Source organism: Agromyces sp. GXS1127, assembly GCF_050565425.1.
Lineage (GTDB): Bacteria > Actinomycetota > Actinomycetes > Actinomycetales > Microbacteriaceae > Agromyces.
This window is the reverse complement of the sequence record NZ_JBOCIG010000001.1, coordinates 273952-385340: the sequence shown is the minus strand read 5'-3', so window position 1 is coordinate 385340 and position 111389 is coordinate 273952. Positions and strand designations below refer to the sequence as shown.

At 72.7% G+C, this 111389-nt stretch carries 104 protein-coding genes and 1 pseudogene (2 of these 105 only partly in view); 47 read left to right on the top strand and 58 right to left on the bottom strand.

From position 1 onward, the window contains the following. Positions 1-113, bottom strand: partial view of an RNA polymerase sigma-70 factor gene (locus ACQ393_RS01750; protein WP_430645093.1) — the start only. The gene continues 841 nt to the left of window position 1, outside the view; the window shows 113 of its 954 coding nt (coding positions 1-113); it begins with the start codon at positions 111-113; its stop codon lies off the left edge, out of view. A 10-nt stretch (positions 114-123) separates the two neighbouring features. Next, complete coding sequence (locus ACQ393_RS01745) at positions 124-714, bottom strand: carboxymuconolactone decarboxylase family protein (RefSeq protein WP_430645092.1); 591 nt, start codon at positions 712-714, stop codon at positions 124-126. A gap of 186 nt (positions 715-900) precedes the next feature. On the opposite strand from ACQ393_RS01745, the gene ACQ393_RS01740 reads away from it, so the two are divergent. The 3 genes from ACQ393_RS01740 to ACQ393_RS01730 all read left to right on the top strand — a co-directional run bounded on the left by ACQ393_RS01740 (position 901) and on the right by ACQ393_RS01730 (position 5457). Then, positions 901-2919: an acyl-CoA dehydrogenase family protein gene (locus tag ACQ393_RS01740; RefSeq protein ID WP_430645091.1), complete on the top strand. Its 2019-nt coding sequence runs from the start codon at positions 901-903 to the stop codon at positions 2917-2919. A gap of 154 nt (positions 2920-3073) precedes the next feature. Further along, a complete protein-coding gene (locus ACQ393_RS01735; RefSeq protein WP_430645090.1) occupies positions 3074-4435 on the top strand; it encodes a hemolysin family protein in 1362 nt (453 codons plus the stop codon). Beyond that, the gene (locus tag ACQ393_RS01730) at positions 4432-5457 is read left to right on the top strand and encodes a CNNM domain-containing protein (protein ID WP_430645089.1); all 1026 of its coding nucleotides are present in this window, start codon (positions 4432-4434) and stop codon (positions 5455-5457) included. The genes ACQ393_RS01735 and ACQ393_RS01730 overlap by 4 nt, the downstream gene beginning before the upstream one ends. A gap of 92 nt (positions 5458-5549) precedes the next feature. Here ACQ393_RS01730 and ACQ393_RS01725 read toward each other — a convergent pair whose 3' ends face one another. Together ACQ393_RS01725 and ACQ393_RS01720 are read right to left on the bottom strand one after the other, a co-directional pair. Then, entirely contained in the window at positions 5550-6911 is a 1362-nt protein-coding gene (locus ACQ393_RS01725) for an MFS transporter (RefSeq protein ID WP_430645088.1), read from the bottom strand. A gap of 25 nt (positions 6912-6936) precedes the next feature. Then, entirely contained in the window at positions 6937-7965 is a 1029-nt protein-coding gene (locus ACQ393_RS01720; protein WP_430645087.1) for an MBL fold metallo-hydrolase, read from the bottom strand. 94 nt (positions 7966-8059) lie between these two features. Between ACQ393_RS01720 and ACQ393_RS01715 the strand changes: the two genes are divergently transcribed. Both ACQ393_RS01715 and ACQ393_RS01710 read left to right on the top strand, forming a co-directional pair. Further along, positions 8060-8971 (top strand): LysR family transcriptional regulator, encoded by a 912-nt coding sequence (locus tag ACQ393_RS01715; protein ID WP_430645086.1) that lies wholly within the window; start codon positions 8060-8062, stop codon positions 8969-8971. 203 nt (positions 8972-9174) lie between these two features. After that, positions 9175-10317: a trypsin-like serine peptidase gene (locus tag ACQ393_RS01710; protein WP_430645085.1), complete on the top strand. Its 1143-nt coding sequence runs from the start codon at positions 9175-9177 to the stop codon at positions 10315-10317. Between the two features lie 72 nt (positions 10318-10389). On the opposite strand, the gene ACQ393_RS01705 is transcribed toward ACQ393_RS01710, so the two are convergent. From ACQ393_RS01705 to ACQ393_RS01690, 4 genes are read right to left on the bottom strand one after another with little or no spacing between them, the layout of a single operon-like run. After that, positions 10390-10767, bottom strand: coding sequence for an L-rhamnose mutarotase (locus ACQ393_RS01705; protein ID WP_430645084.1), 378 nt, complete (start codon positions 10765-10767; stop codon positions 10390-10392). Beyond that, positions 10764-11531, bottom strand: a complete 768-nt coding sequence (locus ACQ393_RS01700; protein ID WP_430645083.1) for an SDR family NAD(P)-dependent oxidoreductase — start codon at positions 11529-11531, stop codon at positions 10764-10766. The genes ACQ393_RS01705 and ACQ393_RS01700 overlap by 4 nt, the downstream gene beginning before the upstream one ends. Continuing rightward, a complete protein-coding gene (locus ACQ393_RS01695) occupies positions 11528-12382 on the bottom strand; it encodes a fumarylacetoacetate hydrolase family protein (RefSeq protein WP_430645082.1) in 855 nt (284 codons plus the stop codon). Before ACQ393_RS01695 ends, ACQ393_RS01700 begins: the two co-directional genes overlap by 4 nt. Beyond that, complete coding sequence (locus tag ACQ393_RS01690) at positions 12379-13245, bottom strand: amidohydrolase family protein (RefSeq protein WP_430645081.1); 867 nt, start codon at positions 13243-13245, stop codon at positions 12379-12381. Before ACQ393_RS01690 ends, ACQ393_RS01695 begins: the two co-directional genes overlap by 4 nt. 65 nt (positions 13246-13310) lie before the next feature. Here ACQ393_RS01690 and ACQ393_RS01685 point away from each other — a divergent pair, with 65 nt between their 5' ends. Next, complete coding sequence (locus ACQ393_RS01685; protein ID WP_430645080.1) at positions 13311-14033, top strand: FadR/GntR family transcriptional regulator; 723 nt, start codon at positions 13311-13313, stop codon at positions 14031-14033. Positions 14034-14037: 4 nt separating this feature from the next. On the opposite strand, the gene ACQ393_RS01680 is transcribed toward ACQ393_RS01685, so the two are convergent. Then, complete coding sequence (locus ACQ393_RS01680) at positions 14038-15009, bottom strand: aldo/keto reductase (protein WP_430645079.1); 972 nt, start codon at positions 15007-15009, stop codon at positions 14038-14040. Between the two features lie 149 nt (positions 15010-15158). On the opposite strand from ACQ393_RS01680, the gene ACQ393_RS01675 reads away from it, so the two are divergent. The 4 genes from ACQ393_RS01675 to ACQ393_RS01660 are packed head-to-tail and all read left to right on the top strand — an operon-like array spanning position 15159 to position 18602. Further along, positions 15159-16208 (top strand): zinc-dependent alcohol dehydrogenase, encoded by a 1050-nt coding sequence (locus tag ACQ393_RS01675; protein ID WP_430645078.1) that lies wholly within the window; start codon positions 15159-15161, stop codon positions 16206-16208. Further along, positions 16205-16963: an SDR family oxidoreductase gene (locus tag ACQ393_RS01670; protein ID WP_430645077.1), complete on the top strand. Its 759-nt coding sequence runs from the start codon at positions 16205-16207 to the stop codon at positions 16961-16963. The genes ACQ393_RS01675 and ACQ393_RS01670 overlap by 4 nt, the downstream gene beginning before the upstream one ends. Then, positions 16960-17571, top strand: coding sequence for a bifunctional 4-hydroxy-2-oxoglutarate aldolase/2-dehydro-3-deoxy-phosphogluconate aldolase (gene eda / locus ACQ393_RS01665; RefSeq protein WP_430645076.1), 612 nt, complete (start codon positions 16960-16962; stop codon positions 17569-17571). The genes ACQ393_RS01670 and eda overlap by 4 nt, the downstream gene beginning before the upstream one ends. Then, positions 17568-18602: a sugar kinase gene (locus tag ACQ393_RS01660; RefSeq protein ID WP_430645075.1), complete on the top strand. Its 1035-nt coding sequence runs from the start codon at positions 17568-17570 to the stop codon at positions 18600-18602. Before eda ends, ACQ393_RS01660 begins: the two co-directional genes overlap by 4 nt. Before the next feature lie 59 nt (positions 18603-18661). On the opposite strand, the gene ACQ393_RS01655 is transcribed toward ACQ393_RS01660, so the two are convergent. The 11 genes from ACQ393_RS01655 to ACQ393_RS01605 are packed head-to-tail and all read right to left on the bottom strand — an operon-like array spanning position 18662 to position 31063. Further along, the gene (locus ACQ393_RS01655; RefSeq protein ID WP_430645074.1) at positions 18662-20167 is read right to left on the bottom strand and encodes an aldehyde dehydrogenase family protein; all 1506 of its coding nucleotides are present in this window, start codon (positions 20165-20167) and stop codon (positions 18662-18664) included. A gap of 44 nt (positions 20168-20211) precedes the next feature. Continuing rightward, entirely contained in the window at positions 20212-21396 is a 1185-nt protein-coding gene (locus tag ACQ393_RS01650; RefSeq protein WP_430645073.1) for a fumarylacetoacetate hydrolase family protein, read from the bottom strand. A 57-nt stretch (positions 21397-21453) separates the two neighbouring features. After that, positions 21454-22233 carry an enoyl-CoA hydratase/isomerase family protein gene (locus ACQ393_RS01645; protein ID WP_430645072.1) on the bottom strand — a complete coding sequence of 260 codons (780 nt, stop codon included), beginning with the start codon at positions 22231-22233 and terminating at the stop codon, positions 21454-21456. After that, positions 22233-23381, bottom strand: a complete 1149-nt coding sequence (locus ACQ393_RS01640; RefSeq protein ID WP_430645071.1) for a hypothetical protein — start codon at positions 23379-23381, stop codon at positions 22233-22235. The genes ACQ393_RS01645 and ACQ393_RS01640 overlap by 1 nt, the downstream gene beginning before the upstream one ends. Beyond that, positions 23381-24613, bottom strand: coding sequence for a CaiB/BaiF CoA transferase family protein (locus tag ACQ393_RS01635; RefSeq protein WP_430645070.1), 1233 nt, complete (start codon positions 24611-24613; stop codon positions 23381-23383). Before ACQ393_RS01635 ends, ACQ393_RS01640 begins: the two co-directional genes overlap by 1 nt. Continuing rightward, a complete protein-coding gene (locus tag ACQ393_RS01630) occupies positions 24610-25710 on the bottom strand; it encodes a Gfo/Idh/MocA family protein (RefSeq protein WP_430645069.1) in 1101 nt (366 codons plus the stop codon). The genes ACQ393_RS01635 and ACQ393_RS01630 overlap by 4 nt, the downstream gene beginning before the upstream one ends. Further along, positions 25707-26669 (bottom strand): MBL fold metallo-hydrolase, encoded by a 963-nt coding sequence (locus ACQ393_RS01625; RefSeq protein WP_430645068.1) that lies wholly within the window; start codon positions 26667-26669, stop codon positions 25707-25709. Before ACQ393_RS01625 ends, ACQ393_RS01630 begins: the two co-directional genes overlap by 4 nt. 20 nt (positions 26670-26689) lie before the next feature. After that, complete coding sequence (locus ACQ393_RS01620; protein WP_430645067.1) at positions 26690-27841, bottom strand: mandelate racemase/muconate lactonizing enzyme family protein; 1152 nt, start codon at positions 27839-27841, stop codon at positions 26690-26692. A gap of 7 nt (positions 27842-27848) precedes the next feature. Beyond that, on the bottom strand, positions 27849-28754 hold the full coding sequence (locus ACQ393_RS01615; protein WP_430645066.1) for a carbohydrate ABC transporter permease: 906 nt from the start codon (positions 28752-28754) through the stop codon (positions 27849-27851). Continuing rightward, the gene (locus ACQ393_RS01610) at positions 28747-29691 is read right to left on the bottom strand and encodes a carbohydrate ABC transporter permease (protein ID WP_430645065.1); all 945 of its coding nucleotides are present in this window, start codon (positions 29689-29691) and stop codon (positions 28747-28749) included. Before ACQ393_RS01610 ends, ACQ393_RS01615 begins: the two co-directional genes overlap by 8 nt. Before the next feature lies 1 nt (position 29692). Further along, positions 29693-31063: an ABC transporter substrate-binding protein gene (locus ACQ393_RS01605; protein WP_430645064.1), complete on the bottom strand. Its 1371-nt coding sequence runs from the start codon at positions 31061-31063 to the stop codon at positions 29693-29695. Positions 31064-31203: 140 nt separating this feature from the next. On the opposite strand from ACQ393_RS01605, the gene ACQ393_RS01600 reads away from it, so the two are divergent. Next, positions 31204-31959: a FadR/GntR family transcriptional regulator gene (locus ACQ393_RS01600; RefSeq protein ID WP_430645063.1), complete on the top strand. Its 756-nt coding sequence runs from the start codon at positions 31204-31206 to the stop codon at positions 31957-31959. 84 nt (positions 31960-32043) lie between these two features. Here the strand turns inward: ACQ393_RS01600 and ACQ393_RS01595 are convergent, their stop codons facing one another. Beyond that, positions 32044-32523 (bottom strand): dehydrogenase, encoded by a 480-nt coding sequence (locus ACQ393_RS01595; RefSeq protein ID WP_430645061.1) that lies wholly within the window; start codon positions 32521-32523, stop codon positions 32044-32046. A gap of 118 nt (positions 32524-32641) precedes the next feature. Between ACQ393_RS01595 and ACQ393_RS01590 the strand changes: the two genes are divergently transcribed. Together ACQ393_RS01590 and ACQ393_RS01585 are read left to right on the top strand one after the other, a co-directional pair. Next, a complete protein-coding gene (locus ACQ393_RS01590; protein WP_430645060.1) occupies positions 32642-33109 on the top strand; it encodes a VOC family protein in 468 nt (155 codons plus the stop codon). A 7-nt stretch (positions 33110-33116) separates the two neighbouring features. Further along, positions 33117-33242 (top strand): hypothetical protein, encoded by a 126-nt coding sequence (locus tag ACQ393_RS01585; RefSeq protein ID WP_430645059.1) that lies wholly within the window; start codon positions 33117-33119, stop codon positions 33240-33242. Between the two features lie 37 nt (positions 33243-33279). Here the strand turns inward: ACQ393_RS01585 and ACQ393_RS01580 are convergent, their stop codons facing one another. Continuing rightward, the gene (locus ACQ393_RS01580; RefSeq protein WP_430645058.1) at positions 33280-34218 is read right to left on the bottom strand and encodes an LLM class flavin-dependent oxidoreductase; all 939 of its coding nucleotides are present in this window, start codon (positions 34216-34218) and stop codon (positions 33280-33282) included. Beyond that, entirely contained in the window at positions 34215-36245 is a 2031-nt protein-coding gene (locus ACQ393_RS01575) for an FAD-binding oxidoreductase (protein WP_430645057.1), read from the bottom strand. Before ACQ393_RS01575 ends, ACQ393_RS01580 begins: the two co-directional genes overlap by 4 nt. Positions 36246-36327: 82 nt before the next feature. Between ACQ393_RS01575 and ACQ393_RS01570 the strand changes: the two genes are divergently transcribed. The 5 genes and pseudogenes from ACQ393_RS01570 (at position 36328) to ACQ393_RS01550 (ending at position 39684) form a co-directional block, all read left to right on the top strand. Further along, positions 36328-36834, top strand: coding sequence for a MarR family winged helix-turn-helix transcriptional regulator (locus ACQ393_RS01570; RefSeq protein WP_430645056.1), 507 nt, complete (start codon positions 36328-36330; stop codon positions 36832-36834). Positions 36835-36977: 143 nt separating this feature from the next. Then, on the top strand, positions 36978-37814 hold the full coding sequence (locus ACQ393_RS01565) for an alpha/beta fold hydrolase (protein ID WP_430645055.1): 837 nt from the start codon (positions 36978-36980) through the stop codon (positions 37812-37814). 131 nt (positions 37815-37945) lie between these two features. After that, the gene (locus ACQ393_RS01560) at positions 37946-38899 is read left to right on the top strand and encodes an alpha/beta hydrolase (RefSeq protein ID WP_430645054.1); all 954 of its coding nucleotides are present in this window, start codon (positions 37946-37948) and stop codon (positions 38897-38899) included. A 10-nt stretch (positions 38900-38909) separates the two neighbouring features. Beyond that, positions 38910-39338, top strand: a pseudogene (locus ACQ393_RS01555) (alpha/beta fold hydrolase); the annotation flags it as partial. Between the two features lie 130 nt (positions 39339-39468). After that, entirely contained in the window at positions 39469-39684 is a 216-nt protein-coding gene (locus tag ACQ393_RS01550; protein WP_430645341.1) for an alpha/beta fold hydrolase, read from the top strand. 24 nt (positions 39685-39708) lie between these two features. Here ACQ393_RS01550 and ACQ393_RS01545 read toward each other — a convergent pair whose 3' ends face one another. Further along, positions 39709-40455, bottom strand: coding sequence for a DUF4386 domain-containing protein (locus ACQ393_RS01545; RefSeq protein WP_430645053.1), 747 nt, complete (start codon positions 40453-40455; stop codon positions 39709-39711). A 37-nt stretch (positions 40456-40492) separates the two neighbouring features. Beyond that, positions 40493-41545: an NAD(P)-dependent alcohol dehydrogenase gene (locus ACQ393_RS01540; protein ID WP_430645052.1), complete on the bottom strand. Its 1053-nt coding sequence runs from the start codon at positions 41543-41545 to the stop codon at positions 40493-40495. Between the two features lie 104 nt (positions 41546-41649). Here ACQ393_RS01540 and ACQ393_RS01535 point away from each other — a divergent pair, with 104 nt between their 5' ends. Next, the gene (locus ACQ393_RS01535; protein WP_430645051.1) at positions 41650-42363 is read left to right on the top strand and encodes a TetR/AcrR family transcriptional regulator; all 714 of its coding nucleotides are present in this window, start codon (positions 41650-41652) and stop codon (positions 42361-42363) included. Between the two features lie 45 nt (positions 42364-42408). Here ACQ393_RS01535 and ACQ393_RS01530 read toward each other — a convergent pair whose 3' ends face one another. Further along, on the bottom strand, positions 42409-43353 hold the full coding sequence (locus ACQ393_RS01530) for an RNA polymerase sigma-70 factor (RefSeq protein ID WP_430645050.1): 945 nt from the start codon (positions 43351-43353) through the stop codon (positions 42409-42411). A gap of 218 nt (positions 43354-43571) precedes the next feature. Here ACQ393_RS01530 and ACQ393_RS01525 point away from each other — a divergent pair, with 218 nt between their 5' ends. From ACQ393_RS01525 to ACQ393_RS01515, 3 genes are all read left to right on the top strand, one after another. Further along, the gene (locus tag ACQ393_RS01525) at positions 43572-44309 is read left to right on the top strand and encodes an alpha/beta fold hydrolase (protein ID WP_430645049.1); all 738 of its coding nucleotides are present in this window, start codon (positions 43572-43574) and stop codon (positions 44307-44309) included. A gap of 171 nt (positions 44310-44480) precedes the next feature. Then, a complete protein-coding gene (locus tag ACQ393_RS01520) occupies positions 44481-45362 on the top strand; it encodes an RNA polymerase sigma-70 factor (RefSeq protein ID WP_430645048.1) in 882 nt (293 codons plus the stop codon). Then, positions 45352-45723, top strand: coding sequence for a hypothetical protein (locus ACQ393_RS01515; RefSeq protein WP_430645047.1), 372 nt, complete (start codon positions 45352-45354; stop codon positions 45721-45723). The genes ACQ393_RS01520 and ACQ393_RS01515 overlap by 11 nt, the downstream gene beginning before the upstream one ends. Here ACQ393_RS01515 and ACQ393_RS01510 read toward each other — a convergent pair. Then, positions 45720-45905 carry a hypothetical protein gene (locus tag ACQ393_RS01510; RefSeq protein ID WP_430645046.1) on the bottom strand — a complete coding sequence of 62 codons (186 nt, stop codon included), beginning with the start codon at positions 45903-45905 and terminating at the stop codon, positions 45720-45722. The genes ACQ393_RS01515 and ACQ393_RS01510 overlap by 4 nt on opposite strands. Positions 45906-46062: 157 nt before the next feature. Here ACQ393_RS01510 and ACQ393_RS01505 point away from each other — a divergent pair, with 157 nt between their 5' ends. Next, positions 46063-46824, top strand: a complete 762-nt coding sequence (locus tag ACQ393_RS01505) for an SDR family oxidoreductase (RefSeq protein WP_430645045.1) — start codon at positions 46063-46065, stop codon at positions 46822-46824. Positions 46825-46839: 15 nt separating this feature from the next. Here the strand turns inward: ACQ393_RS01505 and ACQ393_RS01500 are convergent, their stop codons facing one another. Together ACQ393_RS01500 and ACQ393_RS01495 are read right to left on the bottom strand one after the other, a co-directional pair. Continuing rightward, positions 46840-47157, bottom strand: a complete 318-nt coding sequence (locus ACQ393_RS01500) for an ArsR/SmtB family transcription factor (RefSeq protein WP_430645044.1) — start codon at positions 47155-47157, stop codon at positions 46840-46842. Beyond that, positions 47154-47705: an SRPBCC domain-containing protein gene (locus ACQ393_RS01495; RefSeq protein ID WP_430645043.1), complete on the bottom strand. Its 552-nt coding sequence runs from the start codon at positions 47703-47705 to the stop codon at positions 47154-47156. The genes ACQ393_RS01500 and ACQ393_RS01495 overlap by 4 nt, the downstream gene beginning before the upstream one ends. 149 nt (positions 47706-47854) lie before the next feature. Between ACQ393_RS01495 and ACQ393_RS01490 the strand changes: the two genes are divergently transcribed. The 3 genes from ACQ393_RS01490 to ACQ393_RS01480 all read left to right on the top strand — a co-directional run bounded on the left by ACQ393_RS01490 (position 47855) and on the right by ACQ393_RS01480 (position 50224). Continuing rightward, complete coding sequence (locus ACQ393_RS01490) at positions 47855-48271, top strand: hypothetical protein (protein ID WP_430645042.1); 417 nt, start codon at positions 47855-47857, stop codon at positions 48269-48271. Positions 48272-48387: 116 nt separating this feature from the next. Next, on the top strand, positions 48388-49059 hold the full coding sequence (locus ACQ393_RS01485; protein ID WP_430645041.1) for a hypothetical protein: 672 nt from the start codon (positions 48388-48390) through the stop codon (positions 49057-49059). 223 nt (positions 49060-49282) lie between these two features. Next, positions 49283-50224 (top strand): hypothetical protein, encoded by a 942-nt coding sequence (locus tag ACQ393_RS01480; RefSeq protein WP_430645040.1) that lies wholly within the window; start codon positions 49283-49285, stop codon positions 50222-50224. 31 nt (positions 50225-50255) lie between these two features. Here the strand turns inward: ACQ393_RS01480 and ACQ393_RS01475 are convergent, their stop codons facing one another. Both ACQ393_RS01475 and ACQ393_RS01470 read right to left on the bottom strand, forming a co-directional pair. Then, positions 50256-51254 carry a serine hydrolase domain-containing protein gene (locus tag ACQ393_RS01475; RefSeq protein WP_430645039.1) on the bottom strand — a complete coding sequence of 333 codons (999 nt, stop codon included), beginning with the start codon at positions 51252-51254 and terminating at the stop codon, positions 50256-50258. A gap of 118 nt (positions 51255-51372) precedes the next feature. Beyond that, positions 51373-53994, bottom strand: coding sequence for an MMPL family transporter (locus tag ACQ393_RS01470; RefSeq protein WP_430645038.1), 2622 nt, complete (start codon positions 53992-53994; stop codon positions 51373-51375). Between the two features lie 136 nt (positions 53995-54130). Between ACQ393_RS01470 and ACQ393_RS01465 the strand changes: the two genes are divergently transcribed. Both ACQ393_RS01465 and ectB read left to right on the top strand, forming a co-directional pair. Further along, a complete protein-coding gene (locus ACQ393_RS01465; protein ID WP_430645037.1) occupies positions 54131-54703 on the top strand; it encodes a TetR/AcrR family transcriptional regulator in 573 nt (190 codons plus the stop codon). A gap of 104 nt (positions 54704-54807) precedes the next feature. Beyond that, positions 54808-56082 carry a diaminobutyrate--2-oxoglutarate transaminase gene (ectB, locus tag ACQ393_RS01460; protein WP_430645036.1) on the top strand — a complete coding sequence of 425 codons (1275 nt, stop codon included), beginning with the start codon at positions 54808-54810 and terminating at the stop codon, positions 56080-56082. A gap of 24 nt (positions 56083-56106) precedes the next feature. On the opposite strand, the gene ACQ393_RS01455 is transcribed toward ectB, so the two are convergent. Both ACQ393_RS01455 and ACQ393_RS01450 read right to left on the bottom strand, forming a co-directional pair. Next, the gene (locus tag ACQ393_RS01455) at positions 56107-56802 is read right to left on the bottom strand and encodes a response regulator transcription factor (RefSeq protein ID WP_430645035.1); all 696 of its coding nucleotides are present in this window, start codon (positions 56800-56802) and stop codon (positions 56107-56109) included. Then, positions 56795-58966 carry an ATP-binding protein gene (locus tag ACQ393_RS01450; RefSeq protein ID WP_430645034.1) on the bottom strand — a complete coding sequence of 724 codons (2172 nt, stop codon included), beginning with the start codon at positions 58964-58966 and terminating at the stop codon, positions 56795-56797. The genes ACQ393_RS01455 and ACQ393_RS01450 overlap by 8 nt, the downstream gene beginning before the upstream one ends. A gap of 200 nt (positions 58967-59166) precedes the next feature. On the opposite strand from ACQ393_RS01450, the gene ACQ393_RS01445 reads away from it, so the two are divergent. Together ACQ393_RS01445 and ACQ393_RS01440 are read left to right on the top strand one after the other, a co-directional pair. Then, positions 59167-59655 carry a hypothetical protein gene (locus ACQ393_RS01445; RefSeq protein WP_430645033.1) on the top strand — a complete coding sequence of 163 codons (489 nt, stop codon included), beginning with the start codon at positions 59167-59169 and terminating at the stop codon, positions 59653-59655. Then, the gene (locus ACQ393_RS01440; RefSeq protein WP_430645032.1) at positions 59639-61147 is read left to right on the top strand and encodes a multicopper oxidase family protein; all 1509 of its coding nucleotides are present in this window, start codon (positions 59639-59641) and stop codon (positions 61145-61147) included. The genes ACQ393_RS01445 and ACQ393_RS01440 overlap by 17 nt, the downstream gene beginning before the upstream one ends. Here ACQ393_RS01440 and ACQ393_RS01435 read toward each other — a convergent pair. The 5 genes from ACQ393_RS01435 to ACQ393_RS01415 form a co-directional block, all read right to left on the bottom strand. Next, a complete protein-coding gene (locus tag ACQ393_RS01435) occupies positions 61144-61971 on the bottom strand; it encodes an alpha/beta hydrolase (RefSeq protein WP_430645031.1) in 828 nt (275 codons plus the stop codon). The genes ACQ393_RS01440 and ACQ393_RS01435 overlap by 4 nt on opposite strands. Before the next feature lie 82 nt (positions 61972-62053). Beyond that, a complete protein-coding gene (locus tag ACQ393_RS01430; protein ID WP_430645030.1) occupies positions 62054-62878 on the bottom strand; it encodes an alpha/beta fold hydrolase in 825 nt (274 codons plus the stop codon). Positions 62879-63015: 137 nt separating this feature from the next. After that, positions 63016-65757: a helix-turn-helix transcriptional regulator gene (locus ACQ393_RS01425; protein WP_430645334.1), complete on the bottom strand. Its 2742-nt coding sequence runs from the start codon at positions 65755-65757 to the stop codon at positions 63016-63018. Positions 65758-66052: 295 nt separating this feature from the next. Further along, the gene (locus ACQ393_RS01420) at positions 66053-67048 is read right to left on the bottom strand and encodes a DUF5937 family protein (protein WP_430645029.1); all 996 of its coding nucleotides are present in this window, start codon (positions 67046-67048) and stop codon (positions 66053-66055) included. A 50-nt stretch (positions 67049-67098) separates the two neighbouring features. Continuing rightward, complete coding sequence (locus tag ACQ393_RS01415; RefSeq protein ID WP_430645028.1) at positions 67099-68211, bottom strand: hypothetical protein; 1113 nt, start codon at positions 68209-68211, stop codon at positions 67099-67101. A gap of 198 nt (positions 68212-68409) precedes the next feature. Here ACQ393_RS01415 and ACQ393_RS01410 point away from each other — a divergent pair, with 198 nt between their 5' ends. The 8 genes from ACQ393_RS01410 to ACQ393_RS01375 all read left to right on the top strand — a co-directional run bounded on the left by ACQ393_RS01410 (position 68410) and on the right by ACQ393_RS01375 (position 76238). After that, positions 68410-68802, top strand: coding sequence for a cupin domain-containing protein (locus ACQ393_RS01410; protein WP_430645027.1), 393 nt, complete (start codon positions 68410-68412; stop codon positions 68800-68802). Between the two features lie 77 nt (positions 68803-68879). Beyond that, positions 68880-69170 (top strand): DUF4287 domain-containing protein, encoded by a 291-nt coding sequence (locus ACQ393_RS01405; RefSeq protein WP_430645026.1) that lies wholly within the window; start codon positions 68880-68882, stop codon positions 69168-69170. A 137-nt stretch (positions 69171-69307) separates the two neighbouring features. Beyond that, positions 69308-70792, top strand: coding sequence for a carboxylesterase family protein (locus ACQ393_RS01400; protein ID WP_430645025.1), 1485 nt, complete (start codon positions 69308-69310; stop codon positions 70790-70792). Further along, on the top strand, positions 70789-71292 hold the full coding sequence (locus tag ACQ393_RS01395; RefSeq protein WP_430645024.1) for an ASCH domain-containing protein: 504 nt from the start codon (positions 70789-70791) through the stop codon (positions 71290-71292). Before ACQ393_RS01400 ends, ACQ393_RS01395 begins: the two co-directional genes overlap by 4 nt. Before the next feature lie 47 nt (positions 71293-71339). Then, on the top strand, positions 71340-72281 hold the full coding sequence (locus tag ACQ393_RS01390) for a hypothetical protein (protein ID WP_430645023.1): 942 nt from the start codon (positions 71340-71342) through the stop codon (positions 72279-72281). Positions 72282-72283: 2 nt separating this feature from the next. Next, positions 72284-72859, top strand: a complete 576-nt coding sequence (locus tag ACQ393_RS01385) for a GNAT family N-acetyltransferase (protein WP_430645022.1) — start codon at positions 72284-72286, stop codon at positions 72857-72859. Between the two features lie 67 nt (positions 72860-72926). Then, the gene (locus ACQ393_RS01380) at positions 72927-75260 is read left to right on the top strand and encodes an arylsulfatase (protein WP_430645021.1); all 2334 of its coding nucleotides are present in this window, start codon (positions 72927-72929) and stop codon (positions 75258-75260) included. 48 nt (positions 75261-75308) lie between these two features. Continuing rightward, a complete protein-coding gene (locus ACQ393_RS01375) occupies positions 75309-76238 on the top strand; it encodes an ROK family protein (protein WP_430645020.1) in 930 nt (309 codons plus the stop codon). A 24-nt stretch (positions 76239-76262) separates the two neighbouring features. Here ACQ393_RS01375 and ACQ393_RS01370 read toward each other — a convergent pair whose 3' ends face one another. After that, on the bottom strand, positions 76263-76736 hold the full coding sequence (locus ACQ393_RS01370) for an NUDIX hydrolase (protein ID WP_430645019.1): 474 nt from the start codon (positions 76734-76736) through the stop codon (positions 76263-76265). A 183-nt stretch (positions 76737-76919) separates the two neighbouring features. Here ACQ393_RS01370 and ACQ393_RS01365 point away from each other — a divergent pair, with 183 nt between their 5' ends. Continuing rightward, on the top strand, positions 76920-78239 hold the full coding sequence (locus tag ACQ393_RS01365) for an MFS transporter (RefSeq protein ID WP_430645018.1): 1320 nt from the start codon (positions 76920-76922) through the stop codon (positions 78237-78239). A gap of 75 nt (positions 78240-78314) precedes the next feature. On the opposite strand, the gene ACQ393_RS01360 is transcribed toward ACQ393_RS01365, so the two are convergent. Both ACQ393_RS01360 and nhaA read right to left on the bottom strand, forming a co-directional pair. Beyond that, complete coding sequence (locus ACQ393_RS01360; protein ID WP_430645017.1) at positions 78315-79835, bottom strand: SulP family inorganic anion transporter; 1521 nt, start codon at positions 79833-79835, stop codon at positions 78315-78317. A gap of 201 nt (positions 79836-80036) precedes the next feature. Beyond that, positions 80037-81902 (bottom strand): Na+/H+ antiporter NhaA, encoded by a 1866-nt coding sequence (nhaA, locus tag ACQ393_RS01355; protein WP_430645016.1) that lies wholly within the window; start codon positions 81900-81902, stop codon positions 80037-80039. Positions 81903-82011: 109 nt separating this feature from the next. On the opposite strand from nhaA, the gene merB reads away from it, so the two are divergent. Next, positions 82012-82740 carry an organomercurial lyase gene (gene merB, locus ACQ393_RS01350; protein WP_430645015.1) on the top strand — a complete coding sequence of 243 codons (729 nt, stop codon included), beginning with the start codon at positions 82012-82014 and terminating at the stop codon, positions 82738-82740. A 77-nt stretch (positions 82741-82817) separates the two neighbouring features. Then, entirely contained in the window at positions 82818-84761 is a 1944-nt protein-coding gene (locus ACQ393_RS01345; RefSeq protein ID WP_430645014.1) for an MDR family MFS transporter, read from the top strand. Here the strand turns inward: ACQ393_RS01345 and ACQ393_RS01340 are convergent. After that, positions 84743-85705, bottom strand: coding sequence for an oxygenase MpaB family protein (locus tag ACQ393_RS01340; RefSeq protein ID WP_430645013.1), 963 nt, complete (start codon positions 85703-85705; stop codon positions 84743-84745). The genes ACQ393_RS01345 and ACQ393_RS01340 overlap by 19 nt on opposite strands. Before the next feature lie 108 nt (positions 85706-85813). Here ACQ393_RS01340 and ACQ393_RS01335 point away from each other — a divergent pair, with 108 nt between their 5' ends. Continuing rightward, positions 85814-86791: a calcium/sodium antiporter gene (locus tag ACQ393_RS01335; RefSeq protein ID WP_430645012.1), complete on the top strand. Its 978-nt coding sequence runs from the start codon at positions 85814-85816 to the stop codon at positions 86789-86791. 113 nt (positions 86792-86904) lie between these two features. Continuing rightward, positions 86905-87666 (top strand): DUF6518 family protein, encoded by a 762-nt coding sequence (locus ACQ393_RS01330; RefSeq protein ID WP_430645011.1) that lies wholly within the window; start codon positions 86905-86907, stop codon positions 87664-87666. An 8-nt stretch (positions 87667-87674) separates the two neighbouring features. On the opposite strand, the gene ACQ393_RS01325 is transcribed toward ACQ393_RS01330, so the two are convergent. From ACQ393_RS01325 to ACQ393_RS01305, 5 genes are all read right to left on the bottom strand, one after another. Next, positions 87675-88484, bottom strand: coding sequence for an alpha/beta fold hydrolase (locus tag ACQ393_RS01325; RefSeq protein WP_430645010.1), 810 nt, complete (start codon positions 88482-88484; stop codon positions 87675-87677). Positions 88485-88533: 49 nt separating this feature from the next. Further along, positions 88534-89439: a potassium channel family protein gene (locus ACQ393_RS01320; protein ID WP_430645009.1), complete on the bottom strand. Its 906-nt coding sequence runs from the start codon at positions 89437-89439 to the stop codon at positions 88534-88536. Positions 89440-89596: 157 nt separating this feature from the next. Then, positions 89597-92212 (bottom strand): family 78 glycoside hydrolase catalytic domain, encoded by a 2616-nt coding sequence (locus tag ACQ393_RS01315; protein ID WP_430645008.1) that lies wholly within the window; start codon positions 92210-92212, stop codon positions 89597-89599. After that, positions 92209-94728, bottom strand: a complete 2520-nt coding sequence (locus ACQ393_RS01310; protein WP_430645007.1) for a glycoside hydrolase family 3 N-terminal domain-containing protein — start codon at positions 94726-94728, stop codon at positions 92209-92211. Before ACQ393_RS01310 ends, ACQ393_RS01315 begins: the two co-directional genes overlap by 4 nt. 11 nt (positions 94729-94739) lie before the next feature. Next, on the bottom strand, positions 94740-96101 hold the full coding sequence (locus ACQ393_RS01305) for an MFS transporter (RefSeq protein WP_430645006.1): 1362 nt from the start codon (positions 96099-96101) through the stop codon (positions 94740-94742). Positions 96102-96259: 158 nt separating this feature from the next. On the opposite strand from ACQ393_RS01305, the gene ACQ393_RS01300 reads away from it, so the two are divergent. Beyond that, positions 96260-97267 carry a LacI family DNA-binding transcriptional regulator gene (locus ACQ393_RS01300; protein ID WP_430645005.1) on the top strand — a complete coding sequence of 336 codons (1008 nt, stop codon included), beginning with the start codon at positions 96260-96262 and terminating at the stop codon, positions 97265-97267. Between the two features lie 37 nt (positions 97268-97304). On the opposite strand, the gene ACQ393_RS01295 is transcribed toward ACQ393_RS01300, so the two are convergent. Then, positions 97305-97844, bottom strand: coding sequence for a bifunctional nuclease family protein (locus tag ACQ393_RS01295; protein ID WP_430645004.1), 540 nt, complete (start codon positions 97842-97844; stop codon positions 97305-97307). A 118-nt stretch (positions 97845-97962) separates the two neighbouring features. Then, positions 97963-98319: a three-helix bundle dimerization domain-containing protein gene (locus ACQ393_RS01290; RefSeq protein WP_430645003.1), complete on the bottom strand. Its 357-nt coding sequence runs from the start codon at positions 98317-98319 to the stop codon at positions 97963-97965. A 65-nt stretch (positions 98320-98384) separates the two neighbouring features. Here ACQ393_RS01290 and ACQ393_RS01285 point away from each other — a divergent pair, with 65 nt between their 5' ends. Then, on the top strand, positions 98385-99017 hold the full coding sequence (locus ACQ393_RS01285; protein WP_430645001.1) for a TetR/AcrR family transcriptional regulator: 633 nt from the start codon (positions 98385-98387) through the stop codon (positions 99015-99017). A 39-nt stretch (positions 99018-99056) separates the two neighbouring features. Here ACQ393_RS01285 and ACQ393_RS01280 read toward each other — a convergent pair whose 3' ends face one another. From ACQ393_RS01280 to ACQ393_RS01265, 4 genes are read right to left on the bottom strand one after another with little or no spacing between them, the layout of a single operon-like run. After that, the gene (locus tag ACQ393_RS01280; RefSeq protein ID WP_430645000.1) at positions 99057-100046 is read right to left on the bottom strand and encodes an NAD(P)H-dependent flavin oxidoreductase; all 990 of its coding nucleotides are present in this window, start codon (positions 100044-100046) and stop codon (positions 99057-99059) included. 10 nt (positions 100047-100056) lie between these two features. Beyond that, positions 100057-102261, bottom strand: a complete 2205-nt coding sequence (locus ACQ393_RS01275; RefSeq protein ID WP_430644999.1) for a 3-hydroxyacyl-CoA dehydrogenase NAD-binding domain-containing protein — start codon at positions 102259-102261, stop codon at positions 100057-100059. A gap of 11 nt (positions 102262-102272) precedes the next feature. Next, on the bottom strand, positions 102273-103481 hold the full coding sequence (locus ACQ393_RS01270) for an acetyl-CoA C-acetyltransferase (RefSeq protein WP_430645333.1): 1209 nt from the start codon (positions 103479-103481) through the stop codon (positions 102273-102275). A 14-nt stretch (positions 103482-103495) separates the two neighbouring features. After that, entirely contained in the window at positions 103496-104671 is a 1176-nt protein-coding gene (locus ACQ393_RS01265) for an acyl-CoA dehydrogenase family protein (protein WP_430644998.1), read from the bottom strand. A 212-nt stretch (positions 104672-104883) separates the two neighbouring features. Here ACQ393_RS01265 and ACQ393_RS01260 point away from each other — a divergent pair, with 212 nt between their 5' ends. Both ACQ393_RS01260 and ACQ393_RS01255 read left to right on the top strand, forming a co-directional pair. Then, positions 104884-106137, top strand: coding sequence for an acyl-CoA dehydrogenase family protein (locus tag ACQ393_RS01260; protein ID WP_430644997.1), 1254 nt, complete (start codon positions 104884-104886; stop codon positions 106135-106137). Beyond that, complete coding sequence (locus ACQ393_RS01255) at positions 106121-106915, top strand: SDR family oxidoreductase (protein ID WP_430644996.1); 795 nt, start codon at positions 106121-106123, stop codon at positions 106913-106915. The genes ACQ393_RS01260 and ACQ393_RS01255 overlap by 17 nt, the downstream gene beginning before the upstream one ends. A gap of 68 nt (positions 106916-106983) precedes the next feature. On the opposite strand, the gene ACQ393_RS01250 is transcribed toward ACQ393_RS01255, so the two are convergent. From ACQ393_RS01250 to ACQ393_RS01230, 5 genes are all read right to left on the bottom strand, one after another. Continuing rightward, positions 106984-108051: a branched-chain amino acid ABC transporter permease gene (locus ACQ393_RS01250; RefSeq protein ID WP_430644995.1), complete on the bottom strand. Its 1068-nt coding sequence runs from the start codon at positions 108049-108051 to the stop codon at positions 106984-106986. Continuing rightward, positions 108048-108923, bottom strand: coding sequence for a branched-chain amino acid ABC transporter permease (locus ACQ393_RS01245; RefSeq protein ID WP_430644994.1), 876 nt, complete (start codon positions 108921-108923; stop codon positions 108048-108050). Before ACQ393_RS01245 ends, ACQ393_RS01250 begins: the two co-directional genes overlap by 4 nt. 13 nt (positions 108924-108936) lie before the next feature. Then, positions 108937-109644, bottom strand: coding sequence for an ABC transporter ATP-binding protein (locus ACQ393_RS01240; protein WP_430644993.1), 708 nt, complete (start codon positions 109642-109644; stop codon positions 108937-108939). Continuing rightward, the gene (locus ACQ393_RS01235) at positions 109641-110408 is read right to left on the bottom strand and encodes an ABC transporter ATP-binding protein (RefSeq protein WP_430644992.1); all 768 of its coding nucleotides are present in this window, start codon (positions 110406-110408) and stop codon (positions 109641-109643) included. The genes ACQ393_RS01240 and ACQ393_RS01235 overlap by 4 nt, the downstream gene beginning before the upstream one ends. A gap of 121 nt (positions 110409-110529) precedes the next feature. Continuing rightward, a protein-coding gene (locus ACQ393_RS01230; protein WP_430644991.1) for an ABC transporter substrate-binding protein crosses the window boundary here: on the bottom strand, positions 110530-111389 show its 3' portion. It continues 415 nt past the right edge of the window; only the last 860 of its 1275 coding nucleotides appear in the window; its start codon lies beyond the right edge, outside the window — the gene reads right to left on this strand; it ends in the stop codon at positions 110530-110532.

Here is a 111389-nt window from a genome sequence, read left to right as displayed (position 1 = left end):
AGGTTGCGGTGCTCGACGAACGGATCGACGTCGCCCGGGCCCGCACTCGCGGCGCCGCCGGCGCCGCCGAGGCCGCCCCCGCCCGCGACGCCGTCGTCGGCGTGCTCGTCCATGCGCGACACCCTACGCCGCTCCGCCGACGGCCGAGCGGGTCGCGAGCGGCGGGAGGCCGCAGGCATCCGCGAACTCGGCCGAGCGGATGCCGAGCGCCAGGTTCATGCGTGCCGTCGCGTCCATCAGCGAGACCTTCGCGGCGAGTTCGAGCAGCGCCGCCGGCCCCAGTTCGGCGAGCAGCGCGTCCGAGAGCTCGTCGGTGACGGCGGGCGGATCCTGGCACACCGCCTCGGCGTACTCCATGACGCGCCGTTCGAGCGGTGAGAACACGGAGGACTCGCGCCACCGCGGAACCTCGCGCGCCTTCGCCTCGTCGAGTCCGTGCGTGTGCGCCCGGAAGTAGTGCAGGTCGAGGCAGAACCCGCACCCGACGTAGGCGGCGGTCGCCATCCGTGCGAACGTGCTGAGCTGCGGGTCGAGGGCGTCCCACTTCTCGGACTTCCGGCCGATGCCCATCAGGTCCATCATCACGCGGCGGTGGTGCCACAGGATGCCGAGCGAGTCGGGCACCTGGCCGGTCATCCTGCGGCTCGCGGCCTTCACGACGGCACCCATCATGCCGTCGACGTCGGCGGCGGGGATGCGTGCGGTGCTGCTCATGGTCTCCTCCGAGGTCCGGGGTTCGGATGCGTTCGACATGGAGACACCGGCGGCGTCGGGGTTGTGACATCCGCCCGCGGCTGCGGCATCCGCCCCGGCTGCGCAGACCGGCCGACCCGCGCGACGCAAGGGCTGGCCGACGCCGAACCCCCCGGCGTACGTTGGTGCCAGAACGAGGAGGTTCGCGTGAGCGCCACCCGAGAGTCCGCCGAATCCACCGTCTCCCGCGCATCGGCCGGGACCGCCGCGCCGCCCGTCTCCGAGATCGGCGAGCAGGAGTCGCGCGCGGTCGCGGAGGCCGCCCGCGAACAGGAGTGGCGGAAGCCGAGCTTCGCCAAGGGTCTGTACCTCGGAGCATTCGACCTGTCGCTCATCAGCCCGCATCCGCGCCCCGACGCCGACCGTCGGCGGCGCGGCGAGGCGTTCCTCGCCGACCTCGAGGCGTTCCTCCGCACGGTCGACGTCGCCGCGATCGAACGCGAGGCCCGCATTCCCGACGAGGTCTTCCAGGGCCTCGCCGACCTCGGCGCGTTCGGCATGAAGATCCCGGTGGAGTACGGCGGGCTCGGCCTCGGGCAGTTCTTCTACAACCGCGCGCTCGTGATGATCGGGTCGGTGAACGCCGGCATCGGCGCGCTGCTCTCGGCGCACCAGTCGGTCGGCGTGCCCGAGCCGCTCATGCTCGCCGGCACCGAGGAGCAGAAGCGGCGCTGGCTGCCGCGCTGCGCGGCGGGCGCGGTCAGCGCGTTCCTCCTCACCGAACCCGAGGTCGGTTCCGACCCGGCCCGCCTCCAGGCGACGGCGATCCCGAGCGAGGACGGCTCGGAGTACGTCCTCGACGGCACGAAGCTCTGGACCACGAACGGCGTCGTCGCCGAGCTCCTCGTCGTGATGGCGCGCGTCCCCCGCTCGCCCGAGGAGCAGGCGGCCGGTCACCGCGGCGGCATCACCGCGTTCATCGTCGAAGCGGATGCCCCGGGCATCACCGTGCACCGACGGAACGCGTTCATGGGCCTCCGCGGCCTCGAGAACGGGCTCACCTCGCTGAAGGGGGTCCGCGTCCCGGCGGAGAACCTCGTCGGCCAGGAGGGCCAGGGCCTGAAGATCGCGCTCACGACGCTGAACGCCGGCCGGCTCGCCATCCCCGCGATCTGCGCGGGCGCCGGCAAGTGGAGCCTCAAGATCGCGCGCGAGTGGTCGTCGGCGCGCGTGCAGTGGGGTCGCCCGGTGGGCGAGCACGCCGCGGTCGCGCACGAGGTCGCGTTCATCGCGGCGACGACGTTCGCACTCGAGGCGGTCGTCGACCTGACGGGCGTCCTCGCCGACGAGGACCGCAAGGACATCCGCATCGAGGCCGCGCTCGCCAAGCTCTGGGCGTCCGAGATGGGATGGCGCATCGCCGACGAGCTGGTCCAGATCCGCGGCGGCCGCGGCTTCGAGACGGCCGCGTCGCTGCAGGCCCGCGGCGAGCGCGCCGTCGGCGCCGAGCAGTTGCTGCGCGACCTCCGCATCAACCGGATCTTCGAGGGCTCGACCGAGATCATGCGGCTGCTCATCGCGCGTGAGGCGGTCGACGCGCACCTCACCGCCGCAGGGGACCTCATCGACCCGGAGCTCGAGCTCGCCGCGAAGGTCAGGGCCGCGGCATCCGCCGGCGGGTTCTACGCTCGCTGGCTCCCGAAGCTCATCGCCGGAGCCGGCGACCTGCCGACCTCCTACGCCGAGTTCGGTCCGCTCGCGGCGCACCTGCGGTACGTCGAGCGCACCAGCCGCAAGCTCGCCCGCGCGACGTTCGCGGGCATGGCGCGCTGGCAGGGCGGCCTCGAACGCCGGCAGGGCTTCCTCGGCCGCGTGGTCGACGTCGGCGCCGAGCTGTTCGCCGTCTCCGCCGCGTGCGTGCGCGCGCAGATGATCGCGGCCGACACGCCCGCCCGCGGCAGGTCGGCGCGGCAGCTCGCGCGCACCTTCGCCGAGCAGTCCCGCCACCGCACCGAGCGCCTGCTCCACGAGCTCTGGGCGAACACGGATGCCACGGACGAGCGCCTCGCCTCCCACGTGCTCGCCGGCGACTACGCGTGGCTCGAGGAGGGCATCCTCGACCCGAGCGAGGGCACCGGCCCCTGGATCACCGAGGCGATCCCGGCCGACGCGATGGGGAACGTTCACCGGCGGGTGATCGGGTCGACGATCGCCTCCGAGGCCTGACGCTCGCCGAGGCGCCACAGCCGATTCCGAGCGGCGGTCGATACGCTCGAACGAGTCCACCGAGCCCTGGAGGCGTCGAGCACACCGTGCCCAACCCCGTCGATGGTCCCCGCCGCGGTCCCGCGCGCCCCGGCATGCCCACCGAGGCGCGATCATGACCGCGGCACTGCTGCTCCTCCTCATCGGAATCGTCCTGACTGCGGCGATCATCGCCGCGAACGGCTACTTCGTGGCGCAGGAGTTCGCGTACATGTCCGTCGATCGCGCGCGCCTCCGCGCGCGTGCCGAGCAGGGCGACGCGGCCGCGGAGCGCGCCCTCGCGGTGACCCGCCGCACCTCCTTCATGCTGTCGGGCGCGCAGCTCGGCATCACCGTGACGGGCCTCCTGGCCGGCTACGTCGCCGAGCCGTTCATCGGGGAGTCGCTCGGCGCGCTCCTCGGCGGCGTCGGCGTGCCGCCCGCCGTGGGCGTCTCGATCGGCACGGTGCTCGCGCTCGTGCTCGCCACCGTGGCGCAGATGATCTTCGGCGAGCTGTTCCCCAAGAACCTCGCGATCGCGAACCCCGAGCCCCTGGCTCGCGGGCTCGCTCGGTCGACGCAGGTCTACCTCGGGGCGTTCGGCTGGCTCATCACGCTGTTCGACGCGGCGTCGAACGCCGTCCTCCGGCTGCTGCGCGTCGAGCCCGTGCACGACGTCGACTCGAGCGCCACCGCCGAGGACCTCGAGCACATCATCGACGACTCCCGCGCGAGCGGCGACCTTCCCGAGGAGCTCTCGATCCTCCTCGACCGCATCCTCGACTTCCCGCGACGCGACGTCGAGCACGCCATGGTGCCGCGCGTGCGCGTCGACGTCGTCGATCCCGACACCGCGATCGCCGACCTTCGCACGCGCATGGCGAGCGGCCACACCCGCTACCCCGTCATCGGCGAACGGGAGGAGCCCATCGGCGTCGTGCACCTCGCCGACGTCATGCGCACCGGGCCCGACGATCGTCGCCCCGTCGCCGAGATCATGCGCCCCCCGCTCGTCGTGCCGACGCTCATGCCGCTCCCCGACGCACTCGACGCGCTGACCGCCACCCGGAACGAGCTCGCCTGCGTGATCGACGAGTACGGCGGCTTCAGCGGCGTCGTCACGATCGAGGACCTCGCCGAGGAACTCGTCGGGGAGATCGCCGATGAGCACGACGTCGAATCCACCGCCGGCGTGGCGCTCGACGTCGACGGCGTGTGGACGATGGACGGCGACGTGCACCTCGACGAGGTCGCACGCACCATCGGCCGCGACGTGCCGCGCGGCGACTACGAGACGATCGCGGGCCTCCTCATCGCGGAGCTCCGGGGGCTGCCCCAGCGTGGTGACGCGGTCGAGGTGGAGCTGCCCCTGAGCGGAGCCGACCTCGTCGAGGGCGGGGCGGAGGCGGCGCGACTGCGGATCGAGGCCGCGCAGATCGAGCGGCACGTTCCATCCGTCGTGAGGGTCTCGCTCATCGAGCCGGGGGGCGAGCGATGAACCCGTGGATCGTCGTCCCGGTCACCGTCGGCCTCATCGTGCTCAGCGCGTTCTTCGTCGTCATCGAGTTCGCGCTCATCGGCGCCCGCCGACACCGGCTGGAGCAGGACGCCGCAGGCAGCGCCTCCGCGCGGGCGGCGCTGCGCGGCATGAACGAGCTGACCATCATGCTCGCCGGAGCGCAGCTCGGCATCACGGCGTCGACGTTCGCGCTCGGCGCCGTCACGAAACCCGCCGTCGACGAGTGGCTCGGTCCGGTGTTCGCCTCATGGGGGTTGCCGTCGTGGCTCGCAGGCGGCGCCGCGTTCGCCCTGGCCCTCGTCATCGTCACGTTCCTCCATCTCGTGGTCGGCGAGATGGCGCCGAAGTCGTGGGCGATCGCGCACCCCGAGACCGCGGCCAGGATCATCGGCCTGCCCTCGCGAGGCTTCGTCCGCATCTTCCGTCCGTTCCTGCTCTGGGTGAATCGGGTCGCGAACGCCCTGGTGGCACGCACCGGCGTCGAGCCCGTCGATCGCGCCGCCGTCGGCGGACGCGACGCGGACACCATCCGCAACCTCGTCGAGTACTCGACGGAGGCCGGGGTGCTCGAGCCCGAGCTGCGCGCCCAGATCACCGAGGTGATCGCGCTGCAGGAGCTCACGGTCGACCGGATCACGACGGCCGACGCGTCGCCGGCTGCGGCGCGCGCGGATGCCACGGTGGCCGAGGTCCGCGAGGCGGCGCTCGCCTCGGGGCACCTCCGCATCCTGCTCGACGACGGCACGGGACGGATGACCCGCGTCGTGCACGTTCGCGACACGCTGCTGGCCGACGACGGCGAGGGTGCAGCGGCCTTCGCCCGCGACGCGTTCCGCGTCGACGCTGCGACCCCCGCCTACGAGCTCCTCGGTCGCATGCGCGAGGAGCAGGTGCAGCTCGCCGTCGTCGAACGGAGCGGCGAACTGCTCGGCATCGTCACGTTGACCGACGTGATCCAGCGCGTGCTGCCGGTCGCCGGGGAGCTGCCGGAGAACCGATGACGCGGGAGTCGACCTGCCGGCCGCTCCGAAGTCCCGCTCCGCGCGCGGCAGCGCCCGGCTCGGGTCGAACCGGGCGCCTCCGATCGTTCTGATCAGCCTTCCCCGCGCTTCGCGTGGATGTCGACGTCCTTGCTCTCCTTCGTGAGCAGCACGGCGCCGGCGCTCGCGGCGAGCACGACCATCCAGAAGAGGGCCACCGGCCACGTCGCACCGAACGCGATCACGAGGCTCGTCGCGATGAGCGGCGAGAAGCCGGCACCCACCGTCGAGGCCGACTGGTAGGCGGCGGATGCCCCGGAGAACCGCAGCGCGGTCGGGAACTGCTCGGCCACGAAGGCGGCGATCGGCCCGTAGACCATGCCCTGGACGAGCCCGTTGCCGAGGATGATCGCGATCGCGAAGCCCCACACGGTGCCGGTCTGCAGCAGCGTGATGATCGGCAGTGCGAGCACGATGCCGAGCACGCAGCCGGCGACGATCATGGTCCGGCGGCCGAGCCGGTCGCTCGCCTTCGCCGCCAGGATCGAGACGACCACGGTCACCACCGCGGCGGTCGCCTTCCAGTTGAGCACGCCGGTGGGGTCGGCGCCGGCGCCGACCGCCTCGGACACGCCGCAGACCGTCATCAGGCCCTGCGACGTCGTGAACGAGAGCACCGCCACGAACGCGATGACGACCGCGCGCCAGTGGTTGCGCAGCACGTCGAGGATCGGCACGCGCTTGCGGGCGCCGATCTGCTCGAGCTGCTGGAACATCGGGGTCTCGGCGACGCGCAGGCGGATGACGAGGCCGACGGCGACGAGCGCGATGCTGAACAGGAACGGCACGCGCCATCCCCAGGTCAGGAACTGGTCTTCCGGCAGCATCGAGAAGAGGCTGAGCATGAGCGTCGCGAGCACCGCACCGACCGGTCCGCCCGCGTTGGCGAAGCTCGCCGCGAGTCCGCGGTGCTGCTTCGGGGCGTGTTCGAGCGCGACGAGGATGGCGCCGCCCCACTCGCCGCCGACCGAGACGCCCTGGATGATCCGCAGCAGCACCAGCAGGATCGGCGCGATGATGCCGACCGACTCCGTCGGCGGCAGCAGGCCCATGATCGTGGACGCGATGCCCATGAGGAGCATCGTCAGGATCAGCACGACCTTGCGGCCCCGGGTGTCGCCGAAGTGCCCGAAGACGATGCCGCCGAGCGGGCGGGCGAGGTAGCCGACGGCGAACGTCGCGAAGGACGCGAAGGTGGCGAATGCGGGGCCGAGGCCGGCGAAGAAGACCTGGCCGAACACGAGGCTGGCCGCCGTCGCGTAGAGGATGAAGTCGTAGAACTCGATCATGCTGCCCATGAAGCTCGACGCGATGACGCGTCGCATGTCCTTCGTGGTCATGGACAGCTGCGTGCCGTCGGCGGCCGTGGTCGGCGCCGAGGACTCGAGCGGTGCGGTGCGGGTTGCGTGGGTCATCATCGACCTCTCTCGTCTCAGTGTGTCAGACGGCGAGCGCGTGCTGCCGTGCGAAGGAGATGCGGTCGAGGTCGTCGGGAACGAGGACCTCGAGGTCCGCGCCGGCGGCGGCGCGGAGCCAGGCGTCCGTGGGCAGGTGCCCGGGGACGAGGTGGTGCAGGGCGAGTCGGCGGGCGCCGGCCTCCCGGGCCAGGGCGATCGCCTCCTCGACGCTGGTGTGCGACCTGCGGTGGTGGTCGATCGAGGCGCGCGACGTCTCGTCGTCGCGCGACCCGTAGGCCTCGGCGACCCACTCGAAGCTGATCGCCTCGTGGAGCAGCAGGTCGACGCCCTCCGCGAGGCGCACGGTGTTCGCGCACGGCGCGGTGTCGCCGGAGATCGCCACCGAGCCCTCGTCGGTCGTGAACCGGAACGCGAAGGCCGGAGCGATCGGCGGATGCTGCACGAGGATCGCGTCCACGCGGACCCGATCGTCTTCGAAGACCCGGAACGGGTCCATGTCGGGCGTCGGTGCGTGGTTCGGGTGGTACCCGATGCCGGCCGGGATCGCGATGTCGCGCGCGTCGAACAGGTCCATCGGCGACGGTCGCAGCGCGTCGAGGACCCGGTCGTTGAGGTCGGTGGCCTGCGCCTCCATGAGCAGCCGGAAGAGGTCGGCCGTGCCGGGGGTGGGCAGGTGCGGGGCGACGGGGCGCGGTGCGACGGCCGCACGCGGCGACACGGGCGGAAGGGCGCCGCGATTCCCGGGCCCGATGATCGGGATCGGGGCTCCGTCGCCGATCAGCCCGAACATGCCGAAGAGCGCGAGGTTCGACAGGTCGGTCGTGTGGTCGGAGTGCAGGTGGGTGAGGAAGACGCCCCCGAGCTGGTCCATGCGGAACCCGGCGCGGGCGAACTGGCGACCCGCGCCGAGACCGGCGTCGACGAGGTAGACCCGGTCGCCGACGGCGACGGCCGTCGAGATGCCGAACCGCGAGTGCGCGTCGATCGGGTTCCACCACCGGGGCCCCCCGGCCGTGCCCAGGGTGACGATGCGGTGCTCGGTGTCGGTCATGCGGTCTCCTTCGACGTGCCTGATGAATCCATCGTCGACGGAGCGTATTGTTCTGTACAGCGGAGGTTTTCAAACATCTTCCTCAGGAGAATCGATGAATGGCGTTTCGGTGCGACAGCTGGAGTACTTCGTCGCCGCGGCCGACCTCGGCACGCTGAGCGCCGCCGCCGAGCGGTGCCTCGCCTCGCAGGCCGCCGTCTCGACCGGCATCGCCGAGATGGAGCGCGCGCTCGACCTCCAGCTGCTCGTGCGGCGCCCGGCGAAGGGCGCGGTGCTCACCCGCAGCGGCGAGCGGATGCTGCCGGTCGCGCGGCGCATCCTCGACGACCTCGATGAGCTGGGCCGGCTCGCGGGCGCCGAGCAGGACGAGGTGGCCGGCCCGCTCCGGGTCGCCTGCACGTTCGCGCTCTCGCCGCGGGTCCTGCCGCCGCTCGCGGAGGCGTTCGGCGAGCGGCATCCGCGCGTCGAGCTCGACCTGGTCGACGGACTCGCGAGCGACGTGCAGGAGCTCGTCCGAGAGGGCGCCGCGGATGCCGCCCTGCTCTACCGCCGGCAGTTGGCGCCCGGCGTGGAGGCGCGGACGATCCGTTCGCTCGCGCCGTACGCCGTGCTGCCGGAGGGCCATCCACTGGCGCAGGCTGAGGACGTCGCCCTGGCCGACCTGGCCGACGAACGACTGATCCTCGTGCAGCCTGCCGGGTCGCGCGGCGTGATCGAGACGCTCATCGAGGAGGCCGGCGTGGTGCCGCAGCCCGGCTGGGCGTTCGCCAATCCGGAGACCGTGCGCGCGATGGTCGCGCGCGGCCTCGGATACTCGGTCTTCAGCGGCCGACCCCGCGGCACGCAGAGCTTCGACGGGCGGCACGTCGCGTACGTCCGCGTCCGCGACGCCGTCGCGCCGAACGACGTGGTGCTCGCGATGCCGCACGGGCAGCGCCGCACCGCGCGGCTCGACGCGCTCGTCGCATTGCTCGGCGAGCCGGGGATGCAGGACGCGCTGGGGTAGCGCCGCCCACCCGTCCGTGACCGCCCTGAATCGCACCGAGGGCCGCCCCTGACGACGCGAGCGCCCCGCGGCGAGACCCTGCCCCCGGAAGGGCGGTTCCGCGACGACGTCGCGGACCCAGATGGCCCCGCGGCGCGCCGCCGACGAGGAGCCGTCCTCGCCTGCATCCGGAGAGAGACCCCGGATGCCCGGAGGTGGGACCCATGGAAGAACGCACATCAGCGAACGCCCTCGCCCCTGAGCCGCCGATCGGCCCGGACGAGTTCGTGCGGCTCGAGAACGAGCGCAGCGCCGAGCGCATGCCCGAGGAGCTCGCGACCCACGTCGAGGGACGCACGCTCTCGATCACCACTCGGGAGAAGTTCGACTTCAGGTCGGTCGAGGCGGTGCCGTACGACGGCGACCGATGGCAGCTGAAGCTGCCGGAGGGCACCGGACTCGTGATGCCCGGCCGCACGTCGGGTCGGCTGTCCGTCGACGAGGTCGGCAGGGCGGCGAAGCGCGAGCTCGACGACGCCGGCGAGCTCGCGGCATCCCGCCCCGCGTGGGTCGACTACGAACCGCACGCGAAAGTGGCCGCGGCGCGGACCACCGTGCTCCGACGGCTGAACGGGCAGATCATCGAGCCGCACTACGGCGTCTTCGGCGCCGACGACCGGCAGGTGTACTACCCCGGCGGCTATCCGTGGACGTGCGTGGGCAAGATCTACGTGTGGGACGACTGGGGCTCGCCGTACCCGGCCTGGTCCGGGTCGGGCGTCCTCATCGGCGACCGGACCGTGCTCACCGCCGGGCACGTGTGCCCCTGGGGATCGGGCAACTGGGCGATGCAGTTCGTGCCGGCGTACTACGACGGGGTCTCGACGCTCGGCCGCGGGGTGAGCTCGTACGTGTCCGACTACTACGGATACGACACCGATGAGAAGGTGTCGGCCTGGGACATGGCGGTGCTGCGGCTCTACACGCCGCTCGGGGTGAACTACGGCTACTTCGGCACGAAGGACTACAACAGCGCCTGGGAGGGCGGCAACTACTGGACGCTCGCCGGGTACCCCGGCGCGGTGGCCGGCGGCAACCGTCCGTCGCGGCAGATGTGGTGGCCGGTGCTCGACGACGACGGCAGCGGGTCGGCCGAGGAGGTCGAGTACGAGGCCGACTCGTCGCCCGGCAACTCCGGCGGGCCGGCGTTCGGGTTCTGGAGCGGCCTGCCCTACGCCATCGCGACGCACAGCGGCGGCTCGAAGACCACCTTCCTGTGGTGGACGATCGAGGACACCAACGTCGGCGCCGGCGGCGGCGCGCTCAACTCGCTCGTCGCGTGGGCCCGGAGCAACTGGCCCGCCTGAGTCGCGACGCGCCTGATGAACCGAGCGGATGCCGCGGGGCGTCGGCCCCGCGGCATCCGTCCCGCCCGACGATCAGTCGAGGTGGAAGATCTCCGGGAGCTCCATCCACCACTCGCCCTCCGCGCGCTCGGCGAACGGCCGCTGGAGCGGTTCGCACACCGACCACCACTCCTGCGTCGTCGGGTCGGCCGCGATCGCCGCCATGTCGGCCTCGAGGTCGTCGCCGACGTACTCCATGTAGGCGAAGAGCACCTCGCCGTGGCGGTAGATCGAGTAGTTGCGGATGTTGCTGCGCGTCAGCCGCTCGAGCACCTTCGGCCAGACATCGGCGTGCAGGCGCTCGTACTCGTCGCGGTGCTCGGCGGGCAGGCCGATCACCGAGGCGAGACGGCGCACGCGGGTGACGCCGGTGCCGCGGGTCGGGCCCGTGATCGCCTGCTCGCCGGTCATGCGCGGGCTCCGGCCGCACGCGCGCGGACGTGCGTGACGCCGCCGTCGACCTCGAGTGCCGTGCCCGTCGTCGAGCCCGAACGCGGGCTCGCGAGGTATGCGATCGCGCCCGCGACCTCCTCGGGCGTGACCATGCGGCCGGTCGCCTGGCGCGCGTCGAGGGCTGCACGTTCGGCGACCGGGTCGGCGAAGCCCTGCAGCATCCGCTCGACGAACGGCGTCGACACGGTGCCGGGGCTCACGCAGTTCACGCGGATGCCGTCGCCGACGTGGTCGGTCGCCATCGCGTAGGTGAGCCCGAGCACGGCGCCCTTCGACGCCGAGTACAGCGCCCGTTGCGGCAGGCCGTTGAGCGCCGCGATCGAGCAGAGGTTGACGACGGATGCCGCCTCCGAGCGCCGCAGCCACGGCAGCGCCGCCGCGGTGACGCGGGCCATGCCGGTCACGTTGACGTCGAGCACGCGCGCCCACTCGGCGTCGTCGTTGTCCTCGACGGTGCCGACCGCGCTGATGCCCGCGTTGTTCACGACGATGTCGATGCCCCCGAGTCGCTCGGCGATCGCGGCGACGGCCTCGTCCAGGGATGCGCGGTCGGTGACGTCCGCGGCGAACCCGACGAGGGGCTCGGCCAGGCCGTCGACGTTCCGGTCGAGCACGGCGACCCGCGCACCGCGCGCGGCGAGCTCCTGCGCGGCGGCCAGGCCGATGCCCGACGCTCCGCCGGTGACGACGGCGACGAGGCCGTCGAACTCCGCGGCGGTCATGCCTGCACCAGCTTCTGGCCGGCGCGGCCGAGGCCGTCGATCTCGAGCTCGACCGTGTCGCCGTCGCGGAGGTACGGCGTGCCGGGCAGGCCGAGCGCGACGCCCGCCGGGGTGCCGGTGTTGATGACGTCGCCGGGCTGGAGCACCATGAACTGGCTCAGGTACCAGATGACGTGCGCGACGGAGAAGAGCATGTTCGCGGTCGAGCCGTCCTGGCGGAGCTCGCCGTTGACCCAGAGGCGCAGGCCGAGCTGCTGCGGGTCGGTCACCTGCTCGGCCGGCACGAGGTCGGGGCCGAACGGGTTGAAGGTCTCGCAGCTCTTGCCCTTGTCCCACTGGCCGCCGCGCTCGAGCTGGAACTCGCGCTCGGACACGTCGTGCGAGACGGCGTAGCCGGCGACGTGGGCCAGCGCGTCGTCGGGCGAGTCGAGGTAGCGCGCCGTGGACCCGATGACGACCCCGAGCTCGACCTCCCAGTCTGTCTTCGTCGAGTTGCGCGGAATCAGCACGTCGTCGTTCGGGCCGACGAGCGTGTACGGATCCTTCATGAAGATCACGGGCTCAGCCGGGAGGGCCGCGCCGGTCTCCTCGGCGTGGTCGCGGTAGTTCAGGCCGATGCAGACGATCTTGCCGGGGCGGGCGATCGGCGCACCGACGCGGGTCGCGTCGCCGTCGAACTCGGGCAGTGCGTCGAGCGCCTCGCGGATTCGGGCGACCCCGCCGTCGGCGAAGAACGCGCCGTCGTAGTCGGCGGTGACGGCGCGCGCATCGAGCACGCGGTCGCCGATGCGCACGACGGGGACCTCGGCGCCGGGGGCGCCGAGTCGGGCGAGGGTGAAGCTGTCGGTCATCGGGTGGTGCCTTCCGTGTCGGGGAGCGAGTAGAACCGGCGTGCGGTGCCGGAGAGGATGCGGTCGCGGTCGTCGGCGTCGAGTCCGTCGACGAGCGCCGCGATCCCCGCGAACACGCGCTCGTAGCCGCCCGCGATGAGCGAGACCGGCCAGTCGCCGCCGTACATGAGCCGGTCGGGCCCGAAGACGTCGAGCGCGTGGTCGAAGACGGGGCGGACGGTCTCGACGTTCCAGTCGCCCGGGTCGCCGACCGCCGAGTAGAGGCCGGAGACCTTCGCGTGCACGCGCGGGTTGCGGGCGACCTCGGCGATGAGCGACGCCCACGGCTCGTGGTCGTCGGCGCCGATCGGCGGCTTGTTCAGGTGGTCGAGCACGAGGTCCAGGTCCGGGTGCTTCTCGGAGACCTGGAGCACCGCCTCGAGGTGCTCGGGCAGCACGCCGACGACGTCGAACGGGACGCCGGCGGCCTCGAGCACGCCGAGCCCGGCATCGACGTCGTCGCGGAGCAGCCAGCGCGGGTCGGGACGGTCGTGGATGAGGTTGCGGATGCCGCGGAACAGCGGCCGGCGGCGCAGCTCCTCGAGCCGCTCGGCCGCGCGCTCCGGCTCGTGCAGGGGCACGTAGCCGACGACGCCGACGACGAGCGGTTCGCTCGCGGCGACGTCGAACATGAGGTCGGTGTCCTCGTCGTTGTCGGCCGACTGCACGAGCACGGTCCCGGTCACGCCGGTCGCGGCGAAGGCCGGGAGCACCTCGTCCATGCCGATCGACCGGTAGAGCACGCCGGCCTCGGGGGTGAGCCAGGAGTAGCTCGCTCGTTCGAGGTCCCACACGTGCTGGTGGGTGTCGATGATGCCGCTCATGCCGCCTCCTCGCGGGTCGTGCTGAAAGGTCTGATGACTTCGCGCACAGCACCTATGCTGTGCCCATGGGATCGCGTTCGAACGTCGTCATCGACGGAATCCGCCAGATGATCACGAGCGGCGAGCTCGTCGCGGGCTCGCGACTGCCGGTCGAGCGCGAACTCGGGGCGCGGCTCGGCGTCTCGCGCGGGCCGCTCCGCGAGGGCGTCCGCGCGCTGGTCGTGCTCGGCGTGCTCGAGACCCGGCAGGGCGACGGCACCTACGTGACCTCGCTCGAGCCGGGCCAGCTGCTCGAACCGCTCGGCATGCTCGCCGAACTCCAGAGCCCCGAGAACGCCGTCCACCTGCTCGGCGTGCGACGCGTGCTCGAGCCCGAGGCCGCGGCGCACGCGGCGCTCCGGATCAGCGACGACGAGCTCGCAGAGGCGCGTCGCATCCTCGAGCGCGGCGAGGCGATCCTGGCGGGCGGCGACGGCGACATCGACCTCGAGGCGACGATCGACGTCGACACCGAGTTCCACCGCGTCATCGCCAACGCGAGCGGAAACCCCGCGTTCGCGGCGCTCATCGACGCGCTCGTCGGCCGCACGGCGCGCGCACGGCTGTGGCGTGCCATCCACCAGCGCGGCGCGGTGCACGACACCCAGCGAGAGCACCGCGCCATCCTCGACGCGCTCGAGGCGCACGACCCGGACCGGGCGCGCATCCGCATGAGCGTGCACGTGCTCGGCGTCGAGGACTACACCGAGCGGCACGTCGACGAGCAGCCCGTCGACGACGCCGACTGACGTCTCAGGCATCGCGCACGAGCCCCCGGTCGGAGAGCGCCCGCCAGAACGCCTCGGGGATCTCGGCGCCGTACCGGGCGACCGTGCCGGCGACCTGGTCGGCGGTGCGCAGGCCCACCACGACCGAGACGACGGCCGGATGCCGCAGTGGGAAGGCCACGGCGGCCTCGGGCAGCGTCAGGCCGAACTCCTCGCAGACGTCGGCGATGGCGTTCGCGCGCGCGATCACCCCGGCCGGGGCGGGGCCGTAGTCGTACGTGGCGTCGGCGGCCGGGCGGGGCCTGGAGAGCAGGCCCGAGTTGTAGACGGCCGCGGCGACGATGCCGACGCCGCGCTCGGCGGCGAGGGGCATCAGGTCGTCGAGCGCACCCTGCTCGAGGAGCGTGTAGCGCCCGGCGAGCATGATGACGTCGACGTCGTGGCGGGCGACGAACTCGGCGGGCATCGCCGACTGGTTCATGCCGGCGCCGACGGCGCCGACGACGCCCTCGTCGCGGAGCTCGATGAGCGCCGGGATCGCCTCGGCGTGCGCCTGCGGGCCGTGATCGTCGGGGTCGTGCAGGTAGGCGATGTCGATGCGGTCGAGTCCGAGCCGCTCGAGGCTCTCCTCGACCGAGCGCCGGACGCCGTCGCGGCTGAAGTCCCATTCGCGGCGGAGCGTCGCGGGGACGGCGAAGCCGCCGTCATCCATCGTGCCCTCGGGGTACCCGCTCGGCACGAGCAGTCGTCCGACCTTCGTGGAGAGCACGAACTCCTCGCGCGGCCGATCGCGGAGCGCCTCGCCGAGGCGTCGCTCCGAGAGGCCCAGGCCGTAGTGGGGCGCCGTGTCGAAATAGCGGATGCCGGCATCCCAGGCCGCATCGACGGCCGCCCGCGCCTCGTCGTCGCCCGTCGGACGGTACAGGTTGCCGAGCTGCGCGGCGCCGAAGCCGAGTTCGGTGAGGGCAGCGCCGGACCGCAGGGTGCGACTCAACATCGAGGGACCTCCATGGGACGACAAGACTCCGTAAAGGTTAGATGATTTCGCGCGCGGATTCCATTTCTCTGTCAGAATGGACGGCAGCACGGCGCAAAGGTCTCCTCAATCGAGGCGCGTCGAACCACGGACATCCGCTTGGAGGATCAATGCTGACCGCCGCGTACACGGGCGACTCGACCATCACCGTCTCGGAGGCGGAGCCCCTTCCCCCGACACCCGGACAGGTGCAGCTCCGCGTCGCCTACGTGGGCCTCTGCGGCACCGACCTGCACATCCTGCACGGCAGCATGGATGCGCGCGTGCAGACTCCGCTCGTGTTCGGCCACGAGATGAGCGGCGAGATCGCGGCGCTCGGCGACGGCGTCTCGGGCTGGAACGTCGGCGACGCCGTGACCGTCATGCCGCTCGCCTGGGACGGCACGTGCCCCGCATGCCTCGCCGGCAACGAGCACATCTGCCAGAACCTCGACTTCATCGGCATCGACTCCCCCGGTGCGCTGCAGGCGTTCTGGAACGTGCCCGCCGAGGTGCTCGTCGCGCTGCCCCAGGGCATCGCCCTCGACGCCGCCGCGCTCGTCGAGCCCGTCGCGGTCGCCGTGCACGACGTGCGCCGCTCCGAGGTCGCGCCCGGCGAGAAGGCGGTCGTGATCGGCGGCGGCCCCATCGGGGTGCTCATCGCGACCGTCGCGCGCGCCTTCGGCGCCGAAGTCGCCGTCATCGAGCTCGACGCGAACCGTCGCGCGCAGATCGCCGACCTCGGCTTCGCGACGCTCGACCCGCGCGAGGTCGACCAGGTCGCCTGGGTCGAGGAGTGGACCGGGGGCGCCGGAGCCGACGTCGTGTTCGAGGTCTCGGGGGCGGCGGCCGCCGTGCTCGGCGCCACGTCGCTCGCCAAGGTGCGCGGCACGCTCGTCGTCGTCGCCATCCACCCGACGCCGCGCGAGATCGACCTGCAGCGGGTCTTCTGGCGGGAGCTCCGGATCCTCGGCGCACGCGTCTACCAGCGCACCGACTTCGAGCGGGCCGTCGAGCTCGTCGCCGACGGCACCATCCCGAGCGACCTGCTCATCACGAAGGTCGTGCCGCTCGCCGAGACGCGCGCCGCCTTCGACGACCTCGAGGGCGGTCGCGCCATGAAGGTGCTCGTCGACGTGCAGGCCGGTCAGCCCGCGAGCGGCGAGGACGCGGCGGCATGAGCGTCAGCTTCGACCTGACCGGCTCGACGGCGCTCGTCACGGGCGCCAAGCGCGGCATCGGCTTCGCCATGGCCGAGGCCCTCGCGGCTGCCGGTGCCGACATCATCGGCGTGAGCGCCACGCTCGAGCCCGAGGGAAGCGCCATCGCCGCCGCCGTCGCGGCCCACGGCCGCACCTTCGAGGCCCACGCCGTCGACTTCGCCGACCGCGACGCGGTCCTCGCCTTCGCCGAGTCGCTCCGCGGCCGCCGCATCGACGTCCTCGTGAACAACGCGGGCACGATCGAGCGGGCGCCCGCGGCGGAGCATCCGCTCGAACTGTGGGACCGCGTCGTCGAGGTGAACCTGTCGAGCCAGTTCGTGCTCACGCAGGCCGTCGCGCAGGGCATGCTCGAGCGCGGCCACGGCAAGGTGATCTTCACGGCGAGCCTGCTGAGCTTCCAGGGCGGCATCAACGTGCCCGGCTACGCGGCCGCGAAGTCCGGCATCGCCGGGCTCATCAAGGCGCTCGCGAACGAGTGGACCGCGAAGGGCGTCACCGTCAACGGCGTGGCGCCGGGCTACATCGCGACCGACAACACGCAGGCGCTGCGCGCCGACCCCGACCGCTCGAAGGCGATCCTCGACCGGATCCCCGCCGGACGCTGGGGCCGCGCCGACGACATCGCCGGCGCGACGGTCTTCCTCGCGTCGCCCGCAGCCGACTACGTGTCGGGCGTCATCCTCCCCGTCGACGGCGGATGGCTCGGCCGATGATCCTCGACGGCGAGCGGTTCGTCCCGGTGATCGTCCTCGACGATGCCGACCGGGCGGTCCCGGTCGCCGAGGCCCTGCGGCGCGGCGGCATCCGCTGCGCCGAGATCACGCTGCGCACCGCCGCAGGCATCGACGCGATCGCGGCGCTCCACGACCTGCCCGACTTCACCGTCGGCGCCGGCACGGTGCTGACGCCGGAGGAGGTGGACCGCGTCGTCGACGTCGGCGCCCGGTTCGTCGTGAGCCCCGGCCTTGCGGAGGACGTCGTCGCACGGGCGCTCGAACTCGGGGTCGACGTCGTGCCCGGCGTCGCGACGGCGACCGAGGTGCAGCGCGCGGTGCGGTCGGGCCTCACCCGCCTGAAGCTCTTCCCCGCGGGCCCGCTCGGCGGTCTCGGGCTGATCCGCGCGCTCGCGGGCCCGTTCCCCGATGTGCGGTTCCTCCCGAGCGGCGGCGTGAACGCGGCCAACGCCGCCGAGTACCTCGCCGACCCGAGCGTCTTCGCGGTGAGCGGCAGCTGGATGGCGACGCGCGAGCTCATCGCGGCGGGCGACGTCGACGCGATCGAGCGGCTGAGCCGCGAGGCCGTTGCGGCGGTGTCGCCGTGAGCGGCGCCCACGTCGCCGGCGGCACGCAGAGCGGAGACGCGAACGACAGGTCCACGGGCGGCGCCCGGGCGACCGGCACGCACGGCGTCCTGACGCTCGGCGAGGGCCTCGGGGTCCTCCGCACGCGCGGCCTTGGCACGCTCGCCCACGAGTCCGACCTCGTCGTCGGCACGGGCGGCGCCGAGGGCAACGTGGCGATCGGCCTCGCGCGCCTCGGCTCGCCCGTCACGTGGCTCGGCCGCGTCGGCGACGACGGGCTCGGCACGCGCGTCGTGCGCGAGCTGCGCGCCGAGGGCGTCACCGTCATCGCGTCGACGGATGCCGCGGCCACCGGCCTCCTCATCAAGGAGACGCCCGCGCCGGGCCGCACGGCCGTGACCTACCACCGCGCCGGGAGCGCCGGCAGCCGGCTCTCCCCCGCCGACCTGGACCTCGTCGACGTCGGCGCCTTCGACCTGCTGCACGTGACGGGCATCACGCCGGCGCTCTCGGCGACCGCGCGCGACGCGATGGACGCGGCCGTCGATCGCGCCCGGGCGGTCGGGGTGCCGGTCTCGTTCGACGTGAACCACCGCAGCTCGTTGTGGGCCGACGCGTCCGCGGCATCCGCTGCGTACCGCTCGATCGCGGCGCGGGCCGACCTCGTCTTCGCGGGGGTCGACGAGGCGGAGCTGGTGACCGGGCTCGTGGATTCCGGTGCGTCGCCCGCCGACCTCGCGCGGGCGATCGCCGAGCTCGGGCCCCGCGAGGTCGTCGTGAAGCTCGGCGAGGCGGGCGCGCTCGCCCTCGTCGACGGCGACGTGCACGAGCGCGCGGCGGTGCCGGTCGCCGTCGTCGACACCGTGGGAGCGGGCGACGCGTTCGTCGCCGGCTACCTCGCCGCCCGGCTCGACGGCGATGGCGTCGACGGGCGGCTCGACCTCGCGGTGCGCACCGGGGCCGCGGCGTGCACGCACCCGGGCGACTGGGAGGGCTTCCCGACCCGCCGCGACCTCGAGCGCCCGCTCGGCGACGACCCGGTCTCGCGCTGACGCGCCCGGTCTCGAGCTGAAGCCCCCGGTCTCGCGCTGAGCGCGGATCGGCCCGGCCCTCAGCCCAGCTGCAGCACGCCGTCGACCCGGCGCGGAATGCCCGTGTAGTCGTCGCGCAGCTCGGCCGGCAGCAGCGCCTCGGGCGCGTCCTGCCAGGCGAGCGGGCGCAGGAACCGCCGGATAGCGCTCACGCCGACGGAGGTGTGCTGCGAGTTCGTCGCGGGCCACGGCCCGCCGTGGTGCTGCGCCCACGAGACGCGCACGCCCGTCGGGTAGCCGTCGAACACGAGCCGGCCCACACGCGGCGCCAGTTCGCGCACGAGCGCAGCGACCGCGTCGGCGTCGGATGCCTCGCTGTGCACGGTCGCGGTGAGCGAGTCGGGCACGGCGTCGAGCGCCCGCACGATCTCGGTGTCGTCGTCGTAGCGGACGACCAGGATGAGCGGACCGAACGCCTCCTCGGTCACCTCCGGCGTGAGCGCGGACGCCGTCGTGGCGAGCACGGTCGGCACGGCCGTGAAGCCCGCGCCGGGGTCGGCGACGCCCTGCGCCAGGACCTCGACCGAGCCGTTCGCGACGAGGCGGTCGCGGATCTCGTCGAAGGAGGTCGCGATGCGCTCGTTGAGCAGCACGGAGCCCGCGGCATCCGTCGCCGTCGCGACCATGCGCGCCACGAGCGCGTCGCCCGCCTCGCCGGTCGGCACGAAGGCCACGCCCGGCTTCGTGCAGAACTGGCCGCTGCCGAGCGTGAACGAGCCGGAGAGGCCGTCGGCGATCGCCGCGCCGCGCGCCACCGCCGCGGCGGGCGTGATGATGAGCGGGTTGAGGCTCGACAGCTCGCCGTAGAACGGGATCGGGCGCGGGCGCTCGTCGATGAGCTCCATGAGCGCGCGTCCGCCGCCGAGCGACCCGGTGAAGCCGACGGCCTGCACGAGGGGGTGCGACACGAGCACGCGTCCGGCCCCGGTGCCGTACACGATGCCGATGAGCCCCTCGGGCGCGCCGTACGCCGCGGCGGCGTCGCGGAGCACGGCGTGCGTGGCCTTCGAGGTCTCGAGGTGCGAGGAGTGCGCCTTGAGCACGACGGCGTTGCCCGCCGCGAGCGCCGAGGCCGCGTCGCCGCCCGCGACCGAGAACGCGAACGGGAAGTTGCTCGAACCGAACACCGCGACGACGCCGAGCGGCACGAGCATGCGGCGGATCTCGGGCTGCGGGCCGAGCGCGGTCGTCGCGGCGTGGTCGATGGTCGCCTCGAGGACGCCGCCGTCGCGGAGCGCCGCGGCGAACATCCGGAACTGGAAGCTCGACCGGCCGACCTCGCCCGTGAGCCGGGGAAGGCCGAGCCCGGTCTCGCGGTCGGCGATGCCGGCGAGGTCGTCGCGGTTCGCGTCGAGCGCGTCGGCGAGCGCGTCGAGCAGTCCGGCGCGCCACAGGCGGTCGTGGGCGGATGCCGCGGCGTACGCGCCATCCGCAGCCCGGATGACGGCGTCGGCCTCCTCGGGCGTGCACGCGGCGATGCCGGTGGAGCGGGTCTCGCCGGTGCGGGGGTTCGTGCTGGTCAGCATCGTGGTCTCCGGGATCGAGGGTCGGTCAGCGGGTTCGGAGCGGGTCAGCGCAGCAGGCCGCGCGCGATGAGGGAACGGTAGAGCGCGTCGATGCCGAACGTCCACGGTTCGGCCGCGTCGGTCGAACGCACGCGGTTCACGAGCGCGCCGAGCCGCGGCTCGGCGATGCGCACGACGTCGCCGTCGCGGTGCGTGAAGCCGCGACCGGGCACGTCGCGGTCGTCGACGGGCGCGAACATCGTGCCGAGGTAGAGCACGAAGCCGTCGGGGTACTGGTGGTGCGCGCCGACGACCTGGCCGACGAGGTCGACGGGGTCGCGGCTGATGCGGGCGAGCTCGCTCGTGCCGTCGAGGCGGTAGCCCTCCTCGCCGTCGATCGACAGGCGCACGACCGACGCGCGCAGGTCGTCGATGCCGTAGCCGTCGTCGAAGAGGCGGATGAGCGGGCCGAGCGAGGCCGAGGCGTTGTTGTCCTTCGCTTTGCCGAGGAGCAGCGCGCTTCGACCTTCGACGTCGCGCAGGTTCACGTCGTTGCCGAGGCTCGCGCCGACGATGCGCCCCGTCGAGCTCACGACGAGCACGACCTCGGGCTCGGGGTTGTTCCACTGCGAGGCGGGGTGCACGCCGACGTCGACGCACGGACCGACGGTCGCGAGCACGGGCGCCTTGGTGAAGACCTCGGCGTCGGGGCCGATGCCGACCTCGAGGTACTGGCTCCACCAGCCGCGCTCGATGAGCAGTGCCTTGAGCGCGGCGGCCTCCTCGGAACCCGGCTTCAGGGCGTCGAGGGAGCCGCCGATGGTCGCGAGGATCTCGGCGCGGATCGACGCCGCGGCGTCCTGGTCGCCGCGCGCCCGCTCCTCGATGACGCGCTCGAGCATCGAGACCGGGAAGGTCACGCCCGCCGCCTTCACGACGTGCAGGTCGATGGGCGAGAGCAGCCACGGTCGCGCCGGGTCGCGCGTCTCGGGCGGGGTGTTCGCGACGAGGTCGTCGAGGCTGCCGAGCACCGGGCCGTCGGCCGCGGCGAGCGCCGCCACCGGGTCGGCGTGCTCGGTGAGCGCGCGCATGGTCGGGAACGCGCGCGACACGTCGACGACGCCCTCGGGGCGCAGCACGACGACGCTCGGGCCGTCGGCGGTCCAGGCGCGACCGACGAGGGTCGCTATCTCGGCGTCGTCGGGCAGGATGCCGCGGGCGTCGGGCCAGGTCGTGGTGGTGCTCGTCATGGTTCCGGTGGATCCTGTCTCGTCGGTCCGGTGGGGGCGTGCGTCGGTCGGTGCGCGTCAGCGCCGGTGGAAGACGCCCGCGCGCTTCTCGGCGAAGGCCGCCCGCCCCTCGTGCGCATCGGCGGTGGCGAAGGTCACGGTCTGCAGGTCGCGCTCGTAGCGCATGGCCTCGTCCTGGGTCATGTTGAACGCCGCGCGCAGGTTCGCCTTGGCGGTCTCGGCCGCGATCGGCGGACGGGAGGCGATGACCCGGGCGAGCTCGACGGCGCGCGCGACGAGCCGCTCGGGCTCGACGAGCTCGCTCACGAGCCCCCAGCGGAGCGCCGTCTCGGCGTCGATCGGGTCGCCCGTCATGAGCATCGCGGCCGCGTTCGACGGGCCGATCGAGTGCGCGAGGAACGTCGACATGCCGCCGCCGCCGATCCAGCCGAGCTTGATCTCGGGTGCCGCGAAGCTTGCGGTCGTCGAGGCGAGGCGGATGTCGCAGATGAGCGAGGTCTCGAGCCCGCCGCCGAACGCGTACCCGTTGATCGCGGCGATCACGGGCTTCCGCGCATCGCGGATCGCGTCGCAGTAGTCGGTGCGGTTCCGGAACTCCCACGGCGTGGCATACGTGTCGAGCGTGCGGATGTCGGAGCCGGCGCAGAAGGCCCGCTCGCCAGCACCCGTGAGGACGATCGCGCGGACCTCGTCCGCGGCATCCGCCCACTCGACGACCTCGACGAGCGCGTACGACATCTCGGGCGTGACCGAGTTGAGCTTCTCGGGCCGGTCGATCGTGATGATCGCGACGTGGCCGTCGACGTCGAGGCGGATGTTCGGGCTGGACGGCTCCATCAGAGCACGCTCCTTTCGCGGGCGAGCGCGTCGAACGCGCGGTCGAGGTCGGCGAGCGCCGCGTCGGCCGGCCCGCCGTCGAGCAGCGCTCGGCGCAGGACGGCCGAGGCCTCGGACTGGAAGGGGATGTACCCGGGCACGCGCGGGCGCACCCAGGCGTCCTCGATCGTCGCGAGCGTGTCGCGGTAGAAGTCGCCGGATGCCGCGTTCACGGCGTCGTCGGTCCAGGCGCTCCGGAGCCCGGGCTGACCGGCGTGCTCGGGGATGAAGCCGCGCTGGGTCTCGGCGTCGAGCAGGCCCGCGAGGTGCGCGACGAGTGCAGCGTCGGGCGTGCAGCGCGACGAGATCGCGATGCCCGTGCCGCCGATGGTCGAGCCGCGCCGCCCGCCGGGGGTCGCCGCCGGCGCGTCGTCGAAGCGCAGCGCGCCCGGTCCCGAGGCGTAGTTCACGTAGCCGTAGACGAGCGGGATGTAGGCGATGTCGCGGTCGCGGCGCATGCGTTCGAGCAGGCCGATCGGATTCAGCCCGGCCGTGCCCTCGGGCGCGCGTGCCGCGAGCCGTGCCATGAGGTCGTACGCCCGCGCGCCGAGTTCCGGGGCGACGACGCCCGCGCCGGGTTCGGTCGCGGGGGCGACGCCGTCTGCCGCGCCGAGCGCGACGCAGATCGACGCGAACGACAGGAACGCGTGCGGGCCCGCGAGGCTCAGCGCGACGGGCGCGGTGTTCGAGAGCTCCACGACCGCGGACCAGGTCTGCGGCGCCGCGGGCACGAGCTCGGGCACGCGCACGGCGACCTGCGTGGCGGCATCGAGCGGCAGCGCCCAGAACCGGCCGTCGAGCGTGTACGACGCCGTGCTCGGGCCGACCGCGCCCGCACGCACGCGATCGAGGAACGCCGGGTCGAAGACCTCGTCGAGCGGGCGGATCGCGCCGCCCGCCAGGGCGTCGCCGAGGTGCGGATGGTCGAGCACGATCACGTCGTAGCGTTCCGCGAGGTCCTCGATCGGGCTCGACTCGAAGCCCTCGAGGGAGTGCACGTCCCAGTCGATGAGCGGCCCGCCCGCGGCATCCGTCGCCGTCTCGGCCGCGTGCTCGAGCGCGAGGCGCCCGCGCGGGTGGTCCCACGTCAGCCCGCGGTACCGGGCCATCACGCGCTCGCGGCGACCGGCGCCGTCTCGGTCGCGCGCGCCGCGCCCGAGGCGAGCAGCGCGTCGATCGCGGCCTCCTCGAAGCCGGCCTCGCGCAGCACCTCGCGCGTGTGCTCGCCGACCCGCGGCGCACCGCGGTACACCTGCGGCGGCGTCTCCGAGAAGCGGTACGGGAAGCCCGGCGTCTTCACGAGCCCCTCGGTCGGGTGCTCGTACTCGATGAATGTGCCGTTGTGCACGACCTGCGGGTCGTCGACGAGTCCGGCGTAGTCGTTCACCGGGCCGATCCACATGCCGGCACCGCCGAGCAGGTCGATCCAGTACGCGGCGCTGTTCTGCTTCAGCTTCGCGGCGGTCTTGGCGTGGATCTCGTCGCGGCGGGTCCAGCCCTCGACCTCGCTCGACCAGCCCTCGAACGACGGCTCCTCGATGAGGCGGCCGAGTTCGTGCAGGTCGGCGAACGCGAGCGCGACGTAGCCGTCGCTCGTCTCGAAGACGCCGTACGGCGCGCGGATGTACACGTGCGCGTGCGGCTCGGCCGACCGCTGCTGGGCCTTGCGGCCGACCGTGAACACCGACAGCTCCTGCATCTGCAGGGTCGTGAGCGCATCGAGCATGTTGACGGTCACGAGCTGGCCCTCGCCGGTGCGCTCGCGGTGGAGCAGCGCGGCGAGCACGCCCTCGAACGCGGTCGACGCGGTGATCGCGTCGGCGAGGTACTGCCCGGCGGGCGAGGGCTCGTCGCCGTCGCGGCCGGCCGAGTACATGGCGCCCGACATGGCCTGGAGCAGCAGGTCCTGGCCGGGGCGGTCGCGGTAGGGGCCGTCCTCGCCGTACCCCGAGATCGACACGTAGACGATGGACGGGTTGATGGCCTTCAGCGACTCGTAGTCGACGCCGAGTCGCGCGGCGACGCCCGGCCGGTAGTTCTGGAGGAACACGTCGGCACCCGCGACGAGCTCGCGGAGCGCCGCCTTGCCCTCGGGCGCCTTGAGGTCGAGCGCGACCGAGCGCTTGTTGCGGTTCAGCGACAGGAACGACACGTTGATCTCGTTGCCCGCGGCGCCGCCCGCGGCCGCGTGGCGCTGCCACTCGCCCGTCGTGGGCTCGACCTTGATGACGTCGGCGCCGAGATCGCCGAGGCGCTGCGCCGCGAACGGCCCCGCCATGGCGATCGAGCAGTCGAGCACGCGGTAGCCGGCGAGCACGCCGTGGTTCTGGTCCTGGGTCACGCTGATCCCTCGTTCTGGTCGGCGGCGCCGGCATCGGCCGGGCCGTGGACGGCGACCTCGGCGCCGCCGGCGGCGGCGCTCCGCAGCATCGCGTCGATGAGCTCGACGGAGCGGGCCGCGACATCCGCATCGGAGTTGTTCTCGGTGCTCGCGCCGGTGATGAGGTCGATGAAGCGGTTGGGCGGCACGATGCACTCGTAGGCACCGGCGCCGGGTTCGATGTCGAGGTCCCACTGCTGCCCGTCGTAGCGGTGCAGGGAGACGCGCTCGCGCTCGGTGTCGAGGAGCAGCACGCCCTCGGTGCCGAAGATGCGGAGGTCGACCTGGTACGGGTTGCCGTCGGGCAGCGTCGCCGCGCCCGAGAGCGAACCGAGCGCTCCGCCGTCGAAGGTGATCACGGCGGCGTCGAACAGGTCGACGGCGGCGCCGCCGTTCGAGACCTTGGCCATGACGGATGCCGCGCGCAGCTCGCTCAGCCAGAACAGCAGGGCGCTCGAGTGCGTGACCTGCCCGTGCGCGTACCCGCCGCCGCGCGACGGCGACTGCCAGGTGCGCGGGTCGGGCCCGCTGGTCTTGGAGTCCCACAGCGAGCGGATGTGGTTCGTGTCGCCCGCGAAGAGGCCGCGCGTCGGGGAGGCCATGTGGCAGAGCACGTGCTGGATCTCGCCGAGGTGCCCGGCCTCGACGAGGCGCTTGGCCTCGATCGTGAACGGCTTGTAGTTCCAGCCGTACGGGGCGAGGAAGTGCACGCCCGCGGCGCGGACCCGGTCGGCGAGGTCCCAGCCCTGCTCGGCCGTGAGCGTCACGGGCTTCTCGACGAGCACGTGCAGGCCGCGCTCGATCGCGGCGACGGCCTGCGGGTGGTGCAGGTCGTGGGGGGTCGTGATCACGACCGCGTCGAGGTCCTGGTCGAGGAGCTCGTCGTAGTCGTTCGTCGCCATGCCGAAGCCGAACTGCTCGCGCACGTCGTCGAGCTCGGGCCCGATGCCGCAGACGCCGACGAGCTCGACGTCCTCGCGGCCGGCGAAGATCGGGAAGTGGTTGCTCGTCGCCCACCAGCCGGCGCCCACGGCGCCGAGGCGCACCCGCCCGCTCATCGGACGAGGCTCCAGCGACGACGCCCCGCGGCATCCGCCTGCTCGGTCACGACGCCGCGCGCCGCGAGCCGTTCGAGGTTGCCCGTCACCGGGAAGACCGCGTAGTCGAGGGCCTCGGGCGGCCACGGGCCGAGCTCGGCGCCCGCCGCGCGGACGAGTTCGAGCGTCGTGCGCGGGCCGTCAGCGGCATCCAGCACGCCCGCGAGCACCTCGTCGATGCGCTCGGTGTACGCCTCGCTCTCGTCGAGGAACTCCCGCACCGCGGCGCCCTCGTAGACCGGGTAGTGCGCGGTGAGCAGCAGGTCGGCGTCGAGGTCGCGGAAGGCCGAGAGGCTCGCGACGTACGGGTCGGTGTCGCGGTACGTGGGCGGGAAGGCGGCGCGCCCGTCGGCGTAGGGCACGGTGGTCCCGAGCGTCGCGTCGCCGATCAGGAGCGCGCGGCTCTCGGGGTCGTGCACGGCGACGTGGCCGGGGCTGTGGCCGGGCGCGTGCAGGACCCGCACGGTCCGTCCGCCGAGGTCGAACTCCTCGCCGCCCTCGACCCGACGGTCGACGGGGACCAGGTCGGAGACGCTCCGGAGGTAGGCGGTCGTCTCGGGCGGGTCGTCGAACCCGTCGGTCTCGCGGAACTCGCCGTAGCGCACGTCGATGAGCCGCTGCACGTCCTCGACGAGGTCGGTGTCGAGGTCGTGCGCGACGATCTCGACCGACGGGATCGCGGCCTTCAGCGCACCGTTGCCGCCCGTGTGGTCGAAGTCGCAGTGCGTGTTCACGGCCCAGCGCAGCTTCTCGCGCGGGATGCCGGCCTCGTCGAGGTACGGCAGCAGCGTCTCGGTGATGCTCTCGCGGATGCCCGTGTCGACGAGCAGCGCGGCGTCGTCGCCCACGAGCAGGTAGAGCGCGACGAAGCGCTCGCCGAGCGGCGCCTGCACGCGGTGCAGGCCCGGCCTGATCTCCATCTGGATCCCCTCGTTCCGTCTCAGCGCTCGACGCCGTCGAGCACGACGCGCAGCCCGGCGCGCACCGGTCGCATGTGCGGGCCGGCCGGGTTCGCCCAGCCCTCGCCGCGTCGGGCGCCCTCGATCGCCGCCTCGTCGACGCGGATGCCGGCGCCCGGCTCGTCGCTCAGGACGATGCCGCCGTCGGCGAACTCGTGGTCGACGTGCATGCCGTCGGCGAACTCGGTCGCCTGCACCTCGGTCGTGAGGTGGTTCGGCACGGCCGTCATGACGTGCGCGACGGCCGGATTGGCGTTGTAGCCGACCGGGCTGATCGGCAGGTTGCGGGCGGCGGCGGCGAGCGCGAGGCGGTGCATGTGGCTGACGCCCCAGATCGCCCCGGCCTGCACGACGTCGGGCGCGCCCGCCTCGAAGAAGGGCGTGAACTGGTCGACCCCCGTGAGGTTCTCCCCCGTGGCGACCGCGGCGCGGATCGCGGTGCTGAGGCGCACGTGCCCCACCACGTCCCATCGGCGCAGCGGCTCCTCGACCCAGAGCAGGTCGACCTGCTCCTCGATCGCGCTCACGTACCGCACCGCCTGCTTGACCTGCCACGACTCGTTCGCGTCGAGCATGAGGCCGGGTCGCGACGTGTTCGCAGAGAGGACGTCGGCGAGGATGCCGAGGCGGCGGAGGTCGGCGTCGAAGTCGAGGCCGCCCTTGAGCTTGCCCGCGACGAAGCCGCGCTCGGCGAACTCGGCGTAGAACCCCGCGAGCTCGTCGTCGCCGAGCGCGATGTCGAGGCCCGAGGCGTAGCCCGGCACGAACCGGTCGCGGCCGCCGAGCAAACGCCACAGGGGCTCGCCGGCCGCCTTCGCCTTGATGTCCCAGAGCGCCGCGTCCAGCGTGGCGATGCCGCCGTACGTCGCTCCGGCGTGGCCGGACTTGAACACCTGCGCGAGCATGCGGTCGAAGAGCGCCGCGACACTGCGCGGGTCCTCGCCCTCGAGCGCCGGAAAGAGGCGCGCGAGGTCGGCGTGCGAGCCGACGCCCACGCCCTCGATGCCGGCATCGGTCTCGACGATGACGATGGGCACCTCGGTGACGGCCTCCACGATGTGGCCGTTGACGTCGCCGATGGCGCGCCGCCAGTGCTGCTGGGCGGTGAGGGTGCGGTACCCGGTGATCTTCATGGGTCCCCTACTCCTTGGTCCCGCCGGCGGTCATGCCCTCGACGAGGAAGCGCTGCGCGAACAGGAAGATCAGCAGGATCGGCGCGACCGAGAGGAGCGTCGCGAGGGCGAGCGTGGGCAGCTGGATGACGATGCTCGACGCCGTCGTCGGATTGAACGCGGGCACGTTCGAGAGGAGGTTCGCGAGTCCGACCTGGACGGGGATCTTCTGCCCGCCGACCACGAGGAAGGGCAGGAAGTAGTTGTTCCAGTTGGCGACGAAGCTGAAGAACCCGACGAGCGCGATGACGGGCGTCGCGAGCGGCATGGCCACCTGGGCGAACACGCGGAACTCCCCCGCGCCGTCGATGCGGGCCGCGTTCAGCAGGTCGCGCGAGACCGCCGTCGAGAAGTAGATGTAGGTGAGGTACACGCCGAACGGGAAGAAGGAGAACGGCAGGATCACCGCGAGCGGGCTGCCGATGAGGCGAGCGGCCGAGAGCTCGAGGAAGATCGGCAGCACGAGCGCCGTGTTCGGGATCAGCATGACGATGAGCGTCGTCACGAGCAGGATGCGGCGGCCCTTGAACTCGATGAGCGCGAGGGCGTACCCGGCGGGGATGCTCACGATGAGCGTGATCGCGAGCGCCGTGAACGAGTAGAACGCCGAGTTGCCGAGCCAGACCGCGAAGACGCCGCTGCCGAAGGCGAACAGCTCGTTCCAGTTGGCGGCGAGCTGCTCGAACGACCCGAAGGCGAAGGGACCGCTGAGCAGCAGCTCGGAGTTGGTCTTCGTCGGTGCGAGCAGCAGCCAGATGATCGGCAGGATGAAGAAGGCGGCGAAGGCGAGCAGGACGACGGCCACGAACGCGCGGCCGATCCACTGCCCTGGGGTGAGTGCGCGCCGCCTGCGGCGCACGGCGAGGTCAGTCACGTTCGAACAGCTTTCCGCGGAAGATGAAGATGGTGGACAGGCCCAGCGCCACGACCAGGAGCATCACCGAGATCGCGGCGGATCCGGAGAAGTCGCCCTGGCGGAAGGCGTACAGGTAGGCCAGCTGGTTGAGGGAGTAGTCCTCGGGGACGACGTTCTTCGTGGCCTGGGCGAGGACCTTCGGCTCGACGAAGAGCTGAGTGCCCGCGGCGAGCGACATGATGCCCATGTAGCTGATCCACTTGGTGAGCATCGGCAGCTGGATGTGCCAGGCCACCTGCAGTGCGCCGGCGCCGTCGATGCGCGCGGCCTCCATGATGTCGGCGCTGATGTTGTTGAGCGCGCCGTACATGATGACGATCCATCCGCCGGCGCCCGCCCAGAAGGCGATGACCGTGAAGACCACGGGGAGGTTGCCGACGGCGACCACGTTGACGAGCGACTCGTAGCCCATGGCGCGAAGCAGCGCCGAGACGGGGCTCACCGAGGGGTCGAGCACGAACAGCCAGAGCAGCACGCTCGACGCGCCCGCGATGGCGCCCGGGATGTAGAAGAGGAAGCGCGCGGTGTCGCCGAGCCAGCGGACCCGGATGCCGTGCACGACGATCGCCAGGACGACCACGAGGATGATGAGGCTGACCAGCCAGAACACGACGTACAGCGCGACGTGGCCGACGGCCGGGAGGAACCGGTAGTCGTTGAAGACCTTGACGAAGTTGTCGAACCCGACGAAGACGCCGTTGCGGGTGAAGGAGAGGAAGAGCGCGTAGAGCGTGGGCAGCAGGCCGAACGCCACCAGGAGGAGCGTGTAGCCGCTGACGAAGACGTAGCCGAATCGCGACTGGCCGGCGCTCATGCGGCTGGCGCGCCGGCGCTCCGGCCGGCGCCGCCCCGAGGGGACGACGCCGGCAGGAGCCGGAGGTGCGGTGACGGTCACGTTACTCGACCGTGTACCCGTTGACGGTGGCCTCGTTCTCGAGCTCCGTCTGCCATGCGGGCAGCAGGGAGACGACGCTCTCGCCCTCGGCCATGCCGGGGATGACGACCTTGGCCCAAGCGGTCTCGGGGCTCCACGGCGTCACGTTCCAGCCGCCCCAGATCTGGCCCGCGGCATCCGCCATCACGGTCTTGAAGTCGTCGTTGACGAAGTAGCCGGCCTCGGCCTGCTTGTCGAGCCACTTCTCGGCGGCCGACGTGTACGCCGGGTAGCCCGAGGAGGCCTCGACCTGGAACTCGTCGGCGCTGGTGACGAACTCGAGGAAGGTCTTCACGGCCTCGAGGTTCTCGGAGTGGCGCGAGGCGTACCAGATGCCGCCGCCGACGTTGCCGGCCGCGACCTCGCCGCCCTCCCATTTCAGCGGGGGCGCGACGCCGATCTCGCCGGCGGGCGTCGCGAGGCCGCCCTGGAAGATCGCACCCGTGTACCAGACCGGGCCGGGGACGCCCACGAGCTTGTCGGCGTAGTTCGCGGCGAACTCGGCGCTGAAGAAGCTGTCCTGCACGAGCGTGCCGTTCTCGAGCATGCCGTCGATGATCTCGGAGATCTTCTGGGCGTTCTCATCGGACGTGTCGGAGTGGAACACGCCGGGCTCGGGCGACTGGAAGACGGGCGACTCGGAACCGCCGTAGTAGACGTACGTCATGAAGCTGTCGCCCATGCTGCCGAGGATGTAGCCCGGATGCTCGGCGGCGAGCTGGTCGCCGAGCTCTGCGTACTCCTCCCACGTGGTGGGCACGTCGTAGCCGAACTCGTCGAGGAGCTTCTGGTTGTAGTAGAAGACCGTCTGGGCGAGGTCGTTGCGCAGGCCGTAGACCGTGCCGTCGATCGTCGCGTAGTCGAGCGAGCCCTCGGCGAAGCCGTCGAGGAAGTCCTGGTCGATGAGGCCCTCGTTGAGCGGCGCCGCGAAGCCCGGCTCGCCCTGCGGGGTGTCCTTCGACGCCCAGATCGCATCGTTCTGCTGGGTCGAGAACACGACATCGGGCCAGCCGTCTCCGGCCTGGTCCATGAGCGAGATCTTGCTCTGGAACGAGCCGCTGCCGCCGGCGTTGCCGTCGTAGGTCTCGAGCTCGACCTCGATGTCGGGGTAGGCCTCCTGGAAGGCGGTCACAGCGGGCTCGCGCGAGGCGTCGACCCAGACGGTGATGGGGCTGTCGGCGACCTGCTCCGCCGCGGCGAAGCCGTATTCGCTGTCACCCCCCGTCTCGGCGCCCGTCGAGCACGCGCTCAGGACGAGGAGTCCGGAGGCCACGACGGCCCCGGTGGTGATCAGCCGAGTGGCTCGGCGTCGGAAGGACGAGTGCTGTGACATGTCGCGCATTCCTGTTCTGGTCGGCGTCTCTGACGACTGGGCACGCCCGGGGGTGGGCTTGAAGCGAGTACATCATACGTCTTACAAAGATGCAAGAGAAGATCATAGGTATTACGTCTTTCGGCGGCTATGCTGTCGGCATGTCCCTCGAGACCCGCGCCGGTGCGGAGCGATCGGCCGCCTACCCGACGATCGCCGCGCGCCCCCGCACGCCTCGCCTGGGCGTCACCGTCGTCGCCGACCTCGTCGACGCCATCGTGCGCGGCGACCTCGCCCCCGGCACGTCGCTGCCGCCCGAAGCCGTGCTCTGCGAGCAGTTCGGCGTGAGCCGCACCGTCATCCGCGAGTCGGTCAAGCGGCTCGAGGAGAAGGGCCTCGTCACCGTCGCGCAGGGCCGCGGCACCCAGGTCCTCGGCGCCGAGTCGTGGAACATGGTCGACGCGACCGTGCTCTCCGCGCTCGTCGCCAACGACGCGACGCTGGGCATCCTCGACGACCTCAGCGTCGTGCGCGCGTCGCTCGAGGGCGTCATCGCGCGCGATGCCGCCGCCCGGCGTTCCGACGACGAGCTCGAGCGGCTCCGCGAGGCGCTGCAGCTCATGCGCGACACGATCGATGACGAACCGGCGTTCAATGCGGCGGATGTCGTCTTCCACGCGACCGTCGGCGAGATGAGCACGAACCGGCTCGCCGTCAACCTCGTGAACATCCTGTTCGGCCAGGCGCGCGAGAGCGCCCGCTTCCACCTGCACAGCCGCCTCGAGACGACGCTCGACGAGCACGAGCGCGTGTTCGACGCCATCGAGGCAGGCGACCCGGATGCCGCGGAGCAGGCCATGCGCTCGCACATCGCCGACGCCTGGGAGCGCCGGCGCCCGCCCAGCCCCAAGCGCTGACGCCTCGCCCGAGGCCGCCGGCCGCAGCGCGCCGCGGCGCGAGCCCACCGGCGCCGCGGGTCGGAGCAGTCGCCACACCCGCGGTCAGGCGCGCGCGTCCTCCAGGTGCGGCGCGCCCCGGCCGAGCACCTTCACGACGAGGTCGTGCCGGCGGAGGGTGCGGATCGTGCGCGCGACCTCCTCGGGCGAGCGGCCGAGGGCCCGCTCGTTGACGACGACGAGCACGTCGCCCGCCTGCAGGGTCGCGAACAGCCGGCCGAGCCGCTGCTCCCAGGTCTCGGGCATATCGGGCGTCGGATAGCGGAAGTCGAGGATCTGCACCCCGAACCGCGTGAGCGCAGTGCGCTGCTCGAGGATCGGCGGCATGTCCCCGCGGGGCACGACGAGGCCGACGAGCCGCGAGCCCTCGGGCCGCGCCTTCCACCAGTCGTGGTTCTGCTGCAGCTCGACGAAGCACTCCGGGCAGCCGATCGCGTGATGGCCGGGCGTATGCGGGCCGGCCGTGGCATCCGTCGCGGCGCGCCCCGTGGCATCCGTCGTCGTACCGGTCCGCCGTTCATCCATGTCGGTCACCCTCGTCGCCGCCCTCCGCATCACGTCCCATTCTCGCCGACCGCGCGTCGTCGGCGTACGCTGACCCCGATCGCGGCGCCGGCGCGCGAGGCGGACGAGGAGGTTCCCGATGGCCGAGCTCACACCCATCCAGCCCTGCCTGTGGTTCGACGACCAGGCGCGCGAGGCGATGTCGTACTACACCGAGGTCTTCCCGAACTCCTCGATCGACCGGGTCGACGAGTATCCCGACGAGTCGCTCGACGAGCACTTCCGCGGCATGTCGGGCAAGGTGCTGAACGGGCAGTTCCGGCTGAACGGCGTGCCGTTCACCTGCCTCGACGGCGGGCCGCTCTTCACGTTCAACGAGTCGGTCTCGTTCATCGTCGCGTGCGCCGACCAGGCCGAGATCGACCACTACTGGGAGCGGCTCTCGCACGTGCCCGACGCCGAGGCGTGCGGGTGGTGCAAGGACCGCTTCGGCGTCAGCTGGCAGGTCGTCCCGGCGAACATGGGCGAACTCACTCGCCGGCCGGAGCAGATCCAGGTGATGATGCGGCAGAAGAAGATCGTCATCGCCGAGCTCGAGAACGCGTGAGCGACGGATGGCGCGCAACCCCGACATCCCGGACGCGTTCGACGTCATGGAGTGGTGGGTCGCGGCGGGGTCGCTGGCCTTCCCGCTCGCCGATCGCGCGGTCGGCGGGCGACGGTCGATGCCGGACGACTGAGCCCCCAGCGGACCGGCCGCCGGCACCGCCGGTGCGGTCAGGATGCCGCGGCCGCACCCGCGCCCGCCGCCGCGCCGGCACCGCGCTCGCGCGCGACCGCCTCGCGCACCGCCGGCGCGATCTCGGCGGCGAGCCGCTCCGCCACGACCGGGTCGTCGCCCGCGACCATGAACGAGCTCAGCCCGTGCTCGAGCACGAGCCCCGTGAGGTCATCGACCCACTGCTCGGCCGGCCCGTGCAGCAGCCCGCGCGAGACCGGAGACAGGTCGACGCGCATGAAGTTCATCAGGCGACGGACGTCCGACGGCGACCGCCCCGCAGCGAGCGCGGCGTCGTCGATGCGCGCGTTCGCGTCGTCGACCCCGGCGAGGCCGCCCTCGACGTACTCCAGGGAGGGGAGCCAGCCGTCGCCGAGCTCCCCCGTGAGGGCGAGCATGCGCGGCTTGTAGGCGCCGATCCACACGTCGATGTCGTGAGCGGGGCGCGGTCCGCGCTTCGCGCCGGCCACGTCGTAGTAGCGGCCGTGATGCGCGACGCGGCCCTCGGCATCCACGTCCCAGAGGTCGCGGATGATGCCGATGCCCTCGCGCAGCGCGCCGACGCCCTGGCCCGGCGTCAACCGCCGGCCGCCCATGGCCGCGATGCCGTCCCAGAAGGCGCCGGCACCGATGCCGAGCTCGAACCGACCGCCGCTCAGCACGTCGACGGATGCCGCGGCGCGGGCGAGCACGGCGGGCGGCCGGAGCGGCAGGCTCGCGACGTTCGCGCTGAGGTGCACGCGCTCGGTGCGCGCGGCGACGTAGGCGAGCAGCGTCGAGGTGTCCAGGAACGACGCCTGGTACGGGTGATCCTGGAAGGTGACCAGGTCGAGCCCGACGCGGTCGGAGAGCTCGGCGAGCTCCACGACGCGCTCGGCGTCATGGGCGGACGGGGTGAGGAACGTCCCGAATCGCAGGTCGTGTCCGTAGTCGGTCATGAGGCGATCTCCAGTTCTGTGGTCTGCGTCGTGCTGCGCGCGTCGGTGGCAGCGGATGCCGCGCCGGTGCGCGGCTCGATGGCGAAGTTGTCGCGGAACAGCGCGTCCGGGTCGTAGCGGCCCTTGAGCGTGCGGAGCCGCTCGAGCACCGGCTCGGTGAACGCGTCGACGAGCCGCTCGGGTCGGCGGTCGGTCTCGAAGCTCAGGTAGAGCCCCTCGAAGTGGTGGCGGAGGCGGTCCCACGCGGCGTCCAGCGCGGCGTCGTCGGCGCCCATCGCGGTGACCTGGAACGCCGGGGACCGGTGCGGGAACGCCATCGCGTCGGAGGCGACATCCGCGACGGCACCGCCCATGGTGCGCAGCTCGAAGAAGTGCACGAGGCCCGTCTCGAGGAGCGCCGCGGCATCCCTCGCGAACCCGGGCGTCAGGCGGGGCAGGAACGCCGAGCGCGACACCGGCTCGCCGAATCCGTGCTGGCCGTCGGGGCCGACGTCGGCGGCCTGCGCCATGACGTCGCGGTACGGCATGACCGCCGCCTGCTGCTGCACGAGCGCGCCGATGCCGGTGAACGGCGTGAGGCGCTCGACGACCACATCGGGGTCGGGGTCGTCGACGATCGCGAACAGCTGCATCACGGACTGCCCCTCGCGCGGCGGGCCGGTGACGAGGAAGGCCGTCGTGTCGCGCGGCGCCTCGGTCGCGATGCGGCCGAACTCGAGGAGCGCGCCCTCGAGGTCGCGGTTCACGAGGGCAAGTTGCGCCCAGCCGACGTCGTCGATTGCGTCGACCTCGAACTCGAATGCGGTGGCGACGCCGAAGTTCGCGCCGGCGCCGCGGACGGCCCAGAACAGGTCGGGATGCTCGTCGGCGCTCGCACGGACGATCGTGCCGTCGGCGAGGACCAGCTCGACCGCGCGCAGGTGGTCGATCGTGAGCCCGTGCGCCCGGGAGAGCAGCCCGATGCCGCCGGCGGTCGCGAGCCCGCCGACGCCGACCCCGCCGTAGTCGCCGGACCCGAGCGCCCAGCCGTACGGGTGCAGGGCCGCGGCGACCCGCTTCCAGGTCGCGCCCGGCCCGATGCGCACGAGGCGCGACGCCCGGTCGAGCACGACGATCTCGTCCATGCCGCCGACGTCGATCACGATGCCGCCGCGGTTGGTGGAGCGGCCGCTGATGCCGTGGCCGGCGCTGCGGATGCCGAGCGGCACGTCGCGATGGCGCCGCGCGAAGGCGAGGGCGTCGGCGACCTCCGCCGGCGTGGTCGGCCGCAGCACGAGACCGGGCGCTCCGCCGCGGAGGTAGGTGGAGGCCACGCTGCGGTGCGCCCGGTCCCCCGGCTCGACCGCGGTCGCGGCGAGCGAGTCGGGCACGCCGTCGTAGTCGATCCGCGCGACGCGACGTGCGCGCACCTCGGCCGATCGGCGCGGGCGCGCGGGCAGGGCGGCGCGCATCTCGGCGGCGACCGATGCCACGCGCTCGACGTCCTCGACGGATGCCACGGGCACGACGACCGGCACGCCGTCCTCGGCGAGCGCGGCGAGCTCGGCGGCATCCGCGGCGGGCGTCGCGACGACCCAGGCCTGGCCCGCGACATCCGCTCGCGCGCCGGCGTCGCCGGCGCTGCCGACGCTGCCGTCGCCGTCGATGAGCCGCCCTGGCGCGAGCCGGCGGAGGCTCTCGCGAGCGCGGTCCAGCACGGCCGGCACCGGCGTCTCGGCGTCCGGCACCCCTCCGGCGATGCCGAACGCCGAGCCGCGGGTGCCCCGTGACGCGTGCGACGGCTCGACGCCGATCGCGATGCGGTCGGTGCCGGCGGCGATCCAGGCCGCGAGACTCCAGGGGTCGAGCGCGGCGATCGCGGCCGGCGCCGCGTCACCCGGCGCCACCACGATGAGGTCGAGGTGGTGGCTCTCGGCGGCGGCGGCGAGGCGTGCCACGGCGGCCGATGCGTCGGCAGGCGCGCCGGCGCGATGGTCGGGGTCCGCGCCGTGCGTCGACGCGATCAGGACTCCGAGTTGGATGGTCATTCCGTCTCCCATGATTCGGTTGCACTGACGATAATCGGTTTTGCAGATGATTTATTCCACCGATCAGTCGTAGGCTCGAAGCATGGAACCCGACCTCGGCTCGGCACCGACCACCGCGAGCGCGCTGACCTCCCTCGACCTCGGCGACGACTTCGGGTGGGCGCTCGGCGTGCTGCTCCGCGCCCACCGCGACCGCGTGCAGGAGGCGATCGGCGACTTCCCGCACGGGCCGCGCGGCTACGAGACCATGGCCGAGGTCATCCGCGGCACGCAGCCCAGCCAGCTCGCGCTCGCGAACCACCTCGGCATCGACCGCACGGTCATGACCTACCTCGTCGACGACCTCGAGGCCGACGGGCTCGTCGAGCGGCGACCGAACCCCGCCGATCGGCGCCAGCGGCTCGTCGTCGCGACGCCGCGCGGGCAGGAGGTCATCTCGGGCGCCTGCTCGCGCGTCGTCGCCGCACAGGACCTCGTGCTCGGCGCTCTCGACCCCGCCGAGCGGGAGGCCCTCCGGCGCCTGCTCGTCAAGGCCGCGGTCGGCACGGGCGGCGACGTCGACGACCCGTGCGAGGTCGCCGACGAGTGATCGCGTCGCGGGCGCTCGTGGCGGTGCTCGCGACTACGCGCCGCACGTGGTTCGGCACCGACTCGCCCCGGATCAGGGTGGATCCCGACGGCCGTGCCCGTCCGGGCCGATCCCGCCGTCCCCGAATCCGAGGAAGGTCCACCATGCACGCCACGAACCCCCGCAGCCGGCGCGGTCCGATCCGCGCCGCGATCGCCGCGGCGGCGGCCGTCGCCGCGGCCACCGCGCTCTCGGTCGCCGTCCCGGCGGCGGCGGACGCCGCCCGCGCACCCTCCGAACCGAAACCCACGATCGTGCTCGTCCACGGCGCGTTCGCCGACTCGTCAGGCTGGAACGACGTCACCGAGCGGCTGCAGAAGCGGGGCTACACCGTGCTCGCGGCATCCAACCCGCTGCGCGGCCTGCACACCGACGCAGCCTACGTCCGCTCCATCCTCGAGACCATCGAGGGCCCGATCGTCCTCGTCGGCCACTCGTACGGCGGCGCGGTCATCACGAACGCCGCGACCGGCCTCGAGAACGTCGAGGCGCTCGTCTACGTCGCCGCGTACGCGCTCGACGAGGGTGAGAGCCTCGTCCAGGCGAACGCGCTCGGCGGCGGGCACACCGACCTCGCCGACCACCTCGTGATCCGTCCCTACCCGGGCGCACCCGAGGGCGATGCCGACGGCTACATCGACCCGGCGTACTTCCACGAGCTGTTCGCCGCCGACCTGCCGAAGAAGCAGACCGCGGTCATGGCCGCGTCGCAGCGCCCGGCAGCCGTGCAGGCGCTGTTCACGCCGTCGGGCGAGCCGGCGTGGGCGAGCATCCCCAGCTGGTACATCGTGGCCGCCGAGGACCACACCATCCCGCCCGAGGCCGAGCGGGTCATGGCCGAGCGCGCCGGCGCGACGACGATCGAGCTCGCCAGCTCGCACGTCGCCATGATGAGCCACCCGGGCGAGGTCGTCGACGTCATCCTCGACGCCGCCGAGTGAGCGCGCAGCACCGCTGACGCCGCGCCGCGGCATCCGCTCTCATCAGGGGCGGATGCCGCGGCGCGTCACATCGTCCCCTGGAGCCCGGTCCTCGCTGGTGACCCGCACCCACTCCAGGAAGGACCGGAACCATGACCGATCACGTGCTCGAGCCCGCCGCCCAGGACGTCGCGGACGCGACCTCCCGCCCGCCGTTCCTCTACGAGCTCGGCGTCGAGGGCGCCCGCACGGTGCTCGACGACCTCCAGGCCGCCCCGATCGAGAAGCCCGACGTCGACGAGACGTGGATCACCGTGCCCGCCGAGGTCGGCGACGTGCGCGTGCGCATCGTGAAGCCCGTCGGCGCCGACGCTCCGCTGCCGGCCGTGCTCTACATGCACGGCGGCGGCTGGGTGCTCGGCAACGCCGGCACGCACGACCGGCTCGTGCGCGAGTTGGCGACGGGCGCTCGCGCGGCGATCGTGTTCGTCGAGTACGACCGCTCCCCCGAGGCCCGCTACCCCGTCGCGATCGAGCAGGGCTACGCGACCGCGCAGTGGATCACGCAGAACGGCGCCGAGCAGGGCCTCGACGCATCGCGGCTCGTCGTCGCGGGCGACTCGGTCGGCGGCAACATGGCCGCCGCGCTCGCCATCAAGGCCGAGCAGCGCGGCGACGTCACGTTCGCACACCAGTCGCTCTACTACCCGGTGACGGATGCCGCGCAGGACACCGACAGCTACCGGGAGTTCGCCGACGGGCCGTTCCTGCTCGCGAAGAGCATGGCCTGGTTCTGGGACGCGTACCTCCCCGACCTCGAGCGGCGCGGGGAGATCACCGCGTCGCCGCTCCGCGCGAGCCTCGACGACCTCGCGGGCCTGCCCGAGGCGTTCGTCGTCGTCGACGAGAACGACGTGCTGCGTGACGAGGGCGAGGCCTACGCGCGCAAGCTCACGGCCGCGGGCGTGCGGACGACGAGCGTGCGCTACAACGCCGCGATCCACGACTTCATGATGCTGAACCCCGTCCGCGGCACCGCCGCATCGACCGCCGCCGTCGAGCAGGCGATCCACGTGCTGCGCAAGGCCCTCGGGACGAGCGAGTAGGGGTCCGGCCATGACCGCCCAGCTGCCCCGACTCGAACCGCTTCGCCACGTGTCGGCCGGCGTGCTGGACGTCGCCTACCACGAGGCCGGTCCCGCCGACGGGACGCCCGTGCTGCTCCTCCACGGGTTCCCGTACGACGTCCACAGCTACGTCGAGGTCGCGCCGCGACTCGCGGGGGCCGGCTTCCGCGTGGTCGTGCCGTACCTCCGCGGGCACGGCGGTACGCGCTTCCGCGAGCGCGTCACCCCGCGGAGCGGACAGCAGGCCGCGCTGGGGCAGGACGTGATCGACCTCATGGACGCGCTCGGCATCGAGCGTGCCGTGCTCGCCGGCTACGACTGGGGCGGACGGGCAGCGTGCGTCGCCGCCGCGCTGCACCCGGAGCGCGTGATCGGACTCGTCTCGGTGAACGGCTACCTGATCCAGGACATCTCCGCGTCGATGCATCCGCTGCCCCCGCAGCTCGAGTCCGGGTTCTGGTACTTCTTCTACTTCCTCACCGAACGCGGCCGGCGCGCCGCAGTACCGGCGGGACGAGGCGCGCCTGGCCGACCAGCCGCCGATCAGGGTGCCCGCGGTCACGCTCGACGGGCTCGCCGACGGCAACTTCCCGGCGACGGATGCCGCGGCATCCGCTCGGCACTTCACCGGGCCGCGCGTGCATCGCCACGTGCCGCACGCCGGTCACCACCTGCCGCGGGAGGCGCCGGAGGCGTTCGCCGCGGCGGTCGTCGAGGTGCTCGGGCTCGCCGAGGGGCGACCGCCCGTCGGTGCGGCCGCCTGAGTCGAGGTCGGCGTCGGCCCGCGATCACGCGGCCTCGGCCGCGACGCGCGGCCGGCGCCATCCGGTGACGAGCAGCCACACCGTGAAGGACAGCTCGGCCGCGACCGACGGGATCAGGACGACCATGAGCATGAGGTCGGCGATCGCCGCGTAGTCGGGAAGGAGGGTCACGGCCAGCGTGTCGAGCCCGTAGGCGACGCCGGCGACGATGAGCGTCCAGCCGAGCCAGACGGGTGCGATGCGCGAGGCCACGATCATCCGGCCGAGGAGCACGAGGTGCACGCCGAACGCGAAGAGGCCCACGAGCCACGCGTAGTCGAACGCCTCGAACATCAGCAGGCCCGCCTCGGGGCCCATCGTGCCGGTGCCGGGCCCGCCGGTGACCAGCTGCAGGCCGAGGAACATGAAGACCGCGGCGACGCCGAGCATCACGGTGTAGACGAGGCGGAACCAGGCTGCGAGGAGCGACTGGTCGCGCCCAGCGGGGCGGAACAGCACGTACAGCGCCCACGCGATGGGCACGTCGATGAGGAACACGACGACGAACGCGGCGAGGCCGCCGCGGAAGAGCGATTCGGATGCCGCGACATCCGCCGCCGTCGCCGCCGCGTCGCCGGGGTGGACGAGCGACTCGCGGACGACGAAGTTGGCGAAGATCGCGAGCACGAAGACGGCGACGTAGCCGAGGCCCGCGATGCGGGCGGCGCGCCGGCGGGCCTGCGCGTCGTCGACGTCGGCGATGTCGGGCCGGGTGAGTCCGGTGGTGGTCATGGGGTCCTCCTGGTGGGTCGGATGGCGGGTCGGATGGTCAGCGGCCGATGGTGATCACGGCCTTGCCCGGGATGCGCCCGGCCACGAGGTCGCCCATGGCGCGGCGGACCTCGGAGAGCGGGTAGGTGCGGCCCACCGTCGCGCTGAGCTCGCCATCCGCGAGCAGGTCGGCGAGGCGCTCGATGCCCTCCCGCTCGTGGCTCGAGATGAAGAACGTGAGGCGCTTGCGGGTGAACAGCGAGCGCAGCGGGGCGCTGAGCTGTCGCTGCAGGCCGCCCGTGAGCCGGCCGCCGCCCTCGCCGCCGACGATCACGAGGGTCCCGCTCGGGGTGAGGATCCGCTGCAGGCGACGGACGGGCAGCCGGCCGTTGATGTCGACGATCAGGTCGTACCGCTCCGCACCCCGCGAGACGTCGGTCGCGCGGTAGTCGATGACGCGCACGGCGCCGAGCGAGCGGACGTGCTCGGCCTTCGCGGTGCTCGCGACGCCGGTCACCTCTGCGCCCGCCCGCACGGCGAGCTGCACGGCGTACCCGCCGACGCCACCGGAGGCGCCGATCACGAGCACGCGCCGGCCGGCCGCGACGCGGCCGCTGCCGTGGACCGCCTGGTGGGCCGTGAGCCCGGAGACCGGGACCACGGCGGCCTCGTCGAACGAGACCGACTGCGGCTTGCGGGCCAGGGTGGATGCCTCGGCGACCGCGTACTGGGCGAAGCTGCCGTCGGCGATGCCGAACACCTCGTCGCCGACGGCGAACCGGTCGACGCCCTCGCCGACGGCGACGACGACGCCCGCGACGTCGAACCCGGGCACGGGCTGCGACGGCCGGCGGAGGCCGAACATGAGGCGCGTGAGGTACGGCAGCCCCGTCATGAGGTGCCAGGTGCCTCGATCGAGGCCCGCGGCGCGGACCTCGAGGAGCACCTGGCCGTTGCCGGGGCGCGGCACGTCGATGCGGTCGACGTCGAGCACGTCGACGTCGCCGTAGGCGCGCTGCACGACGGCGGTCATCGTCGCTGGTGCGACGCGGCCGGCCTCGGTGGCGGCGGTGCGCGTCGTCGTGGTCGTGGTTCCGGTCTCGGCCTGCATGTCCTTCTCCTCGGAATACTGAATCGTACTTAGTACGACAGGATGTGCGACACGCTACTCGTACTTAGTACGATGAGTCAAGACCGAATGATGGAATGGACGCCATGACCGAACCCACGACCGGCGAGCGCACCCACGTCCGCGGCTCCCTGAACCGCGACCGGGTGCTGCACGGCGCGATCGAGTTCGCCGACCGCGAGGGCATCGAGCCGCTCACCATCCGTCGGCTCGCCGAGCACCTCGGCGTCAAGCCGATGACGATCTACCACTACGTCGCGAACAAGGAGGCGATCATCGACGGCATGATCGACCTCGTCTTCGACGAGATCGACCGGCCGTCGTCCGACGATCCATGGCGCGAGGGCATCCGTCGACGCTCGGCATCGCTTCGCATCGTGCTCAGGCGCCATCCGTGGGCGACCCCGCTGATGGAATCGCGGACGAGTCCCGGGGCGGGGACGCTGGGACACCACGACGCGGTGCTCGCGTGCTGGTATCGGTCCGGGCTCCCGCCGGAGCTGATCGCCCACGGTCTCGCGGTCGTCGATGCGTTCGTCTACGGGTTCGCGCTGCAGGAGGCGGCCCTGCCGTTCGGCGAGCAGCACGGCGACCTCACCGGGGCCGCCGAGGAGATCATCGTCCCCCTCCCGTCGGGAGAGCACCCGAACCTGGTGCGCTTCACGCAGGAGTACGTGCTCAAGCCCGGCTACGACTTCGGCCGATCCTTCGACTTCGGGCTCGATCTCATCCTCGACGGGATCGAGATGACAGCGAGGCGGGCAGGGGACGCATCGACCGCGGGCGCGAGTCCCGGCTGACCATCGCTGCGCCCGCCGCGACGCCGTCCGCCCCGCGGCTCCCCGTCAGGCGCTCGCGGGCAGCACGCCGCCGAGCTTGCCCGGGTTGACCATCCAGAACAGGCGGTCGACGCCGTCGACGGTCGCGTCGACGGCGAACAGGGCGAAGGGCGCTCCGTTCGCCCCGAGCAGCAGTGCGGGCTCGCCGTTGGCCTCGATGCGGCGGATGTCGATGCCGGTCCAGAACCACTCCGACACGGCGTGCACGAACTTCGCGACCCGGTCGCGCCCGACGAGCGGGAACCGCGCCGCCTGCGCGAGTCCGCCGCCGTCGGAGTAGCTCACGATGTCGTCCGTGAGGAGCGCCTCGAGCCGCGTGAGGTCGCCGGTCTGCGCCGCATGCAGGAACTCGTCGAGCAGACGGCGTCGCTCGGGCGCTCCGACCGACGCGTGGCGACCGTCGACGAGGTGCTTGCGCGCACGGCTCACGAGCTGGCGCGCGCTCGCCTCCGTGGCGTGGATGATCTCGGCGATCTGCCGGTACGGGTAGGCGAACGCCTCGCGCAGCACGTACGCCGCGCGCTCGGTCGGGGTCAGCCGCTCGAGGAGGAGCAGCACCGCGAAGCCGAGCGATTCGTCCTGTTCGACGAGGAGTTCCGGATTCGCCCCCGTGTCGATCGGTTCGGGCAGCCAGGGGCCGACGTACGCCTCGCGGCGCACCCGCGCAGACTGCAGCGCGTTGATCGCGAGCCGCGTGATCGTCGTCGCGAGGAACGCGGCCGGCTCGCGGACCGCACCCCGGTCGGCCTGCTGCCACCGCAGCCAGGTCTCCTGGACGAGGTCCTCGGCGTCGGCGACCGAGCCCGTCATGCGGTACGCGATGCCGAAGAGACGCGGTCGCAGCTCGCCGAACGTCGCGACGGCCTCGTCGAGATCGGGCTCGACCCGCCACTCGCCCCTCGGTCGGCGGACCTCCGAGAGATCGACCTTCGTCGCCTCGTGCGTGCGCATGACTCCCCCATCCTCGCGCGCGTACGAGCCGACGTCGAGCGGAATCCCGGACCCGAGGCGCGTCGCCATCTGCGACCGGGCAGCGCGAACGGATGTGACGCGGGTCGGGACATCCGGCCCGGCCGTCACAGTCGGTCGGCTCGCGCGGTCCGAGCTTGCGACACCCGGCGCCCTGCCGTGCGGGTGCCCACGCATCCCACCCACGGAAGGAACCGACCATGTCGAACCAGAAGCCGACCGTCGTGCTCGTGCACGGCGCCTTCGCCGAATCCGCCAGCTGGAACGGCGTCATCGAGCACCTCCACACCGAGGGCGTCACCTCGGTCGCCGCGGCGAACCCGCTGCGGAGCCTCTCCGGCGACGCGGCCTACGTCCGCGACGTGATCGCCTCGATCGACGGACCTGTCGTCCTCGTCGGCCACTCCTACGGCGGGCTCGTGATCAGCGAGGCGTCCGCAGGCAACGACCGGGTCGCCGCGCTCGTCTACGTGTGCGCGTTCGTCCCGCAGCCGGGCGACAGCGCGTTCGCGCTGTCGACGAGCGAGCCGGGCAGCACGCTCGGCGAGGCGATCGAGCCGCACCCGATCTCGACCGGCGGTGTCGAGTTCACGATCCGCAGCGACGTCTTCCGCGAGCAGTTCGCGGCCGACGTCGACCCGAAGACCGCCGGCCTCATGGGCGCCACCCAGCGTCCCGTCACCGAAGCCGCCCTGCAGGAGCCGGTCGCCGCCGCCGTTCCCGGCTGGAAGGACCGTCCCTCCTGGCACGTCTTCTCGACCGAGGACCGCAACATCCCGGTCGCCGTGCACCGGGCGGGCGCCGAGCGCGCCGGCTCGCGCGGCACCCGCGAGATCGCGGGCGCGTCGCACGCGCTCAGCGTGTCGCAGCCCGGCGCGGTCGCGGAGGTCGTGCTCGAGGCCGTGCGCGCGGTGAGCGAGGCACGAGCGGCAGCGTGACGCGCGGCCGCGGCATCCGCTCTGCTTCGAGGGCGGATGCCGCGGCTCGGCGCGAGAGACCGGATGGGCCGCCGGGTGTCACATCCCGGCGGCCCATCCGGTCGTAGTCAGGAGGACCGCCCGTCCCGGGCTTCGGTTCGGCCCCGTCCGCCGCGCGAGAGGATTCACCGCATGCACGACGACTCGATCGAGGGCGCGCTCGCCGCGTTCGCCGATGTGCGCGGCCGGCTCTTCGGCATCGCGTACCGCATGCTCGGCAGCGCGTCGGAGGCCGAGGACATCGTGCAGGAGGCCTGGCTCCGCTGGCAGGGCGCCGATCGGTCGGTCGTCGACGACCCGCCCGCCTTCCTCGCCACCACGACGACGCGCCTGGCGATCAACGCGCTGCAGTCGGCGCGCGCGCGTCGCGAGACCTACGTCGGCCCGTGGCTGCCGGAGCCGGTCGACACGAGCGCCGACCCGACGCTCGGCGCCGAACGCGCCGAGGCCCTCGGGTTCGCGGTGCTGGTCATGCTCGAACGCCTGACGCCGACCGAACGCGCCGCGTACGTCCTGCGCGAGGCGTTCGCCTACTCGTACGCGCAGATCTGCGCGATCGTCCAGGTCTCGGAGGTCGCCGCTCGCCAGCTCGTGAGCCGAGCGCGGAAGCACCTCGCGGGCGAGCGCCGGCGCGACGTGACCCCCGCCGAGCAACGGCGGCTGCTGACCGCCTTCGTCAGCGCCGCCAGGACGGGCGACCTGGACGGGCTCGAACGCCTGTTCGCCGAGGACGTCGTGTCGTACTCGGACGGCGGCGGCGTCGTGCGCGCCTCGAAGTTCCCGGTGCGCGGCCGGACGACGGTCGCGAAGTTCGTGCGCGCCTTCCACGTGCACTTCTGGGCGGGCGTGGAGACGATCGAGGCCGACGTGAACGGCGAGCCGTCGGTCGTGCTCCGGAAGGACGGCGAGACGTTCGCGGTGCTCACGGTCGTCGCTTCGGCGGGCGCGATCGACCAGGTGCTCTGGATGATGAACCCCGAGAAGCTCGCCGGCGTGGCCTCCCGTGCCGCGTGAGGAGGTCTCCTCGGCCCTGGTCGCCGCGCTCCTGGCCGGCGACGACGTGGCACTCGCCCGCCTGCTCGACATCGAGGCGAGGCTGACCGTCGACACCGGGGACCGCGGTGGCGGGTCCGTGCGTGGTCGCGCCCGAGTCATCCGCACCCTCGAACGACTCGTCGTCGATCGCCATGACGCCGCACTCGAGGCGGTACAGGTGAACGGATGTCCCGGCCTCGCACTGCGGCGCGACGACGGCACCGTCATCGGCGTGCTCGCGTTCGAGCCCGCGACCGACGGCGGCGGCCCGATCGCCGAGCTGTGGCTCCAGGCCGCGCCCGGGAAGCTCGCGCACTGGAACCGGCGCTGCGCGCCCTAGTCCGCGTCGGCCCCCGCACCGGCGTCGCCCGCCTCCGCGGCGGACGGCTCGGATTCGTGCACCGCGGTCGCGCTCGTCCCGCCCAGCGCGTCGCCCGCACGAAGGCTCGCCGCCTCGAGCGCCCGCTCGATGGCGACGTCGACCTCCGACCCCGGATCGATGCCTGCCTCGTCTCCGGACATGTCGCCTCCTCGGGAGCAGCCTGGTCACGAGCACCCTAGCGATGCCTCGGCCGGCGGTCCACCCGCCCATCGCCATGTCACAGATCGCGGGCTCGCCCGGTCGGAGCTTCATGACGGCAGCGGAACCCCGCGGCCCCGACGGAAGGCACCCCGACCCATGAAGATCGTCGTCATCGGAGGCACCGGCCTCATCGGATCCCGAGTCGTCTCGGCGCTCGCCGAGCACGGTCACGAGGCGGTCGCCGCCTCGCCGAACTCGGGCGTGAACACCCTGACCGGCGAGGGCGTCGCCGACGCGCTCGCCGGCGCCGACGTCGTGGTCGACGTCTCGAATTCGCCGTCCTTCGCCGACGACGACGTGATGGCGTTCTTCACGACCTCCACCCGGACGCTGCTCCACGCCGAGCGTGCGGCCGGCGTCGGCCACCACGTCGCGCTCTCGATCGTGGGCGCCGAGCTCCTGCCGGACAGCGGCTACCTGCGCGCGAAGGTCGCGCAGGAGCGGCTCATCGCCGACTCGGGCCAGCCCTACACGATCGTGCGCGCGACGCAGTTCTACGAGTTCGCCGCCCGCATCGCCGACGAGGCGACGACGGACGGCGTCGCGCGCGTGTCGACGGGCTTCATGCAGCCCATCGCTGCAGCGGATGTCTCGGCCGCCGTCGCCCGCGCCGCCGCGTCCGCGCCGCGCAACGGCACGCTCGAGATCGGCGGCCCGGAGAAGCTGCCGATGGCGGAGTTCATCCGCCGCGGTCTCGCCGCCCGCGGGGACTCGCGCGAGGTCGTGGCCTCGGCGGACTCGCCGTACTTCGGGACGCTGCTGCACGGCGATGAGCTCACGCCGGGGCCCGGCGCCGAGCTCTCGACGACGTCGTTCGACGAGTGGGCCGCGGCGCAGCCCGCCGCGACTGCGCGCTGATCGCGGCCCACCCGACTACAGCCCTTCGGCGATCTCCTTGATCGCGGCGAGCCGGCGGTCCCATTCGGCACCGATCGCCTCGAGGCGACGGGCCGTCTCGCCGAGCTGCGCGCCGAGCACGCGGAAGCGCACCTCCCGACCGACGCGGATCGGCTCGACGAGGCCGACCTCCTGCAGCACGGCGAGGTGCTTGGCGATCGCCTGGCGGGTGACGGGCAGCCGAGCGGCGAGGGCCGACGCGGATGCGTCGCCCTCGCCGAGCGCGGCAAGGATGCTCCACCGGGTCTCGTCGCCGAGTGCGGCGAACACGGGGACCAGCGCCGTCGTCGTCACGCGGCGCCCTCGGCGCCCGCGTTCGCCGCGGCGAGCTCCTCGCCCTCGAGCAGCGCCACGAGCTTGTCGAGCTCCCCGACCCAACCCTTGGCATGCTCGGCCATGTTCTCCACGGGGTCGGACGTGCGCTCGAAGCCGGTCTCGACGACCGTGAGCTCGGTGCCGCCGACTTCCGCGCCGGCGCCGGCGCCCGTGCCATCCGCCACGGGCTCGAGCGTGAACGTGAAGACGGTCGACGTCGCCTCCTCGACCCGGTCGGGCAGGCGGCCGAGCGCGTCGTCGTTGCCCCAGCGGTACGTGACCGAGCGCGGCGCGTCCATCGCCTCGACCCGGATCGGCACGGCGCCGTAGCCGTCGAAGGTCATCGTGCCCTCGGCGCCGATGCCGCTGCCGGCGAGCACGGTGCGGCCGAACCAGCGCGAGATGTGCTCGGGTTCGGTGACGGCCGCCCAGACCTTCTCGACCGGTGCGGCGATGCGGATGGTGCGTCGGACGGAGTAGGTGCCCTCGTCGACGACGGAGGGCGGGTTGTGGGTCATGTTCACCATGATGGATCCTTTCGAGTCGTGGTGCAACTCCAGAGTTGCACAAGGTCGCTTCCCTGCGCAACCCTTCGGTTGCATTTCGTTCCGAGCGGTGGCAGTTTCCGTGCTGCGCACGGATGCCGCAACGCTCCCGCCGGACGTACGTTCGCGCCATGAACGCACCGACGCAGGATGCAACCGCATCAGCCGCTGCCGCACGGCAGCCCGAGGAACCCCGGAACGGGTGGTTCCGCCGGACCCCGCTCTGGGTCCGCATCGCCGTCCCCGCCGTGATCGTCGCGGGCGGCGCGGCCATCGTCGCCGGAGCCGTCGGCGCGGGATCGGCCGCGCCCGCCGACGCCGACGCCCTCTGCCGGGAGGCTGCGACGAGCCGGCTCGAGCAACGGGGGCACACCGACATCGAGTTCGCGAGCTCCCTGCAGCAGACCGAGGCCGACGGCGCGCAGCGCCTCTCCGGAACGGTCACCTTCGTCGGCGAGGGCGGCGCGACGCATCACGCGGAGGTTCGCTGCGTCATCCGCGGCGCCGGCGACGACCTGTCCGTCGCGAGCGTGCGGTTCTTCGACTGAGGCGACCCGCGTTCGACTTCAGCCGCCCTCGAGCGGGACCCATCCGCTCCCGTGTCGACTCCGAACCCCATGCACGGCGCCGACCCGACGCCGCCCACGGTACGAGGGAGTACGACATGAGGAACGCATCACGCATCATCGCCGCGACGGCCGCCGCCGTCGCCCTGGCGCTCGGCGGCGCGACCGCCGCGTGGGCGGGGCACGACGGCAACCCGTCCGAGAAGGTCGCGAGCTACGGCTACGACCTGAACGCGGTGCAGCCCGCCGCGGTCCCCGAGAGCCGGGCGAGCGGCACCACCCGGGTGAAGGCACTGCCGAACGGCAAGCTGCAGGTCACCGTCGAGGCGTGGGGCCTCTCGCCGAACCTCCCGCACGCGATGCACCTGCACGGCGTCCCGGGCGACACGACCGACCTCGCCTGCCCCGGGCCCGCAGCGGCCGGAACCGACGGCGTCGTCACCGTCCTCGACGGCGCCCCGTTCTACGGCGGCATCCTGACCTCGCTCACCTCGACGGGCGACGTCTCGCCCGCGAGCGCGCTCGCGCTCGACCGGTTCGCGATGGCCGACGCGAGCGGCTACCTGTACTACCAGCGCACGTTCACGGATGCCGCCGGCTACGCCGACGCGGGGACCGTGCAGGTCGTCGTGCACGGCATCGACTTCGACGGAAGCGGCATGTACGCCTTCAACCCGGCCGACCCGTTCTCGAGCCGCTCCTCGTCGCTCGGCGCGGGCATCCCGCTCGAGGCGACCGTGCCGGTGCTCTGCGGCGGCATCGCGAACTGACGCGCGGCGCGCAGCGCGCGCAGCGCCGACGGCGCATCAGACCGCACAGGTCAGCGGATGCCGCGGGGCGGGGGATCCCCGCGGCATCCGCCTGCTCGGGCTCACCCGGTCGGCCCACCCGGCCGGGACCACCTGCCCGGGGTCGGCACGGACCGCAAGGCCTGTCGGCAGGGCGGCATCCTTGCCAGACTGCACGCGAGCCCATCAGGGACGGAGGTCGACGATGCCGCGACGAGTCACCGCCCGGAACTTCACGCGCGCCGAGTCGGCGCGCCGCTTCGCCGACCAGGCACGGCGGGCGCCGGTGAACCGCTTCCACCACGAGCGCGAACCGGTCGCGGACGCGTCGGCGATCCGCCCCGACCCCGGGGTGCTCCACTCGTACGCGGTGGTCGACGTGAGCGAACGCGCGACGGTCTCGCTCACGCCATCCGATGAGTACCAGGCCGACGTGCTGGTCGACGAGGAGCACCGCGTGCTCGCCGTCGTCGGCCCGGGCGAATCGGTGACGGTGGCGAACGCGGATCTCTCGCGCGGCACCCACGTGTACGTGCTCGGGCGCACCGGCATCGAGGGCGGACTCGATCGCGCCCGAGAGCTGCAGGACCGTCGGCGCATCCGCGCCGCGACGGCCTTCCCGTATCGCGCTCGCGCATACGACGACGCCTCGCGCCATGCGGTCGCCGCGGACCTCGCCGATCGCATCGCCGACGTCGACCTGACCGCCGCGTTCGGTCGTCGCGGCGACACGGACCGCGAGGCGCACCTCGTCGGCACCGCCGTCGGCTGGGGCAGCCTGCCGGCCGAGCACGGGGTCTACTTCGAGGCCGTCGCGACGAGCAGCGGATGCGACATCTGGACGTTCGAGCCGCCGCCGATCGAACCCGGCCGCGGCTGGTATTCCGTCGTGAAGTTCGACGACCGGGGGCGCCTCTGCCCGGCACACGCCGGCTTCGCCGGCCGGGAGCTCATCCGCAACGGCGACGGGAGCATCAGCATCTGGTTCGGCGGCACGTCGTGCGCGGCGCGTCCGAACGTGATCCCGGCCGAGGAGGGCGAGCGCTTCCGGTACGCGATGCGCATCCGTCGCCCGCGGAGCGTCGGCGAGGTGCGCCGGTACGTCGGCATGCTGCGCACGCAGCGGTTGGAGACGGTGATCACCTGAGCGGGCGCCCGGGGCCCGCACCATCGATCGATCAGAATTCGTGCTCGAGCGCGTCGACGAGCGCCCATGCGCCCTCGGAGCTGTTGCCGAGCACCGAGATCGTGCGCCGCGTGACGGGGTCGTGCATGCTGCGGAATGATGCCCCCGCGTCGTGGCCCTCGACGAGCACGACGTCGGACGTCTCGAGCAGGAACAGCCCGAGCCCGGATCGCTTCGCCTCGCCGGGGACGTCGGCACGCGGCCGGATCATGGCCTCGACGGTCGCCGGGCCGACGATCCGCCCGTCGAACAGCGCCCGCCAGAACGCGGTCAGGTCGGCGGCGGTGGTGTATGCACCGCCGTCGCCGTTGCCGCGCACGGGCAGGTGCAGCACGTTCGTGCGGTCGCCCGAGTCGTCGAGGTAGCCGAGGGCGGCGTCGCCGGGCAGCCGGTCCGACCGGAGGAAGGCCGTGCGCGACATCCCCGCCCGGTCGAACACCCGCGTCTGCAGCAGGTCGTGGAACCCGGTACCGCTTGCGCGCTCGGCCACGAGCGCGAGCACGACGTACCCGCCGTTGCAGTACGCGAATCGCTCGCCGGGTGGGAAGGCCTGGGGGTGGCCGTCGAGCACCGGGACGAAGGCCTCCGTCGTCGCCAGCGTGTGGACCGGCACGGGCAGGACGTAGTCGTCGACCGCGAACTCGCCGTCCTCGTCGAGGTAGTCGCCGATGCCCGAGTGGTGCGAGAGGAGGTGCTCGATGGTCACGGCGTCGTCGATGAGCGGCAGGTCGTCGCCGAGGACGGCGCGCACCGGCGTCGCGAGTTCGAGGGCGCCCTGCTCGACGAGGCCGAGGACTGCGAGCGCCGTGAAGGCCTTGCTTCCGCTCGCGATCGCGATGCGGGTCTCCGGGGTGTTCGGCACCCCGAGCGCCCGATGCGCGAAGCCGTAGGCGCGCACCAGTTCGGGCTCCCCCGCGCGGTCGACGCTGACGACGCCGGCGAAGGCGGATGCCGCGGCGATCGCGTCGACGTCGGCTGCGGTGATGCGCACGCGGTCAGTCAAGCACCGCGGCGGACAGCGGTGCCAGAGGTCGCACCCGGGCGCCCGGTGGTCGCGGCCGCCGGGCGCGCGGATCGCCCGCGACCGACCTCGGCCGCCCGACCCGGCTCTACCCGACCGGCTGGCGGCTGCCCTCGTCGCCGGCTGCCGCCTCGCCGGTCCCGACCGCGCCGCCCGCCGACTCCTCGGCCGAGACCTCCGCCCCGTGCACCGGGTGCGTCCGCTCGAGCGCCGCACCCTCCACGTCGACGTCGGGCAGGATCCGATCGAGCCACTTCGGCAGCCACCACGCGGACTCGCCGAGCAGGTGCATGATGGCGGGGATCAGCAGCATCCGCACGATGAACGCGTCGAACAGCACGCCGATCGCGAGGCCGAAGCCGAGCGGCCGGACCATCGTCAGGTGCGAGAAGACGAACCCGCCGAACACCGACACCATGATGATCGCGGCGGCGGTGACGACCGCGCGCCCGTTGCGCATGCCCGCCACGACCGCGGTGCGGGCCGGCACGCCGTGCACCCATGCCTCGCGCATGCCGGAGACGAGGAACAGCTGGTAGTCCATCGCGAGGCCGAACAGGACGCCCATGATGATGATCGGCGCGAAGTTCAGCACGGGGCCGGGATCGTGCACGTCGAAGACCGCACCGAACCATCCCCACTGGAAGATCGCGACCACCGCGCCGAACGCGGCGAACAGCGACAGCACGAAGCCCGCGGTCGCGATGAGCGGCACGAGGATCGACCGGAACACCAGCACGAGGATGATGAGCGACAGGCCGACGACGAGCGCCAGGTAGACCGGCAGCACGCCCGCGAGCTTCGCGGAGATGTCGATGTTGCCGCTCGCCTGGCCCGCGACGCCGAGCTCGAGCTCGCCGTCGATGCCGGCCGCGTCGCCGACGTCCGCCTCCGAGGCATCCAGCGGCGACAGCGCACGCAGGTCGTGCACGAGCTGCTCGGTCGACTCGCTCGAGGGGCCGTCGACCGGCACGACCTGGAACGCGAGGAAGTCCCGATCGTCCGAGACGCCGACGGGCGCGACCGCGACCACGCCGTCCTCCTCGAGCAGGCGCTCGGCGAGGTCGGCCTGCACGCCGACGATCTCGTCCTCTGAAACCGACGACGGCAGCGCGACCGTGACGAGCAGCGGCCCGTTCTGGCCCGCGCCGAACGCGTCGGCGACGGCCGTGTAGGCGCGGTACTGGGTCGAGTCGGCGGCCTCCGACGAACCGTCGGGCAGGCCGAGGCGCATCGAGAGCGCCGGGATCGCGACGATGAGGAGCGCGACGATGGCGAGCGCCGCGCGCAGCAGGGCGCGTCCGGTCTTCATGGGCTTCAGCTCGGGGCGCGCGTGCGCCTCGTGCCCGACCTGCGCCCGCGCGCGGCGGTTCAGCACCCGGATGCCGATCAGGCCGAGGAGCGCCGGCGTGAGCGTGACCGCGATGAGCACGGCGACGAGCACGCACACCGCACCCACCGTGCCCATGACGCCGAGGAACGGGATGCCGGTGACGTTCAGCGCGAGCAGCGCCACGAGCACCGTCGACCCGGCGAAGACGACCGCGTTGCCGGAGGTGCCGTTCGCGAGCGCGATGGACTCGCGAAGCTCCATGCCCGCGAGCAGCTGCCGGCGGTGCCGGTTGATGATGAACAGCGCGTAGTCGATGCCGACGGCGAGCCCGAGCATGACGCCGAGCACCGGAGTGACCGACGACATGTCGACGACGCCCGAGAGCGCCATCGAGCCGGCGACGCCGACGCCCACGCCGACGAGCGAGGAGATGATCGGCAGCACCGCGGGCAGCAGCGCGCGGAACATGATGATGAGCACGAGGAGCGCGAGCACGACGCCGACGACCTCGCCGACGCCGATGAGCCCGTCGATGCTCGCGGCGATCTCGGTCGAGTAGTCGATCTGCACGCCGTCGATGCCGGCGCCGTCGAGCTCGGCGGCGACCTCGGCCTTGAGCTCGTCGGAGAGCGTGAACAGGTCGTCCTCGAACATGACCGCGCCGGTCGCGACGCTGCCGTCCTCCGAGACGGTGCGGATCTCGGATGCCGCGTCGACGAGTCGCTGCCCGTCCTCGAGCTGGGTGCGCTGCGCCGGCAGTTCCGCAGCGCCCGCCTCCAGTTCGGCGCGCTGGGCGTCGAGCTGGGCGCGGTTCTGGTCGAGCTCGGCCTGCTGCGCCTCGAACTGCGCGGCGGCGAACGCGTAGGTGCCATCCGCCTGCGCCTGTGCGACGGCCGCATCGAGCTGCGCCTGACCCGCGTCGAGCTGCTGCTCGGCGGCATCCAGCTGCGCGGTGCCGGCCTCGATCTGCGCCTCGGCGTCGTCGAGCTGCGCGGCGCCGTCGGCGAGCTGCCGCTCCTGGTCGGCGCGATCGGATGCCGCGGCGAACGGGTCCACGACGTCCTCGACGCCGTCGAGCTCGGCGATCCCGTCGAGCAGGTCGCCGATCGCCGACTCCTGGGCGCCCGTGAACTCCGATCCGTCCTCGGTCTGGAACACGACGGTGCCGGTTGCGCCGCCGAGGCCGTCGAGCTCGTCGGTGAGCTGCTCGTTCACGCGCTCGGTCTCGGTGCCGGGGATGCTCATGCTCGAGGTGAGCGTGCCGCCGAAGGCGAGGAAGGCGCCAGCGGCGAGCGCGAGGGCGACGATCCAGCCCGTGACCACCGTCCACGATCGGCGCGCGGAGAATCGGCCGAGTCGGTAGAGGAGTTCTGCCATGCCGGAGCTGCCTTTCGGGTCACGAGGTGGGCGGCGCACCATCGAGCCGGTTCGAGGATACCCGACGACTGTCGGAAATCCGACAGACGTCGGCGAACCTGGAGGTGAGCGTCCGCGCGGCTGGCAGAATCCCCGTATGGACGTCCGGGTCGAGCGCACACGGCGCGCGCTGCAGGCGGCGCTGTTCGCGCTCGCGCGCGAACATCCGCTCGAGGATGTCACCGTCGCCGACATCGTGACCCGCGCCGGCGTCAACCGCAGCAGCTTCTACCAGCACTACTCCGACAAGGAGACGCTGCTCGCCGACGCGCTCGACGCCGCCGCGGAACAGGCGGGCGCCGACCTGCCCACCGTCGCGGAGCCGCTCGCCGGCCCGCCGCAGGCGCTGTTCGACTACCTCGTGCACCTCGACGAGAACGCCGAGGTCTACCGGCGCGAACTCGGCCCGCACGGCTCGGCCGTCGTCATGGCCCGCCTGCGCGGCCGGCTCGACTCGATCGTGCAGGAGGGCATCACCCGGAGCGGTACGCCGGCGTTCGAGGGCGTGCCGCTCGACATCGTCGGCGCGGGCATCACGGGCCTCGCGCTCGGCGTCATCGAGGCCTGGCTGGCGCGCGACCCGCGGCCCCCCGTGTCGACCGCGGCCGACTGGGTGTGGCGCATGCTGCTCGGCCCGGGCGGGAGCTGGCAGCAGCCCGACGCGGACTGAGCCCCCGGGCGACCGACCGAGCAGGATGCCGCGTGCACGGGACTCTCGGCTGGCGGCCGTAGTCTCGTCTCACCGTCACATCGCTCGAGAGGAGCCCGCCTGCCATGAGCAGCGCCGTCGCACTGGATGTCTTCGACCGCCGCGAGTCGGAGGTCCGCGGGTACGTCCGCGCCTTCCCGACCGTGTTCGACCGCGCCGAGGGGTCGACGATCGTCGACGCCGACGGCCGCGAGTACCTCGACTTCTTCGCCGGCGCCGGCGTGCTGAACTACGGGCACAACAACCCGGCGTTCACGCGTGCGCTGGTCGAGTACCTCGAGCGGGGCGGCATCATCCACGGCCTCGACATGGCCACCTCTGCGAAGAAGGCGTTCATCGAGGCGTTCGAGCAGCTCGTGCTCGCGCCCCGCGGCCTCGACCACAAGCTGCAGTTCACCGGCCCGACGGGCGCGAACGCCGTCGAGGCGGCGCTCAAGGTCGCCCGCCAGGCGACCGGCCGGTCGAACGTCGTCGCGTTCACGAACGCGTTCCACGGGCTGAGCCTCGGCGGGCTCGCGACGACGGGCAACCGCCACTACCGCGCGGCCGCGGGCGTGGGGCTCGACGACGTGACGCGACTGCCCTACGACGGCTACCTCGGGGCCGGCGTCGACACGCTCGACCTGTTCGAGAAGATGCTCGACGACCCGGGCTCGGGCCTCGACCTCCCCGCCGCGGTCATCGTCGAGGCCGTGCAGGGCGAGGGCGGCATCAACGTCGCGAGCCCCGCGTGGCTCCAGCGGCTCCGCGCGATCACCGAGGCCCGCGGCATCCTGCTGATCCTCGACGAGATCCAGGCCGGCGTCGGCCGCACCGGCGCGTTCTTCGCGTTCGAGGAGTCGGGGATCGTGCCCGACATCGTGACGGTGTCGAAGTCGATCTCGGGCTCCGGCCTCCCCATGTCGCTCGTGTTGCTGCGCCCCGAGGTCGACGTGTGGAAGCCCGGCGCCCACACCGGCACCTTCCGCGGCAACAACCTCGCGTTCGTCTCCGCCCGCGTCGCGCTCGAGACCTACTGGGCCGACGGCGCGTTCATGGAGGATGTCGCCGCGAAGTCGGCGCTCCTCCGCGCGGAACTCGACGCCATCGCCGCCGAACACCCCGAGCAGGGCTTCGTCGTCCGCGGCCGCGGTCTCTTCCGCGGCATCGCCTGCGACGCCGACCGCACGCTCGCCGGCCGCGTCTCGAAGGCCGCGTTCGAGCGCGGGCTCGTGATCGAGACCTCCGGTGCACACGACGAGGTGCTGAAGTTCCTGCCCGCGCTCACGATCACGGAGGACGAGCTGCGACGCGGCCTCGCGATCGTGCGCGAGAGCCTCGCGGCGGTGCTCGCGGGCTGATGGCGAGGCGGGCCGGGGCCCCGCCTAGCGGGAGGACGCGTCCTCGCCGCCGCCGTCCTGCAGGAAGGCCAGCACCGCCGCGACCCGGCGGTGCACGCCCGAGTCGGGCAGTCGGAGCTTGGTGAAGATCGCGTTCACGTGCTTCTCGACCGTCGACGACGAGAGGAACAGCGCCTGCTCGATGCCGGCGTTCGTGCGGCCGCGCGCCATCTCGCGGAGCACCTCGAGTTCGCGCGGCGAGAGCGCCGCGAGCGGGCTCGACGCCGCGGCGCTGCGCCGTCGCACGAGCGTGTCGACGATCTGCGGATCGATGACCGAGCCGCCGGCGCGCACCTCCCGGAGGGCGTGCACGAGGTCCTCGAGGTCGCCGATCCGGTCCTTGAGCAGGTAGCCGAGCCCCGCCGATCCGTCGGCGAAGAGCGCCATCGCGTAGCTCTCGTCGGCGTGCTGCGAGAGCACGACGACCCCGGTGTCCGGCGAGGAGGTGCGGATGGCGTGCGCGGCCTCGATGCCCTCCATGTGGTGGCCCGGCGGCATCCGGATGTCGGTGAGGACCGCGTCGGGCGACATCCGCCGCACCGCGTCGAGCAGTTCGGTGCCGTTGCCGACCGCGGCGACGACATCGACCTCGCCGGAGTCCTCGAGCAGCCGCCGCACGCCCTCGCGCACGAGGTAGTTGTCCTCGGCGATGACGACGCGGAGGGTCCCGAGGTCATCCACGGGGATCACCTGCGCCTCGGGGGTCGGCCACCGGCAGCTCGACGAGCACGCGCGTGCCCGACGGCTCGTTCGGCGCGACCCGCACCGTTCCGCGGAGGGCCGCCACGCGATCGCGGATGTTCGCGAGCCCGCCGTGCGACGTGCGGAGCACGGCCGCAGCGCCCGCTCCGCCGTGGCCGCCGGACGCCTCGTCGATGCCGCAGCCGTCGTCGCTGATGGCGATGCGCAACGTGCCGTTCCGCCGCGTGAGGGCGACGCTCGCATGCGCCGCGTGCGCGTGCTTCGCGGTGTTCGCGAGCGCCTCGCGCACCACGTAGTACGCCGTCGTCTCCACGTCGTCCGGGAACCGCTCGGCGCGCAGCGCCGCATCCGCCTCGACCTCGAGCGGGATGGGGAAGCGCGCGACGCCCGACTCGACGGCGGCGACGAGCCCGTTGTCGCTGAGCACCGGCGGGTGGATGCCTCGGGCGAGCTCGCGGAGGTCGGTCAGCGTCGCGCGGGCCTGGTCCTGCAGTTCCGTGAGCTCGGTCGCGGTCAGCTCGCCGCGCTGGAGCCGGTTGCGCGCCAGCCGGAGCCCCGCGATCTGCGCGACGACGTCCTGCTGGATGCCGTCGTGCAGGTCGCGTTCGAGCCGCCGTCGCTCGTCGTCCTGGGCCGCGACGAGACGCTGGCGCGACGCGCTCAGCTCGTCGAGCTGCGCGGCCAGCTGCGCGGTCAGGCGCAGGGTGGCGACGGATGCCGCGGCCTGGCCGGCCACCGTGCGCAGCAGCGTCCGCTCCTCGTCGGAGTAGTCGCCGCGTCGGCGCGGGCCGACCTCGATCCGGCCGAGCACCTCGTCGCCGTGCACGAGGTCGCAGGACTCGACCGGGTCGGGCGCATCGGCGTCGAGGCGGCCGGCGACGGCGTCGGGCAGGAGGCCCGGGCGGTCGTCGGGCAGGATGCCCGGGGGGTCGCCGGCCGCCCCGTCGGCGATCCCGTCGACGCGCGCGCCGGCCGTGCCATCCGTCGCCGACGTGCGGATGCGCACCCACGTCGCGTCGAGCCCGAGGCGCACCGCTTCGGCCAGTCGCGCCAGCAGGTCGTGCGGCTCGCCCGCGTGCTCGAGTTGCGTGCCGAGGCCGGCGAGCATCGCGATCTGGCGGTTGCGGTCGCCGAACAGCGCGCGGTGGAGCCGGCGCTGGAGCCAGGTGCGGACGGGCAGCAGGACGACCGCGACGCCGGTGGTCAGGAGGATCGCCGGGATCGTCCGGAGCGGCGGCGTCAGCAGGACGGCGGGCGTCGCCACGGCGGCGGCGTAGATCACCGTGATGAGCAGGTTCGACGAGCGCTCGACCATCCGCCCCCGATCGCCCGGCGCGATCTCGAATGCGCCGTACCGGAAGATCCCGTGGATCGCGGCGATGGGCACGGCGATGAGCGAGGCGTACACGAGCAGGTCGACGCCGGGGAGCTGGGGCACGAAGGTCCAGAGGGCGAACGCGACGATGGAGACCGCGATGGTGACGGCCATCACCCGGGTCCGGGCGCGCACCTCCGGGCTCCCGAACAGCGCCCGCGTGCCGAGCACGGCGAGCCCGAGGGCCACCGCGACCCACGACTGGACCGCCGCGACGAGCACCACGGGTGCCGCCCACTCGAGCCACGCCACGGCGTACGGGTTGGGGATGCCCTCGCCGCTGATGCCGATGAACGGCGACATCACGACGTGCGGCGTCGTGATGAGGGTGAGCACGCCGGCCAGGGCCGGCAGCCAGAGCAGCGGCATCACCGCGCGCTGCCACCGCTGCTCCGGAACGCCGTCGGGGAAGGTCGCGAACACCACGAGGAACGCCGCCGTCGCCAGACCGTCGGCCGTCAGCCCCAGCACGTTGAACAGCGGGAACCAGGGCTCGGCGAGGATCTCGGTGTTCCGCTGCACGAACGTCTCGTACGCCGAACCCGCGAGCAGCGCCGTCGAGGCGAGCGCGATGAAGACGGCCGTGCGTGACGACGACACCGTGAGCAGCCACATCCCGAAGACGAACATGGGCAGGATGCCGATGAGCGGCCAGCCGAGGCCGTGGTCGACGTTCGCCTCGATGACGCCGCGCACGACGACGACGTAAACGAGCGACGCGACGCCGATCGGGCCGAGTACGGCCAGGCACACCCACCTGCGCTCCACGCCTCCATGGTCCTCCTGTCCCGGCCCCGGCGGGAGGGGGTCCTCCGCGTCCGCCCTTGGAGGCTGGCCCCCACCCGTTCTGCGGGCCGCCGCCACGCGCCGTCCGGTTCCCCGCGATCCGGCGGGCGGCTCGCGCGACGACCCTGTCCCTCGAGCGGATGCCGCATCCCGGGCGGTCCGCACGAACAGGGAGTCGAATCATGCAGAAGCTCTACACCGGCCTCGCCTGGACCATCGCCGGCGCCGTCGTCGTGCAGGCCGCCGCGATCGCCTTCGCATTCGGCGGAATGCTGAACCTCGTCTCGGAGGGCGGCGTCGTCGACAAGGCCCTGCTCGAGAGCTTCCAGGCCGCGGGCGTGGGCGAGGTCGGCTTCCTGATCCACGGCGTCGTCGGCGGCATCCTGATCCCGCTCATCGCGCTCGTGCTGCTCGTGGTCTCGTTCCTCGTCCGCGTGCGCGGCGCGAAGCTGTGGGCGGCGATCACGTTCGGGCTCGTGGTGCTCCAGGTCGTCCTCGGGTTCTCGATCACCGACGTGCCCCACCTCGGCCTGATCCACGGCGCCAACGCGCTCGCGGTGGTCGCGGCGGCCTCGATCGGGGCGCTGCGCGTGCGACGCGGCAGCCCGGCCGCCGCCGACGCCGGGCCTGCCGCCGACGAGGGGGCGACCTCCGATGCCGTCGCGGCGTGACCTCATGCGATGCGGCGTCGTCGCCGTCGCGGTCGTGACCGCGCTCGGCGCCGGCGCCCTCGCGTGGAGCTCCACACTGCTCGGCGAGTACTCGGTCATGGACATGGGTGCCGGCGGCCACGCCGATGCCGCCCACGCCCACGGTGCCGCGGCATCCGGCACCGGATCGGGCCTCGGCACCCGCGCCGACGTCGACGTGACGGAACTCGTGGCGGATCCCGACCGCCCCGCCGACGTGCGCGTCGACCTCGTCGCGCGAGCGGGGACCATCGGCATCGACGGCGGCCGCCCGGTCGAGGGCTTCACCGTCAACGGCACGTCGCCCGGCCCCGAGATCCGGGCCACGCAGGGCGACCTCGTCGAGGTGACCTTCGAGAACGAGTCGGTCGCGGCGGGCGCGACGCTGCACTGGCACGGCATCGACGTGCCGAACTCGGCCGACGGCGTCGCGGGCGTCACGCAGGACGCGGTGCCCGTCGGCGGCCGGTACACCTACCGCTTCGTGGCGGAGGACGCCGGCACCTACTGGTACCACTCGCACCAGGTCTCGCACGACCAGGTCGTCCGCGGCCTCCTCGGCGCGGTCGTGATCGACCCGGCGGATCCGGCGGACGCCGCCCCGGCCGACGAGGACGTCACCGCGGTGCTCCACGTCTACGCCGGACAGCACACGCTGAACGGCAGCGCCGACGACGAGCGCGTCGCCGCTCCGCCCGGATCGACCGTTCGCGTGCGCGTCGTCAACACCGACTCCGGCACGGCGGCCGTCTGGTCGTCGTCGCCGTTCCGCGTCGTCGCGATCGACGGGCGCGAGGTGCACGAGCCCACCGATGTCGACGACGAGCGTCTCCTCGTGCCGGCGGGCGGCCGAGCGGATGTCGCGGTCACCGCGCCGGCGGACGGCAGCGTGCTGCGCCTGCGCACGGGCGGTGCCCGCAGCCTCCTCATCGGCGATCCGTCGGCCCCCGCGCCATCCGCCCCGCAGCCGACGGAGACCCTCGACCTGCTCGACTACGGCACACCCGATCCCGCGGCGATCGGCTTCGACCCGACCGCGCCCGACCGCAGCTTCGAGTACGCGATCGCCCGGCGGCCGGGCCTCATCGACGGCCGCCCCGGCTACTTCTGGACCATCAACGGGCGGATGTTCCCGGACGTGCCGATGTTCGAGGTCGCCGACGGCGACGTGGTCGCGATACGCATCCGGAACGACTCGGGCGAGGTGCACCCGATGCACCTGCACGGGCACCACGTCGTCGTGCTCGCGCGCGACGGGGTCGCGGCATCGGGCAGCCCCTGGATCGTGGACTCGCTCGACGTGCACCCGGGCGAGCACTACGACATCGCCTTCCTCGCCGACAACCCCGGCATCTGGAGCGACCACTGCCACACGCTGCAGCACGCCGTCGACGGGCTCATCACGCACGTGATGTACGAGGGCGTGACGACGCGGTTCACGATCGGCCCCGAGTCCGGCAACCGACCGGACTAGTGACGCTGCGCCCGCGCGTGCGCGAGCGCCCAGTCGAGCGCGTGGTCGGCCACCTCCTCCCAGCCGGGCTCGGCGCAGATCCAGTGCGAGCGGCCGGGGAACTCGACGTATTCGGTGACCGCGGGCGACTTGGCGTAGTGCTTCGCATTGGACCTGTTCACCGCCGGCGGCATGATGTGGTCCTTCTCGCCGCCGATGAAGAGCAGCGGTGCGTGATCCTTGGCGTAGTCGACCCAGGTCTCCTGGTGGCCGGGCTGGAAGTTCGCGATCAGCCCGTACGCCCACACCCAGTTGCCGGGGGCGGCGATCGCGTACTTCTGCCAGACGGCGTCCGACTCCTCCCGCGTGAGCGTGTTCGCGAATGCGTAGTGGAACTCCTCCGGCGTGAAGCCGACCGCCTTGTGCCGGTTGGCCGGGTTCTTCAGCGCGGGGAAGAGCGACTTGGCCTGCGAGAGCGGCGTCACGCGCACGCCCTCGGTCGGCGCCGAGTCGACGACGACCGCGGAGGCGCCGAGCCCGCGCGCGAGCAGCAACTGGGTGAGGGTGCCGCCGAACGAGTGACCCATGATGATCGGCGGCCTCGGCAGCGCCTCGATGACGCCCGCGAGGTGGTCGACGGTCTCGGGCACCGTGAGGTTCGCGATGACGTCGGGGTTCTCGCGCAGCGCCTCGACCTCGATCTCGAATCCGGGGTAGGCGGGTGTCAGCACGGTGAAGCCCTTGGCCTCGAAGTGCGCCTTCCAGCCCTCCCAGCTGCGCGGGGTCATCCAGAGGCCGTGCACGAGCACGATCGTGTCGGGGGCGGGAGTGGTCTGGTCGGTCATGGTCGTGGTCCTTCCGGAGGGAGGTGCGGTGGGATGAGGTGCGTCGGGTCGGTCGGACGCGACGGATGCCGCGGCATCCGTCTCAGGAATCGATGAACGCGAGCAGGTCGGCGTGCAGCCGGTCGCGCTCGGTGTCGGGCAGGCCGTGCGCGCCCTCCTCGTAGACGAGGAGCCGCGCACCCTCGACCATGGCGGCCGAGCGCTTGCCGCCGACCTCGAACGGCACGATCTGGTCGTCGTCGCCGTGGATCACGAGGGTCGGCACGTCGACCTTCGCGAGGTCGCCGCGGAAGTCGGTCGCGGAGAACGCCGCGATGCACTCGTACGCCGCGCGGTGGCCGCACGCCATCGACTGCAGCCAGAACGCGTCGCGGGTGCCCTGAGACACGTCGTTGTTGCGGTTGTTCCCGAAGAACGGCCCGTCCGCGAGGTCGCGGTAGAGCTGGGCCCGATCGGATGCCTCGCCGGCGCGCAGCCCGTCGAACACGTCGATCGGCACGCCGTCCGGGTTGTCGTCGGTGCGGAGCATGAGCGGCGGGACCGCAGAGATGAGCACGAGCTTCGCGACGCGCGCACTGCCGTGCCGGCCCAGGTAGTGCACGATCTCGCCGCCGCCCGTCGAGTGGCCCACGAGCGTGAGCTCGGTGAGGTCGAGGTGGTCGACGAGGCACGCGAGGTCGTCGGCGTAGGTGTCCATCTCGTTGCCGTCCCAGGTGCGGCTGGAGCGGCCGTGGCCGCGGCGGTCGTGCGCGATGGCGCGGTGGCCGTGCTCGGCGAGGAATCGCGCGGCGGCGGCCCAGGCATCCGAGTTCAGGGGCCACCCGTGGCTGAGCAGCACCGGCGTGCCCTCGGCACCCCAGTCGGTGTAGAAGATCTCGGCGCCGTCGTCGGCGGTGACATAGGGCATGGCGGCCTCCCGGTGCATCGGGCTCGGGTGTCGGGCCGAGCGGATGCCTCGATGCTCGCGCCGCGGCGTGCGCCGCCGAACCACGTGGTGCGCGTAGTCGTGAGGTCGTGACCGCGGGGCCGGCGGTGCAGCTCGCATCAGACCGGGGGCAGCCGCTCCGCCAACTGCCTGCGCGAGGTCGCGCCGAGCTTCCGGAACACCTTGCGCAGGTGGTAGTCGACGGTGTTCGGGCTGATGAAGAGCGTCGCGCCGATCTCGGCATTCGTGTGGCCGTCGGCCGCGAGTCGCGCGATGGTCGCCTCGCGCGGCGTGAGGTCGTCGATCCCCGGATCTCCCGGTGCACGGTGGGCCACGTGCTCCCCCGTCGCCTCGAGCTCGCGGCGCGCGCGCCCCGCGAACGCGGGCGCCCCGGCGCGTTCGAAGATCGCCAGTGCGAGCCGGAGTTGCTCGCGCGCCTCGCGGCGGCGCTTCATCCGCCGCAGCCACTCGCCGTAGACGAGGTGCGCACGGCCGAGGTCGGCGGGGGCCGTCGACTGCTCGAGGTGCGCGATCGCCGCGCGGTACCGCGGCTCGGCGTCCGCGTCGTCGGCGAGCAGGGCGGCGCTCCGTTCGGCGAGCCCGCGGATCCAGGGGGTGCCGCTCTCTGCCGCGAACACGTCGAGCCGGGCCGCCGCTGCGCGCACGTCGTCGGTCCGGCCGCACCGGATTCCCGCCTCCACGAAGTCGGGAAGCTGCTGGTACGTCACCTGCAGGAAGTCGCGCGCGATCAGCGGCTCGAACCGGTGGAAGGCGTCGCGGTAGTGCCCGTCGGCGATCTCGCGGATGCCGAGCCCGGTCATGGCGATGGTCCATGCACCGGCGAATCCCGTCGCGAGGATGCCCTCGGCGACCTGCTCGACGAGTCCGGTCGGCGCGCCCGTCCAGGCGAGGTAGGAGGCGTTCACGACCTGCTCGGCGTCGTACCCGATCGCCCGGCGGAGCTCCCGCACCTCCTCGACGTACCGGCCGGATGCCGCGGGGTCGCCCCGCACGAGTTCGACGAGGCTGAGCAGCCACAGCATGGTGTCCACGGTGCGGAGCGCCCCGACCTCGCGCGCCGCGCCGAGTGCGCGCTCGAGGAGTTCGATGCACGTGCGCGCGTCCCACAGCGCCATGGTGAGCGCGACGCCGATGGATCCGAGCTCGGACAGCTGCGCGTCGTCCATGGCGCGGATGAGTTCGACCGCCTCGCGCATGAGCGGAACGGCGGTCTCGTACGGCTGGAGGATGTGCGCGGCGAGGGCGCGGAGCAGCACGGCCATCGGACCGTCGGCGACCCCGGCCGCGTCCTCCATGCGGCGCCCCAGCTCCGGGAGCGGGGCATCGCGGACCGCCCACTCGGCCGTGAGCTCCCCCTCGAAGGCGCGGAGCAGGGAACGCTGCTCGAACTCCGGGGCGAGGCCGTGGACGAGGTCCGCCACCCGCAGCATCGTCGCTGCGCCGTCGACGATGCCGTCGTGGTCGGCGACGAAGAGGGCGAGCAGCGACCGGAGCGTGAGTACGCGACCGAGCGAGATCGGGTCGAGCCGGTCCTCGTCGAGGCGACCCAGGAGCTCGAGCGCGAGCTGCGCGGCACCGGCGACCGAGGCGGCCTCGGCGGCGGCGAGGAGCCGGGCGTCGCGCGCGGGTCCCGGCGGGGTGAGGTCGGCGGCCCTGACCAGCAGCCGGGCGCGCGACGCCGTGCCGCCGCGCCCGCCGGCGCTGTCCGCGACGGCCTCCATGCGGGCCGCGATCCGCTCGTCGGTGCCGACGGCAGCCGCGGCGGCGTGCCAGACCGCGATGTCGGCGCGGCCGAGCTGCTCCGCGACGGCGCCGAGCGCCTCGTGCGCGCGACGCCGATCCGCGTCGGAGACGCCGTTGTACACGGCGGCCCTCACGAGCGGATGCCGGAACGCGACGCGTCCGCGCAGTGACACGAGCTGCGCGTGCTCGGCCGGCTCCGCGGCATCCGCCGACAGGCCCAAGCGGCCCGCGGCCGCGTCGATCAGGGCCCGGTCGCCCGTGGACTCGGCCGCGGCGACGAGCAGCCAGAGCCGGGTGTCCTGCGGGATCGCCGCGAAGCGGCGCAGGTAGTGGGCCTCGAGCCGCTCGCCGACCGGCGTGGGCGTCGGCGCGAGCGAGGACGCCGTCAGCTCGCTCGCGGTGAGGTCGTGCGCGAGGTCGATGAGCGCGAGCGGGTTGCCGCCGGTCTCCTCCGCGATCCGCCGCGCGACGTACGGGTCGATCGCCTCGTCCGCCGCGCGTCCGAGCAGGCGCACGGCGTCGAGCGGGTCGAGCCCGGCGAGCTCGAGCACCTCGACGCCGGCGACGGCGGCCGGCGGGAGGGCGTCCGCTCGCCCGGCGAGCAGCAGGGCGACCCGCTCGGCCTGCAGCCGACGGCCGACGAACGCGAGCACCTCGAGCGACTCGGCGTCGAGCAGGTGGGCGTCGTCGACGACGCAGAGCACCGGCACGGCCTCCCCCGCCGACGCGAGGACCGACAGCGCGCCGAGGCCCACGAGGTAGCGGTCGGGCGGGTCGCCGCGATCGAGCCCCGCCGCGATGCGGAGCGCCGCAGCCTGGCGCGGCGGCAGCGCGGCGACGAGGTCGGAGAACGGCGCTCCGAGTCGCTGGAGCGCCGCGTACGGCATCGCCGACTCGGCCTCGAACCCGTCGGCGCGCACCACGCGCAGCCCGTGCGCGGTCCGGACCGCCTCGCCGAGCAGGGTGCTCTTGCCGATGCCCGGCTCGCCGCGGATGAGCAGCGCCCCGCCTCGCCCGTTGCGCGCGCGGCCGAGCAGCGCTGCCAGGCGTTCGAGCTCGGGCGCGCGTCCGAGGAGCGGCGGGGGTGCGGCGTCGATGCGGAAACCGTATCCCGCCCGCCGCTGCGGCGTCTACGTCGGGTTTCGGCAGCGGATCGGGCGCACACCGAGGCGCCCGTCGACGACGGCTGCCCTCGAAACATCGCACATGCCGCCTGCGCATCGCCATCCCCGACGTTCCGATGCAGGCGGCCGCCGACCATGCGCCGGCCGAAGCAGCAATCGACGACAGCTGCCCGTCGAAACGTCGCACATGGCGGGTGCGCGTCGCCATGTGCGACGTTTCGATTCGGCCCGCGGGCCGGGCGGCGGCGGCCCGCCGCCGGCGCCCGGCTCAGAGCGCCGCGCCCACGAGCGCCTCGCCGAGCGGCGTGCGCTGGTGCAGCATGCGCGACCCGTCCCGGCGACTGGCGACGAGCCCCGCGTCGCGCAGCACCGTGAGGTGGTGCGACGCGGTCGAGATCGCGAGGCCCGAGTCGGCCGCGACCTGCGACGTCGTCCGCGCCTCGTGCGCGTCGAGCAGGATGCCGGCCCTCGCGGGACTGAGCAGCGCGGCGAGGGCCTCGGCGAGCGCCGCGGCATCCGTCGCCCAGTTCTCGGTGACGCCCTGCGCCGGGTAGAAGAGCGTCGGCTGCGCGGGCGGCTCGGTGAGCACCATGCACCGCCCGCCGCCGAGCACCGACGGCACGAGCACGATGCCCGAGCCCCGGCAGTCGAGCACCTCGCCGTGCTGGGTGAGCTCGACCCGCAGCGCGCCGTCGTGCCATTCGACCGTGTGGTGCAGGCCGGCCGCCATGGCCGCGATGCCGTCGGTCGCGATGCGGCGCGCGCGCACGGCGATGTCGGCCCGCAGGATGCGCTCGAGCTGCGGCCACACGGGCTCGACGAGCGCGGCCCACAGCTCGAGCCACGCATCGGCGATCATCGCCCGGGCGCGCGGGAGGTCGTCGAGCATGCGCAGCACGGCCTGCTGCCGGGCACCCGTGGACCGCACCACGACCTTGCCGAGGTCGACGCGCATGAGCTCGTCGGGCACCTCGCGCAGGCGCGCCGCCTCGTCGGCGGGCTCGAGGTCCCAGGTCGGCGTGGTCGTGAAGAAGTCGGGGAAGTAGCCCGACTCGCGCACCAGCACCGCGAACAGCTCGAACGCCTCGCGCGGCACGCGGTCGCGCACGCTCCGCAGCCAGCCCCACTGCAGCGGATGCTCCGCCGGACGCTGCAGCACGCGGACCGCGTGGCACACCTCGTGTCCCGGCGACACTCCGAAGCGGATCGCCGACACGTCTCCCGGCGCGAGCCGGAAGTCCACGTAGCGCCGCTCGACGGTCACCCCGTCACTGTGCCACAGCCGGGGGTCGCGGCAGTAGGCCTGCCCTGGCGTCAGAAGGTCTGCGCCACGATCGCCTGCGCGATGGCCCCGGCGTGCTCGCCGTCGATCCAGTGGAGCGAATCACCGACGGCGAGCGCGGCGAGCGGCCGCACGCCGATGTCCCCCGTCTCCTGGACGTAGGCGGTCACGGCCTGTCCGTCGGGCACGTCCGCGGGCACGACGGCGACGAACGACCGGTCGGCGTCCGGTGCGGCGAACCGGTCGACCAGCCCGCCGAACCCGCGCGCGGTGCGGATGACGGTCGCCGGGTACCCGTCGACGACGATCGCGCACGTGAAGGTGCCGGCCCGCAACGCGACGGCCTCGTCGAAGGATGCCGCGGGCTCCTCGCGCTCGAAGGCGACGAGCTCCGCGCCCGGCGGGGCCTCGGCGGCGTCGAGGATGCCGGGTGCCGCGAGCCCGCCCCGGCACTCGGCCGCGGGGTCGCCGACCGCGACGAGCGGCGGTCCGAACCCGTCGGCGGGTGCCGCCGCGATCGTCGTGAACGCCGCGGCCGCCACCTCCGCGAGCCGCTCGACGACGGTCGAGCCGTCGACGCCCCGGTAGCGCCCGCCGGACGCCGTCAGCGCCGCGGCGCGCAGGTCGAGCTGCACCCAGTGCGCGCCGACGGGAGCGGAGAGCACCCAGCCGCTGTCGCCCGCGAGCAGTGCCGCCTCGACGTCGCCGATCGGCCTGGTCGGCGCCGCGCCGCCCTCGTGCCCCTGGGGCGGGACCCAGTCGGCCGCCGCGTCGGGCAGCACCGCGATGCGCAGGTAGGCCCAGTCGCTCGGGCTGTTGTACACCGGCATGCCGGCGCCGACGCGCCAGGAGCACGACAGCCCGCCGACGCCTTCGAGCAGCACCGCCTCGAAGACCGCGTCGGGGTGCACGGCGACGACGGGTGCCACTGGTTCGGGCGCCGAGCCCTGCAGCGCCGCCGCGATGAGGCCGACGGGTGCGAGGTCGGCGCAGTCCAGTGCTCCGGATGCCGCGGGCACGACGCTCGGGTCCGGTGACGTCGTCGCGGGCGTCGAGACCGGGTCGGCGCCGGTCGCGGCGCAGCCCGCGAGGACGACGGTGAGGAGGAGTGCCGCGGCGGCCCGGGCGGCGGCGTTCGATCGCATGGCCTGAACCTAGCCCTCGCCGCCTCGCGCCGTCGGGGAATCTCCACCGGGCCCCAGCGCATGTTTCGACGTCGGTCGAAACAGTTCCGGCACTGGCGCCGCCGGCGGGACCCTTGCACCAGTCACCGCACCCGCCGCGAACGTCCCGACGACGCGAGCCGCGGCATCCGTCATCACCGAACACGAATCGAGGCCATCATGAACCCCGCCGAGATCACTCTCGCGCCCACGCGGCCGGCACCGGAGGGCGACGTGGTCGTCCGGGCCGAGGCCCTGCGCATCGGCACCGGACGCACGCGCCGATTCGTCGGCCTCGACCACGGCGCCGGCATCTCGTACTTCTTCGTCGACAACGAGCCCGGCGAGGGGCCGGGCCTGCACTGGCATCCGTACGCGGAGACCTGGGTCGTGCTCGAGGGCACCGCCGAGATCACCATGGGGGAGCGTCGGCTGGTCGCCACGACCGGCGACACCGCGACGGTGCCCGCGGGCGTCTGGCACCGCTTCGAGAACGTCGGCGAGGGGCGACTGAAGGTGCTCTGCATCCACGCCTCGGCCGTCATCGTGCAGACCTGGGCCGACGAGGACTGAGCCCCGCACCGCCGCCACCATCCAGCGAACCATCCACCGAACCATCCACCGTCCACCCTCCACGAAGGAGCACCGCCATGTCGTTCCAGGCCTACCTCGACAACATCGAGGCCAAGACCGGGCTCACGCCCCGCCAGTTCGTCGCACTCGCCGAGGAGCGGGGCTTCGGCCCCGGCACCAAGGCGGCGCCCATCGTGCAGTGGCTCGCCGAGGACTACGACCTCGGCCGCGGCCACGCGATGGCGCTCGTCCACGTCATCACCAAGGGACCGCAGATCAGCGCGAAGCACGTCGACAGCGGCGGCACGCACAGCGACCCGACCGACGAGCTCTGGCTCGACGGAGCGGCGACGAATCCGCATCGCTGAGCGGCGCCGCGCCGCGGCGGCGGGGTCGGATCGACGGCCCCGCACGCCGCGGCCACGGCCCCCGTTCGGGTGGTGCCGATACGCTGGCGAGGCACCCCGCTCGGATGGTCCGCGCGGGAACGCGCTGGAGTCGCCCCGTGACGCAGACCGACCCGAACACCCGGACCGAGCCCGACACGCAGGCCGATCGCAGTCCGCAGCCCGGGCGCGACAGGCAGCCCGACCCGAACACCCTCGCCGGCGACGCGGAGGCGGCCGAGCAGACCCCTCCGGGCGGCGCGGCGCCCGCCGGCGAGCCGATCGCGTTCGCCACGCCGCTCGGCGAGTTCCCGGCGCTGCGCGGCGACGGCGTCGTGCGCGTGCGCAACCTCCGGTACGCGACGGCAGGACGGTTCGAGGCGCCCGTGCCGGCCGAGCTGCGCGCCGACGAGGCATCCGCTCGCCGCTCGCAGCGCATCGCCTGCCCGCAGCCCCTGAGCCCGAGCGACGAGCTGCTCGGACGGCCGCTCCGGGGCGTCGAGTTCGACGAGGACTGCCTGCGGCTCTCGATCACGCTGCCCGACGGCGCGCCGGACGAGCCGATGCCGGTGCTGGTCTGGGTGCACGGCGGATCGCACGTGTCGGGCGCCGGCGACCTCGCCGGGTACGACCCCGCGGCCATCGTCCGCGAGCAGCGCGTCGTGGTCGTCGCCGTGACCTCGCGTGTCGGCGTCCTCGGGTACCCGACGGACGACCGGCACCCCGCGAACCTCGGCCTGCTCGACCTCATCGCCGCGTTCCGGTGGGTGGGCGAGCACATCGCCGCGTTCGGCGGCGACCCCGAGCGCATCACGGCCGTCGGGCAGTCCTCCGGCGCCGACGCGCTCGCGCACCTCATCGCCGCCGACGACGCCCGCGGGCTGTTCCGTCGCGTGATCCTGCAGAGCGCGCCGTTCGGCATCCGCGATGGGCGTGCCGAGATGCAGCGACGGATGGCGGAGGCCGCGGGCCCCCTCGACCGCGAGGCGTCCCTCGAGGCCCTGTTCGAGGCCCAGTCGCGGGCGAAGTCCGCGGCGGCCGGCTCCGGCCTCCGCTCGGCGATGCCGTTCGGGCCGCGCGCCGGCGCGGCACCGCTGCCCGCCGAGGATGAGGTCGAGGCGGCGTGGCGCGAGCACGCCGCCGGGCTCGACGTGCTCGTCACCCGGAACCGCGACGAGACGGCGTTCTTCTTCGAGGTCGACGCGAAGCTCGCGGCGCTCGCGGGCAAGCCGGTCGTCGGTCCGCTGCTGCGCCGGCTGCTCGTGGCGCGCACGACGAACGCCGTCTACCGCGCGGGCGCACGCCGGTTCGCGCGCATCGTCGCCGACGGCGGCGCCGAGGTGCGCGTCGCCGAGTTCGACGGGCACCCCGACGGCAGCCCCCTCGGCTCCGCGCACGCGATCGAGCTCGCACTGCTCTTCCCGGCGACCGAGGCGTGGGAGGGCGCGCCGCTGCTCGCGCCGGACGGGGCTCGCGACCTCGTCGCCGCGGGTGCCGCGCTGCGCGCCGCCTGGGCCGGGTTCGCACGCACCGGGACCTTCCCGTCGGGCTACGTGCCCACCGGACACGGCTGGACCGGCAGCCTGATCGCGCGGCGGCCGTGAGCGGCGGCAACGCGCCGGTCGACGAGGCCGCCGCCACGGTCCTCTGGGAGGAGTACCGGGCGGCGCGCCCCGATCGTGCGCTCGACACCGAGCCGCCGAGCGTCGAGGTGTTCGGCGATCACCCGGCGCTGACCGATGAACTGCTCGCGCTCGTGCTCGACGGGACCAAGCGGGCCACCGCCTCGCTCGTCGCCGAGTTCCGGGACGAGGGCCAGCCGCTCCCGCGCGTCGGCAGCCACTGGATCGCGTGCGACTCGGCCGGTCGGGCGCGAGCGATCCTCCGCAGCACCGAGTTGCGCATCGGGGCGTTCTCGAGCGTCGACGCCGCGTTCGCGCACGACGAGGGCGAGGACGACCGCACCCTCGGCTCGTGGGTCGACAACCACCGGCGCTACTGGCAGCGGGTCTGCCCGACCATCGGGATCGAGTGGAGCGACGATCTCGACGTCGTGTTCGAGCGGTTCGAGGTGGCCTGGCCGCCGGAGGTCGCGGACGACTGACCCGCCGGCCCCTTGTCGCTGTCGGTGGCATGGTCGAGCATGTGGGCATGCGCGATGACGTCATCTCCTGGCTGCTCGACGGCGATCCCGGTGTCCGCTGGCAGGTCCTGCGCGACCTGCAGGACGCGCCCGACGACCTCGTCGCGTCCGAACGCGGGCGCGTCGCGACCGAGGGGTGGGGTGCGCGGCTCCTCGCCGAGCAGGCCGACGACGGCTACTGGGGCGGGCAGACCTACGGCACGCGGCGCGAACGCGACTCCGTCATGTGGACCCTGCAGATCCTGCGCGACTTCGGGGCACCGCCCGAGGCCGACCCGGTGCGCGCCGCGATCGACCGCGTCGTCGCCGGGGTGGTCTGGGCGGAGTTCGACGACCTGCCCTACTTCAGCGGCGAGGTCGAGGAGTGCGTGAACGGGGGCGTCCTCGCGAACGCCGCCTACTTCGGCGTGCTCGGCGAGGGCAGCGACCGGATCATCGCCCGACTGCTCGATGAGATCCTCCCCGACGGCGGATGGAACTGCGAGCCGGCCGACGAGTCGCAGCGCTCGTCGTTCGACTCGACCCTGTGCGTGATCGAGGGGCTGCTCGCCTACGAGCGGGCGACCGGGTCGACGGATGCCGCGCTGACCACGGCCCGCCGGGGCGGCGAGGAGTACCTGCTCGAGCGCAGCCTCTTCCGCCGCAAGTCGACGGGCGAGCTCGTGAAGCCCCGGTACACGAACTTCGCCTTCCCGACGTACTGGTTCTACGACGTGCTGCGCGCACTCGACCACTTCCGCAGGGCCGGCGGGCACCCCGACGCGCGCCTGCGGCCCGCGCTCGACCTCGTGCTCGAGCAGCGCCGCGACGACGGCCGCTGGGCGGCCGGCTCGCCCTGGCCCGGCCACCGGCGCTACGAGGTCGACGCACCCGAGGGCGAGCCGAGCCCGTGGAACACGCTGCGCGCGATGCGCGTGCTGCGCTGGGCCGACCCCGCCGCGATCGGCTGACGATGCCGATCGAGGTGCGCGCGGCATCCGTCTTCGACGACGTCGCGGCGGTGCTCGGCCCGAAGCGGCCCGACGCGAACGTGTGCTGGTGCCTGAGCTACCGGCTCACCTCGTCGAAGGAGAACCGGTCCATCACCGGGCCGGCGCGCGGCGAGCGGGTGCGCGAGCTCTGCGCGCTCGACCCGGCGCCCGGCGTGATCGCCTACGACGGCGACGAGCCCGTCGGATGGGCGGCGATCCATCCCCGCGCCGACACGGCCTTCGCGACGAACCGGCGCATTCCGCACCTCGACGACCTCGACGTGTGGTCGTTGTGGTGCGTGCGCGTGCGGCCGGGGCACCGGGGCCGGGGCGTCGCTCACCAGCTCATCGGCGGCGCGGTGGAGTTCGCCCGCGACCACGGCGCCCCGATGGTCGAGGCCTACCCGGTCGACAACCGCGGCGAGAAGGTCGACCTCACGATGGCCTACGTCGGCACGCGCGCCGCGTTCGAGCGGGCGGGCTTCGCGAAGGCCGCCGACACGACGAGCGTGCTGAACGGATTCCCGCGCGTGCTCATGCGGCTCGACCTGCGCTGAGCCGAACCGTCCCCGTCGTCTCGCGTGGCGCGTTGCGGGATCACGGCAACCCGGTTAGGCATGTGACGTGACCCACGACGACGCGACCTGGCCCGACCGCACGCGACTGCCCATCCGTCCGCACCAGCAGGTCGGACGCATCGACCGCACGGTCGCCGGATCCGACCCCATCGAGTGGCCGCGCGAGGTCGCCGCGCCCGCGGGCGCCCCGAACATCCTGCTCGTGATGACCGACGACGTCGGCTTCGGCGCCAGCGAGGTGTTCGGCGGTCCGATCCCGACGCCGACCTATGCCCGGCTCGCCGAGGGAGGGTTGCGCTACAACCGCTTCCACACCACCGCGCTCTGCTCGCCCTCGCGCGCCGCGTTGCTCACCGGACGCAACCACCACGTCGCGTCGACGGGGATCATCATGGAGTTCTCGACGCCGTTCCCGGGCTACCACTCGATCGTGTCGAAGGGCGTCGGCACGATCGGCGAGATCCTCACCTCGAACGGGTACGGCACCGCGTGGTTCGGCAAGAACCACAACGTGCCCGACTGGCTGACGACGCCCGCCGGCCCGTTCACGCTCTGGCCCACGGGACTCGGCTTCGAGTACTTCTACGGGTTCCTCGGCGCCGACGCGCACCAGTTCCGTCCGGCGGTCTTCGAGGGCACCATCCCCATCGACCCGTACCTCGGCCGCGAGGACGACTACCACCTCGACGCCGACCTCGCCGACAAGGCGATTTCGTGGATCCGTCGGCAGAAGGCGATCTCGCCCGACAAGCCGTTCTTCGCGTACTACACGCCCGGCACCGCCCACGCCCCGCACCACGCGCCGAAGGAGTGGATCGAGAGGTTCCGCGGCGCATTCGACCACGGCTGGGACGAGCAGCGCGTGCGCACCTTCGAGCGCCAGCGCGAGCTCGGCGTCATCCCCGCCGACGCGGTGCTCAACCCGACGCCCGACCACTACCGGCGCTGGGACGACCTGAGCGAGGACATGCGGCGCGTCTGCGCCCGCGAGATGGAGTGCTACGCCGCGGCGCTGGCACACTGCGACCACCAGATCGGGCGGGTCGTCGACGCCATCGAGGAGCTCGGCGAACTCGAGAACACGCTCGTGATCTACATCCAGGGCGACAACGGGTCGAGCGCCGAGGACCCGACCGGGCACGGCATGACGAGCGAGATCGCGACGCTCGTCAACGGCGTCGTGGACCGCGAGGACTACATGGCCGAGCACATCGACGAGTTCGGCGGCCGCTGGTTCCAGAACCACTTCTCGCACGGGTGGGCGCACGCGATGAACTCGCCGTACCAGTGGGACAAGAAGATCGCGAGCCACCTCGGCGGCAGCCGGACGTCGATGGTCGTGTCGTGGCCGAAGCGCATCGCCGATGCCGGCGGTCTCCGCAGCCAGTTCGCGCACATCACCGACGTGGTGCCGACGATCCTCGAGGCGACCGGCATCCCGATGCCCGACACGATCGACGGCATCGACCAGGTTCCGTTGAACGGCGCGAGCCTCGCCCCGTCGTTCGACGACGCCGACGCACCCGAGCACCACACCACCCAGTACTTCGAGGTGATCGCGAACCAGGGCATCTACCACGACGGGTGGATGGCGAACACGGCGCCGAAGCGCCTGCCCTGGGTGGGCATGGGCGAGTCGACCGCCGATCCGTTCGACGAGTACGAGTGGGAGCTCTACCACCTCGATGCGGACTTCACGCAGTCGCGCAACCTCGCCGCGGAGCATCCGGACAAGCTCGAGGAGCTCAGGGGGATCTTCCTCGACGAGGCGCGTCGCAACCAGGTGCTGCCGCTCGACGACCGGTACATCGAACGGGTCCGCCCCGAGAACCGGCCGCAGCACAACGCGGGCCGCACCACGTTCACCTACTACCCGGGCACGACGCGCATCACCGAGGGCATGGCGCCCGACACGAAGAACACGTCGTACCGCATCACCGCGACGTTCGGGGTGCCCGACGGCATCGGGCGCGACGGCGCCGACGGCATGCTCATCACGCACGGCGGATGGTTCGGCGGGTACGCGCTCTACCTGCTCGACGGTCGTCCGACGTTCGCCTACGCGCGATCGCACTACCCCGAGCACAAGTACGTGGTCGCCGCCCCTGACCGGGTCGGGCCGGGCGAGCACGAACTCGTGCTCGACTTCGCGTACGACGGCGGTGCGCCCGGCAGCGGCGGAACGGCGGTGCTGTCCCTCGACGGCGTGGAGGTCGCGCGCGGGCGCGTCGACGAGACCGTGCCCGTGCGCTACTCGGCCGACGAGACGCTCGACATCGGCGAGGACTCGGGCACGCCGGTCGTCCGTGACTACGACGTGCCGTTCCGGTTCCGGGGCGACCTGCACCGGGTGGTGGTCGAACTCGCGCCCGAGGCGTGACCGCGCGACCGGCGTGCGCCACCGCCGCGCGCGCGGCATGATCGACGCATGCCTCATGCAGCGCCCGAGATCCCCGTCGCCCTCGCCGTCGACATCGGCGGCACGAAGGTCGATGCGGCCCTGGTCGACGCCGAGGGTCGCATCGTGCCCGGCAGCCGCCACCGCGCGCCGACCGGTGCCGCGCAGACCCCCGAGACGTTCGCCCTCGCGATCGCCTCGGTGTGCGAGCGGGCGACGGATGCCGCGGGGTCGGAGCACCGCCTCGTCGGCGTCGGCATCGGCACGGCCGGCCCGCTCCTCGGCGACGGCACGCACGTCTCGCCGCTCAACATGCCCGGCATCCGCGACCTGCCGCTCGTGCCGACGGTCGAGCGGTTCGCGGGCACCGCGCCGGTCCACGTGGCGCTCGACGGCACCTGCATCGCGCTGGCCGAGGTGCGCTTCGGTGCCCTCCGCGGCGTGCGCAACGGCATCGCGATGGTCGTGTCGACGGGCATCGGCGGCGGGATCGTCGTCGACGGACGGGTGATCCGGGGCGACGCGGGCAACGCCGGGCACGTGGGCCAGTCGTGGGTGCGGCGCCCCGCGCCCGATGATCCCGTCGCGGCGACCGTCGAGGCCGTCGCCTCGGGGCCGGCCACCGTTCGGTGGGCCAACGCGCACGGCTGGACCGGCGCCGACGGGCTCGCCCTCGCGGCGGACTATCGCGCGGGCGATCCCGTCGCCGTCCGGGCCGTGCGCCGGTCGGCGGATGCGGTCGGCCAGGCGATCGCGTCGTTCGGCGCCCTGCTCGACGTGACGACCGTCGCGATCGGCGGCGGCTTCTCGCGGGCCGCCGAGGACTACCTCGCGCTGGTCGAAGCGGCGGCGCACCGCACCGCCGTGCTGCCCGCGGCGCGCGAGGTGCGCGTGGTCCCGGCCGAGCTCGGCGACGACGCGCCGCTCGTCGGGGCTGCGCTGCTCGCGTTCGGCGGCTGAGCCGGCGCCGCCGCCGACATCCGGTCAGCCGACCTCGAACCTCGCCGGCCCGCCGTCCGCGGCGAGCGCGGCCTCGATCCGCCGCCGGTGCTCCTCGTTCACCTCGCCGAGCTCGGCCGGGTCGTGCCATCGGAGGTCGGTCATCTCGCCGTCGGCGGGGTGGGGCTCGCCCTCGACCCAGCTGCAGCGGAACGTGAGGTCGAGGTAGTCCGCCCGGTCGCCGTTGCCGTAGACCACTCGGGGCACCTGGTGGACCCAGGCGAGCCGGTCGACGCGGATCCGCACGCCGGCCTCCTCGAGCGCCTCCCGCGCAGCGGCGACCGCGGGCTCCTCGCCGGGATCGACGATGCCCGTGATCGGGGTGAGGGCACCGGTGTCCGACCGGCGGCCCAGGAGCACGCCGCCCTCGCGGAGGATGACCGCGGTCACGCCGACGAGCGGCAGGGGCGCGGTCCCGACGTGACGGCGGAGTTCGAGGACGAAGTCGGGGGTGGGCATGCGGCCACGCTACCCCCGCTCGTCGCGCCAGGACCGCCGCTCGTCGCACTGGGGCTACCACTCGACGCCGGAGATGCGCTATGGTCGGTTTTCCAACCGAACGATCGGTCGGGAAAACCCGCAACGGCGCACCACCCCCGCGCCGACCCCCGTTTCAACCCTGCACAGAACAACGGAGTTCGCATGTCCTCAACCGTCCAGGAGAGCCAGCGCACCGGGCGCATGTCCCGAGAGGAGCGCAAGGTCCTCGCCGGCACCCTCGTCGGCACCTCGATCGAGTGGTACGACTTCTTCATCTACGCCCAGGCCGCCGGCCTGGTGCTCGCGCCGCTCTTCCTCGCCCCGCTCGCCGAGGCGAACGCGACGCTCGCGCAGGTGCTCGCCTTCGCGACGATCGGCATCTCGTTCCTGTTCCGCCCGCTCGGCGCGATCGTCGCCGGCTGGCTCGGCGACAAGCTCGGCCGCAAGAAGATGCTGGTCTTCACGCTCATCCTGATGGGCCTCTCGACCTCGCTGATCGGCTTCCTGCCGACCTATGCCGCGATCGGCATCATGGCCCCGATCCTGCTGATCCTGCTCCGCATCCTCCAGGGCTTCTCGGCCGGCGGCGAGTGGGGCGGCGCGGCACTGATGTCGGTCGAGCACGCCCCGAAGGGCAAGCGGGGCTTCTTCGGCGCCTTCCCGCAGATCGGCGTGCCCGTCGGCATGATCCTCGCGACCTTCACCCTCTGGGTCATCACCTCCTCGATGTCGCCCGAGGCGTTCATGGAGTGGGGTTGGCGCATCCCGTTCATGCTCTCGATCGTCCTGATCGTCGTGGGCTACCTGATCCGCCGCGCCGTCGAGGAGAGCCCGGTCTTCCAGGAGCTCCAGGAGCGCAAGCAGGAGTCCTCGGCGCCGCTGAAGGAGCTGTTCCGCACCAACACGAAGAACGTCATCCTCACCGCGGTGATCTTCATCGCGAACAACGCCGCGGGCTACCTGCTCATCGCGTTCTTCGCGACCTACGCGGTGAAGTCGCTCGGCATGGACCGTCCCACCGTGCTCCTCGCGACCACCTTCGCCTCGTTCGGATGGCTCGTCTTCACACTCTGGGGCGGTCGCCTGTCCGACCGACTGGGCCGCATCCGCACGTTCCAGATCGGGTACGTGTTCCTGGCGCTCTGGGCGATCCCGATGTGGTTCCTCATCGACACCGCGAACATCGTCTGGTACTTCGTCGCGCTGTTCCTGATGACCTTCGGCCTCGGCCTCTCGTACGGCCCGCAGGCCGCGCTGTACTCCGAGATGTTCCCGGCGAAGATCCGCTACTCGGGCGTCTCGATCGGGTACGCGCTCGGCGCGATCCTCGGCGGCGCGTTCGCCCCGATGATCGCCGAGGCACTGCTCGGTGCGACGGGCATGTCGTGGACCATCGGCCTCTACATCGCGATCGCCGCGGTCATCTCGCTCGTCGGCGTCTCGCTCGTGAAGGAGACCAAGGACGTCGACCTGAGCGTCTGAACGTCCTGACGACGACGAGGGGCGGATGCCGCGTGGCATCCGCCCCTCGTCGCATGCGCGCCGGCGCGCGCTCGTTCAGTGCCCGGCGCCGAGGTTGCCGGCCAGTCGCCCGTGGAGCGTCGTGCTCGCCTCGTTCATGCCGACGATGACGGCGCGCTTGCCGTGCCGCTCGTACTTCGTCGTGATGGAGTCGAGCGCGGCGACCGTCGATGCGTCCCACACGTGCGACCGGGACATGTCGATCACGACCCGATCGGGGTCGTCCGCGTACTCGAAGAGGGTCGTCAGGTCGTTGGAGGAGGCGAAGAACAGCTCGCCGTCGACCACGTAGTACGCGGTCGGCACCGGGTCGTCGAGCGCGACCGTGCGCTCGACGTTCGCGAAGTGGGCTACCCGGCGGGCGAAGGCGATCATCGCCACGACGACGCCGACGATCACGCCGATCGCGAGGTTGTGCGTGACGACCACCACGGCGACGGTCGCGACCATGACGGCGGTCTCGCTCTTCGGCATCCGCTTCAGGGTCGACCAGCGGATCGAGTGCCAGTCGAAGGTCGCGACCGACACCATGATCATCACCGCGACCAGGGCAGCCATCGGGATGATGGCGACCACATCGCCGAGCACCACGACCAGGATGAGCAGGAAGACGCCCGCGAGGAACGTGGAGATTCGGGTGCGCGCGCCGGACGCCTTCACGTTGATCATCGTCTGGCCGATCATCGCGCAGCCGCCCATGCCGCCGAACAGGCCGGAGAGCACGTTCGCGGCGCCCTGGCCGAGGGCCTCGCGGGTCTTGCGGGAGTGGGTGTCGGTGACCTCGTCGACGAGCTTCGCGGTCATCAGCGACTCGAGGAGCCCGACGAGGGCCATCGCGAGCGCATACGGCGCGATGATCGCGAACGTCTCCCACGTGAGCGGCACGTTCGGGATGAACAGCTCGGGCAGGCTCTCGGGCAGCTCGCCCTCGTCGCCCACGGTCGGCACGTCGATCGCGCCGGCCACGACCACGACCGTGATCAGCACGATGGCGACGAGCGGCGCCGGGACGACCTTCGTCAGCCGCGGCATGGACACCATGATCACGATCCCCGCGGCGACCAGCGGGTACACGAGCCACGGGACGCCGATGAGGTGCGGGACCTGCGCCGAGAAGATCAGGATCGCGAGCGCGTTGACGAAGCCGATCATCACGCTGCGCGGGATGAACCGCATGAGCTTCGCGACGCCGAGCACGCCCATCAGCACCTGGAGGATCCCGGCGAGGATGACGGTGGCGATGAAGTAGTCGATGCCGTGGTCGCGTGCGACGGGTGCGATGACGAGCGCCACCGCGCCGGTCGCGGCCGTGATCATGGCGGGGCGACCGCCGAGGAACGCGATCGAGACCGCCATCACGAACGACGAGAACAGTCCGTAGCGCGGGTCGACGCCGGCGAGGATCGAGAACGAGATCGCCTCGGGGATGAGCGCGAGGGCGACGACGAGGCCGGCGAGCACCTCTCGAGTGAGGATGCGCGGGGTGCGCAGTGCGGTCATGACGGACGGTTCGGGCCGGTAGCGCGAGGGCGCGTCGGCGCGCTGGAGGATCGCCATGGGTGCTCTCCGATGCGGGTTGGGGGCTCATGCGGCCGGGATGACGTCGGTGGAGCGCCCCGTTGCGCGACCCGGACACTCTACCTGCGGCGGGCTGAGCCGCCTCGGGATGCGGAAGCGGCCGGGACAGCCGGCGCGGCCCGAAGCGCCGACGCGCGGCCCGGAGAGCCGGTGACGCGTCCGACACGTCCGGGGGGCGCGTCAGCGCTCCGCGGCCGCCTCGGGCGGCGCCGAGACCGACGCCTCGAGCGACCGGATGAGGCTCCGCGAATCCCACGGACCGACGTGACGGCGGCCGTTGACGAAGAACGTCGGCGTCGAGTGCAGGTCCATGAGCTCGGCGTCGATCTGGTCGTCCTCGACGCGGCGCACCACGGCCGGCGACTGCAGGTCCTCGAGGAACCTCGGAACGTCGATCCCGATCTCGAGCGCGTAGCGGCAGAGGTCCTCGGTCTCGAGCGCGTCCTGGTGCTCGAAGAGCATGCGCGACATGTCGAGGAATCGGCCCTGGAGCGCCGCCGCCTCGTACGCCTGCGCAGCGAGCTTGGCGTGGGGGTGGACGCCTTCCAGCGGCAGGTGCCGCCACACCCAGCACACGTCGTCGCCGAAGCGCCGGATCACCTGGTCGACCGACCCCGTGGCACGGCTGCAGAACGGGCACTCGAAGTCGCCGTACTCGACGATCTGGTAGGGCGCGTCGGGCCGACCGCGGTAATGGTCCCGCGAGGGATCGAACGGCCGCGCGAGCACCTTGCCGACCGCCTGCGGCGGGTTCAGGCGATCGGCGATGGCGAAGATCGCCCAGCCCAGTCCGAAGCCGACGAGCGAGGCGGTCAGCACGCCCACGCGCGCATGGTCCTGGGTGTCGGCATCGGCGATGGCGATGCCGACGATGAACAGCGAGATGGTGAACCCGATGCCCGAGAGGGCGGCGCCGCCCGCGATGCGCGGCATGCCGAGCCCGGGCGCGAGTCGGCCGATCCCCGTCGCGCGCACGATCGCGGTCGCGGCGGTGATGCCGACGAACTTGCCGACGACCAGGCCGGCGATGATCGCCCAGGTGAGCGGCGACGTGAAGGCGGCGCCGAGCGTCTCGGCGTCGAGGTGCACGCCGGCGTTCGCGAGGGCGAAGATCGGCAGCACGAGCAGGGCGATGTACGGACCCCACTCCGCCTGCAGCCGGTCGTTGATCGACACCGACTCCCGGAGGCTGCGGTTCACGGCCGCCGCGTACTGCGCGCTCGGCGATTCGCGGAAGGCGAGGGTGAGCTCCGCGGTGCGCTCCACGTCGACCCGCCGGGGCGAGAACACGGGGATGAGGAGGGCCACCGCGACGCCGGCGAGCGTGGGGTGGATGCCGGCCTGCGCGATCGCGATCCAGAGCCCGATACCCAGCACGGCGTACGCGAGCCCGCGACCGGCGTGCAGGTAGCGGACGAGCGCGATCGCGACCATCAGCACGGCGGCGATGGCGAGGGGCACCGGGTCGAGCCCCGTGTTGTAGAAGATGCCGATCGCGAGCAGCGCGCCGACGTCGTCCACGACGGCGAGCGTGAGGAGGAACGTCCGGAGCCGCGCGGGGAACGGCGGCCCGATGATGGCGAGCGCCCCGAGCAGGAACGCCGTGTCGGTCGAGATCACGACGCCCCACGCACCGACCTCGCCGGTCGGGAGGGCGATCACGACGAACAGCAGGGCCGGGATCACGAGGCCCGCCACGGCGGCGACGATCGGCACGATGGCCCGCGAGCGATCGGTGAGCTCGCCGATCGTGAACTCGCGCTTCACCTCGAGGCCGACGACGAAGAAGAAGAGCGTCATGAGCCCGTCGTTCACGACGTCGTGCAGCGTCGCGTGCAGCTGCCATCCGCCGAGGCCGACCTCGAGCTCCGTCTCCCAGAACGCCTCGTACGTCCAGCCCCACGGCGAGTTCGCCCAGAGGATCGCGAGCACCGTGCCCGCGAGCAGCAGCCCGGCCGCCGATCGGTCGCTCGACCCACGGCGCAGGCGCATCTTGCGGCGAGCGGCGCTCGTCGTGGTGTCGGGCGCGGTGGCTGGCGCACTCATGCGCCAATGCTAGGGGCGGATGCCGCGCACGCGGGAGCATTCGCCTGCATCGATCCGGCACCCCGTTCGGGGGCCGCACACGCCCGTCGGCGCGGCGTAGCCTGCACGGATGGACCCCCACGAGGACGACGGTCGCCTCGCCGCCGAGGCCGAGCGCGTCCGGGTGGCCGTGTACCGCGGGTTCGCGGCGGCCGGCGTCGCACCGTCGCGCGACGAGCTCGCGGCGGCGGCGGCGACGAATGCCGCGGGCGTCGATCGCGCGCTCGCGACGCTCGCCGCCGAGCGCCACGTGGTCCTCGACGACGCGGGCCGGATCGTGATGGCACACCCCTTCGCGAGCATCAACCTGGGCTTCTCGGTCATGGGCGAGCGCACGCTCTGGTGGGGCGGATGCGCATGGGACTCGTTCGCGATCCCGAACCTGCTGCCCGACGTCGACGAGGTCCTCGTCGCGACGACGTGCCCCGCCTGCGGCACGCCGCACGCGTGGGTCGTCGACGCCGAGGGTCCGCCCGCGGGCGACCAGGTCGCGCACTTCCTCGTGCCGACCGCCCGCATCTGGGACGACGTCGTGCACACGTGCGGCCACCAGCGGGTCTTCTGTGACGAACGCTGCGTCGACGACTGGCTGCGCGCGACCGGCAACGCGCGCGGGTCGGTGTTCGACCTCGCCACGCTGTGGCGGCTGGCGGCGCACTGGTACGACGGTCGACTGGGCTCGCCCTACGTGCGGCGAGAGCCCTCCGAGGCGCGCGCGTACTTCGCGGAGGTCGGCCTGACCGGCGCGTTCTGGGGGCTCGGGGCGGACGCGGCATCCGCTCGAACCGACGCACGCTGAGGGCGGAGCCTCGGCCGGGCGGACCCGACCGCCGCGTCACGTCGCCGTTCGATGCGGGGCGTACGATGCACCCTGTCATGACGAATCCAGTCCCGGCGTCCACGCCGCTGATGTCGCACAGGCAGATCCTCTTCGTGATCTTCGGCCTGATGGCGGGCATGTTCCTCTCGGCCCTCGACCAGACGGTCGTCGGCACCGCGATCCGCACCATCGGCGACGACCTCAACGGCCTCAGCCAGCAGGCGTGGGTGACGACGGCGTACCTGATCCTCTCCACGATCTCGACGCCCATCTACGGCAAGCTCTCCGACATCTTCGGACGGCGGCCGCTCTTCATCGCCGCGATCGTCATCTTCATGGTCGGGTCGCTCCTCGCGACGTTCTCGACGTCGATGCTCGAACTGGCGGCCTTCCGCGCCATCCAGGGCCTCGGCGCCGGCGGACTCATGTCGATGCCGCTCGCCATCATGGGCGACATGCTCGCGCCGCGCGAGCGCGCGAAGTACCAGGGCTACTTCCTCGCGGTGTTCGGCATCTCGAGCCTGATCGGCCCGCTCGTCGGCGGCCTGTTCGCGGGAGCCGAGGAGATCCTCGGCATCGCGGGCTGGCGGTGGGTGTTCCTCGTCAACGTGCCGATCGGGTTGGTGGCGCTCGGCATCGTGCTGCGCTTCCTGCACCTGCCGAAGCACGACCGCCCGGGCGTGCGGATCGACTGGTGGGGCGCTGCGACCGTCATCATCGGCCTCGTTCCGCTCCTCCTCGTCGCCGAGGAGGGCCGCGACTGGGGGTGGACCAGCCCGCTCGCGATCACCTGCTACGCGGTCGGCGTCGCCGGGCTCATCTCGTTCGTGCTCATCGAGCGCGCGATGGGCGACGACGCGCTCATCCCGCTGAAGCTCTTCCGCTCGAGCACGTTCTCGATGGCGACGGTCATCGGCGTGTTCGTCGGGTTCGGCATGTTCGGCGCGATGCTCACCATCCCGCTCTACCTGCAGCTCGTATTCGGCTCGACCCCGACCGAGAGCGGCTTCCAGATGCTGCCGATGATCCTGGGGCTCATGACCGCATCGATCCTCAGCGGCCAGATCATCGCTCGCACCGGTCACTACCGGATCTTCCCGATCATCGGCACGGCCATGCTGGCGGGCGGCTTCCTCGACCTCACGATGCTCGAGTACGACTCGTCGTACTGGGTCATGGCGGGCGCCATGCTCCTCATCGGCCTCGGGCTCGGGCAGCTCATGCAGACGCTCACGATCGCGAGCCAGAACTCGGTGGGCCTCCGCGACATGGGCGTCGCGACGAGCGCGTCGACGTTCTTCCGCCAGATCGGCGGCACCGCCGGCACGGCCGTGCTGCTCTCGCTGCTCTTCACGGTCATGCCCGCGAACGTCACGGGCTCGCTCTCCGACGAGGCGACGCTCTCCGACGCGCTCGACGCCGCCCTCGACCCGACGGTCGCGGAGGCGCCGGCGAACGAGGAGATCATGGCGACGATCTACACGCCGATCGTCGAGCCGATCGCGGCGAGCCTGCCGCCCCAGGTCGACCTCGCCGACGACGCCACGCGCGCGCAGGTCGTCGAACAGGCCCTCCCGACCGTGCAGCAGGCCTTCGACGAGGCGCAGTCGGGCGAGGGCGAGGATGCCTCGGTCGGCACCGGCGCGCTCGACGACACGTCGTTCCTGACGGGCGCCGACCCGCGCCTGACGAAGCCGTTCCTCGTCGGCTTCAACGAGTCGGCCGTACAGGTGTACTGGGTCGCCCTCGTCGTCGTCCTCATCGCGTTCGTGCTGTCGCTGTTCTTCCGGACGCCGCCGCTGCGCGCCAAGTCGGCGCTGCAGGAGGCGGCCGACGAGCGGGCGGCGGCGGATGCCGCGGGCGCGCGCACCGCCGGAGCCGCCGAGGAGGAGCGCGCCGACACCGGCGTGATCGCGACGCTCGCCGCGGAGGAGTTCGGGGCGATGGTCGAGCCCGGAGGCGACCCCAGCCTGCACCGCGGTCACGACCGACGCGGCTGAGCCCGTGCGCCGCCCGCGGTTCGGGGACGCGACGCCGACTCCGACGCGCGCGCGAGCCGAGCCAGGCGCGCCCTGGCGTTCTGCTCGCTCGGCGACATCCGCCCGAATCGCCGCACCCCGATCGCGAGCACCGCGCGCGTCAACGTGATCGCGGGCCACCACGGGCGTCGGAGCCCGAGCAGGGTGCGCTCGCGCGCCCCGAGCGAGGCCACGGCGCCGCCGAACAGGATCGGGTAGAGGCGGCCGACGACGCCCGGCAGTCCTGGCCGGCGGAGGAAGCGCACCGCCTCGGCCACCCGTTCGTCGGGCCGCGCCTCGGCGAGGAACGCGTCGAGTTCGGCGCGCAGCGCCGCGAGCGTGGTCGGCGGTTCGCGCACGCCCATGAGGCGGCCCGTCTCCGCCCACTCGCGCACGTACGCGTCGGGTCCGCCCGGGATCGGGCCGCCCCAGCGTTCGTGCGCGCCGATGAACGCCTCGGTGAACGCGTCGTGCACCCAGCGCAGCAGGTCCTCGTCGTTCGCGGCGTACGGCCGCACCTCGCCGCGCGCGTCGACGTAGGTACCGGTCACGCGCTCGTGCCGCCGCGACACCGACGCGCACGCCGCGGCCGCCGCCCGGCGGTCGCCGAACGTCGTCGTCGCCACCCACCGCACGGTGCCGTCGAGCCGGCCGAGCGGGTCCTCGCGGTACCGCGAGTGGTCGTGCACCCCCGCCATCGCGCCCGGGTGCAGCGTCTGCAGCAGCAGCGCCCGGATGCCGGCGACGAGCGTCGGCAGGGCGCCGTTCACCGCCCACACGGCGCTGCCCGGCCCGAAGTACCCCGCGTCCTCGCCGTCGGCGAGTGCACGCGTCCACGCCGGCGGCTCGTCGTCACGGCGCCGCAGCGGACTCCAGCGCGGACGCCCCGCCGCGGCGGCGTCGCGCCCGCGCCCTGCTCCGGTCATGCTTCGACGGTAGGCGCTCGCGCGGCCGGAGCACCTGCGGATCGCCTGCGAAAGGCCCTACTGTCGAAGGCACGGACCAAGAGATCGGCGGGCAGCGGAGGGAGCGGGATGACCGAGGGCCTGCTGCTGGTCGCGGGGCTCGTCGCCCTGGTCGGCGGGGCCGAGCTGCTGGTCCGCGGCGGCACGCGCCTGGCCGCGCGGCTCGGCGTCTCGCCCATGGTGATCGGGGTGACCGTCGTCTCGCTCGGCACCAGCGCTCCCGAGCTCGCGATCGGCATCGACGCCGCCCTGCAGGGCACCGGCTCGCTCGCGCTCGGCAACATCGTCGGCACGAACACGCTGAACGTGCTGTTCATCCTCGGCATCGCCGCGCTCATCCGCCCGCTCACGCTGCGCTCGCACGCGATCCGGCTCGACCTCCCGGCGATGGTCGTCGCCGCGGTGACGTTGCTCCTGCTCTGCGCCGACGGCTCCGTCAGCCGGTTCGACGGCGCACTCCTGGTGGTGCTCGGCGCGGTCTACACGGCACTCATCGTGCGCGCGGCGCATCGCGAGGGGCTCGCGGCGCGTGCTGAGTTCGCACGCGAGTTCGGCGAGCCCCGCGCCCGCGTCGCCGCGTCGCGCACCCGCGCCGTCCGCGACGCCGTGCAACTGGCCGTCGGCATCGGCATCGTCGTCCTCGGCGCCGACTGGCTCGTCGACGGCGCGGTGGCGCTCGCGACGGGGTTCGGCATCCCGGTCTCGGTCATCGGGCTCACCGTCGTCGCGGTCGGCACCTCGTCGCCGGAGCTCGTCACGGCGATCGTCGCGACGATTCGCCGGGAGCGCGACATCGCCGTCGGGAACCTGCTCGGCAGCAGCGTCTTCAACATCCTGTTCATCTTCGGCATCACGAGCCTCATCCCGTCCGACGGCATTCCGGTCGACCAGGGCATCCTCACGGTCGACCTGCCGGTCATGGTCGCCGCGACGCTCGCGTGCATCCCGGTCTTCCTCACCGGCCGCCGCATGCAGCGCATCGAGGGCGGCGCGTTCGTCCTCGCCTACCTCGTGTACCTGACCAGCCTGCTGGTGCTCCGGGCCTGATCGGTCACGGCCTGATCGGTCACGGCCTGATCGGTCACGGTGCGGTCACGACCTCCTGCGAGTCAGCCGAGCGGATGACGCGGCGCCGGCGGCCGGCGTCTAGCGTGCGAGGCATGGCACGAAGCACCGGTCGAGTCCTCGCGGCGGACGGGGGCGCGCCGACGCCCGGGCCTCCGCCCGGCCACGGCCGCCCGGGACTCGGGGGCGCGCCGCCGGACCCTCGCCCGGCGGCGGCGGCGGCGGCGACGGCGGCCCTGGCCCGCGCCCCGCGGCATCCGTGGTTCTCCGCCGCCCGACGGATCCTGCTCCTCACCACGGTGGCGTTCGTGCTCGGCGGGCTCACCTCGTGGGGGCAGCTGCTCCTTCCGCCCGAGACCGCCTCGCTGGCGAACTCGGCCGGCGGCTGGACGATCCCGACCGCGATCCTCGTGCTGCTTCTCGCACGCGGGTACCCGGAGGCCGCGATCGCGGGCGGTGCGGGCTTCGTCGCGCTGACGCTCGGCTACGCCGTGGCATCCGGATGGCGCGGCTTCGCGTTCGACCCGACGACCTGGGCGATCATCGGGGCGTTCACCGGCCCCGTCATCGGCTGCGCGGCGCACGCCCTGCGGCGCCGGGGCATGCAGCTCGCGCTGGGCGCGTCGGTGCTGGCCGGCGTGCTCGTCGGCGAGGGCGTCTACGGCCTCACGGTCGTCGCCGACACCACGAGCCCGGTGTGGTGGTGGATCGAGATCGGGACCGGCGCGAGCGTGCTCGTGGCGAGTGCGCTGCGCGTGCGGCCGTGGGGACTGGCGCTCGTGGCGCTCACGGGCACGGTGCTCGTCGCCGGCCTGTTCTGGTCGGCGTTCGTGCTGCTGCCGATCCTCGTGTTCTGAGCGTGGACTCAGGCCGAGAGGGCGGGGTCCGACAGGAACGCGATCGCCGCGCGCCGGAACTCGCGCGACCCGGGCGCGTTGAAGTGGTGCCGGCCGGGGATCTCGGCGAACGATCCGCTCGGCGTCGCCGCGGCGAGCGCGCGCGACTGCTCGATGATGGCGTCCTCGGTGCCCGTGGCGAACAGGATCGGCTGGGGCGGCGGGTTCGCCGGGTCGGGGTCGGCGTCGCCCAGTCGCATGCCCTCGGCGAGCGCGACGAGTGCGAGGAGGTCGTTGTCCCCGACGCGCTCGGCGAGCGTGACGTAGTTGCGCGTGACCGGGTCGTCGACCGGGGTGCCGTGCTCGGCGTACGCGCGCGCCTGCTCGATCTGCATGCGCGCGAGCGGTCGCCCGTCGGGGATGCCGCCGAGCACCGCGCGCTCGATGCGCTGCGGCACCTGCACGGCCGCCTGCCACCCGACGCGCGCGCCGAGCGAGTACCCGACGTAGCGCACGGTGTCGACGAGATAGGTGTCGAGCACCGTCACGAGGTCGTCGACGAACGCGTCCATGCCGTAGGCGGATGCCTCGTGCGGCGTGTCGCTCGCCCCGTGACCGCGCTGGTCGACGCCGAGCACCCGGTAGCCGGCACGCAGCAGGTCGCGCACCCATCCGGTGCTCACCCAGTTGTCGCGGCAGCTCGACGCGAAGCCGTGCACGACCAGGACGGTGGGGGCCTCATCCTCGCCCCACGAGTACGTCGCGATGCGGCGCCCCTCCCCCGACATGACGAACTGCGGCGCGGGCATGTCGGTCAGGGCGGGGAACGCGGCATCCATGTCGGCCATTCTGCCGCGCCGAGCGCGGCGCGGTCGGGCGCCCGCCCCGTCAGTCGGACGCGCCGCCGGGGAGCCCGTCGACCGCGGCGCGGTGCTGCCGGTGCTGCCGCGCGAACTCGTCGAGGATCGCGTCGGTGTCGTCGACGACGCCGATGAAGGACGCGCCGAGCACGCTCGCGTAGTCGTCGACGGCCTCCTCGAGCATCTGCCCGCTGTTGCGCACGGTGCGGTCCTCGGACCGCCGGGCGACCCGGGCGAGGTGGCGCGCGTACGGGAGCTGGGCCGCGAGCGAGGCCACCGCTTCGTCCTCGGTGAAGTAGAAGGTCTCGGCGTTCTGCCACAGGTCGACGCGGCACTGCGCCAGGTCGGCGGTCAGCGAGTCGAGCAGCCCGCTCGAGCTGGCCGACTCCATGCGGAGGACGTGGCCCGCGGTGTCCGCGCGTCGGATGAGCGCGAGGCGCAGGGCCAGCGCGCGACGTCGACCGAGCGCCGGGTAGAGCTGCAGGAACCACGACACCGCCGCGGTGAGCAGCGCGAACCCGATGAGGCCCTGCAGCGGGGCGATCAACCGCAGCCACGGCTCGACGGGGTAGACGTCGCCGAGCCCGAGCGTCGACATGCTCACGGCCGAGTAGTAGACCGCCTCGACGAACGCCGGGTACGACGTCGGCTGGATGCCGGGGCCGTAGGAGAAGCCGTGCGGCACGAACGGCAGGTAGACCAGCGCCCATCCCACGACCTGCATCGACGCCCACACCGTCACGACCGCTACGGCGGCCAGAGGACCCGCGAGCGTGCGGCCCCTCCGCCCGAGGCGCGACGAGAGACTCCACGTCGAGCGTGCGGTGAGATGCGAGATCCGGCCCCGGCCCGTCGGGTGGAGCAGCGTGTGGAACACCTCGTAGAGCCCCAGCGCGATGAGGGCGACGCCGAGGACGATCCAGACCACGCTCATCCGTCCATCGTACGGACGCCGGGCGCGCGCGGGATCGCGCCGCGGTCGGCCCGCTCAGTCGTCGACGCCGCACATCGTTCCCGTCTCGGACGGGATGCCTCCGTGCGGGTGGTGTTCGATGGGGGTCAGCGGGCGGCGAGCCAACCGACGGCGCGGCTCAGCCATGGCTCGCCGCGATGTCGACGCGAGCCGGCGACGGGAGCTCGCACGCGAACTCGTGCGCACCGCTCCCTGTCGCGTGCGTCGTTCCGTCCGGGAGCACGACCGTGCACCGCGTCGACACCGGCACCTCGACGCGGAGCGAGAACCGGTCGCCGTCGAGGGTCCACGACGACGAGGCGCGCCCGTACGGGGTCTCGACCGCCCCCGAGGCCGAGGTGAGCCCGCCGCCCACGAGCGGGGCCACGCGGAACTCGCGGTATCCGCCGGTGACGGGTTCGATGCCGGCGATTCGGCGGTACATCCAGTCGCCGACGGCGCCCGCGGCGTAGTGGTTGAACGAGACCATGCCGCCGGTGGAGGCCTCGTCGGTCGCGCCCGACTTCAGGTCGGCGATATTCACGGTGCCGTCGGGGCGGAGCGCGTCCCAGCGCTCCCAGATCGTCGTGCCGCCGGACTCGACCATGTAGAGCCACGACGGCGCATCGGTCTGCAGCAGCAGATCGAATGCCTCGTCGACGCGGCCGTGGTCGCTGAGGGCGAAGAGCAGGTACGGCGTGCCCGGGAACCCCGTCGAGAGATGGCCGTCGTTCTCGTCGATGAGCCGGACGAGGTTCGCGGCCATCCCCTCGGCCTCGACGCCCTCGACCATGCCGAAGTGCAGCGGCAGCACATACCCGGTCTGGAACTCGTCGCCGAGCCGGCCGGCGCCGTCGGTGAACCGGTTGCGGTAGGCCCGGATCACGTGCTTCCGCTGCGCGCGGTAGCGCGCGGCATCCGCCGGTTCGCCGAGCAGGTCTGCGATGCGTGCGACGATGCCGAGCGAGTTGGCGAAGTACGCCGTGCCGATCCACTTGCCGCGCGCGATCCACTCCTTCGCGGCACCCGTCGGCGCCGCCCAGTCCCCGAAGTGGAACGGGTACCGCCAGACGTTCCGGTGCTCGCCGAGCGACAGGAACGACGACCACCAGTCGACCGCCTTCAGGAAGCGGCGCATCGTCGGGTAGTTCCGGCGCAGCAGCCCGAGGTCCCCGCGAGCGAGGTACTCGGCCCAGGGCGCGAGCACGCAGACATCCCCCCAGACCGACGTCGCCATCGTCGGGAACGGGTTGGCGGCCTTCGGCACCACCATGGGGATGCCGCCGCCGCGGCCCTGCTCGGCGGCGACGTCGCGCAGCCACTTGTCGAGGAACCGGCTCATGTCGAAGTTGTAGCTCGCGGTGGTCGCGAAGACGGCGTAGTCGCCGGTCCAGCCCTCGCGCTCGTCGCGCTGCGGGCAGTCGGTCGGGATGTCGACGAGGTTCGACCGGCCGCCCCAGCGAACGGCCGACTGGAGGCGGTTCAGTCGCTCGTCCGAGGTCGTGAAGGTGCCGGTCTCGCGCAGGTCGGAGTGCAGGACGAGCGCCGAGAGGTCGAGGTCGTCGGGGTCGATGCCGGTGACGCCGACGTACCGGAAGCCCATGTAGGTGTGCTTCGGCGAGTACTCCTGCTCGCCGTCGACGCACGTGTACGTCGCGGTCGCCTTCGCGGTGCGGAGGGACTTCACGAACAGCTCGCCGTCGACGAGGACCTCCGCGTGGCGGAAGACGATCGTCTGTCCGCGCGTGCCGCGGATGCGGGCGCGGATGACGCCCGCGAAGTTCTGGCCGAAGTCGTACACGACCTCGCCGCTCGGGCTCGCGCGGCGCGTGACCGGGCTGAGCTCCTCCTGAACGCGCACGGGCGGGCCGACCTGCGCCGAGAGCTCCGGGTCGCCCTTGGGCGCGCCGGCAGGGTCGGCAGGCTTCCAGGTCAGGTCGGATGCCGCGATCCGCGCGTCGTAGGTCTCCCCGTCGTACCACTCGGCCATCCGCACGGGTCCGTCGGTCGAGACCTGCCAGTCGGGTCCGGTCGCGATGACGTCACGGGTGCCGTCCTCGTACTCGAGGTGCAGTTCGGCAAGGAGCGCCTGCCGATCGGCGTAGATCGTGTTCTTGCGCAGGTAGGTGAACGAGCCGACCGCCCAGCCGCCGGCGACGGTCGCGGTGAGCGTATGGGATGCCGCGCGGCCGGTGCCGGCCGTCGGCTCGACCGAACGCAGCATCGCGGTCACGTCGTGGTGCTGCACCTGCAGGTGGTGCCGGTACGAGGTGAACCCGGGCGCGAAGTACTGGTCGCCGACCCGCTCCCCGTCGAGCTCGAGCTCGTAGACGCCGAGCGCGGTGGCCTCGATGCGCGCCCGCCGCACGGGCTTCGCCGGCGTGAACGACGTGCGGAACACCATGGGCACCGGCGACTGCTTCTTCGGCGCGCGGTACGCGGCATCCGTGATCCACCGCGCGGCCCATGGCCGGCCGAGCCGGCCGGTGCGGAAGGAGGTCTCGGCCGTCGCCGTCGCACCGCTCGTGCCGGTTGCGTCGACCCTCACCACGTACTCGGTGTACGGCTCGAGCGGCCCGTCGTAGGCGATGCCGATCTGCTCGGAAGTCTCGGTCGCCCAATCGCCGACGCGCACGCGGGCGCTCGCGAGCGCCTCGCCGGGCAGGTCGGAGGCGAGCGCGAACGCGAACGTCGGCGCGGCATCGGTGACGAGACCCGACTCGAGGCCGTCGGCGGTCAATCGGGTGATCCTCATCGGACGGGTTCCTTCGTCGGTGCGTGGGTGCGGTCGGGTGTCGGGTCAGGTGCGGTGCGGCCGGCGCGCCGGCCCATGAGCAGCCGGATACCGCGGATGGGATGCCACGAGGCGAGCTCGGCGATACCCAGGGCGAGGTGCAGCGGCAGCCGGCCGCCCGACGACATGGCCAGGCTGCGCAGGGACATCGAGGGCATCATGCGCAGCACGAAGTGCGCGCTCTTCAGTTGCGCGTCTCGTCGGGGCGACTCGGGCATCGACTGCGCTGCACGCTGGGCGCGGCGCACTCGACCGAGCACCGCGCCGAGCAGGATGCGCGCGAGGATCGAGCGTCGGGCGTCGCCGAGGCGGGTCTCCATCGTGAGGCGCGACGGCGGCTCGGCCGGGACCGGCCGACCGAGCAGCAGTGCGAAGCTCGCCGGGATGCCGTGAGGGGGTGCGGCGTAGTCGGCGTCGACGGCGGCCGGGTAGGGCGATCGCGACCTCCGTCCGCGGTCGACGGTGAGCGGGGCGGTGAGGCGGATGTCGGCGGCCGACGCCGCGACGAGCACCTCGTAGTCGCCGTCCTCGAGCACCCAGTCATGCTCGGCGACGTCCCAGTAGGCGAGTTCGGCGAGCTCGAACCCGAGCTCGACCCGACGGGTCTCACCCGTCGGGACCTGCACCTTGCCGAAGGCGCGGAGCTCCTTGTCGGCCATGAAGACCTCGCCGCGCGGGTTGCGGACGTAGAGCTGCACGACCTCGGCGCCGCCTCGCTCGCCGACGTTCGCCACCTCGAGCGACGCGCTGACCCGGTCGCCGTCGACCCGGACCTCGAGGTCGCGGTACGCGAAGTCCGTGTACGAGAGCCCGTGTCCGAACGGGAATCGCAGATCGGTCCCGGCGGCGTCGTGGAAGCGGTAGCCGACGTAGATCGACTCGGCGTACCGGGCGATCGCCCCGCGGCCGTAGTCGGCGGCGGCGCTCGCGTGGGCGGCCGTGCGCGGCCAGGACTCGGTGAGCTTGCCGGACGGGTTGGCCTCGCCGAACAGGAGCGCGGCGGTCGCCTCGCCGCCGTGCATGCCGGGCAGCGCGAGATCGAGCACCGCCGCGAGTTCGTCGGCGAACGGCACCTCGACCGGCGCGCCCGCGAAGAGCACGAGCACCACGCGCGCGCCGGCGTCGACCAGACGCCCGAGCAGCGCCACCTGCGGTTCGCCGAGCCGCAGATGGACGCGGTCGAAGCCCTCGCTCTCCTCGAAGTCGTCGAGCCCGCCGAAGAAGAGCACGGTGCCGCCCGTCGCCGCGGCCGTGCGCGCCGCCGCGACGGCCTCCTGCTCGAGGGTCTCGTCGCGCTCCGAGGTGAGCGTGCGGTATCCGCGGGTGTAGCGGTAGTCGATGCCACGGCCGTCGAACGCGTCCCTCGGCGTCACCATCTCGGGCGGCAGGATGAGCGACGACCCCCCGCCCTGGAAGCGCATCTTCTCGAACAGCTCGCCGACCACCACGAGACCCGCTGCGCCGGGATCGAGCGGCAGGATGCCGTCGTTCGCGAGGAGCACCGCGCCATCCGTCGCGATCTCACGTGCGAGGTCGGCGTGCGCGGCGCGGTCGAACGGGCCGGTCGAGCCCGTCTCGCGGGCCGCCGCCGCGCGTTCGATGAGTCGCAGCATCCGCCGCACCGCCTCGTCGAGCACGTCGGGGGCGAGCCGGCCCGCGCGCACGGCGTCGACGATCGCGATCCGGTTGAGGGCGACCTCGCCGGGCATGTCGAGCTCGCACCCCGCCTCGAGACTCGCGACGCGGTCGTGCGTCGCGCCCCAGTCGGTCATGACGACGCCGTCGAAGCCCCATTCCTCGCGGAGGATGCCGGTCAGGAGTTCGCGGTGGTCGGAGCAGAACGTGCCGTTCAGCCGGTTGTACGCGCACATCACGGTCGCGGGCCCCGCCTCGCGGACGATGCGCTCGAACGCGCGCAGGTAGATCTCGCGCAGGGCGCGCTCGTCGACGACGCTGTCGCCGACGAATCGGTAGTCCTCGTTCGAGTTCGCGGCGAAGTGCTTGACGCTCGTCGCGACGCCCTCGCCCTGCACGCCCCGCACGAAGGCGCTGCCGAACGCGCCCGAGACGAGCGGGTCCTCCGAGAAGTACTCGAAGTTCCGCCCGCAGCGGGGGTCGCGCATGATGTTCACGCCCGGCGCGAGCAGCACGTCGACGCCGAACTCGCGGCACTCGCGTGCGATGGCAGCACCGATGCGTCGGGCCTGCTCGGGGTCCCACGTGTGCGCGACCGTGACCGACGTCGGGAACGACGTCGACGGGCGGCTGTCGCCGACGCCGAACGCCCCGCCGTCGTCGCGGACCATCCGCACCCCGTGCGGACCGTCGGTGAGCACGAGCGACGGGATTCCGAGCCGCGGGATCGCGTTCGTGCGCCACGAGTCGACGCCCTCGAGCAGCAGCGCCTTCTCGTCGAGCGTGAGCGCGGCGAGCAGCTCGTCGATCGTCGCGTCGCCGAACCGGACGGGTGCGGTCATCGCGGTCATGCTCAGCGCACCGACCGGATCCGGAGGATGACCAGCCCGCCGAGGAGCGTCAGCGCCGCGGCGATCACGTACAGCAGCGTGTAGTTCTTCTCGCCGCCGGTCACCCCGACGAGCAGCACCGCGGAGGCGATGAGCGGCGCCGCCGACTGGGGGATCGATGTCGCGAAGCCCGTGATGCCCATGAAGCGGCCCGCGTCGGTCGCCTTCTCGGGCAGCACGTCGAGCAGCAGCGCCTGGTCGACGGCCGAGAACATGCCGATGCCGGCCGAGACGACGAGCGAGCCCGTGATGAGCAACGGCAGGTCGGTCGCGAACGCCACGAGCAGCATGCCGACGGCCATGAGCGAACCGCCGCCGAGCACGAACACCTTGCGGCGGCGGAACCGGTCGGAGAGGAATCCGCCGCCCAGCGCGCCCGCCGTGACGGCGAGCACGCCGACCCCGCCGAGCGTGGCGATGATGCCGGCGACCTCGGTCACCTCGACGCCGAGGCGGCTCGCGAAGAAGAACGCGGTGAAGGTCGTGTTGAGCGTGAGGCCGAAGTAGAACAGGAAGCGGCCGAGCCAGTTCCACGAGAAGTCGGGGTACTGCTTCGGGTTGTAGACGTACTTGCGGAGCAGCCCGCCGATGGTCATCGGGTCCTTGGGCAGTGCGCGGCTGTCGGCCTCGGGCACGAGCGTGACGAAGAGCGTGACCAGCACGACGCCGATGAATCCGGGGATGAGGAACAGCAGCAGGGCGTTGCCGGTGACGCCGAAGGTGAGGATGACGCCGAAGACCGGAGCGACCTGGGTCGCGAAGCCCGTGAGCCCGGCCACCTTGCCGCGCTGCTCCTCGGGCAGACGGTCGGCCGTGGAGTTCTGGAGGTTGCCGAGCACCGTGCCCCAGCCCCACTGCGCGAGCACCCATCCGAGGCCGAGCACGAGCACGTTCGGTGCCAGCGCCATGACGACGAGCGACACGACGCCGACGACCATGCCGCCGATCATGAAGGGACGGCGGCGGCCGAGACGGGTTCGGGTGCGGTCGCTCCAGACGCCCATGAACGGCGCGGTCAGCATGACGAAGAGCGCGCCGGCGCCGGTGATGAAGCCGAGCACCTCCTCGCGGCCCGGCGCGAGTTCGTTCACGCGGATCGACAGGGAGATCGCCAGCGGGGTGATGAAGGCCATGAAGACGCCGAACTGCGCCAGGACCATGAACCAGATGTAGCGGGCGTCGACCTTGGGCAGGTCGTCGAGGGCGTCGTGGCGCCGCTCGACCTCCGCCTGCTCGCCGAGCGCCTCAGCGTCGACGGTCGCGGTGGGGATCGGGGCGGCGTTCGGCGTGACGAGGGGGTCGTCGTCGCGGTGCTGGGGATTCATTCGGACTCCGTTGTCGTGGGTGAGGCTACGGCACCCGCTGCGTTCGCTTTGGCCAGTAGGGGTAACTAGCGCGTGCTAGCGGATGTCGGCGATGCTACATTGAGTGACTAGCGCGCGCAAGTGCCGCCGAGACGATTCCTTCCGGACAGGGGTGACGGATGTCGCAGACGACCAGCGGTCGACGGGTCACCGCCGCCGACATCGCACGCTCCCTCGGCCTCTCCCGTGCGACCGTCGGGTTCGTCCTCAACGACACCCCTGGCCAGACGATCTCGGAGGCGACCCGCACGCGCGTGCTCGACGAGGCGAAGCGGCTCGGCTACCGCCCGCACATCGCGGCGCGGGCCCTCGCGAGCGGCCGCACCCGCATCGTGCTGCTGGTGCTCCCCGACTGGCCGCTCGACTTCAACCTTCGCCGCAACATCGAGGAGGCCTCGCTCGCGCTCGACGAGGCCGGCTACGCGCTGATCACGTACACGCCGCACCCCACCGGCCACGCCCGCCCGCTCTGGGAGACGCTCCAGCCCGACGTCGTGCTCGCGATGGCGCCGTGGGCGCCCGGCCAGGTCGAGTCGATCCGGGCGGCGGGCGTCACGTGCATCATCCCCGACCCTGAGGCGCCCCCGCAGGCCGAGTGGCACGAGGAGGGCCCGGCACTCCAGGTCGACCACCTCGCCGCACTCGGGCACCGGCGCATCGCGTTCGCCGGATCGGCCGATCCGCGCATCGCCGACCTCGTCGCGCTCCGCCGGCACCTGGCGCTCGAGGCGGCGGCGACCCTGGAGCTCCCGGCCGTTCCGACGGCCGACATCGACCTGACGGATGCCTCCGCCGAGTCGGTGCTCGCCGAATGGCGCGCCGCAGGCGTGACCGCGGTCGTCGCGTACAACGACGACGTCGCGGCCGCGTTCGTCGGCGCGGCCCAGCGCGAGGGCATCGCGGTCCCTGGCGAACTCTCCGTCGTCGGCCACGACGACACGCCGCTCGCGTCGATGCTCGAGCCCCGCCTCACCACGGTCCGTGTCGACACGGTCGGCCTCGGCCGGTTCCTCGCCCAGCTCGCGCTGGCCGCCGTGGAGGACCGGCCGGAACCCACCGTCGGGCCCGACCTGCGCGTCGCGATCGTCGAGCGGGCCTCGACGGCCGCGGCGTCACTCGGCGCGTAGGTCGCCGCTCGATCCGGTCGAGGTACGGTCTGCGCGATCAGCCCTGGAAGTCCTCAGGGTCGACGTCCTCGAGGAACTTCTTGAACTCCTCGAGCTTCTCCTCGTCCTCGCTGTCGTGGTGCTCGACCATCTCGGCCGGGATACCGGCGTCATCCATCACCGCCTCGGCGACGAACAGCGGCGCGTCGACGCGCACGGCCATGCCGATGGCGTCGGACGGGCGCGAATCGATGACCAGCGGACCCGTCGGCGTGACCAGCGTCAGTTCGGCGTAGAACGTGCCCTCCTCGATGCGCGTCACGTCGATCCGATCGATGGTGCCGCCGACCGCCTCGATGAGCGTGACCATGAGGTCGTGCGTGAGCGGCCGCGGCGCGTGGTCGCCGCCGAGGGCGATGAGGATGGAGGTCGCCTCCTGCTCGCCGATCCAGATCGGAAGCACGCGCCCCTCGCCCGCATCGTCGCCGAGCGGCTTCAACAGGACGATGTGCTGGCGGGCCGCATCGAGCGCGATCCCGAGGACCCGGACCTGGACCATGGCGCCTCCCGTCTGGTCGTCGGGGCGTGGTCCTGCCATGGTACGTCGGGCAGCTGCCACGCCATGCGGCGGAGGTCCCGTCGGCGGACGCGGATGGTCAAGCCGATCATCCGAACGCGCGGCGGCCCGGCGCCGTGCCGCTGCGGCGGAGCTTCCGTCAGGACGCGCGACCGCCGAGGTCGCCGAAGAGGAGGTCGCCGCCCTCCACGTCGCCGCGCCGAGTGACCTCCATCGGGTCGGCCTCGGAGCCGTCCGTGCGGCGCACCTGGTCGGCGGCGGCGAGCTCCGCGGCATCCGGTTCGAGGCGGACGCCCGGCGCCTCGGTCTCGAGCCGCTTCCGCGACGCGCGCTCGACGAGCACCGGGACGAAGTCGCGGACCGGTCGACCGTCGAACCGGTGGTGCTCCTCGTCGACGATCGCGTGGACGTGCTCCTCGGTGAGGGAGGGGAAGCGCTCCAGCAGGCGGGAGACGACGTGCTCGACGGCCTGCTGCTCATCGGCCTCAGTGGTCATGAGTGCAGTGTGCGCCGCCGCGCGGCGCTGTGCAAGCACGCAGAATCTAACTAGAATTCGAAATCATGGCGGAGACGACGGAGCGCCGCGCGGCAGAGGCGCCGACGACCAAGTCCGCGCGCACGCGCGAGCGGATCCTCGATGCCGCGGCACACGTGCTGAGCCGCAAGGGCTACGCGGGCACGCGGCTCGTCGACGTCGCCGCCCACGCGGGCCTGCAGGCGCCGACGATCTACTACCACTTCGCCTCGCGCGACGAGCTGATCGAGGAGGTCATGTGGGTGGGCGCTGCACGTGTGCACGCCCATGTCGTCGCCGAGCTCGACGCGTTGCCCGCCGGAACCTCGCCGCTCGACCGGATCCTCACGGCCGTCGAGGCGCACCTGCGCTACGAGCTGCTCATCTCCGACTACACGACCGCGTCGATCCGCAACGCCAACCAGGTGCCGGAGGGCCTGCGGGCGAAGGCCGCCGCCGAGGAGGCCGCGTACGCGCGGCTGTGGCGCGACCTGTTCACGGCCGCGATGGACGCCGGGCAGCTCCGGCCCGACCTGGACATCACGGTCACGCGCATGCTGCTGCTCGGTGCGATGAACTGGGCGGCGGAGTGGTGGAACCCGCGGCACCGCACCCTCGACGACCTCGTGCGTGCGGCGCAGGACATGGTCCGATACGGAATGGCGCCGGCGACCTCGTAGGTCGCCGGCGCCGTGGGCCCAGCCGCAGGGGGGGTGCGGCTAGGACACCGCTCCCACCGGCTCGCGGAAGAGGGCGAGCCGGCTCCGGAGCACCTCCTCCGCCTCGGCGACCGTGCGGCGAACCACCTCGCCCGCCGTCGGGATGTCGCGGATGAGGCCCTGGACGAGTCCGACCGTCCAGATCCCTGCGTCGAGGTCTCCCTCCTCGAACACCTTCCGGCCGCGTGCCCCGGCGACGAGCGGCTGCACGTCGGGGAACTGGCCGCCCTTCGCGAGGATCTCGACGACCTCGTCGCTCACGGCGTTCTTGGCGACGCGCGCCGTGTTGCGCAGGCTCCGGAAGATGAGGTTCGTGTCGAGCTCGGTCGCCTCGACGATGCGCTCCTTCACGACCTGCGAGATCGGCGACTCGACCGTGCACATGAACCGCGAGCCCATGTTCACGCCGTCGGCGCCGAGCACCAGGGCTGCGGCGAGCCCGCGTCCGTCGGCGAACCCGCCCGACGCGATGAACGGGATCGTGAGCGCGTCGGCCGCCGCCGGGATGAGGACGAGTCCGGGGACGTCGTCCTCGCCGGGGTGCCCCGCGCACTCGAAGCCGTCGATCGAGACCGCGGTCACGCCGAGGCGCTCGGCCTTCAGCGCGTGCCGCACGCTCGTGCACTTGTGGATCACCTTGATCCCGTGCTCGTGGAACATCTCCATGTGCGGCTCGGGGCTCGACCCGGCGGTCTCGACGATCGTGACGCCCGCGTCGACGATCGCCCGCCGGTACTCGTCGTAGGGCGGCGGGTTGATCGAGGGCAGGATCGTGAGGTTCACGCCGATCGGCTTGTCGGTGAGCCGCCGGGCGCGCTCCACCTCCTTCACCAGGTCGGCCGGGGTCGGCTGCGTGAGCGCGGTGATGATGCCGAGGCCACCGGCCTCGGACACGGCCGCCGCGAGCTCGGCGCGGCCGACCCACATCATGCCGCCCTGGACGATCGGGTGCTCGATGCCGAGCGCCTCGGTGAACCTGTTCGAGAGCACGTTGCGCCTCCTACTCGTAGGTCTCGCCGGACTCGGCCTTCGCGACGAGCGAGGCCGGCGGCAGGAACCGGTCGCCGTACGCCGCAGCGAGCTCGTGGCAGCGGGCGACGAAGCCGGGCAGCCCGCCCTTGTACTGGTTCACGTACTGCAGCACGCCGCCCGTCCAGGCCGGGAAGCCGATGCCGTAGATCGAGCCGATGTTCGCGTCGGGCACGCTCGTGAGCACGCCCGAGTCGAGGCAGCGGACGGTGTCGATCGCCTCGGCGAAGAGCATGCGCTCCTGCAGGTCCTTCAGCGGGAGCACCGTGCGGCCCGAGCCGTACTGCTCGCGCAGGCCCGGCCAGATCCCGGTGCGCCGGCCCGACTCGTCGTAGTCGTAGAAGCCATGCCCCGCGCGACGGCCCGGCCGCTGCACGTCGTCGACCATCCAGTCGATGACCGCATGCGAGGGGTGGGTGCGGACCTCGCCGCCCTCGGCGAGCACCGCCGCCTCGGTCTCGTGGCGGATCTTCTGCGTGAGCGACAGCGTGAGCTCGTCGAAGAGCTGCAGCGCGCCGGCCGGGTAGCCCGCCTGGAGCGCCGCCTGCTCGACGGACGCCGGCTCGACGCCCTCGCCGACCGCGGCGACCGCCTCGGCCATGAACTCGCCGATGACGCGCGAGGTGAAGAATCCGCGCTGGTCGTTGACGACGATCGGCGTCTTCCGGATCTGCATGACGTAGTCGAACGTCTTCGCGAGCACCTCGTCGCTGGTGTTCCGACCGCGGACGATCTCGACGAGCGGCATCTTGTCGACCGGGGAGAAGAAGTGGATGCCGATGAAGTCGTCGGTCCGCTTCACGCCCTCGGAGAGCAGCGTGATCGGGAGCGTCGACGTGTTCGAGCCGAGGACGGCGTCGGGTTCGACGATGTCCTGGATCTCCTGGAACACGCCCTGCTTGACGGGCACCGATTCGAAGACCGCCTCGATGACGAAGTCGACGCCCGCGAAGTCGGCCGGGTCGGCGGTCGCGGTGATGCGGCCCAGCAGCTCGGCGCTGCGCTCCGCCGTCGTCCTGCCGCGCGCGAGGGCCTTGTCCTCGAGGGCCCGGGAGTAGTCCTTGCCCTTCTCGGCGGCCTCCAGCGAGACATCCTTCAGCACGACCTCGATGCCGGCCTTCGCCGACACGTACGCGATCGCGGCGCCCATCATGCCGGCGCCGATGACGCCGACCTTGCGGGCGGCGTACTTCGGGAAGCCGTCGGGACGGCTGCCGCCCGCGTTGATGTGCTGCAGGTCGAAGAAGAACGCCTTGATCATGTTCTTCGCGACCTGGCCGTGCGTGAGCTCGACGAGGTAGCGCGTCTCGACCTTCGAGGCGGTCTCGAAGTCGACGTAGGCGCCCTCGACGGCGGCGGCCATCGCCGCGCGCGGCGCGGGCAGCGGCGCGCCCTTCAGCTGCTTGCGCAGCATGGCGGGCATCGCGGCGAGCATGCCGGCGACGCCGGGCGAGGTGGGGGCGCCGCCGGGGAGCTTGAAGCCCTTCTCGTCCCAGGGCTTCACCGGCGCGGGATTCGCGGCGATCCAGGCGCGCGCGGCCGCGTCGAGCTCATCGGGCGACGAGACGAGTTCGTCCACCAGGCCCACCGCGAGCGCGTCCGACGGCGAGAACTTCGTCGCGGGCAGGATCACCTCGGAGAGCGCCCGCTGCAGGCCCAGCATGCGGACGAGCCGGGTGATGCCGCCGCCGCCGGGCAGGAGCCCGAGCGAGACCTCGGGGACGCCGAACTGGATGCCCTTGGCGTCCACCGCGACACGGTGGTGGGCGAGCAGTGCGACCTCGTAGCCGCCGCCGAGCGCGGTGCCGTTGAGCGCCGCCACGACGGGCCGGCCGAAGACCTCGAGCCGGCGCATGAGGTGCTTCACGCGGTCGATGTGCGCGGTCTCCTCGGCCGCCTTCGCCGGGTCGGCGGCACGGAGGAGGTTGAGGTCGCCGCCGGCGAACCAGCTCTTCTTCGCCGAGGCGAGGATGACGCCCGTGATGTCGTCGCGCTCGGCCTCGAGCCGGTCGACGGTCGCCTCGAGCGCCGCGGTGAAGTGGGCGTTCATGGTGTTGACGCTGCTGTCGGGGTCGTCCATCGTCACGGTGACGATGCCGTCCTCGCCGCGCTCCCACGCGTAGCCGGCGTAGACCTCGGTCTCCACGGTCTCGGTGTCCATTGCGATGCTGCTCATGTCCCTCTTCCTCACACCCGCTCGATGACCGTGGCGATGCCCATGCCCGCGCCGACGCAGAGCGTCGCGAGCCCGCGCTTCTGGTCCCGGCGCTCCAGCTCGTCGAGGAGCGTGCCGAGGATCATCGCGCCCGTCGCGCCGAGCGGGTGGCCCATCGCGATCGCGCCGCCGTTGACGTTGACCTTCTCGTGCGGGATGTCGAGGTCCTTCATCCACTTCATGACGACCGACGCGAACGCCTCGTTCAGTTCGAAGAGGTCGATGTCGGAGACCTCCAGACCCGCCTTGTCGAGCGCCTTGCGCGTGGCGGGCGTCGGGCCGGTGAGCATGATGGTGGGCTCGGAGCCCGTCACCGCGGTCGCCACGATGCGGGCGCGCGGCGTGAGTCCGAAGCGCTCGCCGACCTCCTTGGAGCCGATGACCATGAGCGCGGCGCCGTCGACGATGCCCGAGGAGTTGCCCGCGTGGTGCACGTGCGAGATGCGCTCGACCGCGTGGTACTTCTGCAGTGCGACCGCGTCGTAGCCGGCCTGGTCGCCGACCCCGGCGAAGGCCGGCTGGAGCGCGCCGAGCGACTCGACGGTCGAACCCGGGCGGCGGTGCTCGTCGGTGTCGAGGAGCGTGACGCCGTTCTGGTCCTTCACCGGAACGATCGAGCCGGCGAAGAAGCCCTGCTCCCACGCCGCCTCGGCCCGTCGCTGCGACTCGCTCGCGAACGCGTCGACGTCCTCGCGGCTGAAGCCCTCGATCGTCGCGATGAGGTCGGCCCCGATGCCCTGCGGCACGAAGTAGAGGTCGTAGTTCGTCGTCGGGTCCTGCACGTAGGCGCCGCCGTCGGAGCCGATCGGCACGCGCGACATCGACTCGACGCCGCCCGCGAGGATGAGGTCCTCGAACCCGGAGGCCACCTTCTGCGCCGCCGTGTTCACGGCCTCGAGCCCGGACGCGCAGAACCGGTTGAGCTGCACGCCCGCGACGGTCTCGGGCAGGCCCGCGACCAGCGCCGCGGTGCGCGCGATGTCGCCGCCCTGCTCGCCGATCGGCGAGACGACGCCGAGCACGATGTCGTCGACCGCCGCCGCGTCGAGCCCGGGGTTGCGCTCGAGGAGCGCGTCGATCAGCCCGACCACGAGGTCGACCGGCTTGGTGCCGTGCAGGGCCCCGCCGCGGTTCTTCCCGCGGGGGGTGCGCACGGCGTCGTAGATGTATGCCTCGCCCACGTTCTTCCTTCCGTTCACAGGCCCAGGCTCCGACCGACGATCTCCTTCATGATCTCGGTCGTGCCGCCGTAGATGGTGGTGATGCGCGCGTCCTCGTAGTCGCGCGCGATCCGGTACTCGCGCATGTAGCCGTAGCCGCCGTACAACTGCAGGCAGCGATTGACGATCTGCACGTACTGCTCGGTGGTCCAGTACTTCGCGGCCGCGGCATCCTCTGCCGACAGCTCGCCGCGCGAGTGGCGCGCGATGCACTGGTCGATGTAGGCCCGGCTCACCTGCGTCGCCGTGAACATGTCGGCGAGCTCGAACCGGGTGTTCTGGAACGTGGCGACCGGCCGGCCGAACGCCTGCCGCTCCTTCACGTAGGTCATGGCCCGCTCGATGACGCCCTCGCTCGAGGCGACCGCGGCCGCCGCGATCGAGAGGCGCTCCTGCGGGAGGTTGCGCATGAGGCCGAGGAAGCCCTGACCCTCGGCGCCCAGGAGGTTCGCGGCCGGAACCCGGACGTTCTCGAAGACGAGCTCGCTCGTGTCCTGTGCGTGCAGGCCCACCTTGTCGAGGTTGCGGCCGCGCGAGAAGCCGGGGGTGTCCGACTCGATCACGAGGAGGCTGAGCCCCTTGTGCGGGTCGGACCCGGTGCGCACCGCGGTGACCACGAGGTCGGCGTTCTGACCGTTCGAGATGAAGATCTTGCTGCCGTTGACGACGTAGTGGTCGCCGTCGCGCACCGCGCTGGTGCGGATGCCGGCGAGGTCGCTGCCCGTGCCGGGCTCGGTCATCGCGATGGCGGTGATGAGCGTGCCGGCGGCGATGCCCGGCAGCCAGCGGCGCTTCTGCTCGTCGTCGGTGAGCTCGAGGAAGTACGGGATCACGATGTCGTTGGACAGCGCGATGCCGGCCATGCCGTCGGAGACCGGGTTGCGGGCGAGCTCCTCGCCCATCACGGCGTTGAAGCGGAAGTCGTCGGTGCCGCCGCCGCCGAACTCCTCGGGGACGGTGAAGCCCAGGATGCCGGTCTCGGCGGCCTTCTCGAAGAGCCAGCGGTCGACCTTGCCCTCGGCCTCCCAGCGCTCGGCGTTGGGTCGGGCGTAGCGCTCGACGAAGTCGCGCACCATCTCCCGGAACTGCTCGTGCTCCTCCTCGTAGACGGTGCGGATCCGGTCCGCCGTCTGGAGAGACGTCTGGGGCATGTCTCGATCTCCCTTGATCCCGTTGGGGTGTTCCCCTCTGCACGGTCGAGTGTACGTCCATCCGCCTGCATTTTCTACATTGGATTAGAAAATCTCTCGCGAGCCCCTTGCCCGTTGCCCGGAACTCCCGCAGAATCGGGACGACGGATTTTCTAATCCCGATGAGAAGACGGATGCCGCGCCGCCGGCATCCCGGAGTCGCGAGGAAGCGAATGGACCACGAGCCGCCCCCCATCGACCGACTCGTGCACCGCGTGCGCGACTTCGTGCGCGACGAGGTGATCCCCGTGGAGGAGGCGGCGCGCGGCGTCGCCCACCACCATGTCGAGGATTCCGGCAGCGGTGCGGGCGTCGACGAGCGTGACCGCGAGCTGCGCGACGGGCTCCGCGCCGCGGCACGCGCTGCGGGTCTGCTCGTGCCGCACCTGCCCGCCGCGTGGGGTGGGCAGGGCCTCACGACCCTCGACCAGGCCGCCGTGTTCGAGGCCGCCGGCTACTCGCTGTTCGGCCCGCTCGCCCTCAACATCCAGGCGCCCGACGAGGGCAACATGCACCTGCTGCTGCACGCGGCGAACGCCGGGCAGCAGGAGCGCTGGCTCCGCCCGCTCGCCGCCGGCGAGATCCACTCCGCGTTCGCGATGACCGAACCGCCGCCCGGCGCGGGCAGCGACCCCCGCGCGCTCGCCACCACCGCCGAGCGCGTGGCGGGCGGCTGGCGCATCTCGGGCGAGAAGTGGTTCATCACCGGCGCCCGCGACGCGGGCGTCGTGATCGTGCTCGCCCGCACGTCGGGCGAACCGGGCGACGCGGGCGGCGCGACGATGTTCCTCGTCGAGGGCGGCACCCGGGGCATGGAGCTCGTGCGCGACGTGCACACGATCGACGCCGGTCTCTACGGCGGCCACAGCCTGCTGCGGTTCGACGGATGCCTCGTCCCCGATGACGCCGTGCTCGGCGAGGTCGACGGCGGGTTCGCCGCGGCGCAGGTGCGGCTCGCGCCCGCTCGGCTCACCCACTGCATGCGCTGGCTCGGCCTCGCCGGCCGCGCCCAGGACCTCGCACTGGCCCACGTGTCGGAGCGGCGCGGATTCGGCTCGCGCCTGGCCGACCTCGGCCTCGCGCAGCAGCACCTCGCCGACAACGAGATCGACCTCGCCGCGTCGCGCGCGGTCATCCGCGAGACGGCGCGCGTGCTCGACGCCGGCGATGCGGCGGGAGCCGCCGCCGGCACCGCCTCGTCGATCGCGAAGACGTTCGTCGCCGAGGCGGTCGGGCGCATCGTCGACCGCGCGGTGCAGCTCGCGGGCGGCCAGGGCGTCTCCGACGAGCTGCTGCTCTCGCGGTACTGGCGCGAGGTGCGCCCGTTCCGCATCTACGACGGATCGAGCGAGACGCACCGCTGGTCGATCGCCAAGCGCGCGGTGAGCGCACACGGGAAGGGACTCCGCCATGACCTCGCACGATGACGCCGGCGCGGCCGCAGCCGCCGGCCCCGCAGCAGCCGCGGCGGCCGCGCCCCGCGCGGCCCTGATCACGGGCGGCTCGCGCGGCATCGGCCTCGAGGTCGCCCGGGCGCTCGCCGCCGACGGCTTCGCCCTCACGCTCTCCGCACGCTCGCCCGGGCCGCTCGAGGCCGCCGCCGCCGAGCTCGCGGCGTCGGGCGCGCAGGTGATCGCGGTCGCCGCCGAGGCCTCGGAGCCCGACGACCTCGACCGCCTGCTCGCGGCGCACGAGGAGCGCTGGGGGCGTCTCGACGCACTCGTCATGAACGCCGGCATGGGCCACGGCAGCCTCATCGCCGAGACGCCGCTCCGGCGCGTCGACAAGCACTACACGCTGAACTTCCGCGGCACGTTCGCGCTGCTCTCGTCGGCGCTGCCGCTGCTGCGCGAGACCGCGGCATCCGACCCGCGCGGCGCCCGCGTCATCGCCCTCGCCTCGCTCGCGGGCCTCATGGCCGAACCCGGCCTCGCCGCGTACAGCGCCACGAAGGCCGCGGTCGTCTCGCTGTGCGAGGCGCTCTGCGCCGAGGAGGGCGCGAACGGCGTCAGCGCCACCGCGATCTGCCCGGGCTACGTCGACACCGACATGGCCGCGTGGAAGCACGACGAGATCCCGGCGTCCGAGATGATCCGGGCGGCGGATGTCGCCGAGCTCGCGGTCTCGCTCACGCGCCTGTCGCGCAACGCGGCCGTCCCGGTCCTGGCCGTGCACCGCGCCGGTGGCGGGCTCCGCGGCGCCTGACCAGCCACCCGGGCCGCCGGGCCGGCCCACCCGCGCCGCCCGGCCAGACCGCCCGCGCCGCCGCCGGGTCAGTCGGCGCGGCGGCCGGGCAGGCGTCGGATGGCGCCGCCGAGCGCCGCGCGCACAAGCCCGACCAGCCCGTACGGCAGGAAGAACGCGAACGCGATCAGCACGATGCCGTAGGCGGCGCCGGTCGCGGCGGGGCTGATGCTCGAGGTGAGCGTCGGCACGACCTGCACGAAGATCGCACCGAGCACGGCGCCCGGCACGGTCGCGAGGCCGCCGACGACGATGAGCGTGACGAACGAGATCGACAGCGTGAGGTTGAAGTTCTCGGGTCCGACGAACTCGAGCAGCATCGCGTAGAGGCCGCCGGCGACGCCGGCGTACACGGCGGATGCCGCGAACAGGCGCGTCTTCGTCTGCCACACGTCGACGCCGAGCGTCTCGGCGACGAGCTCCGCGTCGCGCACCGCGACGAACGACCGGCCGAGCCGGCCGCGAGCGAGCCTGCGCGTGACGAGGTACCCGAGCGCGGCGGCCGCGAGGGCGAGGTAGTACACCCACTGGTCGTGGTCGAGCGGCACCCAGGCGGGCGGATCGCCGTCGATCGCGATGCCCCGGCTGCCGTGCGTGAGCGGTTCGATGGCACGGATGGCGGCGGGCGTCGCCATGGCCATGGCGAGCGTCACGAGGCCGAGCTGCAGGCCGCGCAGCCGCAGGGCGGGCAGCCCGATCAGGTAGCCGACGACGAACGGCACGATCCCGGCGACGAGGAGCGTCGCGGGATGCGACATCCCGGCCTCGCCGCCGACGGCCACCGCATACGCGCCGATCGCGAAGAACGCGGAGTGGCCGAGCGAGACCTGGCCGCCGAACCCGACGAGGAGGTTCAGCCCGAGGCCGACGATCGTCCAGATCATGACGAGCGTGACGGTGAGGTTGACGTAGCTCGGGTTGACGAGCGGCACCGTGATCAGCACCGCAGCGGCCCCGACCGCGACGAGCACGGCGAGCCACCGCGGCGGCGCGAGCGGGGGTCGCGGGCGGCGGAGCCACTCGATCACCGAGCCTCGGCGGCCGCGGCCGGCGAGGAACGTGCGGACGGGCGAGGTCGCGGTCGTGGTCGTGGTCATGCGCGCACGACCTCCCTCCGGCCGAAGAGGCCCTGTGGTCGCACGAGCAGCACGACGACGATGATCACCAGCGCGACGACCTGCTTGACCTCCGAGCCGTTCGGCAGGTAGCTGCCGGCGAGGTTCTCGATGACGCCGACCAGGATGCCTCCGACGAGGGCGCCGACGGGCGACTGCAGCCCGCCGAGCGTCGCAGCGGCGAACGCGTAGATGAGCACCGGCGCCATCATGCCCGGGTGCAGGAAGAGCTCTGGCGCGATGAGCGTGCCCGCGAGCGCGCCGACCGCGCCGGCGATGGCCCAGCCGATCGTCATGGTGCGGCCGGTCGAGACGCCGGACAGCTCGGCGGACTCCGGTGCGGAGACCGCGGCGCGCATCCGGAGGCCGACGCGCGTGAGGCCGAAGAGTGCAGCGAGGCCGACCGAGACGACGAGGACGGTGAACACGATTCCCACGTCCTGGCGCGACACGGCGGCGCCGCCGAGCTCGATCGAGCCGGCGCCGAACAGCGCCGGCACCTCCTTGGTCTGGTACGTCCACGCCCAGCCGATGATCGCGTTCAGCGCGATCATGAGCCCGAGCGTCACGATGATGAGCGGCAGCGCCTGGTGGCGTCGCACGAGCGGGCGGATGAGCACGCGCTCGATCCCCGCGGAGAGGGCCGCGAGCACGACCATCGAGATCACGACGGCGATCCAGATCGGCACGCCCCATGCCGTGAGCTGCCAGGACACGTACGCGCCGAGCAGCGCGAGCTCGCCCTGCGCGAAGTTCAGCGTCCGCGATGCGCGGTACACGAGCACGATCGCGAGCGCCAGCGCACCGTAGATGGCGCCCGTCGCGATCCCGTCTGCGAGTTGCTGCAGGAGCATCCGTCGTCTCCTCTCACACGCCCAGGTAGGCCCGGCGGACGTCGTCGTTGTCGCGGAGCTCGGCGGCCGAGCCACGCACGGTGATCCGGCCGCTCTCGATCACGAGCGCGTCCTCGGCGATACCGAGCGCGACCTCGGCGTTCTGCTCGACGAGGAGCATCGCCGTGCCGGTCTCGCGCCCGAGCTCGTCGAGCGTGGCGAACAGGTCGGTCGTGACCTTCGGCGCGAGCCCGAGGGACGGCTCGTCGAGCAGCAGCACGCGGGGCGCCGACATGAGAGCCCGAGCGATCGCGAGCAACTGCTGCTCGCCGCCGCTGAGCCCGGAGGCGGGGCGGGCGCTCCGTTCGCCGAGCCGCGGGAAGCGCTCCATCCAGCGGTCGGCGTCGGCGGCGACCGATCGCCGCGGCCGCGTCGACCCGCCGACGAGCAGGTTCTCGCGGACCGTCAGGTCGCCGAACGTGCCCCGACCCTGCGGCACGTGGGCGAGGCCCGCCCCCGCGATGCGATGCGTGGGCATGCCGACCAGCTCGGTGCCGTCGAGGCGGATCGACCCCTCGGCACGGCAGAGGCCGGAGATGGTCCGGAGGACCGTGGTCTTCCCGGCGCCGTTCGCACCGAGCACGACGAGCCGGCCTCCGGCGGGCACCCCGAAGCGCATGTCCCGGAGCACCGTCGCAGGGCCGTAGCCCGCGGCATCCACGTCGACCGTCAACAGGCTCATGCCGCACTCCCCAGGTAGGCGGCGACGACCTGCGGGTCGCGCGCGACCTCGTGCGGATCGCCCTCGGCGATCAGGCGCCCGAAGTCGAGCACGACCACGCGGTCGCACACGGAGGTGACGAGCCCCATGTGGTGCTCGACGAGGAGGATCGCCGCGCCGCGCTCCGCGGCGAGTCGGCGGAGCGTCGCCCCGAGCTCGATGACCTCGCCGTGGACCAGGCCGTTCGCGGGCTCGTCGATGAGCAGCAGCCGCGGCTCGCCGATGAGGGCGCGCGCCAGCTCGATGCGCTTCAGCGTGCCGAACGGAAGGGTGCCGACCACCCGGCCGGCGACGTCGGCGAGGTCGAGTTCGGCGAGCAGTTCGAGCGCGCGCGAGCGGTACTCGCGCTCGGTTCGACGGATGCCGGGCAGTGCGAGCGCCGTCGCCCACCATCCGCCGCCCGTCGCGTGGTACGCGCCGGCGAGCACGTTCTCGAGGACGGTCTGGCTCGGCAGCAGCCCGATGTTCTGGAAGGTGCGACCCACGCCGAGCCCGGCGATGCGGTGCCGGGGCAGGCCGGCCACCTCGCGCCCTGCGACGCGGATGCTGCCCGACTGCGGGCGGTACAGGCCGCTGATGCAGTTGAACAGGCTCGTCTTGCCGGCGCCGTTGGGGCCGATCAGGCCCACGACCTCGCCGTCGCCGACCGTGAGGCTCGGCCCGTCGAGCGCCTGCAGGCCGCCGAACGAGAGGCGCACGTCGCGCACCTCGAGCAGCGCGTCCATCGCGTCCTCCTCGATTCCGATGTCGGTCGTCCCGCGTCGGGGCCGGATGCTCCCGCTCGGGTGTCTCGTTCGTCTGCGGTGCCCCGGGGCCGGGCGTCCCGACCCGGCCCCGGGTCATCCGTCAGTCGACGGTGTAGGTGCCCTCGGTGAGGTCCCAGTTGGACCCGTTGAAGACCTGCACGCCGATCTCGCTGAACACGTAGGGGTAGTCCGGCGAGGTGCTCACGGGAACGGGCGCGAGGTCGAGCTCGAGGCCGTCGAACGAGGTCGCCGCGTCGAGCAGCGCCTCACGCGTGCAGCCCTCCATCCGGGTCAGCGCAGCCTCGAGCAGCTGCGCCGTCTGGTAGCCGGCGGCCGCAGGGGCCGAGAGCGCGTTGACCTCGTCGGGGTGGGCGGCGGCGAACTCGGTCCAGGCGTCGAACCCGGCGTCGCCCGCGAGCGACGGGTCGGTGATGTCCTTCGTGTAGGCGATCGACACGACGCCGTCGGCCGCGCCCTCGCCCGCGGGCTTGAGGAAGAACGTCGCGTCGGCGGCCGGGGCGTTGATCACGGTGGTCGCATCCCAGCCGAGCTCGAGCTTCTTCTTCAGCGACTGGGTCGCGAACGCGCCGACGGCCCAGTCGAGGAAGATGTCGGCGTCGGATGCCGCGAGCGTCGTGACCTGGCTGTCGACGGACGCGCTCGCGAGCTCGTAGGACTCGGCGGCGACGATCTCGATACCGCTGCCCTCGAACGCGGCCTCGAACCCGGCGCGGATGCTCTCGCCGAAGTCGTCGTTCTGGTACAGGATCGCGGCGGTCGAGTCGGGGTGGTTCTCGATCAGGTACTCGGCGAGCGCCTGCACCTCGAAGCCGTACTGCGGCATGAAGCCGGTCGTCCACGGGTCCTCCGCGTGGAGCCCGAGGATCGCGTCGCTGCCGGTGCCGACGAAGAGGTTCGGCACGCCCTGCTCCTCGACGTACGGCGCGACGCTGATCGCGG

What these genes read in the sequence shown, in the direction of transcription:
- ACQ393_RS01745 (WP_430645092.1), bottom strand. Translation starts at nt 714, where the DNA reads ATGAGCAGCACCGCACGCATCCCCGCCGCCGACGTCGACGGCATGATG.
- ACQ393_RS01735 (WP_430645090.1), top strand. Translation starts at nt 3,074, where the DNA reads ATGACCGCGGCACTGCTGCTCCTCCTCATCGGAATCGTCCTGACTGCG.
- ACQ393_RS01730 (WP_430645089.1), top strand. Translation starts at nt 4,432, where the DNA reads ATGAACCCGTGGATCGTCGTCCCGGTCACCGTCGGCCTCATCGTGCTC.
- ACQ393_RS01725 (WP_430645088.1), bottom strand. Translation starts at nt 6,911, where the DNA reads ATGACCCACGCAACCCGCACCGCACCGCTCGAGTCCTCGGCGCCGACC.
- ACQ393_RS01720 (WP_430645087.1), bottom strand. Translation starts at nt 7,965, where the DNA reads ATGACCGACACCGAGCACCGCATCGTCACCCTGGGCACGGCCGGGGGG.
- ACQ393_RS01715 (WP_430645086.1), top strand. Translation starts at nt 8,060, where the DNA reads ATGAATGGCGTTTCGGTGCGACAGCTGGAGTACTTCGTCGCCGCGGCC.
- ACQ393_RS01710 (WP_430645085.1), top strand. Translation starts at nt 9,175, where the DNA reads ATGGAAGAACGCACATCAGCGAACGCCCTCGCCCCTGAGCCGCCGATC.
- ACQ393_RS01705 (WP_430645084.1), bottom strand. Translation starts at nt 10,767, where the DNA reads ATGACCGGCGAGCAGGCGATCACGGGCCCGACCCGCGGCACCGGCGTC.
- ACQ393_RS01700 (WP_430645083.1), bottom strand. Translation starts at nt 11,531, where the DNA reads ATGACCGCCGCGGAGTTCGACGGCCTCGTCGCCGTCGTCACCGGCGGA.
- ACQ393_RS01695 (WP_430645082.1), bottom strand. Translation starts at nt 12,382, where the DNA reads ATGACCGACAGCTTCACCCTCGCCCGACTCGGCGCCCCCGGCGCCGAG.
- ACQ393_RS01690 (WP_430645081.1), bottom strand. Translation starts at nt 13,245, where the DNA reads ATGAGCGGCATCATCGACACCCACCAGCACGTGTGGGACCTCGAACGA.
- ACQ393_RS01685 (WP_430645080.1), top strand. Translation starts at nt 13,311, where the DNA reads ATGGGATCGCGTTCGAACGTCGTCATCGACGGAATCCGCCAGATGATC.
- ACQ393_RS01680 (WP_430645079.1), bottom strand. Translation starts at nt 15,009, where the DNA reads ATGTTGAGTCGCACCCTGCGGTCCGGCGCTGCCCTCACCGAACTCGGC.
- ACQ393_RS01675 (WP_430645078.1), top strand. Translation starts at nt 15,159, where the DNA reads ATGCTGACCGCCGCGTACACGGGCGACTCGACCATCACCGTCTCGGAG.
- ACQ393_RS01670 (WP_430645077.1), top strand. Translation starts at nt 16,205, where the DNA reads ATGAGCGTCAGCTTCGACCTGACCGGCTCGACGGCGCTCGTCACGGGC.
- eda (WP_430645076.1), top strand. Translation starts at nt 16,960, where the DNA reads ATGATCCTCGACGGCGAGCGGTTCGTCCCGGTGATCGTCCTCGACGAT.
- ACQ393_RS01655 (WP_430645074.1), bottom strand. Translation starts at nt 20,167, where the DNA reads ATGCTGACCAGCACGAACCCCCGCACCGGCGAGACCCGCTCCACCGGC.
- ACQ393_RS01650 (WP_430645073.1), bottom strand. Translation starts at nt 21,396, where the DNA reads ATGACGAGCACCACCACGACCTGGCCCGACGCCCGCGGCATCCTGCCC.
- ACQ393_RS01645 (WP_430645072.1), bottom strand. Translation starts at nt 22,233, where the DNA reads ATGGAGCCGTCCAGCCCGAACATCCGCCTCGACGTCGACGGCCACGTC.
- ACQ393_RS01640 (WP_430645071.1), bottom strand. Translation starts at nt 23,381, where the DNA reads ATGGCCCGGTACCGCGGGCTGACGTGGGACCACCCGCGCGGGCGCCTC.
- ACQ393_RS01630 (WP_430645069.1), bottom strand. Translation starts at nt 25,710, where the DNA reads ATGAGCGGGCGGGTGCGCCTCGGCGCCGTGGGCGCCGGCTGGTGGGCG.
- ACQ393_RS01625 (WP_430645068.1), bottom strand. Translation starts at nt 26,669, where the DNA reads ATGGAGATCAGGCCGGGCCTGCACCGCGTGCAGGCGCCGCTCGGCGAG.
- ACQ393_RS01620 (WP_430645067.1), bottom strand. Translation starts at nt 27,841, where the DNA reads ATGAAGATCACCGGGTACCGCACCCTCACCGCCCAGCAGCACTGGCGG.
- ACQ393_RS01605 (WP_430645064.1), bottom strand. Translation starts at nt 31,063, where the DNA reads ATGTCACAGCACTCGTCCTTCCGACGCCGAGCCACTCGGCTGATCACC.
- ACQ393_RS01600 (WP_430645063.1), top strand. Translation starts at nt 31,204, where the DNA reads ATGTCCCTCGAGACCCGCGCCGGTGCGGAGCGATCGGCCGCCTACCCG.
- ACQ393_RS01595 (WP_430645061.1), bottom strand. Translation starts at nt 32,523, where the DNA reads ATGGATGAACGGCGGACCGGTACGACGACGGATGCCACGGGGCGCGCC.
- ACQ393_RS01590 (WP_430645060.1), top strand. Translation starts at nt 32,642, where the DNA reads ATGGCCGAGCTCACACCCATCCAGCCCTGCCTGTGGTTCGACGACCAG.
- ACQ393_RS01585 (WP_430645059.1), top strand. Translation starts at nt 33,117, where the DNA reads ATGGCGCGCAACCCCGACATCCCGGACGCGTTCGACGTCATGGAGTGG.
- ACQ393_RS01580 (WP_430645058.1), bottom strand. Translation starts at nt 34,218, where the DNA reads ATGACCGACTACGGACACGACCTGCGATTCGGGACGTTCCTCACCCCG.
- ACQ393_RS01575 (WP_430645057.1), bottom strand. Translation starts at nt 36,245, where the DNA reads ATGACCATCCAACTCGGAGTCCTGATCGCGTCGACGCACGGCGCGGAC.
- ACQ393_RS01570 (WP_430645056.1), top strand. Translation starts at nt 36,328, where the DNA reads ATGGAACCCGACCTCGGCTCGGCACCGACCACCGCGAGCGCGCTGACC.
- ACQ393_RS01565 (WP_430645055.1), top strand. Translation starts at nt 36,978, where the DNA reads ATGCACGCCACGAACCCCCGCAGCCGGCGCGGTCCGATCCGCGCCGCG.
- ACQ393_RS01560 (WP_430645054.1), top strand. Translation starts at nt 37,946, where the DNA reads ATGACCGATCACGTGCTCGAGCCCGCCGCCCAGGACGTCGCGGACGCG.
- ACQ393_RS01545 (WP_430645053.1), bottom strand. Translation starts at nt 40,455, where the DNA reads ATGACCACCACCGGACTCACCCGGCCCGACATCGCCGACGTCGACGAC.
- ACQ393_RS01540 (WP_430645052.1), bottom strand. Translation starts at nt 41,545, where the DNA reads ATGCAGGCCGAGACCGGAACCACGACCACGACGACGCGCACCGCCGCC.
- ACQ393_RS01535 (WP_430645051.1), top strand. Translation starts at nt 41,650, where the DNA reads ATGACCGAACCCACGACCGGCGAGCGCACCCACGTCCGCGGCTCCCTG.
- ACQ393_RS01530 (WP_430645050.1), bottom strand. Translation starts at nt 43,353, where the DNA reads ATGCGCACGCACGAGGCGACGAAGGTCGATCTCTCGGAGGTCCGCCGA.
- ACQ393_RS01525 (WP_430645049.1), top strand. Translation starts at nt 43,572, where the DNA reads ATGTCGAACCAGAAGCCGACCGTCGTGCTCGTGCACGGCGCCTTCGCC.
- ACQ393_RS01520 (WP_430645048.1), top strand. Translation starts at nt 44,481, where the DNA reads ATGCACGACGACTCGATCGAGGGCGCGCTCGCCGCGTTCGCCGATGTG.
- ACQ393_RS01510 (WP_430645046.1), bottom strand. Translation starts at nt 45,905, where the DNA reads ATGTCCGGAGACGAGGCAGGCATCGATCCGGGGTCGGAGGTCGACGTC.
- ACQ393_RS01505 (WP_430645045.1), top strand. Translation starts at nt 46,063, where the DNA reads ATGAAGATCGTCGTCATCGGAGGCACCGGCCTCATCGGATCCCGAGTC.
- ACQ393_RS01495 (WP_430645043.1), bottom strand. Translation starts at nt 47,705, where the DNA reads ATGGTGAACATGACCCACAACCCGCCCTCCGTCGTCGACGAGGGCACC.
- ACQ393_RS01490 (WP_430645042.1), top strand. Translation starts at nt 47,855, where the DNA reads ATGAACGCACCGACGCAGGATGCAACCGCATCAGCCGCTGCCGCACGG.
- ACQ393_RS01485 (WP_430645041.1), top strand. Translation starts at nt 48,388, where the DNA reads ATGAGGAACGCATCACGCATCATCGCCGCGACGGCCGCCGCCGTCGCC.
- ACQ393_RS01480 (WP_430645040.1), top strand. Translation starts at nt 49,283, where the DNA reads ATGCCGCGACGAGTCACCGCCCGGAACTTCACGCGCGCCGAGTCGGCG.
- ACQ393_RS01470 (WP_430645038.1), bottom strand. Translation starts at nt 53,994, where the DNA reads ATGGCAGAACTCCTCTACCGACTCGGCCGATTCTCCGCGCGCCGATCG.
- ACQ393_RS01465 (WP_430645037.1), top strand. Translation starts at nt 54,131, where the DNA reads ATGGACGTCCGGGTCGAGCGCACACGGCGCGCGCTGCAGGCGGCGCTG.
- ectB (WP_430645036.1), top strand. Translation starts at nt 54,808, where the DNA reads ATGAGCAGCGCCGTCGCACTGGATGTCTTCGACCGCCGCGAGTCGGAG.
- ACQ393_RS01445 (WP_430645033.1), top strand. Translation starts at nt 59,167, where the DNA reads ATGCAGAAGCTCTACACCGGCCTCGCCTGGACCATCGCCGGCGCCGTC.
- ACQ393_RS01440 (WP_430645032.1), top strand. Translation starts at nt 59,639, where the DNA reads ATGCCGTCGCGGCGTGACCTCATGCGATGCGGCGTCGTCGCCGTCGCG.
- ACQ393_RS01435 (WP_430645031.1), bottom strand. Translation starts at nt 61,971, where the DNA reads ATGACCGACCAGACCACTCCCGCCCCCGACACGATCGTGCTCGTGCAC.
- ACQ393_RS01430 (WP_430645030.1), bottom strand. Translation starts at nt 62,878, where the DNA reads ATGCCCTATGTCACCGCCGACGACGGCGCCGAGATCTTCTACACCGAC.
- ACQ393_RS01415 (WP_430645028.1), bottom strand. Translation starts at nt 68,211, where the DNA reads ATGCGATCGAACGCCGCCGCCCGGGCCGCCGCGGCACTCCTCCTCACC.
- ACQ393_RS01410 (WP_430645027.1), top strand. Translation starts at nt 68,410, where the DNA reads ATGAACCCCGCCGAGATCACTCTCGCGCCCACGCGGCCGGCACCGGAG.
- ACQ393_RS01405 (WP_430645026.1), top strand. Translation starts at nt 68,880, where the DNA reads ATGTCGTTCCAGGCCTACCTCGACAACATCGAGGCCAAGACCGGGCTC.
- ACQ393_RS01390 (WP_430645023.1), top strand. Translation starts at nt 71,340, where the DNA reads ATGCGCGATGACGTCATCTCCTGGCTGCTCGACGGCGATCCCGGTGTC.
- ACQ393_RS01385 (WP_430645022.1), top strand. Translation starts at nt 72,284, where the DNA reads ATGCCGATCGAGGTGCGCGCGGCATCCGTCTTCGACGACGTCGCGGCG.
- ACQ393_RS01375 (WP_430645020.1), top strand. Translation starts at nt 75,309, where the DNA reads ATGCCTCATGCAGCGCCCGAGATCCCCGTCGCCCTCGCCGTCGACATC.
- ACQ393_RS01370 (WP_430645019.1), bottom strand. Translation starts at nt 76,736, where the DNA reads ATGCCCACCCCCGACTTCGTCCTCGAACTCCGCCGTCACGTCGGGACC.
- ACQ393_RS01365 (WP_430645018.1), top strand. Translation starts at nt 76,920, where the DNA reads ATGTCCTCAACCGTCCAGGAGAGCCAGCGCACCGGGCGCATGTCCCGA.
- ACQ393_RS01360 (WP_430645017.1), bottom strand. Translation starts at nt 79,835, where the DNA reads ATGGCGATCCTCCAGCGCGCCGACGCGCCCTCGCGCTACCGGCCCGAA.
- nhaA (WP_430645016.1), bottom strand. Translation starts at nt 81,902, where the DNA reads ATGAGTGCGCCAGCCACCGCGCCCGACACCACGACGAGCGCCGCTCGC.
- merB (WP_430645015.1), top strand. Translation starts at nt 82,012, where the DNA reads ATGGACCCCCACGAGGACGACGGTCGCCTCGCCGCCGAGGCCGAGCGC.
- ACQ393_RS01345 (WP_430645014.1), top strand. Translation starts at nt 82,818, where the DNA reads ATGACGAATCCAGTCCCGGCGTCCACGCCGCTGATGTCGCACAGGCAG.
- ACQ393_RS01340 (WP_430645013.1), bottom strand. Translation starts at nt 85,705, where the DNA reads ATGACCGGAGCAGGGCGCGGGCGCGACGCCGCCGCGGCGGGGCGTCCG.
- ACQ393_RS01335 (WP_430645012.1), top strand. Translation starts at nt 85,814, where the DNA reads ATGACCGAGGGCCTGCTGCTGGTCGCGGGGCTCGTCGCCCTGGTCGGC.
- ACQ393_RS01330 (WP_430645011.1), top strand. Translation starts at nt 86,905, where the DNA reads ATGGCACGAAGCACCGGTCGAGTCCTCGCGGCGGACGGGGGCGCGCCG.
- ACQ393_RS01325 (WP_430645010.1), bottom strand. Translation starts at nt 88,484, where the DNA reads ATGGATGCCGCGTTCCCCGCCCTGACCGACATGCCCGCGCCGCAGTTC.
- ACQ393_RS01320 (WP_430645009.1), bottom strand. Translation starts at nt 89,439, where the DNA reads ATGAGCGTGGTCTGGATCGTCCTCGGCGTCGCCCTCATCGCGCTGGGG.
- ACQ393_RS01315 (WP_430645008.1), bottom strand. Translation starts at nt 92,212, where the DNA reads ATGAGGATCACCCGATTGACCGCCGACGGCCTCGAGTCGGGTCTCGTC.
- ACQ393_RS01310 (WP_430645007.1), bottom strand. Translation starts at nt 94,728, where the DNA reads ATGACCGCACCCGTCCGGTTCGGCGACGCGACGATCGACGAGCTGCTC.
- ACQ393_RS01305 (WP_430645006.1), bottom strand. Translation starts at nt 96,101, where the DNA reads ATGAATCCCCAGCACCGCGACGACGACCCCCTCGTCACGCCGAACGCC.
- ACQ393_RS01300 (WP_430645005.1), top strand. Translation starts at nt 96,260, where the DNA reads ATGTCGCAGACGACCAGCGGTCGACGGGTCACCGCCGCCGACATCGCA.
- ACQ393_RS01295 (WP_430645004.1), bottom strand. Translation starts at nt 97,844, where the DNA reads ATGGCAGGACCACGCCCCGACGACCAGACGGGAGGCGCCATGGTCCAG.
- ACQ393_RS01290 (WP_430645003.1), bottom strand. Translation starts at nt 98,319, where the DNA reads ATGACCACTGAGGCCGATGAGCAGCAGGCCGTCGAGCACGTCGTCTCC.
- ACQ393_RS01285 (WP_430645001.1), top strand. Translation starts at nt 98,385, where the DNA reads ATGGCGGAGACGACGGAGCGCCGCGCGGCAGAGGCGCCGACGACCAAG.
- ACQ393_RS01275 (WP_430644999.1), bottom strand. Translation starts at nt 102,261, where the DNA reads ATGAGCAGCATCGCAATGGACACCGAGACCGTGGAGACCGAGGTCTAC.
- ACQ393_RS01265 (WP_430644998.1), bottom strand. Translation starts at nt 104,671, where the DNA reads ATGCCCCAGACGTCTCTCCAGACGGCGGACCGGATCCGCACCGTCTAC.
- ACQ393_RS01260 (WP_430644997.1), top strand. Translation starts at nt 104,884, where the DNA reads ATGGACCACGAGCCGCCCCCCATCGACCGACTCGTGCACCGCGTGCGC.
- ACQ393_RS01255 (WP_430644996.1), top strand. Translation starts at nt 106,121, where the DNA reads ATGACCTCGCACGATGACGCCGGCGCGGCCGCAGCCGCCGGCCCCGCA.
- ACQ393_RS01250 (WP_430644995.1), bottom strand. Translation starts at nt 108,051, where the DNA reads ATGACCACGACCACGACCGCGACCTCGCCCGTCCGCACGTTCCTCGCC.
- ACQ393_RS01245 (WP_430644994.1), bottom strand. Translation starts at nt 108,923, where the DNA reads ATGCTCCTGCAGCAACTCGCAGACGGGATCGCGACGGGCGCCATCTAC.
- ACQ393_RS01240 (WP_430644993.1), bottom strand. Translation starts at nt 109,644, where the DNA reads ATGAGCCTGTTGACGGTCGACGTGGATGCCGCGGGCTACGGCCCTGCG.
- ACQ393_RS01235 (WP_430644992.1), bottom strand. Translation starts at nt 110,408, where the DNA reads ATGGACGCGCTGCTCGAGGTGCGCGACGTGCGCCTCTCGTTCGGCGGC.